Source organism: Oceanobacillus sp. FSL W8-0428, from assembly GCF_038004405.1.
GTDB classification, from domain to species: Bacteria; Bacillota; Bacilli; order Bacillales; family Amphibacillaceae; genus Oceanobacillus; species Oceanobacillus sojae.
In genome coordinates, this window is the sequence record NZ_JBBORB010000001.1 from 57,672 (window position 1) to 173,014 (window position 115,343).

A 115,343-nucleotide genomic window follows, 5' to 3' on the forward strand; every position below is an offset into this window, starting at 1 on the left:
CAGAACCCGCAACAAATATACTTCCTTCCAGTGCATAATTTATTTTTCCATCCAGGCCCCACGCAATGGTTGTTAACAATCCTTGTTTAGATGCTACTGGCTCTTCTCCCGTGTTCATTAATAAGAAGCAGCCTGTCCCATATGTGTTTTTTGCCATTCCTTTTTCAAAGCATGCCTGACCAAATAAGGCAGCCTGCTGGTCTCCAGCAATTCCGGCAATCGGTATTTCTTCACCAAAGAAATGATACGATACTGTTTTTGTATAGATTTCAGATGATGGCCGTACCTCTGGAAGCATCGACTGTGGTACACCAAGAATTTCTAAAAGCTCCTCATCCCACTTTAGATCATAAATATTGAACATTAAGGTACGGGAAGCATTCGAATAGTCGGTTACATGAGTCTTCCCGCCTGAAAATTTATAGATTAACCATGTATCAATTGTTCCAAATAAAAGGTCTCCTGCTTCCGCCTTCTCCCTCGCGCCTTCTACATTTTCTAAAATCCATTTTACCTTTGTTCCTGAGAAGTATGGATCAATTAAAAGACCCGTTTTGCTGCGAATTGTTTCTTCATAGCCCTGTTGTTTTAAATTACGGCAAATATCTTCTGTTTGACGAGATTGCCAAACGATTGCTTTATAGATTGGTCTTCCCGTTTGCTTATCCCATACAACTGCTGTTTCACGCTGATTTGTAATCCCAATCCCCGCAACCTGATTTGCTTCTATATTTGTGTTATTTAATACTTCTGCAATGCAGCCAAGTACAGAGGTCCAAATTTCATTCGGGTCATGCTCTACCCAGCCCGGTTTAGGGAAATGCTGTTCAAATTCTTTTTGAGCTGTGGCAACAATCTCCCCTCCTTTATTAAATAAAATAGCCCGGGAGCTTGTTGTCCCCTGGTCAATTGACAATATATATTGTTCTTTCATACCCTATTCCTCCATTGTGCTTTTTTAAACATATAAGGATATTCCACAAGGCTTATCCTTTATTTCTACAACCAAATAATCATACCATGTCAAAATAAGTTTAGAAAAAGATAAAACCTGTGACTTTTACATCAAGGAGGAAAATGATAAGTAGAAAAAGCCCGCAAACAAATAGCACCATTCTTATCCTGGTACACGTTTGCGCGGGCTCCTTCTCTCCATCACGATTAGTTTAAGTATAGAATAAAACAAATTGCAAGCGTTGTCAATTCATTGAATCAGCAGGATTTCTTGTTTTTGAATCAATAACAGGTGGTGGAAAGAAAAGAAAATTCCGATCTGAAATTATATGAATAAGGCTGGACACAAAAATCGAACAAAGTCGATTAACACTTTTATATATAATCAAAGTTGTTCCATTTTTTCTTTATTCTAATTTCATACCTCAACATAGAAAAAACAGCACCGATACAGGTGCTGTTTTTTCTATGTTGAAAGATTCCAAAGCTTGCGGCTTGATGTAGATACGGCTACCGCTCCAGCATTCAGTGCCTGAGTAACATGATTTTCCTCTTTAATTAACCCACCGGCAATAACAGGAATATCGGTTTCTCCGGTAATCTCTTCAATTACTTCCGGCACCAGACCTGGCAAAATTTCCACGTAATCCGGCTCAAATCGATGGATAAGCTTTATACTCTGCTCTAATGCAGCACTGTCTAATATAAAGACACGTTGAATGGCCAGCAATTTATGCTTTTTTGCAGCTGCAACCACATTTCCGCGTGTCGTTAATATACCATCAGGTTTTATTTCCCGATGCAGGAATTCCATCCCGTATTCATCTGCTTTCAGCCCCTGAATTAAATCAAAATGGATAAATACCTTTTTATTTGCACGGTGACTGTAATCAATCATACTTTTCAGCTGGACTAATCTTGATTCTAAAATAATAATGTATTCATGATTACTTTCCAACACCTTCTCAAAATCCTTCATGCGCCTTACAGCAGGCAGTATACCAGCAGGTAATTGCATCAGAGCTCCCTCCTCTCAATCATTATCCGGCAGCTTACGCGATTCCATTTCTTCCTTCGTATAAATAATCCGCATCGGATTTCCCCCGGCAAAAGCTCCAGCGGGAACATCTTTATGTACCAGTGTCGCAGCAGAAATAATCGCTCCATCGCCGATATGCACTCCCGGTAATATCGTCGAGTTGGCGCCTATCATCACCTCATTACCGATATGCACCTCACCCAAACGATATTCTGTTATTAAATATTCATGCGCTAAAATCGTTGTATTATAACCAATAATACTGTTATTTCCAACTTTAATTTTTTCCGGGAACATGGAATCAGGCATTGCCATTAAAGCAAATGATGTACGGTCGCCTACCTTCATGCGCAAAAAATGCCGATACATCCAATTTTTCATTCTTAAAAAAGGAGTATAACGAGCAATCTGAATCACAATAAAATTTTTTACTATTTTAAAAAAAGACACCGTACTGTACATCTGCCATAAAGAATTTGCTTTATGATGGACTTTATACCTTTCAGTTCTCCGCATGACTATTCACCTGCCACTGTTAATAAATCCCTCATTGTATCCAAATAATATGTTGGATGATAGCTTTTTAAAAAGTCCTCTGTTTTCTCAGACCAGCTTACCGCCGCCGTTTGTGTACCAGCACGCTGTCCTGAAACAATATCATGAAAATTATCTCCTACCATTAAGGTTGTTTCAGGATCCGCATTCACCAGCTTCATTGCTTTTTCTACCGGTTCTGGATCAGGTTTTTTAAGTGTCACATCATCATAAGTAATAATAACAGAGAAGAAATCTGTCAGTCTGGTTAAATCCAATCCCATCATAACTGTTTTTTTAATCTTCGTACTTACAATTCCCAATGTAATACCTTTATCATACAGCTGCTTGATTGTTTCATAAACATATGGAAAAGCTTCTACATAACGGTCATGCTCTCTCATATTATACTCCCGGTATGCGGCTGTCATTCGTTCAGACAGCTCCGGGTTTATTTCATAAAAGGTTTCATTTAATGGCGGGCCATTAAGATGTTTTATTTCTTCCGGGGTAAACTGCATATTAAATTTTTCAAATGTATGTTCAAATGAAGCACGTATAAGCTCATTTGTATTTAATAACGTTCCGTCTAAATCAAACAGAATGGTACGAATGCTCATGTTGCACTTTCCTTTCTTCCTTCTTCCAAAAATAAGCAATAACCATCGTCAAAATAATCGCTACAGATAATCGGATAATTAATAATGGCCAAACTGGAATTCCAAGCGGAATAAAGACAAGCGTGTCCTCCACAACAGCATGGCAGGATACGAGAAATATTAATGCTAAATACATATCCTTCTTCGGCACATTATCTTCTTTTACAGCCTGCATCATGAGCCCGGCACCAAAGGCAAGTCCGATAGTAAGACCGGCAACCATTGTCATGGAAGCACGCTTATCTATTCCCAGCAGCTTCATAAATGGAGCTAATTTATTTGACATGGCAGTCATCCAGCCAAGCTCCCGCATAATTTGCATGATAATCATTAACGGGATAACGATACAGGCTAATTGAACAATAGCTATAGCAGCCGCTTGAGCACCATGAAGCCCAATTTCCCACCAATTATTCAGGACCACTTCATTGCTGGAAATAAAACCGTATTGAGCAAGCTCTGAGCCGCCAGACCAGAATAAATTAATCAAAAGTCCGGATATCACAGCAAGTCCAACCCGGATTCCAACGATAATCCACCACCTTACTCCTACACTTGTTGCCACAGCAGATTCAATAAATAGATTATGGGAAAAAGACAGCATAACTGCCATAATAAATACTTCCTTGACGGTAAAATCAAAAGAAATAATCGCTGCAATCCCTGCGTATAAATTTAATCCATTCCCTAAAACAAGCGGAACAGCAGCTTCCCCTGATAAACCAAATAACCCCATAAGTGGGGAGATGATATTCATAAACCAAGGGAAAACAGGTGTAAACTGCAATATCGTTATAATTAATGTAATCGGAAAAATAACTTTCCCAAGCTTTAATGTAGTCTTTAATCCCTGAATTAACCCCCTGTAAAGCGTTCCTTTCATTTTCTTACCTCATTTCAGCTTAACACGTTTGCTTCATCACGGCATGAGTGCCCGTAATTCATCCTGATTTATATGGTAAAATCAGTTTTTTCGTTGGATGAAAACGGGCTCTTCATCTCCTGATTGGTTCAGGCCAACACGATGTTGGTCACACAAGCGTTTCCCCAAATGTTTTTGATGGGGCGAGTAATCGCAGTGTTAGCTTGTATTCCTTATTCTTAGCGGGAAAAACCACCCGATAAATCAAGTTTCACTTTATTTCCTTTTCTTCTTTTTCTTTTTTCTTTTATTCGGATACTTTTTTGTCATTGGTGTGTCAAGATAACGCTCGTCTGTTGTCATGAGCCTGTATAGCATGAGGATAATTCCGGCTGTGATTGTTAAGATAGATACAACCTGTGCCGTCCTCAGATCACCAATGATGTATAAACTGTCTGTCCGAAGCCCTTCTATGAAAAAACGGCCGATGGAATACGTGACAGCATACATTAAGAATACCATTCCGCGTTTTGGATTTATTCTGCGGAAAAGTAACAGTCCAAAAAATATCAGGAAATTCCAGGCAGATTCATATAAAAATGTTGGATGATACATCACACCATCAATGACCATCTGGTTCATAATAAAGTCCGGCAAATACTGATGGAAGCTTTCATACGCAGCCTCAGAAATTGGACCGCCATGCGCTTCCTGATTCACGAAATTCCCCCAGCGCCCAATTGCCTGTCCCAATATTAAACTGGGTGCAACGACATCAGCCAGACGCCAAAATGATATTTTCTTTACTTTTGCAAAAACAATAGCTGTAATCACACCGCCAATTACAGCCCCATGAATAGCGATTCCGCCTTCCCAAGTGGCAAACATTTTCCATAAAGGACCATTGGCATATTGGTCAAATTCAAAGATTACGTAATAAATTCTTGCGGAGATAATCGCAATTGGTACAGCAAAAATAATGAAATCCATAATGGTCTCTTTGCCCAATCCAACTCTTTCCGCTTCTCTGGTAGCTAAATAAACTGCTAATACAGCTCCAACAGCAATAATGATTCCATACCAATAAATTGTTAATGGACCAATTTCTAAAAATACACGATCAATAGGAGCACTTGTCCCAATCATCTATATTCTACCTCCTATTGTGATTCTAAATCACCTTGTTCAATCATTTTTGTTAAACGATCTGAAAACTCTTCTGCCGTATTCACACCCATCCGTTTCAACCGGAAATTCATAGCAGCTACTTCAATAATAACAGCCAGGTTTCTTCCCGGTCTGACAGGTATTGTTGCTTTTGGCAGATGGACATCCATAATCTTCATCGTATCTTCATCTAATCCTAAACGGTCATACTGTTTTTTATTATCCCAATTTTCCAATTGAATAACCATCGAAATCCGTTTTTGGCTGCGGATCGAGCTTGCGCCAAATAATGTCATTACATTAATAATACCCAGGCCCCTTATTTCCAGTAAATGTTCAATAAGTGCAGGTGCATTGCCAATCAGACTCTCATAATCCTCTTGCCGGATTTCCACATTATCATCTGCTACAAGACGATGCCCTCTTTTAACTAATTCCAGTGCTGTTTCACTTTTACCAACACCACTTTGTCCGATAATTAAGACACCGACGCCGTAAATATCTATTAACACACCATGCACCGCCGTAAATGGTGCAAATTTAGATTCTAAGTAATTGGTTAAACGACTCAATACCCGCGTCGTTGTCCGCGGTGATTGTATGATTGGTACGCCAGAATGCTTCGATGCTTCAAAAAATTCTTCTGGTACATCCATGCCACGGGAAATGATAATTCCCGGAGTTACATCCGTACATAGATTTTCAGCACGCTGCTTTCTTTCTGCAGCATTCAGTCCCAAAAAGTAAGCTAATTCTGTCTTACCAATTAATTGTAGACGCTCCCTTGGATAATAGTCAAAAAAGCCCGTCATTTCCAATCCTGGGCGTGAAATATCACTTGTTATAATTTCACGGTGAACTCCTTCTTCTCCTGCTACTAACTGTAAATTAAACCGATCTAGTAAATCCTTTGTACAGACGGTTGATACCATTTTGAAGCTCCTCTCTTCAACAAAGCTAACTGATATACATTTTAGCATAATCCGTACAAAAAACGTAGAGGAGAAGTCTCTTACTTAATGTACTTCATTAAAAACTATGATTGACAAGGTTTATGCAATTTTGACATTCGAAAGTCCGCTCATTATAAGATTACTTCTTTGCAGACTTTTTCAAACTCCATATAAACTGTTTTCAAGTAACCAATAATTGTTTGAGTTCTTCCGATACTTCTCCAAATATTTATGAATGAGTACTTGTTATTTTGGAAAATCTCTGTATAATATAGCATTAATATATTACCGTTGATGAAGAGAGTAGTTATATATCATGTACAGCAGCGAGTCAGGAGATGGTGGAAGCCTGACAGTACAGAATATAATGAAACGCACTTCAGAGGTGCTGTCTGAACAATCAGTAGGATATGCCGGGTTATTCCGTTAAAAATAATATAAGAAGGTTCTTATTTATTTCTGATTAAAGTCTAAAGCTTTATTAGTTATATATAGGAGCAATTAGGGTGGTACCGCGAATAAACTCGTCTCTATGTTACATCATGGAGACGGGTTTTTTATGTTTTTATATTTCACATTTAATCGTATTGGAGGAGTAGACCATGAATTACCGTCAGCAATTTGCAGAGGAAATTTATACCCATTTACAAGGGTTATCGGAAGTGGATGAAATTCATTCATTGATTGAGGAACCAAAATATAATACTCATGGCGATTTAGCGTTCCCTTGCTTTACCTTAGCAAAAAAACTAAAAAAAGCTCCGCAGCAAATAGCCAAAGAGTTATCTACAAAAATAGATGCACCTTTTTTAGAAAAGACAGTGGCAGAAGGACCTTATTTAAATGGTTTTTTAAACAAACAAGTCGTCAGTAAACAAGTAATTCGGCGTATTAATACTGAGAAAGAAGACTACGGTTCGTCTTCAGCCGGTGCTGGAAAGATAGTTACTTTAGATTTCTCATCACCAAACATCGCCAAACCTTTCTCCATGGGCCATTTACGTTCTACTGTTATTGGCAATGCACTTGCTAATATCTCAGAAAAATATGGCTATAAAGCCATTCGAATAAATCATCTTGGTGACTGGGGAACACAATTTGGCAAGCTTATTACTGCTTATAAAAAATGGGGTTTAGAAGAAAAAGTACGAGAGAACCCAATTAAAGAGCTCTTTTATCTATATGTGATGTTTCACGAACAAGCGGAAAAACATCCCCACTTAGAGGATGAAGCCCGTTTTTGGTTTAAACAATTAGAATCTGGGAATGAAGAAGCAAATCAGCTGTGGAAATGGTTCAGAGAAGAATCACTGAAGGAATTTGCGAAAATTTATGAACTGCTGGATATTGCATTTGACTCCTATGATGGCGAAGCATTTTATAATGATAAAATGGACAAGGTTGTCCAAGAATTAAAAAACAAAGATCTCCTGTCTCTTTCAGATGGAGCTGAGGTAGTTGAATTAGCAGCTGAGAATATGCCGCCATGCTTAATTAAAAAGAAAGATGGCGCTACATTATATGCAACCCGGGATTTGGCAGCAGCTATTTACCGGAGCAGGGCCTATCATTTTGAAAAATCCTTCTATATCGTCGGACAGGAGCAGCGCCTTCATTTCGAACAGTTATTCCTTGTGCTCCAGAAAATGGGCTATGACTGGGCAGCTTCATTAAAGCATGTTCCATTCGGTTTTATTTTAAAAGATGGAAAGAAAATGTCGACCAGAAAAGGAAAAGTTGTGCTGCTGGAGGATGTTATCAAAGAAGCCATTGATCTGGCTTACCAAAATATTAAAACTAAAAATCCGGAACTGGAAAATAAAGAAGAAGTAGCAAAAATGGTCGGTGTCGGAGCAATTATTTTTCATGATTTAAAGAATGAACGCCAAAATAATATTGAATTCAATCTGGATGAGATGCTGAAATTTGAAGGTTCTACAGGGCTTTATGTGCAATATACACACGCCCGTTCCTGCTCTATTCTTCGGAAAGCTTCTGCTGAAAATAACCTTTCTGTCAGTGGGCTCACCGATTCATACAGCTGGACCGTCATCAAAATACTAATGGATTTTCCAAATGTAATCGAAAAAAGCTTTCAGCAGGCTGAACCATCAGTTATCGCAAAATATGTTTTGAAATTAAGCCAGGATTTTAATAAATATTATGGTCAGGTCAAAATATTAGCTGATGATGCAGAGCAAAGCAGCAGACTGGCATTGGTGAAATCTGTTGCGATTGTATTGAAGGAAGGGTTGAAATTGCTTGGTATTAAAGCTCCTGAGAAGCTTTAAGTAAACAGACCGGCTATTTATTGCTGATTACATTTCTTATTTGCTTTGAAAGTGCTTTTTGCAGTGGAGAGAGAAATACAATTTTTATTTAGGAAAAATTAAAAACATAAAGATATTTCTATTTACCTGTAAAAAACCATTGCACTTCACATAACGGAAAGCTTTATACTTAGATATAAAGGAGCTGATATGAAATGTATACCATCGGAGAATTTGGAGCAAAAACCGGATTTTCAACACGAACGCTGCGTTTCTATGAAGAACTTGGGATTCTTTATCCAAGCAAAAGAAATGAAAACGGTCATCGTTTATACAGCTTGGAAGAACTCGCCACCTTACAACGTATCCAGTCATTAAAATTTATTGGATATTCACTTCAGGAAATCAAAGAAATGCTGGATAAAGAAGAAATCACTTTAGAAAATTTTGCAGACTCCCTCCCTGTTCAAAGAAAGGTGCTGGTGCATAAGCGCGAGGAATTAAACCGGGCCATCGCAGCTATTGATCATGTACAAGAGCTTTTAGATGATGACTTTTCATTAGATTGGACGGTGCTCGCCTCTCTGCTCCACGGGATGGAATTTGAAGAGGAGCAAAAGGCATGGATGAAGGAGCATTTTCCCGATGATTTTGCATCGCTTTTTACGGATATACCAAAGAAAGAGCGTGAAAAATTAGATAGAGAATGGCTTTCTATTCTGGCTGAAGTAAAAAGGCTGATGCGGGAAAACGTTCCTCCGCATGCGCAAGAAGCGCAACAGGTATTTCTAAATATTAATGATTTATTTATAAAAATCGTCCCTGAGGATGTTATTGTAGAAAATATCGATAAATGGGAAGAACAATTGGAATCTGCTGAAGCGGATAATTTTGTAGCTCCGACTTTCTGGTCAAAAGAGGAAGAAGCTTATATGGAGGAAATAGCTAAAGCGATGGAACAGCAGTATAAGGAGAATGAAGAAAAATAATGGAATGAAAAAAGTCCGAAGCCTCCCCTATAAAATAGGGAGCTTTTCCGGACTTCTTCATTCGATTTTCTTATGTGTACTTTTTAAGAGAAATATAATTCTGTAAGTCTTTTCATATCTATTTCATTTGAAACATCTATAAAATATGGTGCCTGCCATGCTTGTGTTTTTTTAGCTGAGTTATTTAATGACCTTTCCCATGAAGGGTATACTCTTATTGCCATTTTCCCTTTGTTATCATTAGTTCTCAATATTCCTTTCTCTAAAAGCAGAGATTTTGGAAAAATAAACTGACCTTTCAAACCCTTATCTATGATTGAAAACACTATTTTATCCGGACTCTCACTATATGCAAAAGCCTGATTGCAATGATTTACATCTTTTTCCCAGAAAACAACAAAATACCCATCTTTCTTTGGTGTTCGTTTAGCTAAGCGGCTCCTATATTTATTTTCATTAATATTAAAAGTAGTTCCTTCATATTCCATATTTTGCGGCTCTTTTAATATATTTGTGAGCTCACCATTTATGTCAAATAGTAATTCTTTGATCAGGTTTATCGATTTTAGCATTTTCTCTTTCCTTTATAATTCATCTAATATTAATCATGGTACCGGGTACATTGTATTACATCAAAGTGGAAGAGTAGAGAATTTCTGCTTATTCAATCGCAATATATATTTCTACCTGCCCATTTGCCGGATCAATATCCCCGGCATAGTACTCAAAATCACCAGTAAATGTGCGTATGTTTTCAGGCAGCTGCTGCCATTCCCAAATAGCAGCCCAAGCTTGCGGAACCTTTTCCGCTATTGGACCTTTTTCTGTTACAAATACAGCGTATGTCGCTTCCGGCAATGTATAAGTTTGAATCCCTTCTACGTTTTGAACCACAGAATCTTCCATTATTTGCACGCTTAACATAATTTCATAAGTCCCTTTTTCTTCTTGCTGATAATGAAAATAACAACCGTAATATCCCGCTTCACGAATGTTCACATCCAATTTTTCTCCAATATTATCTGTGAAAAAGCGTTCAAATAATGATCCTATCTTCCCATTTCCAGATTGCTCTGCCTCATTAGTAGTTATCATACTGACTCCGGCTAATGTAAAAGCTGGCCGCTTCTCCATGCGTAACGGTTTAATATTTACAGCTGATTTATCCTGTTTCATAGCTTATCAAACTCCTTTTTCTTATGATAATAGTTAGTATAAAACAGGAAACCTGACAGCTGTCTGTCCAGTTTGTTCAACTTATTTATATATTTTTGTAATTTGCATTACACGCTCTGCGATAATCTCCCGCAAATGGACTGGCTCCAACACCTCCACCTGAGGACCGAAGCTGAGTATAAAGCTGTATAACCATTCATCCTCTGGGTAAGCTTTCTTCACCAGCCATGTCTCATCTTCCGTCGGAATAAGCTCCTCTGCATCAAACCAATCTTCCGCTAAATGATGAGCTTCTTTCTGGAAACGTAAAACTACCTCATTATTATCGGAGATAGAGGATTGTTTTCCTTTTATATCCTTTTGTTCTGGTAAAGGGCGGCGGGTAAAACTTAACTCAGCATCCACAGACAAATTTTTTATTCTTCGTAATTTAAATAAACGGAACTGCTCTCTTTCTATGCAGTATGCTTGTACATACCATTGTCTTCCTTTGAGAATTAATGTATGCGGCTCCGCCGTTCGCTGCGTAATCTTCCCCTGTGCATCTGAATATGTAAATGCAATGAATAGACCGTTATCTATTGCCTTTTCAATACGCTCCAGTTTTTCTTGGAGCCGTGCACTGTTATCCCAAGGTGAATAATCAATGAGAACACGGCTTGTTTTACTTTGAAAAGCCTTGGCATCAACAGGATGTACAACACTATTCATTTTTTCCATCAATTGCTGGTGCTGTGCTTTTTCATAAGAAGTAGATATACTGCGCAGTGCCGTGACAATTGCTGCTAATTCATCATTGGTGAGCAGATTACGATCCAGCCGGTAACCTTCCGCAAGTCCGATACCGCCGTAAACTCCCTGGTAAGTTATAATGGGTATGCCAGCTGCATTAATCGTATCAATATCCCTGTAAATCGTCCGCACAGATACTTCAAATCGTTCCGCTAAATCTTTTGCCTGCAGCATGCGGTGATTTATCAATAATATAATAATGGATAATAGTCTCTCTAATTTCATTACGTTCTCTCCTCTTTGACAACAGTGGGCTCGTCTATTAAATTTTGCTCATAAGAAAAAGATCAGGCGATAACCTGACCTTTCCTTTTACCTTATGTCACGGACAACACTGTTTAAAATCATTGAAATCAATGAAATCACAATCGACGCGATAAACGCCGTACCAAACCCGTCAATGACAAAGGAAGGTCCAATAAGCGCCTGCGTAATCATCAATATAATCGCATTGACAACAATTAAAAACAATCCAAATGTAATCACCGTAATCGGCAATGTCAAAATAACCAAAATCGGTTTCACAAACATATTCAGGATGGCTAAAATAACACTTGCTAACAGTGCCGTACCGAAACCGTCCAGCTGAAAAGAATCAAAGATTTGGGCAACTGCTATCAGCGCCACAGCATTTAATACTAATGAAATAATCCCCCGAAGCAACATTAATACACGTCTCCCTTAGGCATAATAAATGCGGCAATTATATAAACAATCGCTAATGTGGAAAAACTCGGGATAAGCAGAATTAAGAAAATGATCCGGAGCAGTGTCGCATCCACATTTAAATACTCACCTAATCCTCCAAGCACACCGGCAAGCATTTTATTTGTTTCCGAACGATATAATCTTTTCATGGAAGTACCTCCTCAGGTAACTGTTTTGTCATCTATTTAATAATGGATATGTGTCATTCTATCTTTTCATACGAAAATAGAAATGAAAAAGTTTCATTTCTATTTTCCCGCTTCCTATTCTTTTTAAACAAAACAATTATTTAGAGCTGTTCTTTTCAAAATCCCAAAGATAAAAACGTTCCATTGCCTGATTTTCAATCAGTTCGTTTTTCACTTCTTCATCTAACTCATCCAATTGCTTATACCACCCGAACATGCCAGCTACCTGAGAGTCATGTGATAATATTGTTTGCAGTTTTTTATCAAAAGTATCACGGACATCATTTATTACATTTGGGCTTCCTAAATCTTCTTCATGACCATTGGAAAAAGCTTGCGCCCATACTTTTGGTCTTTCTACAGGGTTCATATCTTCCACTGCCTGAATAGCGGCAGCTCCTAAGGCATTATGATCCGGATGCACTGCATAGCCGGGGTAATGTGTGATCACAAGAGATGGTTTTATTTCTTCTAAATAACCTCTTATATGATCTGCCACTTCTTGTTTATCTTCAAATTCAATCGTTTTATCACGGTATCCGAGCATTTTCAATTCCATATCTAACGTTTCACATGCACGTATTAACTCTTTTTTGCGAATTTCAGGCAACGACTCCCTATTAGCAAATGTCGGGTTCCCCATATTTCTCCCCATTTGCCCCAACGTTCCACATAAATATGTTACCGGCACACCTTCTTTGCGGAACTGTGCGACAGATCCAGACGCGCCAAAAGCTTCATCGTCCGGGTGCGGAAAAATAACTACAACATGTTTCTCCATTTTATTCACCTATCTTTCTAGAATCAAGCTATATCACTCGTTTTTATTTTTATCATTTAAAAGGCGTTTCACTGACTTCTAAAGCTACCATTAATCGCCCTTCCCTATCATGACCAGCCAATAGTAATTGGTTTCCCTCATAAATGGTCCAATCGGTTAATCCTTCTGCGTAAATCCAGCCAAGCTCCATTTTTAAACCAACACGATAGGAATTTCCTTCTCCTATAATCTTTGCCTGTTTGTATGTTACTTTTGCATTACGTATATATGCACCAACCGTATATGCATTGGCGTCTAAATGATTAGCATATGCCCCATTCGTTGTTTCTAAATGGACATATACTTCCTTATTCAAATAACTGTCCAGTGCCTGCTGGACTTTCTCTAGTTCTATCGGTTTCATGTTTCAACCTCCAATTCTATTCTTTTACTCTATCGAAATGAAGACCAAGCGTCAATTAGATAGCTTACCCAAATAAAAACTTTCTTTTCAGGAACAGAAATATTGTTCTGAAAATACATTTACATTGCATTCGTCATCTATTTAACCTTTATTATAACACAGTATTCTGATTGGATTAAAAACGTATAATGAAGTAGTCCATTATTACGCAATAAAACAAGATCCATCTGAAGAGCAAAATCATACTCTAAAGATGGACCAGTTTTTCTCTATTTACTGCTGACCTTCTCTTTCACCATTTCATTCATACGTGCTTTATCTCTTTCCAACACCGGTCCAAGGTACTTCCCTGTATAAGAAATATCTGCCTGCTCTGCGATTTTTTCCGGCGTTCCCTTAGCAATAATCTGGCCGCCGCGGTCTCCGCCTTCCGGACCTAAATCAATGATATGATCCGCACTTTTAATCACATCTAAATTGTGTTCGATAATTAAGACAGAATCCCCATTATCTACCAGCCTTTGCAGGACATCCAACAAACGGCGTATATCAGCAGAATGAAGTCCTGTTGTCGGCTCATCCAAAATGTAAAACGTCTTTCCGTTGGAGCGTTTATGCAATTCACTTGCTAATTTAACACGCTGAGCTTCTCCGCCGGATAAGGTTGTTGCCGGCTGACCCAGTTTAATATATCCTAATCCGACATCATAAATAGTCTGCAGCTTCCGTTTAATTTTTGGAATTGCGGCGAAGAACTCTAATGCTTCCTCAATACGCATATCCAATACCTCTGATATATTTTTGCCTTTGTACTTCACTTCCAGTGTTTCCCGGTTATAACGTGCTCCTTCACAAACCTCACAAGGGACATAGACATCTGGCAGGAAGTGCATTTCAATCTTGATAATTCCATCTCCGCGGCAGGCTTCACAGCGTCCGCCTTTGACATTAAAGCTGAAGCGGCCTTTTTTATAACCTCTTACCTTGGCTTCATTTGTTTGTGCAAACACATCACGAATATCGTCAAATACACCTGTATACGTAGCTGGATTGGAACGTGGTGTTCTTCCGATTGGAGACTGGTCAATATCAATAACTTTTTCGATATGCTCGATTCCTTTTATGCTCCGGTACTTCCCGGGCTTCACTTTTCCTTTATATAATTCTTTTGCTAAAGATTTGTAGATAATCTCATTAACCAGTGTACTTTTCCCGGAACCCGAAACACCCGTAACGACTGTCATCAACCCGATTGGAATTTCAGCCGATACATTTTTCAAATTATTCTCGGATGCACCGGTAACTTTTATTTTACGTTTATCAGCTTTCTTCCGTTTTGACGGCACAGGGATAAATTCTTTTCCGGATAAATAACGGCCAGTTAATGAATTCTCATCAGCCATGACGTTTTCTGGAGTACCGCTGGCAACAATTTCACCACCATGCTCGCCGGCCCCCGGCCCAATATCAATCAGCCAGTCTGCCGCAAGCATCGTATCCTCATCATGCTCGACAACAATCAGCGTATTGTCTAAATCACGCATCTGTTTAAGCGTTTCAATAAGACGGTCATTATCACGCTGGTGCAGTCCTATGGAAGGCTCATCAAGTACATAAAGAACACCTGTCAATGCAGAGCCGATCTGGGTAGCAAGGCGGATCCGCTGGGCCTCCCCGCCAGAAAGTGTTCCTGCTGCACGTGACAACGTTAAATAGTCTAAGCCGACATTATTTAAAAATGAAAGACGATTATCAATTTCTTTCAAAATTAAACGGGCAATCTGACGGTCTTTATCACTCAATTCAAGCTGTTTGAAAAAGTCCATAGATTCCAGGATAGAGAAATCTGTTATCTGACTGATATGCTTCCCGTCAATTAATACAGCAAGCGCCTCTTTATTCAGACGATGTCCCTTACATGTTGGACAATTTTTCTGTGCCATGTATTTCTCTAATGTTTCACGGATAAAATCAGAGGAAGTTTCTTTGTATCTGCGTTCAACATTCTTTAAAACACCTTCAAAAGCAACATCCTTGGTACGCGCGCTTCCAAAATCATTCTCATAATGAAAATGAATTTTTTCTTTTCCGCTTCCATATAAAATTTTATCCATTTGTTCCTCGGGAATATTCTTTACAGGAACATCCATCGGAATATTATAATGATCACAGACACTCTTTAAAAGCTGCGGATAATATTGGGAACTGATAGGCTCCCAAGGTGCAATAGCATGTTCATTTAGTGTTTTATCCCAATCCGGAATAACTAATTCAACATCCACCTCAAGTTTTGTTCCTAATCCATCACAGCTTGGGCATGCACCAAAAGGACTGTTAAAGGAGAATAAGCGCGGTTCTAATTTACCGATAGAAAAACCGCAGATTGGGCAGGCATGGTTTTCACTGAACATGAGCTCCTCATCGCCAATGACATCAACAATCGCATTACCTTCTCCTAATTTAAGCGCCGCTTCCAGGGAATCACTTAAGCGGGTTTCTATTCCCTCTTTAATAACAACCCGGTCAATAACAACTTCAATAGAGTGCTTTTTATTTTTCTCCAGGTTAATATCGTCCGTTACCTCCATCATGTCTCCATCAATCCGGACACGCACGTACCCTTGTTTTTTCAGGTCTTCTAATACTTTAACGTGTTCTCCTTTTCTTCCTGAAATCACCGGAGCTAAAATCTGCATTTTCGTTCTTTCCGGATATTCCAATACTCTATCAACCATCTGCTGCACTGTCTGTGAGCTGATTTCAATACCATGCTTCGGACAGGTCGGTTTCCCTACGCGTGCATAAAGTAAACGTAAATAATCATAAATCTCTGTAACCGTTCCAACAGTTGATCTTGGATTTTTACTGGTTGTTTTCTGATCAATAGAGATTGCTGGAGATAATCCTTCAATCACATCAACATCTGGTTTATCCATCTGTCCTAAAAACTGTCTTGCATATGCAGACAGAGATTCTACATATCGGCGCTGTCCCTCTGCATATATCGTATCAAAGGCGAGGGATGATTTCCCGGAACCAGAAAGCCCTGTAAGAACAACTAATTTATTTTTGGGGATATCGACATCTATATTTTTTAAGTTATGCGCTCTGGCACCTTGGATTTTTATAGACTTGCTTGGCATAAAAAATTCATCCTTCCGCTTTTAGCTCCAAGAGAACATCTCTTAATTCTGCTGCTTTCTCGAAGTCTAGATTTTTGGCTGCCTGTTTCATTTCTTTTTCCATATTTTCGATAACCTTCTGCTTTTCTTTCTTCGTCATCTTCTTCACTTGTTTTGTTTCAGAATCATATGCTTCCGGTGCTTCCGCAGCAACTGTTGCCTGAATAACATCACGGACTTCCTTACGAATAGTTTGTGGAGTGATACCATGCTTTTCATTATATTCCTGTTGTACAGTACGACGGCGATCTGTTTCATCAATCGCTTTTTGCATGGAATCCGTAATTTTATCAGCATACATAATAACTTTACCATTTTCATTTCTTGCGGCACGTCCCATAGTCTGGATTAAGGAACGCTCTGAACGGAGGAAGCCTTCTTTATCAGCATCCAGGATTGAAACCAGAGATACTTCTGGTATATCCAGTCCTTCCCGCAGGAGGTTAATCCCGACAAGGACATCATATTTTCCAACACGCAAATCACGAATAACTTCGATCCGCTCCAAAGTTTTAATTTCAGAATGCAGATAAGCAACCTTCATTCCTATTTCTTTTAAGTAATCTGTCAAGTCCTCTGACATCTTCTTCGTTAAGGTCGTGATTAATACACGTTCATTTTTCTTTGTCCGTTTGTTAATTTCACCAATTAAATCATCAATCTGTCCATCAATAGGCCGTACTTCCACCACTGGGTCCAATAAACCTGTCGGACGGATAATCTGTTCTGTCATTTCTGGTGAATGCTCTAATTCATATGGACCTGGCGTTGCGGAAACATAAACAAGCTGATTGGTTTTTTCTTCAAATTCTTCAAAGCGCAACGGACGATTATCCATTGCTGAAGGCAACCTGAATCCATGATCAACCAAAACCTGTTTCCGCGCCTGGTCTCCGTTATACATACCACGAATCTGCGGCAATGTCACATGGGATTCATCAATAATCACTAAAAAGTCCTCTGGAAAGAAATCCAGCAATGTATACGGTGTGGCTCCTGCCTCACGTAATGTTAAAGGACGTGAATAGTTTTCAATTCCGGAACAAAATCCCATTTCCCGCATCATTTCTAAATCGTAATTCGTGCGCTGTTCCAGACGCTGGGCTTCCAGCAGTTTTCCTGCATCATTTAATTCCTTCAGCCGTTCTTCTAATTCTTTCTCAATATTTTTAATGGCAATTTTCATTTTTTCTTCACGGGTAACAAAGTGGGATGCCGGGAAAATAGCGACATGCTCACGGTCACCGATAATCTCACCGGTTAATGCATCAACTTCCCGAATCCGATCAATCTCATCTCCAAAAAATTCCACCCGGATACAATGCTCCTCGTGAGAAGCAGGAATAATTTCTACCGAATCTCCACGCACACGAAATGTACCACGCTGAAAATTAATATCATTTCTTGCATATTGAATATCTACTAATTCGCGCAGGAGCTGATCTCTTTCTTTTTCCATGCCAAGCCTTAAAGAAAGTACCTGACTTTTATATTCTTCCGGGTTACCTAAGCCATAGATACACGATACACTTGCTACAATCAATACATCATTTCTTTCAAATAGTGCTGATGTAGCAGAGTGACGCAATTTATCAATTTCATCATTTATACTTGCGTCCTTTTCAATAAAAGTATCCGTAGAAGGCACATAAGCTTCCGGCTGATAATAATCATAATAGCTTACAAAATACTCTACAGCATTGTTTGGAAAAAACTCCTTAAACTCGCTGTAAAGCTGTCCTGCCAATGTCTTATTATGTGCAATAACAAGTGTCGGCCGGTTAATTTCTTTTACGACATTGGACATGGTAAATGTCTTTCCCGTCCCGGTGGCACCAAGTAAGGTCTGATGATGCTGCCCGGCAAGTATTTTTTCTACAATTTCTTTAATTGCCGCCGGCTGATCTCCCGCCGGCTCATAAGCAGAAACTAATTCAAAATGCTCCTTCATCCTATTTCCTCCGTTCCTTACAATAGCTATTATCTATTATATCCTTTTCTTAAAAAACGAACAAGTATTCGACTTGTTTTTTAAGAAATTATATATCTTTTTTAGTATTTATAAATTAATGCAGGTCATTAGTAATACTGGAATACCGCAGTATCGTTTCCAATGGTCTTAAATTAATCACTCCATCATAGTCCGAGCTTTTTATATAATAACGCTATTTGATTTATCATCTGTAGAATTTAATCAGGAATTAAAAAAATCGATTTAATAGCCTCTATTTTCATTATAGCCTTTCTGTCAATCTTTCAATCCTGATTTACATTTTATAATGAAATAAGAATGCCTGAACCCGGTTGTAATCACCGTTTCAAGCATTCTTATTTTAGGACGCATTATTATTTTTTTTATCTCTTCTTGCTTTATAAGGCTCTTCAGCAAATTGAAAGCCCAAGGAATGATGCTCTCCTTCATATAGGGAACATTGTACGAAACGAATCTCATTATCATGATTAAAGACTTCCAATTTAATATAAGCCCCGCTTCGCTGTAAAGCTTCATAAAAAGCCTGGCTTGTCTGTACATTTTTCCCGTGCACTCTATAGATAGATTCACCAGGTTCTATCTCCAGCCTGTCTGCCGGACTTCCCGGGAGAATCCCCACAACCCGCAAGCCTTTTGGATGCGGCTGATAATACGGCCGTCGTAAGCGGTCTCCTTCTCTATATCGATAGTTCAAATATTCTTTTCCTATGATTGCAAGGATAATTGCAGTCAGAGAAAGATATGGAATAAATATTCCTGCGACAGCAATAAGGAAAATGCCAATTGCCAAAAATGTATTCGCCTTTGCCAGCTTGTAAATAGCATCTTGGTGGAAATGGCCTTTTGCTTTATAGTTAAAGCCAATTAAAAAGGGAATGAGCACCAGACCTAAAGAAGATTCCCCTATTGATAAATACGGCCACCAAGGTGCAAAAGAAGTGATTAACCCTTCAGGCACAAGCATAAGCAGCGGTACTACCGTTAATCGTTTGATTTGCTGCTCTCCTACCCAGACACCCCGGTCACTCAGCTGAATTCTCGGAAATAAATCTTGTTTTTCAACACGTTTAATTAATAGAGACTCTACAAAAAGCAATAATCCGGCCAGGACTGCCAAAGCAGGAAGACTGCGTTCATAGAGCAGAGAGTAATCAAACCAATTTTGCATGTCGAGTACATAAGGTGCAAAAAATAAAATCAAAAATGTCAGTCCCAGCGTATAGCTTGGAGACAACAGCGTAAAACGGGTACTGATACTTAAAACGATAAAACTGAGTGCTAATACGAAAAGTGTTTCATAGGAGAACACCATGCCGACTCCAATAATTACAGCAGATATAAGTATGCCGCTAATTAATGAAACAAGCCAAGTCCGATGCCATTCAATAAATTTCGGATATATTTTTATTCCGAAATCATATCGCTCCCGTTTAATCCGGAAATAACTTGCCATGGTTAATATAAATAAAAACCAGTATAACGCCGGATTCAGAAAGAACTTCCCTATACCTTTTGCCAGTTCAATAAGCCATTCTTCCACCAATATTCTTCACCTTCTTCGCGAATACATTTTATACGTTAAAATTTGTTCATCCATCATAGCATGATGGATGAACAAATATTTCTCTATCAAGAAGTCAAGTTTCATTTATTGATAAAGCTCTTCCAAAGATCGTTCCAGCTGCTCATCATCTTCTCCGGAACGGATTTTTTCAATAATTTGTGTTTCAATTAAGCCCCCGGTTTCTTCATCTACTTCTCCGGTTACCTCCAAATCATTATCTTCCTGGAAATCTTCTACAGCACTTTCTGTTTCTTCATTAAAGTAACCATCTGTTCTTCCTGTGTCATATCCTAAACCGGATAACATTACCTGCATATTAGCTACTGCTTCACTTGTATGGTCAAAGGTGAGCGGCTCATCATCCGTTACTTGAATTGGAATGGAATAGTAATAATCATCCTGTTTCTGTTCGACGGTCGGTTCCACACCATCACCGTCAATCCATACACCGTTCGGAGATAACCATTTATAGGTTGTCATTTTAATAGAACTGTCATCGCCTAGCGGAATAGCCTGCTGCACTGTACCTTTTCCAAAGCTGGTTTCTCCAACAATATCATATCCAAGCTCTTTCATTGCTACAGCGACAATTTCTGAAGCAGATGCACTTCCTTCATCAATTAACACGCTGATTGGATAATCCTTCTCCTCTTCTAAATCTGATGCAAACTCTTCTGTGTTTCCATCAGAATCCTCTATTTGCAAATATGGCATGTCTTTAGGGACAAACTGCTTTAGAATATCTTCTGCAACATCTAATAAACCTCCCGGATTTCCGCGGACATCAATGACAAGACCGTCAATACCCTGATCCTCTAAATCAGCCAGCTGCTCTGTAAACTCTTCATTGGTGTGCTCTGAGAAGTTGGTAATCTGAATAACACCAGTATCCTTGCCATTTTCACTGTTTATTTCACTATATACTGTTTCAACAGGAATCGTATCCCGTTGAATGGTTACTTCAAATGGATCTGAAACGCCTGAACGCTGTATCTCTAAAACAACATCCGTACCTTTTTCCCCGCGAATTTTAGCAACAGCCTCGTTCACATTTAATCCTTCAACGCTTTCTCCATCCACACTTAGGACCTGATCATTTGGACGCAACCCGGCTTTTTCTGCTGGAGAATCCTTCATTGGTGAAATAATCGTAATATAACCATCTACCTCACTGACTTCTGCCCCGATTCCTTCAAAGGATGATTCAATCTGTTCGTTAAATTGCTGCATCATTTCACTGTCTAAGTAGGAGGTGTGCGGATCTTCCAGTGTAGAAAGCATACCTTCTATAGCACCCTCTACCAGCTCGTTATCATCAACATCCTCAATGTAGTTTGATTTAATCAAATCAAAGGTTTGCGAAATTTTGTTTAAATCTGCCGGCAAATCAGCATCTGTACCTTCTCCTTCATTGTCGGATGTTTCTGTATCAGTTATCTCTAAAGGAGAGCTGTCACCCTGATTTTGGGCTAGCTTCACTCCGCCGTAACCGCCTAAAAGCCCAATAAGCAAGGCTCCTATTAATATCAGTATAATCTTAGATTGATTAAGCTTCATTTCTTTCTACACCTCTTTAAATGCTTCAAAAGCTTCCATTCACCTTTGAAGTTGAATAATTAATATATAGCAGGTATTATGAAAAAACGGCTGACCTTCACAATTCCATTATACCTGTTATCTTAAAAGAAATAATCCCTGATAGATAAAACAAAACTTCCTTCTATGGAAGTAGACCGAGATTACTAAACAAAACCATTTTTCAACCCAAAACAGGAGCTTTACAAACAGTTTCTATGATAAAATGGTATTTTTTATTTTCTAATAAGAAAAGCATATCATGTTATGAAGCGAATGACTATGATTTTAAACAAACATCCTTAAGAAACACTTTATTTGAAATTCCTGTTCTTTTTGTCCGAATACCAAACCGCAATCCCAGACAGTAGTAGAAAGCCGCTGGTCCTTTATTTGATAACAAGAAATCCGAACTGATTCAAACCCCTATGAAAGGGGTTTGAATACTAGTTCGGATTTTCATTTGATAGATTTCTTTATTCTATTAACTACGCAATGAATTAATTTATATAACCTGATGGATCAACAGGATTCTTGTACCCTCCAGGGTGAATTTCAAAATGGAGATGGACACCGGTAGATCCTCCTGTATTCCCCATCACAGCAATCTGATCTCCCTGGCTTACTGTTTGTCCGTTAGATACAGTAAAGCTTGATAAATGAGCATACAAAGTAGTATAATCCTGACCATTTACATTATGAGTTACCATAACTGTATTCCCATAACCGCTCATTGTACCAGTGTAAGCAACAACACCATCTGCTGCAGCACGAATCACTTTATCTGCTTCTCCTCTTTGTCCAAAATCCATCCCATTATGAGGCCGGACATCTCCATGAATTGGATGTACCCGATTAGGATCAAATGGAGAGGTTTGTGGTCCAGAAGTAGGGCGGATAAAGCCGGAACTGTTACTTGGAACTGATTCACTTGCTGTCTCTGTTTCTGTTTTCACTTCTGCTTCAGCTGTATAACCGCTGGCTACCTGTACATCGTTTTCACTTTCTTCTTCATCAGAGGATTCACTGCCTTCAGACTCACTTGAATTACTCTCTGTTTGCTCTTCGCTATCTTCCTGTTGTTCCGCTTCTTTTTGGCGTTCTTCCTCAGCTTTACGCTCTTCTTCCGCCTTGCGCTGCTCCTCAGCTTCTGCTTCTGCCCGGGCACGTTCCGCTTCTTCTGCTTCCTTCTGCTCTATTTCTGCTTTTTTACTCTGTGCAGAATCTAAAGCCGCTTGTTTTGCTTCTGCTTGAGCGTCAATCAGCTGCTGTTCTTCTTCAGCTGTTAATTTTACTTCTTCAATATCATTATATTCAATTTCTAAGTCAGCTAATAAAGTTTCTTTATCAGAAATTTGTTCATCTAATTGCTCTTCTAATGCAAGCAGCTCCTCATGCTGCCCCTCAAGTGCCGCCTTATTTTCTTCGACAGCTACTTTATTTTCCTCAACAGTTACCTTGCTTGCTTCCACTTCTTCTTTATTTTCTTCCAGTTGAGCCTTATCATTTGCCTGTTCTTCTAAAATAGATCTGTCCTGATCCATTATCGTATTGACTGCTGTACTCCGGGACACAAATTCACTAAAATTTTGTGCTCCAAATATCACTTCTAAGTATTGGATTTCCCCGCCATTCTGCTGAATGGTACGGAGGCGGTCTTTGATGAGCTGGTCTCTGGTTTCAATTCGCTCTTCTAAGTCTTTTATTTCATCCCCTAATTCTTCTATACGGTTGGACAGCTCTTCAATTTCGTTGTTGAGGCTCTCTATTTCCTGGTTCGTTTCCTCAATTTCACTCTCTTTTGCAGTAATGTCGGATTGCGTCTGATTTAATTCTTCATCTATTGATGAAATTTCACTCTCAACCTCATTCTGCTCTTGTTGATTAGATTCCAGCTTTTCTTCAGAATCCTCTTTCTTTTTCTTTGCCTCTTCTTTTTCTGTTTCCAGATTAGACTTTTCTTTTTCTAATTCACTAATTTCATCTTCCACATCTTTTACAGACTCTGCTGAAACAGAATGTAATGGTGTTGTCACTGCGAGCAAAGTAACTAGGCTTACTGATGCTAATGCTCTCAAGCTTCTCATATGTTGTTCCCCTCTCCATTTTGTTTCTGGCTTTAGAAAATGACTGCTTCAATAGCTTTACCGCCATTTTGTCCCTCTGATAATACTTATTTAAAATAAAATGAAGTTTCATTCAGTGAAAATTTTTATACTACTTACACTGAATGAAACTACAAATATTCATCTAACTCTTGAGTGTAAACGTCCATTTGACCTGAACCAAAAAATTTACAGATGATTTACGGTAATAAACTTTCTTTATCTATCATCCTTATACTTTCAGGAACTTACGTACGCTCATCACACTTCCCCAAACACCTATTACTGCACCGATTAGAAGAACCATTCCTGATAATTGCCAAGCGAATGGATCAAACGGCAATAGTTCTACAAATCGGAAATTAACTACATTCGCAAAATTATTATATATATAGTAGTAGCCTCCAAGTATAACCGCTACCGGAGCCAGAGAACCGAGAATTCCCAATAAAGCCCCTTCAACAAAGAATGGCCAGCGGATAAATGAATTTGTTGCTCCTACTAACTTTTGAATCCCAATTTCTGTACTTCTGGCTATAATAGTTATCTTAATTGTATTAGATATTAAGAATATTGCCGTAAATACTAGAGCTATAATTAATGCCAATCCAATTGCTCTCGCATAATTATTAAATTGGAAAAGCTGTTCGACAACTTCCTTTCCATATAATACACTCTCTACATTATTCAGCTCTTCTATTTGATCAGCAATAACCTCGGTTTCTTCCGGAATACTGGCTTCTACAATATAAACATGGTTTAACGGATTATCCTGTTCAAACATAGACCATGCTTGTCCTTCATCTCCCATACTCTCAACTAATTTACTCAGCTCGTTATCATTAGAAGAGAACTGCACCTCTGCTACACCATCTATTTGTTCAATTTCTTCACCAAGTTCGACAATTTGATCTTCATCTGCTGTCATATCAATCAAAGTACTGATTTGAACATCCTGCTCGATATTTTTAGCCATCTGGTCAAGGTTCAGAACCAGGGCTAAAAAGACTGCAACCAGAATTAAGGTTGTTGTTACAGCTGCGATCGAAGCAAATGTCATCCAGCCATTCCGGAATATATTCTTGGTACCTTCACGTATATGTCTTAACAATGTTCTAAATTTCATAGCCGTAGTCACCCCGCTGTTGATCTCGTACAATAACCCCATCTTCAATTGCAATGACACGACGTTTAATTGTATTAACAATATGTTTACTGTGGGTTGCCATGATTATGGTTGTACCTTTTGAGTTAATATCTTCCAGAACCTTCATGATTTCCCACGAAGTATCTGGGTCCAGGTTTCCTGTCGGTTCATCCGCTATAACAACCTTAGGATTATTTACAATTGCCCGTGCGATTGCTACACGCTGCTGTTCCCCACCTGATAATTCGCTTGGAATCATTTTTTCCTTTTCTTCTAATCCTACCAGCTTCAAAACTTCCTGTACTCTGCGTTTTATGGTTCTTGGCGGTGTTTCTATTACTTCTAAAGCAAACGCCACATTTTCATAGACTGTCAGTTTTTGCAGAAGCTTAAAGTCCTGAAAGACTACGCCTATATCCCGGCGTAAATAGGGGATATGTCTTTCCTTTAACTTGCTTAAATCCCGATCACTCACAATTATTTTTCCTTTTGTCGGCTTTGCTTCCCGGTAAATCAATCGAATAAATGATGATTTACCGGCTCCGCTTGGGCCAACAATATAAACAAATTCACCACGATCGATATGTACACTAATATCGTTCAGTGCTGTTACACCATTACTATATGTTTTGGATACATTCTCCATTGTTATCATTTCATGACCACCCAATTTAATTTATTATTTCAGTCCATGACATAACCTGATCTGACTTATGTCTTCTTTCTTAAAGCACAAAAAAGGCATATTTCGCTGCATCTATTATAAAGTTCGATATATTTTTCATACTGCTATTAATCTCTGTCTTTTTCATATTAATTAAATTCATTTAAATAGAATTAAACGAACAAAAATAATTATAACATCTCTTGGTATTTTATGATGAAAAAATCGTATTACATTTTCATTTCAATTCGACAATCCTTGTAATAAACAGACAAAGAGAACTTGAGAAACCTGTCTAGGAAAGGGGCAGAGTTTATCTGTGCTAGAGTAAGCTTTTGTTATTACTAAGCCAGTTTAAACCGCAGCACTTTTATCAATTGAAATTAACCGAGGCATACAAGAAACTCTGCTAAAATTTTTACTGTGTCGAAATACTGTTTCTGTAAAATTTCAGGAAACTTTAACATGTAAAAAAGGCAAGATATAGATTTTTTATTATAGATAAAATGAAAATTTAAGTAGATATGACTATTACAATTACTTAAGAAATAGGAGGAAAAAACGAAGTATATGTCATCAAATAGATAGCAGTTTTAATAGGATGACAATAAGAGGAAGAGACATCAAAAACAAGTTTATCCGGCTAATAACCAAAACAGCTGATGTTTTATAACACCCAGCTGTTCAAAATAAGGATTCAGCTAAAAATATAAAAATGCTGACAGACACTTGCAGCAAGGCAAGTGTCTGTCAAATATTATTGTTCGGATAACCACGAAGTTAACTCTTCCAGGTCTTCTCCTTCTACATGCTGCTGCGGCTGCATACCGCCGATACCTTCTTGAACTATATCTGCAATTTGTTCCTGGGAATATTTCGAGCCGACATCAACCAGTGATGGACCGGCATTCCCTGAAAGATCAGCTCCATGACAAGAAGCACAATTATTGCGATATACTTGTTCCCCAGCCTCTAAATCTTCATCAGCATTACGAATATCATCCGCGTTACCGCAGGCTCCAAGAACAATAAGCACACTTAAAAACAGTGCAGTTATTCCTTTTTTCATTTTCTCATCCCTCCCTGCTGGTTGTTACTTTTAGTATATCTTCTTTATGTCTTACTCTGAAGGGATCATTTTGTACAAAAAAGGACAATTTAGCTTTATTACATTTGCGCACGGAGATAGCCGTCAATAAACATATCTATTTCGCCGTCCATAACAGCCTGAGTATTCCCAGTTTCTACATCTGTCCTGTGATCTTTAACCATAGAATACGGATGAAAAACATAGGAACGAATTTGACTTCCCCAGCCAATCTCCATCTGCTCTCCACGAATTTCAGCTAATTCCTGCTTCTGCTTCTCGATTTCCAATTGATAAAGCTTTGATTTTAACATCTTCAGAGCCTGTTCCCGGTTTTTTATCTGGGAACGTTCATTTTGACATGTAACAATGATATTTGTTGCAAGATGGGTAATTCGTACAGCCGAATCTGTTGTATTGACATGCTGCCCGCCAGCACCGCTTGCACGATACGTATCCACTTTTATATCCTCTGATTTTATTTCGATATCAACATCATCACTCATCTCTGGAGTAACATCACAGGATACAAAAGATGTATGTCGTCTGCCCGACGAATCAAACGGAGAAATCCGAACAAGCCGGTGAACTCCTTTTTCTGCTTTTAAATATCCATATGCATTATGTCCTTTAATTAATAGCGTAACGCTCTTCACGCCTGCTTCTTCTCCAGGAAGATAGTCAATCGTTTCTACGGAAAAAGAATGACTCTCAGCCCAGCGTTGATACATACGCAACAGCATACTTGCCCAGTCCTGCGATTCTGTACCGCCCGCTCCAGGATGCAGTTCTAAAATTGCATTATTTGCATCATAAGGCTCACTTAATAAGAGCTGTAACTCAAATTTATTTACCTGGTCTTTAAATTCCTGAAGCTCTGACTGTAAGTCTTCAAATAATTCCTGGTCATTTTCCTCTTTAACCAGTTCATAAGAAACTTCCAGATTTTCTAATGTTTCATGGATCTCTTCAAAAGAATCAACATAGCTTTTTAAGCCGTTAGATTCTTGAATAACAGTCTGCGCCTGGTTCTGATCATCCCAGAATGACGGGTCAGACATAAGCGCTTCTAACTCAGCAATTCGTGCTTTCTTCTGTTCGAGGTCAAAGAGACCCCCTGAACTCTTCAACTCGTGAAGTTATTTTTTCCAGCTCTTGTTTAATTTCATTTAATTCCATAAACTGACTCCTCCTAGTAAAACCTAAAATTATAACTGTTAATCAAAACAACTGGATAAAGGGCCGCAATCCAGATTCCTTTTCCTTTTAATCACGGATAACCGTCCGAACTTCTCCTCTTAAAACAGAAAATGAAGTTTCGCTTTATGAAAAGTAATTGTCTTGAAGTTTTCCTTCATCCAGTTGTTGATTCTTCTAACATCATTTACAGCTTTTCATTGTCTATGCCAGATTATTGCTTGCCATGACAATTTTTATATTTTTTCCCACTGCCGCAAGGACAAGGATCATTTCGGCCAACTGTATTATTTTTTACAATAGGCTTTCTTGATTTCTTCTTCTGGCCTTCTCCACCGCCGGAAACAGCTTGTGTATTTTTTACTACTTCCTGACGCTGCAGATTTTCTTGAATTTGTGCCTTCATGACATATCTGGAGACTTCTTCTTCAATACTTGCAATCATTTCTTCAAACATAGTGAAGCCTTCCATTTGATATTCACGCAACGGATCGTTCTGTCCATACGCACGTAAATGAATACCCTGGCGCAGCTGATCCATTTGATCAATATGATCCATCCATTTCGTATCAACTGTACGCAGTAAGATAACTTTTTCAAATTCAGCAAACTGCTCAGGTGTAAGTTCTTCCTCTTTTGCATCATAGCGGCCGTTAACTTTCTCCATAATAATGCCTGTTATTTCTGCTGCTTCTTTATCCTTCAGCTCAGCTGCTGTAATATCGCCTTGTTCTAGCAAGTTACCTTCCACATACTCGACAATTGCATCCAGATTCCAATTATCTTCATCATTATCCTGTGTATGTGTACCAACAATTCTCTCTACCGTAGATTGAATCATATTTATAATGATTTCACGAAGGTTAGTATCAGAATCAATTACTTCAAAGCGCTGCTTATAAATAATCTCACGCTGCTCGCGGAGCACATCATCATAGGACAGGACAGTTTTACGTGCATCGTAGTTATTTCCTTCAACCCGCTTTTGGGCGGATTCTACAGCTCGGGATACCATTCTGCTTTCAATTGGCTGATCATCATCCATACCAAGTCTTTCCATCATTGCTTTCAGATTATCTGACCCAAAGCGGCGCATCAACTCATCTTCCATAGATAGGAAGAATTGTGATATACCCGGATCTCCCTGACGACCAGAACGACCGCGCAGCTGGTTATCAATACGGCGTGATTCATGCCGTTCCGTACCAATTACCGCAAGACCTCCAAGCTCTTTGACACCGTCACCCAGTTTAATATCTGTCCCGCGCCCGGCCATATTGGTCGCAATGGTTACAGCACCTTTTTGACCGGCATTTTCAATAATTTCAGCCTCACGGAAGTGATTTTTTGCATTTAATACTTCATGCTTTACTCCCGCGCGTTTCAGCATTTGCGAGATTAATTCCGAAGTTTCAACTGCTACTGTACCAACCAGTACTGGCTGGCCTTTTTCGTGCCGTTCTTTTATATTATTTACAACAGCTTTAAATTTACCTTCCATGGTTTTATAAATTTGATCTGCCCGATCGTCTCTTTCAACCGGCTGATTCGTTGGTATAGCAATAACATCCATATTATAGATGCTTCTGAATTCTTCTTCCTCCGTTTTCGCTGTACCAGTCATTCCGGCCAACTTTTTATACATCCGGAAATAATTTTGAAAGGTAATAGAAGCTAATGTCATGCTTTCATTTTGAATCTGTAAATTTTCCTTTGCTTCAATAGCCTGATGCAGACCATCACTATAACGGCGACCCTTCATTTTACGACCGGTAAACTGGTCAATAATGATGACTTCGCCTTCCTCCACCATATAATCCGTATCTTTATGCATAGCTACATGTGCTTTTAAAGCCTGATTAATATGATGTGTCAAGGAAACATGTGATAAATCAAATAAGTTTTCAATAGAAAAGAATTTTTCTGCTTTATCAATACCCTGCTCTGTCAGCTGCACTGCCTTTGTTTTCACATCATACGTATAATCTGCTTCTATTTGCAGGGTACGCACAAATCGGTCTGCCTGCTGATAAAGAGATGCAGATTTTTTTGCTGACCCGGAAATAATCAATGGTGTACGGGCTTCATCAATTAAAATCGAGTCGACCTCATCAATAATCGCATAGTTTAATGAACGCTGCACCATTTGTTCTTTGTACAGCACCATATTATCTCTTAAATAATCAAAACCAAATTCATTATTTGTTCCGTAGGTTATATCAGCCTGATAAGCTGCACGCTTATCTTCCTTAGGGAGACCATTATGGTTTAAACCGACAGTTAATCCTAAAAAGCCAAACAATTCTCCATTCACCTTAGCATCACGATCAGCTAAATAATCGTTGACCGTAATAATATGCACGCCTTCACCAGAAAGTGCATTAAGATACGCTGGCATTGTTGAAGCCAACGTTTTCCCTTCCCCTGTTTTCATTTCAGCGATATTTCCGTTATGCAGAGCTACTGCACCAATTAATTGTGTACGGAATGGGCGCATTCCGAGCACTCGTTTTGAAGCTTCCCGGACAACAGCATATGCTTCTGCCAGAAGATTGTCCAAATCCTCTCCATCTGCAATCCGTTCTTTAAACTCATTTGTTTTCATTTGCAAATCATTATCTGAAAGCTTCTCCATTTCAGGCTCTAATGCTTCAATTTGATCCACCTGTTTTTCGATACGCTTCACTTGTTTTTGATTTCCGTCACCAAAAATCTTTGTTAAAATTCCTGCCATAATGAACGCTCCTCAGTTAATTGAAACTTTTTATTTCTTATAAACACTATTTAGTTTATCATCTGTAGTATAAATAAAATATATAACATACCATTGTGTAAAGTTAATGATATCAATAGCTAATTAATTTACCATTTCTTATAGGCAATGGTCAATATTAATATCATAACACTTCCTAAACCGTTATGACAACTTACATACCCCGTCTTATTCACCATAATTAAATTCTATCATGAAGGCAGGCTTCCAAATGATTTTCAGGCTTCAAGTATAAAAAAAGAACTGAAACGATTATTTCAGTTCTGAATGAGGCGATCTTGCGTGGAAGCCTTGCGTAGAGTAGTACGTAAATTACTACTTTTGTATTTTTTCTTTTTGTTCAGAGGATAGTTGTACTACATTTTTGTTGAGGTTAGCTACAATACGTAATAGCTGTTGAATAGTATGTTCCTGCTGCTTAACACGCTGTTCCAGTTCATTCAATAATCGCTGGTTGATATACTGCATTAAACTGCCTCCTTTTCTTTCTAATTTGTTTATATCATATCCTTTCTTTCCCTGCGAATCAGCAAAATGACGTTTTCAGACATACAAAATGACAATTTGCCCAGGGGTAATTGTCATTTTGACAGCAAATAATGACTATTTCTCGCAAAAATAGCTTTAAAAAGTTATTTTGATGTTTTTTTCGACAAATTTACGTGAATTGATATAGTTCTATATTATTTAACTGTTTTCTACAATTAGATTAGTAATTAAAAGCATGTAAAAACGACTTCTCACTTTTTAAAGCCAGTAAAAAGAGCAGTGCACCATTTATGAAAGGTGCACTGCTCTTTATCAATGTATATTTATATTTTTATTTAAACATGCGGTTCAATCAAACCGTATTTTCCATCACGGCGTTTATAAACAACGTTTGTTTCGCCGGATTGATCATTTGTAAATACGAAGAAAGCATGTCCAAGCATATCCATTTGTAAAATTGCTTCCTCAGAATCCATTGGTTTTAAATTAAAACGTTTTGTACGTACGATTTCAATATCATTTTCATTATTTTCTTCAGTAGCTAATCTGGCTTCTTTTTCCAATTCTGCAAAAGCATGCTTTGGTGAACCATTTTGTTTAAATTTACGATTAATTTTAGTTTTATATTTGCGAATTTGTCTCTCTAATTTATCTACCGCTAAGTCTACAGCAGCATATAAATCAATATGCTGTACCTCAGCACGCAGTAATAGATTTGTCATCGGAATGGTAACTTCAATTCGCTGTTCATCATTATAGACACTTAAATTTACATGCACATCGCTAATCGGAGCGGAATCAAAGTATCTTTCCAGTTTGCTGATCTTTTTCTCAACATACTCTCGAATAGCGCTTGTAACCTCAATATTTTCGCCTCTGATATTAAATTTCATGTAAGTGTCCTCCTTCTATACTTTTATAAATATATTATAGCACTATTTCACAAACTTCTCTTCTCTAAACCTCTATTTTTAGAAAACGCTTTCTATCAAATTACTTTAAGCCCTTTATATACAAGCCTCGAAAAGCTCAAAGATTTTTTGACAAAATTCGAATTAGAATAAATAATGACTTTTATTTTTAGAAAAAGTATTGATTTCTAATGTACAAAAAAAGAGATAACCAGTTTAATAAATACTAATTACCTCTTTTTTAGAATAGTTTAATTTTCTATTTTTTTTGATCTAAGAACATCCCGTCCATGTTTTGTACATTTTTATATGGGTTAGAATAGCTCGTTGTTGATTTCTTTTGCTGCTGCACCTGTTTCATTTCATTCTTTAATGCCAAAAATAAATATTTCATTTTTTGCTCGATACCTTTATTCATTTGCACAACTGTCCGGCCGAGTTTTTCTTCATCCTCTGTATAAGGAGGCTCAATTGCTTCCAGCAGCTGCCCTCTCTCTTCCATTTTCTCCTGAAATATACCAATTACCTCTTCTCGATTATGAGAATCAATATCTTGTAATAATAACTGCTGCATGCTTTCTGTTATTTGGTAGATAGGCAGTATCCGGTTCATCAGACGGAAGCACCTTGTTTAAATTTCTGCTGACGATCTTTGAGAATAACCTGCTTCCAGACATCACGAAATTCTTCTGCGTAGCCGAGTGCCTCTTTTAATTTTTCTATGTCATTCTTTATATTCGCTTCCGTTAAAAGGTTATGCATGTAGTCGTACAATGGCAATATTTGATGGGAAATATCCATTTTCATATCCAGAGTCACCATCAGTTCATTAACAATTTTCTGCGCCTTTTGGATATTCGTATTCTTAGCAGCAAAATCTTTATTATCCACATCTTTCATTGCCTGTTTTATAAATTTAATACAGCCGTTATAGAGCATCAATGTCAGTTCTCCGCCAGATGCTGTATTTACAGAGTTATTTTGATAGGTTTGATACGCTTTATTACTACTCATACCGGGTCATCCCCTCTTTATTATTGTCCTTGTGCCGGGAAGAAGTTTGACATCAGCATATTGGATTGCTGGTTCATCATAGAAATTGCACGCTCCATCTCTGAGAATTGCTTCCAATAACGCGATTCTACTTGTTCTAACCGACGTTCAAAGTTCTCAATACGGCTATTAATATCCTCCATGCGCTTCCCTAATGCATAGCCATCAAGGGATACACTTGTTGCTTTACCAGCACGTTGATTAATTTGGCTGATAGTGCCTTCAACAGCATCCTCCAGGCGATTGATTAATCCTCTGCCTTCCCCTTCTGCATTATTGGAGAAGAGCTTTTGTACGCTCTCAGGATCATCAGCAAGTGCCTCTCGCAGCCGTTCTTCATCAATAACCAGTTTTCCTCCGTCTAAATAATCAGCAGAAGTACTAATTCCAATTTCCGTTAAAGATGTAAATGCTCCATCATTTTTAACTGTACTGTACCAGCTTGACCGCATACTGGTCAGGCCGCTGGATAGAGCTACTTCCCCTTTGAGCATTCCACTTTTTGCTTTTTCTTCCCAAAGCTCAATTTCCCGCTCTGTCATGTCTGATTTCTGCTCGTCTGTTAATGGAGGGAAATCACGGTAAACCTGTTCACGCTGTGACCCTGTTATTTTATCGACAATTTCATTATAAGCTTCAACAAATTCTTTGATTTTATCGACGGTATGGTCGATATCATTGGTAACGTTTAAGGTTGCTTCACCTTCTGTTTTATTTAAAAATTGGAAGGTTACACCATTTAGTTGGTAATGGTTATCCTGAGTTGAGACTTCATAGGCACCATTATATTTGAATTCGGCGTTTTGAGCGTCGCTTTCTGCACTTTGCGTCAAGCCTAATTGCGTGAAAAAGCTTCCTTCTTCAAATTCAATTTCTTGTCCATCTTTATTGTACTGTCCTGTTCGTGTTGCTTCTAAAATAACTGTATTTGCATTTTCATCATAAGTAAGACGAACAGGACTATCTACATCATCATTAATTCTTTTGATAACATTAGAAAGTTTGTCTCCTGATTGAATTTCATAACTATGATCTATTTTTTCTCCATCTTTATTATATGTTGAAAATTCAATCGGCCCCATTGATGGATCAAGTGTATCTTCAGAATTAATATTCATTTTACTTGGGTCACCAACATTAATCGCGGAAGTAGCTAGTTGCTTGACCTCAATCCGATATGTCCCGCTATTTGCACCAGCATTCCCTGTTGCGCGTACAGCATTTTCCTGTGTCGAGGAAATAATTTTTGTATTAAATGTATTGCTTAATTTCATATTAAAAATCAAATTCCGGTCGAAATCGGCCAGCATTTTATTAACATCCCGGAAAGCATCGCGCTTCCATTCCAATTTTGTCCGGTCCTGATGTAATTTATCGAGCGGTATCCTCTCTGCATTCATCAAATCTTTAATCATCGTTTCTGTATCGATTCCACTTGCTAATCCGCCAATTCGCATTTTTGCTCACCTCTATACCTTTTTATTAATTAACAGGCCCATAAAATCAGCCATTTCAGCATACATATCCAACATCTTTTTTGGAGGAATTTCACGTATGACTTCATCTTTATCTGCATCAACGACAGTAACATAATACTTTTCCAGTTTTTCATGCATGACAAACTTTACATTTCTTCTAACAGGCTCTAAAAATGAATTCATTTTATCAATTGCCTGCTCTACTTGCTCTTTACTCACTACTTTGTTCTCTTCTTTCAAAGCTGTTTCTTTGTCTTTTGAGTCAGATTGTAAAGCAGCGGGTGATGTAACAGCTTTAATGGAATGAGGGATAAATGAAGTATCCTGAACTCCAGCTTTATTTACAACCATTTTATGTTACACTCCTTACTGTTTATCTTTTATATCGGCTTCTTTTATAAATTGTAAAGGGTTAAGGGCAATATTTTAAAGTGTTCTTGTCAACTTTATCTGTGCCGTATAAGGAAGAACACATGCTGCTCAACCAATAAAAAGAAAAATATAATTTACAGTTTTTCACCCTTTAAGAAATCAAAGAGATTTTGATCTATTTGTGCTGCCTGGTTATTTTGGTTTTTGATGTCTACGTAGATTTCCTGACGATATATATCTACTGATTTGGGAGCACGAATACCCAGCTTCACCTGATCGCCCTCAATAGCAATTACTTCTATCTCAATATCGTCTCCAATTTGAATGGCTTCATTTCTTTTTCTGGAAAGTACAAGCATTAGTTCTCCTCCTTTTCATGAAGAGGCTGACTGATTGGCGCCCTGGAAGAATAATCTTCCTTTTGAAGAACAACCTGTTTCGCAATATTTTCCTTCATATGAATTACAATTGGTGCTTTCAAATTAATTGTACTTTTCTCAAAAGGTTTATTTACTGTAACAATTGTATAGATAGCAATGTCGTTGCGATCTTTTATATTTAAGAATTCCAAGATTGAAGCTTCCAGTTCAAAAGAATAGTCCTGATATAAATAATAAGGATCCGTAATGATAAAAGCTAAATTGGCATCATCTGCCGATTGTAAAATATGAAATATGGGATTATCCGGCAGTTCCAGCAGTACAAACTGCTTAGACTCCGAAAACCCTGGTATTCCTGATGGAAATTTAATTATTTTTGACTCGTCAACTTCAATTTCACCTAGATAAGTAGATGTCATCTTCATGGTGCACACTCCTTATATTTTCGTATTGACCACTTCTATTGTCAGCTCCTGTCGCTGGGCGAGTGAGGTTTCTATTCTTCCAGCTGTATACTGTATGATTGGTTTATTTATTTTCCCCTCAATAATTGGCTTATTTGTTCGAACTTGGATATCTAATTCAGCCGGTTGATAAGAAGTTTTCACCGCAAAGGTAGACGGGATAAATGTAAGTCCCAACCTTTTTTGCTGAGTAAATCCATTTTCCAGCGCTTGTGTTTTGATTGGATCTGAATTGTTTTCAATTCTCATTAATGCATCGCCTTGACGTGCTCGTCTGGCAGTTCCCTGCAGTACCGCCTGTTGACCAGCCTTCGCATTTTTTGCAATACTCTTTTTGGGACTTAATAAATTCATGTCCTCCCACGCCTGGCTTTGATCGATATTTAACCTTCCCGGCTTTGTACGCATGGAGATTTCTGCTGCTGGTTGTCTGATGGTCAAATCACCCGAAGGCTGAGATATATGTACTTGTGCCGGTTCTGTATGTATTTGAATTTTAGCCTGCTGTGAATGCATTCTAATTTGTGGAATCTCCATCTCTATTCCCTCTCCATCTCATTTTCTAAAAACACCCTGCTCCAGACTGAATAATGGGCAGGGTGTTTTATAATCAGTAAGAAAATATAACTTTCACGTGTACGAATACTTAAGCCAAAGATATTCGGTTATACTTTTGCAATTAACGTAAAAAGTCAACTAAAGAAGGCTGGATGATTCGGGAACCTGCTGAAAGTGCTGCTCGATGTAAACTCTCTTGTGTAATCAGATTCGTAATTGCCTCTGCAAAGTCGACATCTTCATTATCAGATAAAGTCTTTGTCGTTACGATTTTTTGATCAGCTAAGCGGTTTTCCACCAGTTCCACTCTATTCATACGCGCACCAATTTCTGCACGTGAATCCAGAATACCTCCAATGGAAGCATCTAATTCTCCAATACTCTCCTCGATACCTTCTCCATCTTCCAGACTTTTAATAAAGCTGTCCACGGTTGCAAATAAAGCTCCATCTTCACCAAATACAGTGGATCCATCTGTATTTGCTTTTACTGTAATACCGCTTGATACTTCAATAACAACATCATCATCTGCAAAATTAGTTATCACATTGCCTTCTACATCTACTGTTACTGGCGGTGTATCTGAATTAGTACCGTTAAAAATATATCTTCCATTTACATTCGTATTAGCAATATCCACCAGATGCTCTTTTAACTGCTTTGCTTCTTCAACAATGCTCTGGTATTCGTCACTGCTGTTTGTCCCATTACTTGCCTTTACAGCAAGCTCCTTCAACCGCTGCATCGCTTGGTTTGTCTGGTCCATCGCAGCATCCGTGTTATCCAGCCAGCTGTTCACCTCTGAAGTATTTCGTTCAAATTGATTAATTCTTGCTAATTCTGAACGGTAAGATACACCCTTCATCGCGATCATCGGATCATCGGAAGGCTTTGATATTTTTTTTCCGGTGTATAACTGCTCCATATATTTATTCATTTGTGTATTACTATGTGTTAAGTTGCGTAGCATATTATTGGAAAGCATACTTTGAGTTACTCGCATTTTTTGAACCTACCTTCCTACTAATCCCATTCGATTAATAATTGTATCTATTAATTCATCCATTGCTGTCATTCCACGGGCAGCTGCATTATATGCATGCTGGAATTTAATCATGTTTGTCATTTCTTCATCTAAGGAAACAGCGCTGATAGATTGACGCTGGTTACTTACCTGATGCTGCAATGTGGCTGTGCTGTCTAGCATTGTGATGGCATGGCTTGTCTTTACACCAACATCACCAACAATTGATTCCAGATAGCCGTTTACAGAGACACCGCCCAGATCGTCATTTGGACTTGTAAAAACATTAGCAAGATCTAATGCCACGTCCCCTTTTCCTTTATTCCCATCTGAAGAAATTATAATATCTTGATGATCTTTAATAGCGACCGCTATTTTCCCGGCAGCTCCTGCTGGCTCATCGCCTAGATCTTCAAAGAACGGCACTTCTGTGTCACCATCCTTATGAAGTTCATTAAAACTATTAGCAATGGCAAATGCTAAGTTATCCAGTTTTTCAAGCATTTCTGGATAATCTCCTTTAACTTCTCCATCTTCTACATATCCAGAAGCATGTACATAGCTTTGAATGGTTCCTTTAGAAGATGTAATATCCACATTGCCTACATTAATGCTTTCGATTACTTCCATTCCATCGATTTCTGTATAAACCGGCTTCTCAATTTTATTTGTCGTTCCTTCTACACCATCTACCAATTTCACCGAATTACCGTCTCCAAGAACTACTTTTACTGTCGCTACGCCATCCCCTTGCTTACCATTCGGTATATGGCTGCCATCATATTCCACTTCAATATTCACAATTTCCGATAACTCGTCCAGAATATTGTCACGCTTATCATATAAATCATTCGCATTATAACCGTGGATTTCCAGCTTTTTAATCTGGCTATTGAGGGAATCAAGTTGGTCAATCATAGCATTTGCTTTATCTATCGTATTCTCTGTCTCTTTTTGTAAATCTGTGCGAATCGTATTTATAGATTTTGACAGATGGTTAAAAGTATCCGCCAATGATTCACCTCTTTTCAACACAACTGCCCGTGCTCCATTATTTGTTGGGTTGGCAGCAGCTTCCTGCAAAGAGCTCCAAAAATCACTCATTGCTGCTTCAATCCCTGAATCACTTGGCTCATTTAATAGGTTTTCCATTCTTGAGAGTGCTGCTGTGCGTTCAGACCAATACCCTACGGATGCATTTTCTGCCCGGAATTGCGTATCTAAAAATTGGTTACGGATACGCTGTACAGAACCGACTTCTACTCCAGTCCCCATTTGCCCCGGAAGATGCGGGCTGTTCATGCCCGGGGTCGGATAACCATTCATTGCCTGCATATTGACGCGCTGTCTGGAATATCCGGGTGTATTGGCATTGGAAATATTATGCCCTGTTGTATATAAAGCACTTTGCTGTGTACTCAGTGCCTGACGTGACATTTCTAATCCTCGAAACGTGCTCATCAAATCTTCTCTCCTTTTTTCATGCTTTCGAATCAAATAGAGAACGGCCGGACATCTTTTCTGAAGATGCTGTTCCATAATTCATCGAGCCGATAGTCGGGTTGACTAATTCCATCGAAAGCTGTACAAACTTCATTGATTCTTCCAGTAATGCTTTATTTAAATGTTCCTGTCTTTTTAACTCTGTAATAGTATCCGTTAATGCAACTGCTGCTGCTTCCGCCATTTTCTGCTCTTCGCCGGTCAACCTGTTCAGAATCTCTGTAATAGTCAGTGATTCCGCCGGATGATGCTGTTCTTCATTCCAGGCTTCTACAGCTTCCTGCCTTTTCTGTTCCTGCTTCTCCAGCTGACGAATAAGTTTTTGCTCTTCTAAAAGCAATGCCTGAAATTCATCAAGCTTATTATTCGTCAATGTTTCCGTTTTTCGTTTAGATAATTCCAGCAAATCCTTGTGCGTTGCTGTTAAATCATTCATTGCATGAATCAGCTGAATGCTCACAAATTTTCCTCCTTTGACCATTAAAGCTTACTTTCCGGTCCAAAAACCATGCATTTTTTTAGCAAGTTTCTCATAATCTATTTTGTACTGATTGCTATCAATTTTCTGCTTTATTTCATTGACATACTCTGCACGCTTTTCATCTGGCTGCTCCTGCTTCTGCAATTTTTTTGCTTCCGATGATATTTCAATACTGTCTTTTTTATATGATTCTGACTCTATTGTCTGTCTATTCTTAAGTGCTTGCTTATATGGATTAAAATTTGTTGGATTTGGTCCATTGATTTTCATTTTCTGCACCCCTTACCAGTAATGAGCAGTTTGTCTGGAAGCTGCATTACTTTTTCTTTTGTCCAATCAGCATATACTATTCGTTCTTCCATTCACCTTTTGTGTAATACGTTGTTTCTCTTTCAGCATCTAATGCTTTTTCCTCGGCAGACTTCACTGCCTCATGCCTCACAAGGTCTTTCTTCAATTCATTTTGACAGGAGTCACATAAAGTCCCCTCTTTAATTGGCCGCTGACATCTTTCACAAGGATAAGATAGATTCGGAAAATTTGAAGGCTGGAGCCTTTTTTCCCGGATAAACTTCTGAATGAGAGTTTCATCAACACCTGTTGCTTCTACAATCTGCCCAATTGTAGCAGTTCTGTTTTCCCGTTTTCTTAAAAAGTTATACACACGTCTGAAGTCTTCTTCTTCTTTTTTATAGCATTCATTACATATGTCTCTAAATTGCTTCACAAACACACGATTACATCGTTCGCAGTTTGCCAATTCTCCCATTCTTGTTTCTCCTCTCTGCTGTACTTTCCTGCCGGGAAGGAACTTTTCAATTTATTAACAACCCTTTATATATGATGATTTATTTTTCACGAAATACTTTTGCTTATTTATATCATCGTCAGCATTGCTGAAATTGTTAATAGGCAATGGGAAATTAATCGCTAATTATTTATCTTTATTATAACAAAATGCTTATCTATTTGGGGGATACTTCTGCTTTTTATCCTTTTGAACATCTCTTTTTAACTTCTCGCTATGGTTAATGAATACACTTCCGGACAACCATGGAGCTTTAATTGCTGTGCTGCCTGCCGGACGGTTGTACCTGTTGTGTAAATATCATCAACAATCAGGGCAGCTTGTTTTAATGGTTCTGTTATGGAGAAAGGATTATCTCTCTTCAAACGGGCTTTCCGATTTTTCTTTGCCTGTTTTTCGCCACTCTTCCTGCGTAATACCTGCTTTATAGGAGCATCCAGCATCTCTGCCAGGGCCAGGGACTGGTTAAACCCTCTCTCTTGCATTCTGCTTTCACTTAACGGAATCGGAATAACCGTCAGGGAAGCAGCATTATTTGCAAACTGTTTTTCAAAAGCACTTTTCAGTTCATTTCGAAACATTTCTCTTAATAAATAATCCCCCCGGAATTTCCATTGTGTAATCATCTCACGTATCGTCTCATTATAATGAAAAATAGAATAATTTCTTTCAATATTATCGCCCAGCTCTCTCCACTGCTGGCAATCTAAACAAATCGACGAGCTCCAGGCCCGGCTGCATACCTTACATCGTTCCCCAGAAATCATCTCCAATTTACCAGTACAGGATGTGCATAATACATTATTCTTTTTCACTGTCAGCCAGGTAGACCATGTCAATGGCTGTTCAATTCGTTCATGACAATACACACAAAAATTCAAAGCTTTCTCCCCCTCTCATTCATATCTAAAATCATCTGTCTCGCCTTTTCAATTGCATCTGTTTTTCCGTCATGAAAGAAAATCACCTCTCCGCTCGGGTCATCTGCGCTTCTTCCTGCACGACCGGCAATCTGAACCAGTGCGGCTTCATTAAACACTTCATGACCAGCGGCCAGTACAGCAACATCTACAGAAGGGAAGGTAACCCCTCTTTCCAATATAGTCGTCGTGATCAAAGCGTGTAATTCCCGATTTCGAAATTGTTTTATTTTCGCCTCTCTATCTTTATCGGCCGCATAAACAGCTTGTAATTCCTCAGAAGCCGAAATAGCGCCTGTTTGAAGTAATAATAATATAATTACTTCTTTCAGTTCCTTTATCATAGAAATTTTCGGCCCAAAAATCAGTAATTGCCGTTGAGGATTCTTTCTATTTATAAGCCATTTTCGAAAAGCATCAGGAAGTTTTTTATTTGCAAGCTGGCTGGTAAGGTGAAAGGCAAATTTAAGTTTAGGAACAGGGAGAAGATGTCCATGGTAACGCAAAGGCACAAAAACATGCGGAAGTTTTCCCAGCTTCATCTGCAGTCTGAAATTTTTATGAGGGGTAGCGGTGAGGTATAAAGTCGTAGATTGTTTCTTGGCTGCCTGCTTTGCAGCATACATTAAGCTTTTATCTAGGTAAAATGGGAAAGCATCGACTTCATCAATAATCAATACATCAAATGCTTGATAGTAACGCATTAATTGATGCGTGGTTGCTAAAATCAGCTGGGACTTACCTGCCTTATGCTCACTTCCTCCATAAAGTGCTTCGATGGTCACATCTTGAAAAGCCTGTTCCAGCCGGGGAAATAATTCCCTGATAACATCTACACGGGGAGAGGCTAATGCGATTCGTTTCCCCTGCTTCAAAGCAACGGTAATTGCCGGGAACAGCATTTCAGATTTTCCAGCTCCGCATACTGCCCAGCATAAGCAGGCTGGCAGTTTTTCAATAACAGCCTTTTCCAGCTGTGCTGCTGCATTGCTTTGGGCAGGTGTTAATTTTCCTTCCCAGGTTAAAGGATTGGAATGCTTTGGCCAATGTACCTCTGCCCCATTCCATCTATAGAGCGGCTTACATTCACTTATTCTTCCCATTTGAATACAGTTACGGCAATATAGATGCTTTTGCTGACAAATTCCACAGGGATATTCTGAAAAATAATATTTTGAGGTATTGCCGCACCGGATACATTTTACGGAGCCTTTTTGATTTTCTATTGCAGGGATTGGGATTAACTGTTTTGTAGAGAGGAGAACATGAAAACATTTCTCAGGAAGAGAGATTTCTTCTTCCAATAATCGTTTACCGGATAAAGATTCGGCGAGGAGTCTGGGGGAACACGAAATCAATTTATCCATATTCAATTTGATACCTCCATAAATGCGGATTATTTTATAACAATTGCTCAAGTTTAGGGGGAAACTTCATTCAGTGAGCTTTTGCAATGCTGAATGAAGTTATATTTTATTTTTCATACCAGGCAACACCAATAGCACCTTGTCCCAGGTGGGTACCAATAACAGGGCCGAAATAACTGATGGACGTTTCTATTTCTGGATGCTTTTCTTTAAAATCTGTTTCTAATTTTTCTGCATAAGGAAGGTCATTCCCATGAATAAATACAACTCGGAGATTTTTGCCTGCAGCAACCTCTTCTTCTAATAATCCAAGAATACGGGAAATTGCTTTTTTCTTCGTGCGAATTTTTTCAAACGGGACAATCAGCTTATTTTCAAAATGAAGGATAGGTTTTATCTGTAAAAGACTGCCTAATATCGCTTGTGCATTTGATAATCTTCCACCTCTTTGAAGATTTGTTAAATCATCAACCATAAAATAGGCACGGACAGTTTTTTTCATTTCATCCATTCTTGCTAAAATAGCATGTACAGATTTTCCATCCTGAGCCATCGCTGCTGCTTCCAATGCATAGAATCCCTGTACCATACAGCTGATTTCAGAATCATAGGCATAGACATCAATTCCTTCAATCATCTCTCCTGCGCTCACCATTGTCTGGTATGTTCCACTTATACCACTTGATAAATGAATAGAAATGACAGCGTCATAGTCTTCTGCTAATTCCTCGAGTTTTTTTGTAACCTCGCCCACAGACGGCTGTGAAGTACGTGGCAATTCTTTGGAATCTGCAAGCTTTTGATAAAATTCTTCTGTTGTAATATCTAATTCCTCACGATAGGAATCATCCTGAAAAGTTACGCTCAGCGGAACCATATGAATTCTATATTTTTCACGATCTTCCGGCGTAATATACGCTGTGCTATCTGACATGACAGCAATCTTCATAGACAATTACTCCTTTTCTTTTCTGTCATTACAGTAAAATGACAGCACAAAAATGATAGGCTGTTTCCACTTTTCATGCTGTGCCGTTTCTTTATACCTGTATGTGAAATCTGTTTACTTGACATTATTCTACACGATAATCCCGTAAAAATCGAATGCTTTATCGGCCTCTTAACCAGTTATATAGCATCCGCTTATCTTTTCCAGCTAACAGCTTATATCTTGTAGATATAAAAAAGCGCCCTGACAATAAGAATCAGGACACCTTTCTTTTTTACGATTAAATAACTTCTACCCAGCCTTTTCGAATTGCGCAAACTACTGCTTGCGTTCGATCATTAACATTCATCTTTTGAAGAATATTACTTACATGGTTTTTAACTGTTTTTTCACTGATATAAAGAGATTCTGCCACTGCACGGTTACTCTTTCCTTCCGCTAACAGCTGAAGTACCTGACATTCTCTTCTTGTTAATAAATGTAGCGGTTTACGATGCTCCACATTCCTGTTTGCCAGACTGGAAGTGTTTTCTCTTGCTAATCGGCGATATTCTTTCACTAAATTATGTGTAATACGCGGATGCAAATAAGAACCTCCGCTGCTTACCACTTTAATTGCCTCTACAAGTGCCTCTGCATCCATCTCTTTTAATAAGTAACCTTGCGCCCCTGTTTTTAATGCATGTGTAACATAGTTTTCATCGTCATGGATAGATAAAATGATTATTTTTGTATTTGGAAATTGTCTTATTAAATCAGCAGTTGCCTGTACACCATTGATTTTAGGCATATTGATGTCCATCAGCACAACATCCGGATTATTATCTCTTACAAGATTAGCAGCCTCAGAGCCGTCATCGCCCTCTGCAACTACCTTAAAAGCCGATTCAAACTCTAAAATCCGTTTAACACCTTCCCGAAATAATTTATGATCGTCAATTAATACAATATTTACTTCTTTTTGTACATCATCCATATATAAATCTCCTTTTCTACTTAATGATACTAATTGAACGTTTTTTTAATCATTAATAGATAGATAGCATAGTTTTTTTTAAATTAAAGTAAGTCTATTGTAGTACATATCATTGCTATTGTCTCATTTCAGCTCAAATCTATTTATTTTTAAAGGCTTAGTTATTTTACAGATGAGAACATCGTTATGAAAATGCCAAGGCGCTTTCCGTTTTTAAAGTAGGAGTTTAAAAGAATGCAGGAAGGTAGAATTATGTTATAAAAAATTTTTGTTTTTTTGTAATTTTTTAAGTCCTCTACTATTTTTATACAAAAAGCGCCTTTTTTCTACAATATCTATTTTTAATTATATACTTAAGTTTAAGAATATGGAACATTTATTGTAACCGTTGTTCCCTTTCCCTTCCCTGTAATAATATCCAGTTTGCCGTCGAGCATCTCAACCCGTTCTCTCATCCCTATTAATCCGAAAGAATTCTCGCTCTTCTCCGCCGGGTTAAATCCTTTGCCATTATCCGCTACAACCAGGATTAATCTATCTTTTAAAATTTCTAATTTGACCTTGATTTCTGTTGCTTCACTATGTTTAATAGCATTTTGCGCAGCTTCCTGCATCAGCCGGAATAAAGCAACTTCATATTTATTATTTAATCTTTTTTCTTCTCCAAACACAATAAAATCTATATGGATATCGTGGTATTCAGTCAGCCTGTCTACATATTTTCGAATTGTCGGAACTACTCCTAAATCATCCAGTGCCATCGGCCGTAAATCATATATAATTCTCCGGACCTCCTGTAAAGAAACGCGGACATTTTTTCGCAATGACTTAATCTCTTCGGATATTTCTTCAGGTGTTCCTTTTTTCACAATATAGTCAAGAATATCTGAACGTAATAACACATTAGCCAGCATTTGAGCTGGTCCGTCATGGATTTCCCTGGAGAGCTTTTTTCTTTCCTCTTCTTGTGCTTCAATAATTTTCAAGCCAAACTCTTGTTTTTCTCTGGCATCTTCAATCATTTCATTTACCTGCTTAAAATCATCCTGCAGAAAATTAAAAATTACAGCAATTTTTGCAACAAGCTCTTCACCACGTTCCAGTATATGTGTAAGACTTGTCAATCTGATTTCTATTTCATCACGCCGCTGCCGCAGCAGCTTTTCTTCTTCACGCATAATGATTAATTTTGTTTGAAAATCATGCGTTTTTTCATAAACCTTACGCACCTCATTCTCAGAGTATTTGTTAAAGTCCTTACTTACTAAGGCGAGCTGTTGACGATATTTTTTTACATCCTTCTCCAGGTTGTCTCCTTTTTCAATATACTTTTTTACTTTTTTTTTGGTTGACTCTAGTTCCTTAGAAAGATATTCATACTCTTTTCTTCCTTCTTCGGTAATTTCAAATACTTGATGTTTACTTTGATCAACCATCTGTATCATATTGTCTACAATTTGATCTATTGCCTGGTTATTTAATCTTATTGTCATCAGAAACTCACCAACCTATGTTATAATTATTCGTAACTTTCCTTGATTTTATAAGGATATTTTCAAAAAATTAATTAAAAGCTCTTGTAATAATACAGTTTTTTTACTTATGCCCATGTTCTTGTAAACTGAGAGAAAATGACATGGGTAATAAATACTGAAAATCTAGTGATAAAATATAATTATATGAGTTATTTTATAAGGTTCAACCTTAAAATCAATGGTTGATATTAATGAATAACTATGATAGTTGTACGAACCGGTAACGGAAAAAGAGAGCTTCTTTTTTCAGGCTGAGTTCAAGTCCATAGAAAGCGCAGTTTTTTTCTGTTATTTAATATTACTCCCCATTATAACTCGTTGCAGCGGCTACTAGAAATCATAATTATACTTAATTTATCCATTATAGATTTTGGTGAATTTTTTAATAGAACAGTTATTTTTATTGAGGTGAAAATTAGAATGCTATCAGCTTATTATACTGTAAAACACCAGGGTGCAGACGAAATAACAATTCAAAAATCACGTTTTATAGCAAATGTTAAACGTGTCGAATCAGAGGAAGAGGCTCAGGAATTTATCCAATCCATAAAAAAAGAACACCGGGATGCTACACATAATTGTTCCGCATATATTATAGGTGAAACAGATCATATACAAAAAGCAAATGACGACGGAGAACCAAGCGGAACTGCCGGTGTACCTATTTTAGAAGTATTGAAGAAAAAAGGTTTGAAAGATACTGCAGTTGTCGTGACAAGATACTTTGGAGGTATAAAGCTTGGAGCAGGCGGTCTTATCCGCGCATATGGATCAGCAACTACGCAAGGTATCAAAACAACTGGAATCGTCCGCCGCGAACTGATGCAGGGAGTTTCGGTTACTGTCGAATATCCCCTGCTGGGCAAGCTGGAAAATGAGGTCCGACAGCAATCAAATTATATTTTAGAAAATATTCATTACCTTGAGAATGTGGCATTTATTATTTATGTGAAAACAGAAGAAACAGATACTTTTAAAAATTGGATAATCGAAATGACAAATGCGCAGGTGACGATCGAATTACTGGATCAAAAATATGTTGAAATTGATGTTAATGATACTCCTTCTTAAACAAGAGCAGAATGCAGCTATTTATCAATAAATAATTATCCGGAAAGGATTGATTCTATTATTTCCCGGCATACAAAGAGGCTCTGTCAGATTAAGGTAATCTGACAGAGCCTTTTAAATTAAAATGATTTAATAGATTTCTTTACGTTCGTGTTCAATGACAGTTCTTTAACTAGTAATTGAACTATTTCATCCATTGAATTTAATTTTTGATTTTCCGTATCGTGAATGACTCTTTTTAGAATCTTTTGATACTGTTCTTGCTCCCTGCCCATTCATCTACCGCCTTTGAATAATTTTTCTTGAAGCTGTCAACCTTTACCATAATATGTAAATGTCGAATACTGTGTTCTAAGATGAATTTTCTCATTAAACGTAATTCTATAAAAAAAAATCCATATTGTCTACTTTTTTTGATAATTTTTTTAATTTTAATAGATTGGCAGTCAGTTTACTCTTAATTTCACGTTTTTTTAAACAATAAATGTAATATATTCTTTTAATTTCTTTTTTTTATTTCTTCATCATAGAGAAAAATTACCTACAAAATTTGTTTAAAACATAGACGATTAATCCAAATTTCGATATAATTTATTACAGATTTATTTTTCCTGACAATTAGTAAAAATTTTTTAAATCGAGGAAAGAATAGAGGAGAATATTTTGGTATCTAGAGTAGATAATAAAATTCGCAAAAAGAGAAAGAAATGGCCATTTATTGTTGGTGGAATAATCCTATTTTTTGTTTTAGTTATTGGCGGCGGGGCTTTCTTTGTTTGGAGCCAGGTTGGTAAAGTAGTAGAATCAATGCATAATCCATTAGAAAGAGATAATGACCCGGGACGGAAAGATGAAATAAACCGTCTGTATAACGATTCAGATGCTGTTAATATTCTGCTGCTCGGCGTGGATGAACGTGATGGTGATGCCGGCCGTTCTGACACTATGATTTTGCTTTCCTTAAATCCTAAAACAGATTCTATGGTTATGTTAAGTATTCCACGTGATACTTACGTAAATATTCCCGGCCGGGGAATGGATAAAATCAATCATGCATATGCTTTCGGCGGGACGCAGTTATCTGTAGAAACAGTGGAGCAGGCATTTGATTTGCCGGTTCACTCTTATATTCGTGTGAATATGGAAGGTTTTGAGCAAGGTATTGATGCTCTTGGCGGTGTCACTGTTCAAAACAGCACAGCATTTTCTCAGGATGGACATGAATTCAATGAAGGAAATGTTAACTTGAATGGGGAAGAAGCTCTTTCTTATATCCGTATGAGAAAACAAGATAGCCGCGGAGATATGGGAAGAAATGAACGTCAACGTGATGTAATTGTTGCTGCAATGGATGAAGCAGCCAGCTTTTCAAGTATTACCAAAGCCAGTAATATCCTTGATATTTTAGGAAATAATGTCCAAACTGATTTAGATATGAAGCGACTGCAGACATTATTCAAGGACTACAGTGGAACTAGAAAGAATGTAGAGACACTGGAAATATCCGGAGATGGTCAAACCATTAATGGCGTTTGGTACTATATTGTACCTGAGGAGGAAATCAACCATATAAATTCAACGATTACTGAGCATATGGAACAAAAATAAAGAAATAGTCATTGCTGAAGGACTGTGAACAGACTTCAGGTAAACAGACTACTGATTCCGATTGGAAAACAAAACGTCACCTGGTATATACAGCGTGACGTTTTTTCACACAATCTCTTTCTATTTTCTAATTGGATAAATAACACCTATAGAGGAAGTTTAAAAAGGGCGAGTAATCGCCTGCTGAAAACTGTTAGTATCTTTTAAACATATATTTATTAAATTTTTTATGACTTTCTATCTATCATTCTATTAATAATGCAGAACATGTTATACTTTTACGTAAAGAGATATTTTTTAATGGGGGTTAGAAAATGTGGAAAAAAAGTTTATGGATGATTCTTTTTATTGCCCTGTTAGCCGGGTGCTCTGAAGAACAAGCCGACCCAACGAATACACTAAAACAATATGCAGAATCAATAGAAGAAGGAGACTATGAATCTCTATATAATCTTTTTTCTGAAGAAGCGAAAGATACATATAGTGACGAAGATTCGTTTATTCGCCTGAAGAATTTATATGAAGATATTTCTGCTTCTGATATTGAATTTAATATGCAGGAATTAGAAGAAAGAGAGATTGCCAATGCGTATGATGATGGAATAGCAACTATCCCCTTCACTGTTAATATGAATACGGTAGCTGGTGAAATTTCATTTGATTATCAGGCTGAACTAACCTTAGTTGAAAAAGAAGATGAAGAAGACAGCTGGTTAATTAATTGGGATCCCGGCTTTATCTTTCCGGAACTTGCTGATGGCGGAAAAATTAATGTTTCTCCTGATGAACCAGTCAGAGGTGAGATTCTTGATAAAAACCAAATACCGCTTGCAATTAATGATACTGTCTATCAATTTGGAGTTATCCCAAGTGAATTAGGAGACAATGAAGCAAAGCGTGAGGAAATCGCCCGTTTACTTGGAATGTCTGTCGACTCTGTCAATTCAAGTATTGAAGCCGAATGGGTTGAGGACGATTTATTTGTACCACTGAAAAGTATACTTCCGGATAATTCAGATACTGTCCAGCAATTAAATGCAATCGAAGGGGTTTCTTATCAGGAAATTACTGGAAGAGTTTATCCAGAGGGGGAAATAGCTGCCCACCTGGTAGGGTATCTCCGTTCAGTCAATGCGGAAGATTTAGAAGAGCTCGATACAACAGAATACAGTTCTTCCGACAGAATTGGTGCACGCGGACTGGAAAGTTTATTTGAAGAAGAGCTTCGCGGTAAAAAAGGAGCAGCTATTCAAATTGTAAAAGAAGGCGAAGAAAATGTTACTCTAGCTGAAAAAGAAGCAGAAGACGGACAAAATATTACTGTAACAATTGATATTAATATTCAGGATAAAGTTTTCCAGGGATTTGATGAAGATCCCGGCAATGCTGCTGTTATTGATCCAAAAACTGGAGAAACACTGGCTTTAGTAAGCAGTCCATCATTTGATCCGAATGATATCCTTTATGGAACATCTTCAAACTATTGGAGCGATATGGAAGAGAATGAGCTGCAGCCAATGCAGAATCGATTTTCTTCTACCTTTGCTCCCGGCTCTGTTATTAAACCAATCACTGGTGCAATCGGATTAAAAAACGGTACAATTGTATACGATGAAGGCATTGAAATTGAAGGGCTGAAGTGGGAAGATTATAATGTAACACGCGTATCAACTTCTAATGGCCCTGTTGATCTGGATGATGCCTTGATACGTTCAGATAATATTTATTTTGCTATGAAAGCTGTAGAAATGGGCGGAGATGCTTTTGTTGAAGGCCTGCATGAATTTGGAGTTGGAGAGGAATTTCCATACACCTATCCAGTTACAGATTCTACTATTTCCAATTCAGGAGACTTAGATGATACACACCTACTGGCACATACAAGCTATGGACAAGGTGAAATTGAAATGAGTGCTCTGCATCTTGCAACTACCTATTCAACTTTTTTGAATAAAGGGGATATGATTCAACCAACTTTATTAACAGAAGAAGAAACTGGTCAGGTTTGGAAAGAAGGCTTGATTACAGAAGAACAAGCTGATGAGATTCAAGAATCTCTGAGCAAGGTTGTTACAGAAGGAACTGGTAAAGCAGCTAAAGAAGCTGATTTCCCTATCTCTGGTAAAACAGGAACAGCAGAATTAAAATTAACTGGTGAAGATAGCGGTGATGAGAATAGCTGGTTTGTCGGCTACCCGACAGATGATCAGGATTTAATGATTGCCATTATGGTAGAAGGAACCAAGAATCATGATCGCAGTTCAGGAGTTGAGAAAGCAACAAAGATTTTAATTGATATTAAAGATTAAAGCTATTGTTAAGAGGTTGAGCATTTATAAATGCTCAACCCTTTTTATTTCCGCAGAAAAAACCATACAGCAGAAAGAGTGTCTGCCACATGGCTGATGTTAAAATATCTGTGATTTTATTTATCATTTAGCGTATTTGTTAATTCTAAAAAAGCCTCTTTATCACCGTTGTCAATCGCTTTATCAATTAATCTTCTCACATTTTCATATTCCAGCTCTGATATCAGTTGGTCTAAAGCTCTCTGCTGATCTGAAACAGCCTCAGTGTCTTCTGGTAAATAATAAGATTCTGCAATTCGATGAAGCATCTCTAAAAAGCCTGGAATAGAAACCAATTGGGACATGGAAATAGTTAATACTTCCTTACCTTTTTGGAAAGCAAAGACATCATCGATATTTTCAATCTTCTTCGTTTTGCGGTTGATGCGTACTTCTGTCGATTTAACAGGGATAAATTGATATACTTTCTTATTCATAATAATTGAGAAGTACTGATACGCTAAAATAATCCGAATATACTTTTCTTCTGTCTTTACATAGTAAGGCTTTAACATTTTAACAGTAACCATCTTATCCCTCCCTGTTTAGAACATACATCTAAATTTTCTGTTAATTAATTTTATCGGATATAGTAAGAAAATTCAAGTAAAAATTTCAATTGTCAAAAAATTAATTTATATTACGCTGGAATCTAATTCCTCTCTTTCCTCATCCGAAAATACTCTGGATCTGGTTAAAAACCTTTTTCCTTCTGGACCCTCCAGTGAAAACATACCACCTCTTCCGTTAACAACATCAATAATAAGCTGTGTATGCTTCCAGTACTCAAATTGATCTTTGGAAATATAAAACGGAATATCTCCTGGCAGATTTCCCAGTAAGACATCAGAATCACCTGTTCTAAATTCTCCTAGCGGATAGCACATTGGCGAACTCCCGTCACAGCAGCCTCCTGATTGATGGAACATTAGCGGACCATGAATATCTTTCAGCTTCTCCATCAGCTCCTGCGCTTCCTGTGTCGCAATAACTCTGTCTACCATGGAAAATACCTCCTTATTAGAATAATTGCGGAAAGAGTAGTTACCTGCTTATAATTTCATGGCAGGCATATGTATAATCATATGCCTGCCAATGCTGCAGCTCTGTTAATTTACTTATATCTTTCTCCTAGAATAAACCGGCCGGACCTTCACTGTAGCTGATCAGCAGGTTTTTTGTCTGCTGATAATGATCCAGCATCATTAAATGATTTTCTCTTCCGATTCCTGATTTCTTATAACCGCCAAACGCTGCGTGTGCAGGATATTGATGATAACAGTTTGTCCATACACGCCCAGCCTGAATACCACGGCCAAAACGATAGGCTGTATTCATATCACGAGTCCAAATGCCGGCACCCAATCCATAAAGTGTATCATTTGCGATTTCCAGCGCCTCTTCTTTGTCTTTAAAAGTAGTTACTGATAAGACCGGACCAAAAATTTCTTCCTGGAAAATCCGCATCTTATTATTACCTTTGAAAATTGTCGGTTGTACATAATATCCCGAAGCCAGCTCTCCATCAAGCTGATTTACATCTCCGCCGACAAGAACCTCTGCGCCTTCCTGCTTTCCAATATCCAAATAAGATTTAATTTTTTCATGCTGCTCTTCTGAGGCCTGTGCTCCCATCATTGTATCTGTATCAAGCGGATGACCAATTTTAATTTGTTTGACACGTTCAATCGCTTTTTCCATAAAGCGGTCATAAATAGATTCATGAACAAGTGCGCGGGATGGACACGTACACACCTCTCCCTGATTCAAGGCAAACATAACCATTCCTTCAATTGCTTTATCTACAAAGCTATCGTCCTTATCTAAAACATCTTCGAAGAAAATATTTGGGGACTTTCCGCCCAGTTCAAGTGTTACCGGAATAATATTTTCAGATGCATATTGCATAATAAGACGACCGGTTGTCGTCTCTCCAGTAAATGCAATTTTTGAAATACGGCTGTTTGCAGCAAGCGGTTTTCCAGCTTCTACACCAAAACCGTTTACAATATTCAGTACACCAGCCGGTAATAGGTCTTTAATTAAATCGAGAAGAACATGAATAGATGCAGGTGTCTGTTCAGCAGGCTTCAGCACAACACAATTCCCGGCAGCCAATGCCGGCGCCAGCTTCCAAGTTGCCATCAGTATCGGGAAATTCCAAGGAATAATTTGACCGACAACACCTAACGGCTCATGAAAATGATAAGCGACAGTATCATTGTCAATTTGACTCAAGGTTCCTTCCTGTGCCCGAATAGCCCCGGCAAAATAACGGAAATGGTCAATTGCCAATGGAATATCTGCTGCCAATGTTTCACGAACGGCTTTACCATTCTCCCAGCTTTCTGCTACAGCTAATTTTTCAAGATTCTCTTCCATCCGGTCAGCAATACGATTTAAAATAACTGCACGCTCTGCGACAGATGTTTTTCCCCACGCTTCTTTCGCTTCGTGAGCTGCATCAATAGCTGCATCGACATCTTCCTTAGTCGAACGGGCCAGCTCACAAAATACTTCACCTGTAATCGGAGTGGTATTTTCAAAGTAGTTTCCTTTTACCGGCGGTCTGTACTCTCCTCCGATATAATTATCATAACGTTTTTCATAGTTTACAATAGCACCTTCTGTATTCGGATTAGCATACCTCATTAAAAACTCCTCCTTAGTGTAAGCGATTACAATATAGTGTTAATCAAATATTAATTTGTGCTCTTAGTATAGCAAATATTATTCTACTTTTACAATAATTTCAACTATTTATTTTTTAATGTCTTTTCCTATCTGTAATCCTTATTAAACAGAAAAAAAGCCTCTGCAATCAATATGCAGAAGCTTCATTAAATAGCATGCAGTGTCCATAGTCCCCATCTTAACCATATTACATCAAACAGAAGTATTAAATATAGTCAAGGAAAAAACAGACACTTCTTTTACTGATTAACTAAACATGGCTCAGCGGGGAAAATCAAGCCCGTTGGCTATGTTTTGCTTCACCAGCAGCAAATAATAGAGATACTATTTACTTCAATTCAGGAATTACACGAACTTCCTTTGCCATTTCGGACTGACATAAAGGGCAGCTCGGTTCATCTTCGAAACTAAATGATTCTCTCATCCATCCTTGACAATCTTCTTTAGTACATGACCATACGCTCGTTTCAACCTCTGGCACCGGTTCTTTGGGTCCACGAGAAAAAGACATAATAGCATCTCCCTTCCTAATATATAGTATACGCTATTTCTTGAAAGAGTGAAACTTTTGAGCATAACAACTTTTCTTACTTTTTTCAAGTATAAATTCCCTAGTTTCGTTAAATTCATTCTTTTACTTCTCTTATAGCTTGTACTATTTTTCTATTCTCTATACTCCATAAGCGAACTGCCCCTTCTTTATTTTATGTGCAGATTGTATATTCATGATAAAGTATTTGGTTTTTATTAAATAAATTTATTCTTACTGTGAAGATTACTGTTTAAGAAAGACCAAGAAAATCACTTGGTCTTTAAAATACTGGTGTTCCAGCCAAGGAGATGTCCGCTGCGGGAAGTCGCTCCCATCTAAGAAGAAATATGTTTTATTTACTTTTTCACAAAGAAATAAAGCTAATTTTAGCGACGCTTTTTGATGGGACGAGTAATCGCAGTCCCAGTTCCAGAAGAAATACACTGAGACTCCTGTGGGCATGTGCAAAACGAAAGGAGGTTCGGTTAAGTTCGCGACGTCTTGTCTCAGGCACCGAACTGACATACATCCTGTATGCCTCCGCAGAAAAAAGTGCTCTTCTTTTTTTCGAGGAGATGAGCTCGGGGCCCACGGAAAGCGTAGTGTATTTCTGGGGTTGCGATTACTCACCCCATGAAAGCCATTGCAGCGGCTGCCTTCAGTATTTTTATATACTTTCTTATCTTTTAAAAAAAATCAGACAGAATAATAAAACTGTCTAATTCCTTTTTATAATATAAACTTTTTACTGCTTTTCGTATTGATTACCTCAGTGCAAATTTTTCAATTGCTTTTCCGACTCCATCTTCCATATTACTGGAGGTAATTGCATCTGCTACCTCTTTAATTTTTTCTTGAGCATTGCCCATAGCAACGCCTACAGCTGCCTCTTGAATCATTTTTACATCATTCAAGCTATCACCAACTGCCATAACTTCCTCCATTGAAATACCTGTACGTTTACAAAGAAAATCTAATGCATCTGCTTTGCTTACTCCTTCAGGATTAATTTCAATGTTTGTTGGCAATGAATTCGTTAATTCCAGGCCACTAAATCCTGCCAGCCTTCTTTTAACTTCATTTAATTTCTCTTGATCCTCCGAAGCACAACCAAATTTTAGCCATTGGTAATCCTGTATATTTACAAATTCATCATCATAAAATACTTTTTCAGTAGAAATCATCCATCTGCGTATGCCAACCTCTTCTGTAACTGCATACAGCTTCTCCACTATATCATTAGCTAGCAATTTCTGCCGCAATAATTCTTTTTCAACTGTCCAAACCTCACCTCCATTTGCAGTAATCAAGAATGTCTGTAAATTTAATTCTTTTGCATATGGATAACAGCCCTGGAATCCCCGTCCAGTACTTAAAACAACTTGAATGCCTTGATTTAATGCTTCTTGAATTGCTTCTTTGTTCCGCTTTGATACCTCAAGTTCCGGAGTTAATAATGTTCCATCCATATCCAGGGCAATCAGTTTAATAGCTTTTGTCATATCGTCCATTCCTCATTTCTCTTTTATCCTGCTTTAAGTATAATAGAAATGCTTATACTTTTACTACTAAAACGAAATTTCTCTTCATTCTTCCTAAGAAAACTGAGACAAAAAATTATCATCAGCAAATTCCGCGCACATTTATGCAAATACCCACTTCAGAAATATACTCTGTTTTGTTAATATATTATCGATTTCCAAACCAAACACTTCTTTTTGTCTCAACTCTATAAAAATAATTCATTCATTAAGAAAACAGTTATTTCAACAAATTATTCTATTATATTTCCCAGGAAATACTCTTTCTTTCCTAAAAGAATATTTAACTAAGCAGATAATGATTGTCAATGGTTGAGAAATCCAACAGTTTTGTCAGATTAACATGACCACTGCGACACGTTATGACGGAATAAGTAATCACAATCCGAGTCACGTTTACAATTGTCAATATGCTTCTTACATATTTCCAATACTTATGCGCCATCTCATAAACAGTTTTTAACATAAAATCATTCTCCGCTTCTTATTATTTATGGGCTTTTTTTAATCCTTATAAACTCTCTACACAGAAAAACACTTAATCAGATATTTCCTAATTAAGTGCTATCTTTCAAAAAATTATTATACTAAGAATTAATCAAGCTCATTCATTACTTCCTGAAGCTGATTTTTTTCGGTAAATTGAATAATCTGTTCTAAATCTAATAATAAAATTAGTTCATCATCAATTGTAGCTACCCCTAATAAAAAGGTATCTTTTATTTCACCCACAAGCTTTGGTGCAGATTTTATTAATGAAGACGGAATATCCTTTACTTCTGTGGCCTGATCAACCAGCATACCAATTTGCATATCATCTACTTGAACGACAAGGGTTCTGGTCTGATCCGTTATTTCAACACCGCCAAGATTCAATCTTTCACGTAAATCGATAATAGGTGTCATAATTCCGCGCATTTCTGTAACACCCATCATAAAATCAGGAGTACGAGGTACTTTTGTTAAAGATAATTCGCGTTCTATTGAAACAATTTGCTGCACATGGACAGCAAAGGTCTGTTCTTTTAATTTAAATAAGATATGTTTATCTGTCTCCATTGATTTTATCTCCTTTTTTGGATTTTTTTGTTTTAAATATGTGTTCAAAAAGTCCGATAAATGGGACAAAAAAGTTCATTAATGTAGAAATTCTCCGTATCGCCTTTATTGGACTTGTTGAACCTCCTCTTTAATCAATTAATGCATTGGGATCAATAATAAGAGCAACCTCACCATCGCCTAAAATAGTTGCACCTGATACAGCAAATACTTCTCCGAGATAATTTCCAAGAGATTTTAATACAACCTCCTGCTGGCCGATCAATTCATCAACAATTAATCCTACCAGCTTTTCACCCTTTTTAATAATCACTGTAGAAAAACGATCTGCATCTGTCTCACAATCCGGAACTTGCAGCACCTTTCCTAAAGAAAGGACAGGTATAATTTTACCGCGATAATCAATAACATCTGCACCGTGGGCATCCATAATCTTCTCTTTAGGCAGCATCACCGTCTCTAAAATGGAAGTTAATGGAATTGCAAAAGTTTCTTTTTTAATATGCACAAGCATTGTTGTTATAATCGATAGAGTCAGCGGCAGCTGTATGGAAAAAATACTGCCTTTACCTGAAGCTGTTGTTACAGAAATTTTACCGCCTAAAGCTTCTATTTTATTCTTTACAACATCTAATCCTACGCCACGCCCGGATACATCGGAAATAGTATCAGCTGTACTGAAGCCGGAGCTCATAATTAACGCAGCAACCTGGTCATCCGTTAGCTCTTTAGCCTGCTGTGGCGTAATAATATTATTTTCAATCGCTTTTTGCGATACTTTTTCACGATTAATTCCCGCACCATCATCTTCAATTTCAACAAAAACATAATTCCCGCTGTGGTAAGCTCGCAGAATCAGCTTACCTTCCTCCGGTTTATTATTCGCAATACGCTCTTTCGGATGTTCAATTCCATGATCACAGGAGTTACGAATTAAGTGGACAAGCGGGTCGCCAATTTCATCGATTACTGTACGGTCCACTTCTGTTTCAGCACCTTTTATTTCCAAGGCAATTTTTTTATTCAAATCTTTGGATAACTGACGTATCATTCTTGGGAACCGATTAAATACCTGTTCTATCGGAACCATTCGCATCGCAAGAATCAGAGATTGCATATCAGAGCTTACTCTGCTTAAATGTTCAACAGTTTCTCTTAAATCACTATTATCTATTGATGAAACAAGCACTTCTAAACGGCTTCTGTCAATGACAACCTCTTCAAATAGATTTAAGAGGTTATCAATTTTATCAAGATTTACCCGAATATTTTTAGAAGCTGTTTTCTTTACGTTATTTTGTGTTGTATTATTCTTTTGAGGTACTTGAGGCTTCGACTCGGACACTTCTGCGTGTACTTTATTTGCCTTTTCCGGGGCAGGTTTTCCATCTTTTTGTGCAGTATCTGCCTGTTTATTCTCTGCTTGTTTCTGACTATCAGCAGATCCAACATCAGTCTGAATAACGTGTGCTTCGACAGCTTCTACTTCTGATATATTTTTGACCGCTTCAATCAATTTTTCAGGCTCCTGATCTGTCAGAAATAATAAAGTAAATCCAGAATCAAAAGTTCCTTCTTCGATTTCTTCGACGGTTGGAGAAGTCCGAATAATTTCTCCCAAATTCTCTAATACTTCAAAAACCATAAATGCTCTGGCACCCTTTAAAATGCAGCTCGCTTCAAAAGTGACTGTTAAATCATAGGGAACCATACCTTGCTCTTTCGCCTGCTGAACAACTGTAAGCTGGAATTCATCTAAATCAGAAGTCCTGAAATGATTGACTGCATCGAAGGATTCTTCAACTGCAACGGTTGCAGCAGATTCTGAAATCTTCTCTCCTTTTTCAATCGCTTCCAGCTTTTTGACATGCTCGCTGACATCTTTCTTCCCATCTCCGCCATTGCGAATAGAGTCAACCATATCTTCTAAATCATCGATGGCAATAAATAAAGTATCTATTATTTTAGTATTCGTCACTAACTCCTCATTACGAATTAAATCCAGTACATTCTCCATTTTATGTGTAAGTGAGGCGATATCCTCGTACCCCATTGTTGCAGCCATTCCTTTTAGCGTATGTGCAGAGCGGAATATCTCATGTACAAACTCCAAATTAGAAGAGTCTTCCTCCAATTTCAATAAAAAATCATTGATTGACTGTAAATGCTCCTGGCTTTCATCTAAGAAAATATCTAAATATTGTTGCGTATCCATATGATTCCCCTCTATTCTCTCTACATTCTATTGCTCCCCTGTTTCCTTTGGCACATTAATTTCATAATTCGGTAAAACCAATACCTCTACGCGCCGATTCCTTGCCCTGTTTTCCTCTGTATCATTTGGATATGCCGGATCAAATTCTCCATGTCCTTTTACGCTGAACAAGGTTGCGTCAAGGTTGTTATTTTCAAGAATAATCTGCATAAAATTCATTGCACGATTCACACTGAGCTCCCAGTTCGAATCATATTCTGCATTGTGAATAGGAACGTCATCGGCATGACCACTAATAACAACCTGATGAGGAGGCTCTGTATACAGGATTTGAGAAACATCCTCCGCTACCTGTCTTCCCTCTGGTTTAACTACCGCGCTGCCCGAATCAAACAGAATATCATTACGCATCGTAATGAGCAGTCCCTCTCCGGTCAGCTCGGTCCCAAACTCTTCCGTTAGACCTGCTTCTTCAATATAATCATTAATTTCTCTTTGAATTCCCTGAAGCTTAAGAAGCTCCTGTTGACCTTCTAAGTCCTCTTCTACAGTTCCTTCCTCATCATCCTTGCCCTCCTCCATATAATCGCCGTCATCCCGGCCTTCTTTTACGCTTGGAGGAATCGGTTCGGATTCATAATCCAAGAGACCTGTACCTGATCCAGCCGATAATTCATCACGAAAAACGTTAGCAAGCTGGAAATATTTTTCTACATTGATATCACTTGAAGCGAATAAAACAATAAATAACGCTACTAATAATGTTAATAAATCAGAATAAGGAAGCAGCCATGACTCATCTACATGTGATTGTTTTTTCTTTTTCCTTCTTCTAGCCATCGCTATCCCTCTTCTGCAGCTCTGCTAATTCTTTGGATGAAAGTAAGGATCCCAGTTTTTCCTGCACAATTAACCGGGAATCGCCTGTTGTAATGGACAAGACGCCTTCAACAATTAATTCTTTTTGCATTATTTCCTGTTTTGACTTTTCACGCAGTTTATTAGCAAATGGATGCCATAATACGTATCCTGTAAAAATCCCTAACAATGTTGCTACAAACGCTGCAGAAATAGCATGTCCCAAAGCATCAATATCAGACATATCAGCCAGTGCTGCAATCAATCCGATTACTGCGCCAAGTACTCCCAGCGTTGGAGCATATGTACCAGCTTGTGAGAAAATGGCAGCCCCTTCTTCATGCCGCTGCTCCATTGCTTCTATTTTTTCAATCATGACATCCTTAATAAAATCAGGTGATTGCCCGTCAATTGCTAATTGCAGGCCCGATGAAAGAAATGGATCATTCACTTCACTTACTTGACTTTCTAAAGAAAGAAGACCCTCTTTACGAGTTTGGTCTGCCCAATCCATAAATAAGACAATAAGCTCTTTAGAATCTGTTTGTTTTTCTTCAAAAAATAACTTTTTAAATAATGATGGAACTTTTTTTAAAACACTTCCTGGAAAGGCAATTGTAACTGCTGCGACTGTTCCAAGCAGAATGATAAGAAATGCTGCCGGCTCAAGCAATGCAGTTAATTCTGCACCTTTTAATACCATTCCGACACCGACAGCAATTAGTCCTAATATTAATCCTATGACTGATGATTTATCCATATGTATCCTCCCGTTTTCCATTGTACCTACTTTTAATATCGGTAAAATTCATAAATTATGAAGTCTCTCGTAAGGTAAATTTCGCATTAATCGACAAGTATTTTACAAATGATTGATCCAGATAAAGAAAAACAGGCTGTGCAATGTGCACGAGCCTGTTTTTCATCCATTAACTTGATAAATGACAGCTTGATATGGTTTAAGTTTTCCTTGTGCTGCCTCTTCATAATTATTAATCAGTAATTTTAATGATTTATCCTTTAATTTTCCCGGCAATTTATATTCCGTTTCTTTTCCAAAAACATTTACCAGGATGAGCCACTTATCTTCTTGATATGTCCGCGTATATGCATATACGCCTGGATGATTCTCTATCATAAGATCATAATTTCCATAAATGAGTCCCTGTTCTTGTTTTCGTAATGCAATCAGCTGTTTATAAAAGTTCAAAATAGAATCGGCATGATTTTGCTGCTCTTCTACATTGATAGATGTATAATTTGGATTTACTTTCATCCAGGGTGTTCCAGTTGTAAACCCTGCGTTCGCTTTACTACTCCATTGCATTGGCGTACGTGAATGGTCCCGGCTTGTCTTCGCTAACGCCGCTAATATTTCTTCTTTCGGAACGCCTTTTTCCAGCTGCTCCTTATAAAAATTCTTTGCATCAACGGCATCATACTCCTCGATAGATTCAAATGGAGCATTCGTCATTCCAATTTCCTGCCCCTGATAAATAAAAGGTGTCCCCTGCATCATAAAATATAGTACAGCAAAAGCTTTTGCCGAAGCCGTATGATAATTCTGTGGATCTCCCCAGCTGGAAACGGAGCGCGGCTGATCATGATTTTCTAAAAACAATGCATTCCAGCCAACTTTCTCCAAACCCTTTTGCCAGGTGGTAAATACATCCTTCAGTTCTTCTAAGTCAAGGCCCTCACCAGTTTCACGTCCCCAAAGATTAAGGTGATCAAATTGAAAAATCATATCAAATACACCATGCTTTTCGCCGACCCAGTCATCTGCCTGTGACAGCTTTACACCATTAGCTTCTCCAACAGCCATAATGTCATAGTGATCCAGCGTGGCTTTTTTAAATTCCTGCAGAAACGCATGGATGCCATCCTGATTCATATGTCCTTTAAAAGAAGGAACATATTTTTTCTTTTTCGGATTCGGTAAATCAGGAAACCCAGACTTTTTCTTAATATGCGAGATTGCATCGACACGAAAGCCGTCAATTCCTTTATCCAGCCACCAGTTTACCATTTTATACAAATCTTTGCGTACTGCTTCATTTTCCCAATTTAAATCAGGCTGTTTTTCGGAAAAAATATGCATAAAGTATTCTTTTGTCTGTTCATCATATTTCCATGCTGAACCTCCAAAAATAGACTCCCAATTATTCGGTGCTTCCCCGTTTTTCTTCCCGGGGCGCCAAATATAATAATCGCGGTATGGGCTGTTTTTAGATGACTTAGACTCAACAAACCAGGGGTGCTCATCAGAAGTATGATTAATTACCAGATCCATAATCAGACGCATACCTTTTTGGTGAACTTTTTCAAGCAGCTCATCAAAGTCTGACATTGTTCCAAACTCTTCTGCGATTTCCTGATAATCACTAATGTCATAGCCGTTATCATCATTAGGAGATTGATAAACAGGGCTAACCCAGATAACCTCTATTCCTAAATCCTTTAAATAATCCAGTTTAGAAATAATACCCTGTATATCACCGATTCCGTCTCCGTTAGAATCCATAAAGCTTCTTGGATAAATTTGATAAGCTGTTGCTTCTTTCCACCATGTTTTTTTCATATGCCGACTTCCCTTCTTGAATAACCATGCTTTTTTACCTAGATGTAAAAATACTCAATAAAATGTAGAGAATGTGAAAAATAACATTAATATCTAATTAAAACCTTTAAATACAGAAAAATCAAATTCATCAGAAAAATATTCATTGTACTTATCATAATCGTTGTCGATAAGAAAGGACAGTCAAATCTATATGATAGTGTTATTTATTATTTCGATAATTGATAAACAAATAATAGATATAAAGAATACAAACAGTGAAAGGTAAAATGGAACTAAAAATGGAACTGGAAATATACGCTTGTTACCAGAGCATATAGTCCAGTTCAATTTATCTTAAGCCCACCACATTGTGGCTGGCGCTTCTGTTATATTTACCTGTTTTAAATTTTTCACCGCTGCATGAAAGCCTTCCTCAATAGACATAATTGGATCCTCGTGCTCGATACTGATAACATAATCATAGCCATACGTTCTAAGCGCACTCACAATATTGGACCATTCCTGAATACTATGCCCATACCCTACCGAGCGAAAGCTCCAGGCTCTGGTCTGCACATCTCCATATGGCTGCATGTCGGTTAAGCCGTACATGTTAACATTATCCTGATCAATATATGTGTCTTTGGCATGAAAATGATGAATAGCTCCAGCTTTTCCTAAAATTTTAATAGCCGCAACCGGATCAATTCCCTGCCACCATAAGTGACTCGGATCAAGGTTTGCCCCGATAGCATTATTTGTTGCTTCACGAAGCTTCAGCATCGTATATGGAGTATGGACAAGAAAACCGGCATGCAGCTCCAGTCCAACCTTTACACCATGATCTTCTGCAAATTGCCCCTGCTCTTTCCAATACGGAATCAGCTTTTCTTCCCATTGCCAATTTAAAATATCGGAGTACTCTGTTGGCCATGGAGTTACCGGCCAATTAGGATATTTTGAATCTTCATTCGATCCCGGTGTACCAGAAAATGTATTCACAACAGGGACATCCAGCATTTCCGCCAGACGAACAGTTTTTACAAATGCGTCATGGCTTGTTTTAGCATGTGCCTTGTTAGGCGAAACAGGATTATCGTGGCAGCTGAATGCACTAATAGTTAACCCCCGCGATTCCACCTTATCCTTGAATTCCTTTCGTTTCTCCTTACTTTCCAGCAGCTCATCAATTTGACAATGTGCTGTACCAGGGTTTCCACCTGTCCCGATTTCCACAGCATCTAATCCGGCATCTTTTACATAATCCAGCATATCTTCAAACTTTTTTTCTGCAAATAAAACGGTAAATACACCCAGTTTCATTATTAGCGCCTCCTTTAGTTTATAAAAACACTTTTCCCCTGATCACTGCTTTCATAAATTGCATCAATTACTTTGCTTACTTTCAGCGCATCTTGTGGACTGCTTCTTAATTGATCTCTTCCTAAGCAGGCATCAATAAAATTCTTCGCCTGCAAAACTCCGGCCTGCTGATGATCCTCCACGGTCTCTGTGTACGTTTCCATCATTCTGTTAAACTTCGGCTGATAGAATTCAAATGGAAAAACGCTTAGTCCACCATTTTCTCCTGATATCGAGACATGCGTCTGATCTTCTTTTATATTTGCCGCCCAGGAGCATTCAAATAATAACGTACTCTGATCATCAAAACGTATATAAGCGCTCACATGATCATCGACATCAATAGCTTCATGGTCATAGCTCCCCCAATCATTAACCTGATTCGGCTGCTTGCTTAGACGCTGATAGGTTTGCGCATTTACTTCTATCGGTTTAGAGGGAGAAACAAGCCAGAGAGCTGTATCTAGTAAATGGCAGCCCCAATCTATTAAACTGCCTCCGCCCTGAAGCTGCTTGTTAATAAATACACCCCAGCCAGGAACCTTTCTTTGACGTAAAGCCTGAACGCGCGTAACAATAGGATCTCCAACTTCAGCCATGGACTGCTTTGCCAAAACAACGGCATCCATAAATCGGTAATGGTAACCAATCATTAATATACGGTTATTTTTTTCCGCAGCATCTACCATCCGCTCTCCCTCAGCTGTATTCATTGCCATCGGTTTCTCACATAAAACATGAACCCCCTGGTTCAAAGCTGCAACTGCTATTGATTCATGAAATTTATTTGGGGTACAAATCGTTACGGCATCAACATGCTTTAACATTTCTAAATAATCTTCATACACATGCGGAATAGCATATTTTTCTGCTACTTCTCTGGCACGGACAAGGTTAACATCCTGTACCCCAGTTATTTCTACTTGCTCTTTTAATGACTGGTAAGCAGGAATATGACGGTTCTCTGCTATTCCTCCCGCACCAATCAACCCTATTTTTAACCTTTTCATAATTGGTCACTTCTCCAATGAATAGATTCTTTTGGTTTTAACCGATTCTAAAGCTCCTAAAATAATGGCGAGAGATTTCTTTCCTTCTATCCCGTCAATTAATGGAACAGTATTGTTTTGAATCGCTTCAATAAAATGATTAATAACATGGGTTGTTGTCTGCCCGCCTTCGTCGTTGGACTGAATAGCACCGAGCTCGTACTTTACAGTTTCGCCATTTGCATATTGAGCCACCAGCGAATAGGTTGGATCGTCCTCTAAACGGAGTGTTGCTTTTTCTCCATAAATAATTGTCGCGTTATCCTCTTTTGCCGTATACGCCCAGCTTGCTGCCAACGTTCCAATTGTGCCCTTTGCTGATTTAAGAATCAGTGTCGCGTTATCATCGACATCTGTATTTTCTTTTGCACTTGTCTCCACAAATGCTCCTACTTCCACAAACTCATCCTGCAATAGATAACGGGCTAAATCTGCTTTATGTACGCCTAAATCGCCCATTGCTCCGATAAATGCTTCGTCTTTTTTAAAGAACCAGCTCTCTTTCCCATCAGCACTCCAGCCTTCTGGGCCGCCATGTCCAAATGCTGTACGGAAGCTGTAAACCTTTCCAATCGCTCCAGATTCAATCAGCTCTTTGGCTTTTTGGTGAGAAGCAACAAAACGCTGATTATGTCCAATCATTAATTTCTTCCCGTTTCGTTCCGCAGCTTCTATCATTTTATCTGCTTCTTCTATAGAAGTTGCCATCGGTTTTTCACAAAGTACATGCGCACCGGTATTCAGCGCATCAATGCTGACAGGTGCATGTAAATAGTTTGGCAGACAGACACTGACAGCATCAATGCTCTCTTCTTTCAACAGTGTTTTATAATCTGTATAAGCTTTAGCTTGATATTTTGCTGCTGCTTCCTCTGCCCGTTCGCCAACAATGTCGCAAACTGCTGTGATTTCGACATTCTCATTCGCTGCGTACTCCGGCAGATGCCGATGTGTTGCAATACTGCCGCATCCGATAACTGCTACTTTTAAACTCATCTCTTATCTTCCTCTCTACATTGTTTTATTTTTCAATCGGCTGGAAATTACCGTATGTATGCTTCGGTGTATTTTGGTTCTCAGCCCATTCTACAGCATTTTTAATTACCTGCTGGACCTCTTCCAGATGATAGGTTGGATAGGTTTCATGACCAGGACGGAAATAGAATATTTTCCCACGGCCTCGTTTAAAGGTAGCTCCACTCCGGAAAACTTCCCCGCCAGTAAACCAGCTGACAAAAATCAGCTCATCCGGTGCAGGAATATCAAAATGCTCTCCATACATTTCTTCTTTTTCAATTTCAAAGTACTCGCCAATTCCTTTGGCAATTGGATGGGATGGGTCTACATTCCAAACACGTTCTGTATCGTCTGATTCACGCCATTTCAAATCACAGCCTGTTCCCATAAGAGATTTAAAGATTTTCGAGAAATGCCCTGAGTGAAGAACAATTAATCCCATGCCGTCTAACACACGCTTTTTCACTCTTTCTACAATGTCATCCTGTACTTCATCATGTGCCATATGCCCCCACCAGATCAGCACATCTGTTTTCTCTAATAAATCCTCCGATAAACCATGCTCCGGCTCATCTAATGTCGCCGTAGTAACATCATGACCCGCTTCTGTTAAAAAACCGGCAATTGCTCCGTGAATCCCTTTCGGATAAATAGAAGCAACTGTTTCATTTGTTTTTTCGTGACGATTTTCATTCCATACTACTATATTCATATCAGACACTCCTTATTTTTCTTTTATTCCATCGTTACATTGATGACAGAACTATTATCTTTAGTTAATTTTCTATGAGACTCTCTCGGCTCAATTTTTGCAGGAATAATTACACTGCGTTTGAAAGTATCAGGATTATTAATCAGCTCAACTACCCCTCTTGAAGCTTCATAACCAAGCTGAAAAGCTTCTGTGTCTATGGACGTAAGCACAGGTATCGACATTTCTGTTATCAATGTCTTGTTAAAAACAACCAAGCTTATCTCATCAGGTACATGCACTCCTCTTTTATGTAATGCTTTTAATACACCTACTCCTTGAAGCGGGGTAGAAATGACAAGCGCTGTTGGTTTCGCTTCCATTATTAAAAATTCTTCTACTACTGCCCCTTCCTCTTCTGGAGTATGTACAAATTTCACATAGCTTGCATCTCTTCGGATACCATGTTCTTCAAGAGCCTTATAGTAACCTTCTACGCGATCCTGAATTACTTGAAAGGTGGGATTATCTCCTATAAAACCAATTCGGCTGTGATTTCTATGGATTAAAAATTCCGTAGCATCTTTAGCTGCCTGCATATTGTCGTTGTCCACAAACATGATTTCATTCATTCTTTCCATTGGTTTTCCGACAACAGAAAAAGGAATTGCTTTTTCCAATAAAAAAGGAACCACTTTATCATTTTTCTTAGCGTATAAAACAATAATTCCGTCTACTTGTTTTCCTTGTACCATTCGGCCAACATCTTTATAAATTTCTTCTTCTGTGCTTCCTGTAGTAATCATAATACTGTATCCGTGCTGTTGACAGTGAGCACTTATCCCTTGTAAAACCTCAGAGACAAATAGATTTCCTAATTTCCATGCATCGCTTTCCGAATACTTTAATACAACGCCTAATGTTTTCGTAGATTGCTGAACAAGACCTCTGGCATTCAGATTGGTATGATATCCGAGTTCGTTCATTACCTGTCGAACCTTCTTTTTTGTTTTTTCACTGATATGCCTGCTGTCAGAAATTACTCGGGAAACGGTAGAAGGGGCAACATTCGCTGCTTTAGCTACATCTTTGATAGTTATTGCCATGTGAATACTTTTCCTTCCTAAAATTTGTATTAAAAAGAATCTTAATTAAAAACCTTTTAATTACATTCAAAATAAAGCAAACGTTTGCATGAAATTTTGGTTTAATACTATCATTCATTTTATTGATATGCAAGAGTATTATATTCATTCTATTTAAAACATCACTTCCCTTTCAATCACATCAACGGAAACGTTTGCATAAAAATAATAAAATCTATAAACCTTTTTTTGAAAAATTGCTGATAACGAGTTACCAGCAATTTTTTCATTTCATTACTTTAACCGAATTCCGGTATGCGATAGAATGAGGAATAATAATCCGCTTTTTATGCAGCACCTGATTCGTGCATATTTGAATAATTGCTTTTGCTGATTCTACACCAAGACGAAAGATTTGGATATCCACTGTTGTAAGTGCAGGATGTATAATTTCTGAGAAGTAAATATTATTAAAGCTGACTAAAGATATATGTTCAGGAACCTTCAGCCCATATTCCTCCAACATGCTGATAACTCCTACACTGATTAAGTCATCGCTTACAACAATAGCATCCGGCTTTACTTTAAGTTCTAAAATTTGTTCAACAGCTTCCCTTCCACCAGACTTTAGAAACTCTGTATGGATGATATACTCCTCTGTTACAGGAATGTCAGCTTCTTTTAATGCTGTTTCATAGCCTTTTTGCCGGTCGATGGTTACAACCAGATCTGCGGCTCCTCCGATAAACGAAATCCGTTTATGTCCATTTTCTATCAAATGCTCAGTAATATCTTTCCCCGCTTTTATATTATCATTGTCTACATGAACTATTTCGTCTTTATATTCTGAAGGTTTTCCCACCATAACAAAAGGGAAATTCTTTTCCTTTAAAAAATCCACTACGGAATCATTCAGTCGTGAATAAAGTAAAATTACCCCATCAACATATTTACCCAGGACCATTCTTTCGATTTCTTTAAACTTTTCTTCCTCTGTTTGTCCAGACGAAAGAAGCATTGAAAACTGCTCTTGATGAAAATATGATCCTATCCCTCTTAAAACTTCTGTAAAAAATGGATTCTGCAAAGACTTATCTGCTGAAGACGGCATAATCACGCCAATCGTTTTCGTTGACTGTACGACTAAATTCCTGGCAGTCAGATTAGGGTGATATCCTAATTCTTCCATTGCTGCTCTAACTTTTTGTTTCGTCTCTTCACTTATCCTCGAGTTATTAGCAATTACCCGGGATACTGTAGAAGGAGAAAAACCGGTCACCTTTGCTATATCTTTGATTGTAACTATTTTCATCACCCTCTAAGTCAGCTTATTCATGATAGTTTAATAAAGCAGAGAAACAGAGCTGACCAGCAAACCCCCATAAAACCTCTATAGGCTATTACGTCGGGAGTTCACAAAACAACGCAGTCCCCAGGTATGCTTACCATGCAGAAAATAAATAATAACGGAAAAATTCTCTGTCTCTTATATCTTTTTATAGGACTTTATAACAAGTTTTATAAAACTATTTCATTTAGCATACAACATTTTAACCTTTTGTACCACCCGACGCTAAACCAGAAATTAAGTACCTTTGCAGGAATAAATAAATTGTTGCGATTGGAACAGCAATTAATACAGAGCCTGCTGCAAATCTAGTGAAATTATTCGCAAACTGATCGTTAATAAAGTTGTATAGCCCCAAAGCCAAAGTATAATTTTCTTCACTTGAAATTACAATGGACGGAAGTAAAAAATCAAATAATGGCGCCATAAAATTAAATAGAGCAACTACTGCCAGAATAGGTTTTGCCAGCGGAAGAAGAACACTCCAAAAAATCCTGATAGGACCGGCTCCATCAATCTTAGCAGCTTCATCCAGCTCTTTCGGAATCGTGTCAAAATACCCTTTTACCAGCCAAGCATTAAAAGGAATTTGACCACCTAAATAAATCAATATTAAACCGGTTAATGAATCTAATAGCCCAATCATATTTAAGAAGATGTATAGGGCAACCATCGCCATCATTACAGGAAACATTTGCAGTAATAAAAAGATATACAATCCATTCTTACGTCCTACAAATTTAAACCTCGAAAAAGCGTAAGCTACAAATGCTGTCAAGACTACACTCCCGATGGCATTTGCAAAAGCAACAATCAATGAATTTTTATACCATAATAAATAATCGCTTTGCGGACTGAACAGCCATTTATAATGTTCAAGCGAAAAATTATCCGGAATAATGCTTGAAGAGTATAAGCTTGTACCCTGATTGAGTGACATACCTATTGTCCAAAGCAGTGGATAAAAAATAATGACAGAAACGATTGCCAGTATAAGATAAATTGCCGTTACTTCTAATTTTGATTTCGTTTTCGAGCTCATTAAATTTCACCTTCTTCTTTAAAGGATCTTGTTTTTCGGAATTGGTAAAATGCAAAACCAGATACAATTAATCCCATGATGATGGAAATAACAGCTGCCATCGAATAGTTGTTTGTATCGAACGTCAATTTATATACCCAGGATATCAAAATATCTGTACCACCGGCATTCTGTCCGCGAACTGCGGGACCACCTTCATTAAATAAATAAATGACATTAAAATTATTAAAGTTTGAAGCGTACTGCATAATTAATAAAGGGGCTGTTGCAAACATAACATGGGGAAATGTAATACTTTTGAACTTTTGAATCCGTGATGCCCCATCCATGTCAGCTGCTTCATACCAATCTTTTGAGATACTTTGCAATATTCCAGTGAACAAAGCAAAAATAAAAGGAAATCCAAGCCATGTTTGTATCATAATAATTGCTATACGGCTGTAGAGCGGATCACTTAGCCAGGATATTCCCTCCCCTCCGAATAAAGGAATGATAATATCTCTGTTAATCGCTCCAAAATCATCATTAAACATTGCGGCAAATACCAGAATAGTTACAAACGCTGGAACTGCCCAAGGTAAGATTAAAATTGTTCTGATTAATTTTTTAAATCGTACTCTTTCATCATTTACAAGGACTGCCAGAAAGAAACCCAGAGCAATCTGTAATGTTGTTGCTACTACTGTCCAGACAATTGTCCAAACAAATACACTAAGAAAGGTTTCCTGCCAAATTGGTACTGTAAATAAACTCTTAAAATTATCCAATCCTACCCAGTCTACTAAATTACGGGGAGGAGAATGATATAAATCATAATTTGTAAATGCTAATAGTAAAGAAAACAGCAATGGAAAAATAACAACAAAGATCATTAAGAATAGGCCTGGGAACGTAATTATATAAGGAAATGAATAATCATATGCCTCTTTAATTACCTGTTTAAAGCTTAAAGGTACCCATCCTTTTTTTATTTTTTTTGCCTGTTTTCTTGCATCAAGTACATTAAATACATACAGTGTAATTGCTATGACCGAAACTATTAAAGACAGTACACCCAGTACAAGTAATCTTATAGAGTGATCCGTTCCTGGAATGGTTCCTAATGTACGCAATCCCCAAAGTCCAAAATTTAACGCATCTAAAAATGCCAGAAGGAATGCTCCTTCAATAAAAATAAATATACTTCCTTTTAAATATCTACGGTTATATAACTGACCTAACCCGGCAAATAAAATGGACAAAATTGTAGCAGTATTCGGGTTATGTTTATGATAATTCTTTTTCGGCTGCTTTTTTGGAGTAGTCAATCTTACCCCTCCTTTAACTTAACTGTGTATGAAATAAACAAGATTATTTTTAATAGCCTGCTCCCTTAAGAATCAGTAAATTAAAAAGAGGAGATAGACTCCTCGTTTTAATTAATTTCCTCCGCCGCCGGCTTGTATGTTTGTATTGATCTGATCTACAGCTTCTTCTAATACTTCTCTGGCATCTTCACCTTCAGTTAAGAACTGTAATGCATTTTGCATCGGTTCCCAGACTTGGGCCATTTCTGGAGCACTAGGCATTGGAACACCAAATTGAATTTGCTCAGCAAAGTCAGCATACATTGGATCTTCAATATTATTTAAAGCCTCTTCATTTGGAGGAAGCTCTCCGGCAATATCATAATAAGTCTGTTGATTCTCTTCGTTTGTAATAAACATCGCTAAATCTTGAGCCCAATCTTTATTTTCTGAGTAATAGGATACCATCCAGGATTTAACACCTACGAAAGTAGAACTTGGTTCCCCATTAATTTGTGGGAAAGGTGCAAATGCTAAATCATCTCCCAAAGCACTTTCATAAACTGGAATACTCCAAGGTCCATTAATAACTGCTCCTATTTTTCCTTCTGTGAACAAGCCATCGATTACATCTGCAGTTGTAGCAGCTGGGATTTTACCAGAGCCAAAAAACTCTTGATAGAATTCTCCGCCTTCAATTGCACCATCATTCGCTAAGCCAACGTCTGTAACATCATAATCACCAACTTCTCCCCCAAAGATATATCCACCATAATTAACTAAGAATGGGTAAGAAAAATAGAAATCATTTGGCCGCATTAAAAATCCATATTCATCATTAGAAGCATCTGTATGATCTTCCAGTAATCCTAAAACATCTTCCATTGTTTCCGGTGCTTCACCAATAATACTTTTGTTATAAAAAAGACCATATGTTTCAATAACTGCAGGTAAACCATATATATTTGTTTCATCATCATAAGTGTAAGTAACAGCATCTACTGCTGCATCTACGTATCTATTTAATTGGTCATCCGTAACATCAAGAGGCTCCGCTAATCCTTGCGCAACAATATTTCCAATCTGGTCGTGGGGCTGATAGAATAAATCCGGACCATTCCCTTCAGGTCCAGCTAATGATAATTGCTGTAATTGATCAACCATTGGTCGTCCTTCCACTTTGACTGAAATACCTTCTTGTTCTTCGTATTTCTCCACAATTTCATTAATTGCATCCATCTGTTCATCCTGATCATTCATCCAAATCACTAATTCTTCCGGCTTTTCAGATTCACCGCCAGCACTTTCCTCTCCTGGTTCTTCTCTATCAGGTGTACATGCTCCTAAAACCAGAATAAATAGTAAAGAAATTAACGCCAAGAAACGAACTTTCCCTTTCATTTCCCCAACTCCTCTTATATTTTTTAGTTGCGCAAACGTTTGCACAACAGCTACAAAAATCATTCTAATCTATTTAATCTATTTTTGCAAGGGGTTTCATAATTTTATTTTTCCTCTTGACTTATTAACTCTATTCTGCAAATAATAGATTTAATTACTATGTTTCACATACAATTTGAGGGCAATGCTTTGTCATGACAACAACCCCTGTTTTCTTAATTTGAAAACAGGGGTTGTTTATTTTTAAGGAGGAATTCCATGTTAAAAGAAGCTATCTATCACAGACCTAAAGGAAACTTTGCTTATGCTTACAAAGAAGAAACACTTCATATCCGGTTAAAGACGAAGAAAAACGATGCCAACAAAGTAAATTTGATTTACGGCGACCCCTATGATTGGAAAAAGAAAAAATGGACTTACAAGAAAAAAACGATGACTGTTGCTGCTTCCGATGATTTATTTGATTACTGGTTTATTGAACTAGATGTACCTACAAGGCGCTTACGGTACGGCTTTGAAATAAATGATGGGAAAGATACATTGATTTATACAGAAAAAGGATTTTATTCTCAAATAGAAACGGACGATATATCCTATTATTTCTGTTTTCCATTTATTAATCCCATTGATATTTTTGAAGTACCTGCATGGGTTAAAGAGACTGTCTGGTATCAAATTTTCCCGGACCGATTTGCAAATGGAAATAAAAAAAATGATCCTGAAAAAGTATTGCCCTGGGCCAGTGAAGCGCCAGCCTTAGACAACTTTTTTGGCGGGGATTTTGAAGGGATTATTAAGAACCTGGATTACTTAACAAATTTAGGTATCAATGGGATTTATCTGACACCTATCTTTAAAGCGTATTCCAATCACAAATACGACACCATTGACTATATGGAAATTGATCCGCAATTCGGAGACAAAGAAACGTTTAAAAAACTTGTCGATGCATGTCATCAAAGAGGTATCCGTGTAATGCTGGACGCCGTGTTTAATCATAGCGGTCTGTATTTTGGGCCATTTCAAGATGTCCTGAAAAATCAAGAAAAGTCCAAATACACAGACTGGTTTCATCTGCATGAATTTCCAGTAAAGGATGTCTATCCACCTAACTATGATACATTCGGATATGTTGAATCAATGCCAAAACTAAATACCGAAAACCCGGAAGTGCGCTCTTATTTCTTAGATGTAGCCTCTTATTGGATTGAAGAATTTGATATTGACGGCTGGCGCCTGGATGTGGCAAATGAAGTAGATCATTCTTTTTGGAAAGCATTTCGTAAAAGAGTTAAATCGATTAAACCAGACTTATATATTCTTGGAGAAATATGGCATGATGCACTCCCATGGCTGGAAGGAGACCAGTTTGATGCAGTTATGAACTATCCGCTCACTTTAGCCGGACTCGATTATATTGCAAAAGAAAAAATTAATACTATTCAATTTGCTAACCGATTATCCAAATCTTATACATCTTATACAGAAAACAGTAATGAAGCAGCTTTTAACCTGCTTGGCAGTCATGACACACCACGAGTCCTGACTGAATGCGATGAGGATATTAACAAGGTTCGTCTATTATATACCCTGTTATTTTCTTTCCCTGGTACACCTTGTGTTTATTACGGGGATGAAATCGGCATGACTGGAGGAGAAGATCCAGAATGCAGAAAATGTATGGTCTGGGATGAAGAAGGCCAAAATACCAGTCTGAAAAACTTTGTTAAACAGTTTATTCAATTGCGCCTTTCTGAAGAAGCATTTACACAAGGAAAGCTCTCCATTATCGAGCCGGATAATGAAGATGATTGTTTTCACTTTGTAAGAACTGTCAAAAATACTTCAGTTCACTTCTTTATAAATACGTCAGATCAGTCAGTGAAGACATCATTGGACTGCAGTTCTACTGAGTATGCTTTTGATTTATGGAATCAAAAAGAACTGAATATCAAAGAAGATAAATTGGACTTTGAGTTACCTGCCAATGATTTTGTAATTATAAAGCAGAGAAATTATAGTAAGTAACCTAAGCCAGTGAAGGTACAGCTATGTCATTCTCCTTCACTGGTTTTTTAATTTATTTCCAACAATATAGAAGCAAACAATATTTTTAATATGTTATTATAAAAGTAAACAATCCGCTAGAAGGTGTATTCTTATGAAAGTAAAAATGAATGTTCAAACTGCTTATCACGGTGATTTATTACGTGCCGGAAAGGAATATGAAATTGATGAGGAGACTGCAAAACGCTGGATCGCCAGCAGACTTGCTGAGAGAGTACAAGAGAACGCAGAAGATGAATAAATAAAGTAACCAAAAAAACAGCCCGTCTGTCTTCAAAATGCAGGTGGGCTGTTTCTTTGGAGTTCCATCAATTAAAAGTATTTATCTGTTTGCAAAAAATTCTTCTGCTTCTTCTAAATACTTTTCTTGATCGGGAGTTAAATCGTACTCCTCTTCAATTGCAGACACTGGACAAACTGCCTTGCACGCGCCGCAATCGATGCAAATATCAGGATCAATATAAAATTGCTTGATGCCTTCTTCTATACAATCAACAGGACAAACACTAACGCATTCTCCCGCTTTTTCACCTCTGCATGGATCAAGAATAACAAAAGCCATGGAAAGAAAACCCTCCTTACATGATTAACATGATTCATCCTAAATGATAAGGGTTTTATGGGATGAAGTAAACTGTTTCACCTCTGTTTATGTGTATTTTCTGTGAAAAAAGCGAGACTTTATTAAGCAGATTTGCATTTTTTCTGCTGAAATTAGGTGACAGTAATCGAGCTGTCCAGCAATCCGTTTTATCCTATTTAATTTCAATAATACCGTTCTCTCCAGCATCTACCCCTGTTTTCAGCAATCCAACTCGCTGACCATCTTCCAGATTTGTAAAGATAATTGGGCTAATAGTTGATTTAGCATATTCACTAATGTAATCTAAATCAGCTTTTAATAACGTTTGACCTACTTTCACTTCCTGTCCCTCTTCTACAAAAATTTCAAATCCTTCACCTTTAAGATTTACTGTATTAATACCAATATGAATCAAGATTTCTTTACCTGTTTCTGATTCCAGACCAATCGCATGCTTCGTAGGAAAAACATTCGTGACTTTCCCATTTACCGGAGAAACTACTAAACCATCCGACGGCTCAACTGCAAAGCCATCTCCCATCATTCTGCCGGCAAATAATTGATCAGGAACTTCTATAATCGAAATTAATCTTCCGTTTAGCGGAGAAGCAATATCTTCAACGAAGCTTGGATACTGTCCATGTTCCTTTGTTTCTTCCGCAGTGTAAAGCCCCGGATTTTCTGGCACAAGTCCAGGTGCCCTGCCGGATATAATATCCTGTATCTGCCCTTTAATAATTTCTGAGCGTGGTCCGAAAATAGCCTGAATATTATTTCCAACCTTCTGAATGCCTGTCGCGCCCAGCTGCTTCAGCTTATTTTTATCGACCTCTTTAATTGAATTCACAGACACACGTAACCGCGTAATACAAGCATCCAGATGAGTAATATTTTTCTGTCCGCCCATTGCTTCTAATACATGATAGGCTAAATCAGCGGATTTTCTTTTTCCACCATTATTCTCTTCTTCAACTGTTTCTTCACGTCCCGGAGTCATCAGGTTAAACTTCTTAATAAAGAAACGGAATAAAAAGTAATAAAGCACTGCAAAGAAAAGTCCAAGTATAATTGTAATCCACCAGGGCTCCTGATTCGGCAATACTCCGAACAGTACGAAGTCAATTGCCCCTCCTGAGAAGGTATAACCGACATTGACACTGAACCATGTCATCAATACATAGGATAGCCCATCTAGAACTGCGTGAATAAAAAATAATAATGGTGATATGAATAAGAATAAGAACTCAATCGGTTCTGTAATACCTGTTAAGAAGGAAGTCAATGCCCCTGAAACAAGCAGTCCGGCAACAAGCTTCTTTCTTTCCGGACGTGCAGTGTGATACATTGCAAGCGCTGCAGCAGGTAACCCAAACATCATAATCGGAAATTCTCCTGCCATAAAGTTACCTGCAGTAATCTTTACACCATCTCTTAACTGCGCAAAGAAAATGGTCATATCTCCACGAATAATTTCGCCGGCAAGGTTCGTATATGTACCAAATTCATACCAGAAGGGAGAATGAAAAATATGATGCAGTCCAAATGGAATTAATAGACGTTTAATAAATCCAAACATAAATACTGCAATATAAGTTCCTTCTTCAATCAGCCAATAGGAAGCACTGTTCATAACGTTTTGTATCGTCGGCCATATAAACATTAATAAAATTCCGGCAAGGAAAGAAACAGCTGCCGTCACAATTGGAACAAAGCGTTTTCCCGCGAAAAATCCTAAGAAGGATGGCATCTCCATATTATGAAACCTGTTAAAACAATAGGCGGCTATTAAACCGGCGATAATCCCGCCAAATACCCCAGTCTGTAAAGTCCCTATCCCAAGTACACTTGCAAAACCAGGATCTTCCCTAATCATTTCTGGAGTTACCTGCATAAACGAACCCATTACCTGATTCATAACCAGGTAGCCTACCAGTGCAGCAAGCCCGGCAGCTCCGTCACTTGCCAATCCTATCGCAACACCAATTGCAAAAATAAGCGGTAAATTATCAAAAATAACTCCGCCGGCATCTTCCATTACTGTTGCAGTTAATTGAATCCAGTCCGCTTTAAGAAACGGAAGATATCCAAGCATGGTATCCTGTTGAGCAGCATTTCCAAATCCAAGCATAAGACCTGCTGCCGGCAAAAGAGCTACCGGAAGCATAAGTGCCTTACCAACCTTTTGAAGAACTCCAAACGTTCTTTTGAACATATAAACACCTCTTTAATCTGACCCCGGCGATAAAAAAGGCATAAGCAGAAACACAAGGATAGTGCATGCAGATACTGAATACTGTACCTCTCACTATCTAAGTATCCTTACTCATGCCTGATCAAACCACTCACACGTTTAAGAACTAAATAATTATTTCGTCTTTGCTTTTAATTGAATACTTTCATATAGACGCTGCAAATGAATTGTCAAATAGACGGATTCAGCATCAAAGATTGGTTTCTTTAAAGCCTGCTGCATAATTTTAATCAGCTTCCATGACAAATTATAGAACACCGGATATTCCTCTTTCAATAAGGCTGCCATTTTTTTCGGCTCCTCTACCTTATCTTCAATTAAAACACGTTCTATTGTATATCGGAGATGCCTGACAAAACGAGCATAATCCATACCATCTCTATCTAAAGTTATACAGAGCTGATCCTCAATCACCTGAATTAAATTAGATACAAGCTGTGAATACCGGTTAATTTCATTTAATGTTGTACCCTCCATTGCACTATGAATATGCAATGCAATAAATCCAATTTCTCCCACTGGCAGATGGACCGGTAAAAATTGATTCATATATTCTACAATTTCGGATGCAATTTCATATTCAAATGGATAAAGCACCTTTGTCTCTGACAGAAATGGATTACGAATTTCTAACCCTTTCTGCAAACGGGCAATTGCAAAAACAATATGGTCTGTCAATGCAACAAGTGCATGTTCATCCGTAAATGTATTGACACGTTTTTTGATTATTTCTATAGAATCCACAATACTCTGCAATGTTTTTTCATCGATATTGTGAATGATCTTTTTATAATTTTCCTGTTCTGCTTTATTTCGGAGAACAAATAGCTTCTCTACGGTTTTGGATTCAATAAGATCATGCTTCTTTTTAGCAAATCCGATGCCCTTCCCGATAAGGATGACTTCATTTTGATCCGTATCTTCGGCAATAAGAACATTGTTATTGAGTGATTTGATTACAGAAAAGGCATCCATATCAATCATCCCCTCTACGTATTAACTCTCTCTTCTACCTATTATATATCACTTCAACTAAACTGCAAATTATGGATTTTTTTAGGGAATAAGGTCTTTTAGTATTGAAATGATGTACTTCCTATCTCAGCAAATACCTACTTAAAAAATCATTTTTTATATCCTTGTTCTTCGTTTCATTAGATGAAAAAGTCCCCATTTTTATTGTGGGGACTTTACCATTTCTATTCACTCAGGAACGATCTTTTAACTTCGCCAATGCATCTGCAAGAGCATTGTTTTTAAAATCATCCTGCTTTTTCATATACTTATTGACATCTTTTTTAGATACCTTCTGGTTCTTTTCTTTTTCTTTTCTGGCCTGGAAGGTAGATAACTTTTCACGATGCCCGCAGGAGCACATAAACATTTGACCCTCGCCTTCGCCGCGGAGTTCTAAACGTTTATGGCACTTAGGACAGCGCGCATTAGTATATTTTGCGATATTCTTTTTACCGCCACAGCTGCGATCCTGGCAGACCAGCCTTTTACCATGCTTGTTTTTAACTTCCAGCATCAGCTTACCGCATTTCGGGCATTTTGTCCCTGTCATATTATCATGTTTGAACTTTTCTTCACTTGCTTTTATTTCTTGAACAGCCTGCTTTGTATACGTCTTGATTTCTTTTAAGAAGGCTTCTTTCTTTAGCTTGCCATCAGCAATTTGCCCTAATTTTTGCTCCCACTCTGCTGTTAAGATTGGAGAACGGAGCTTTTCAGGTGCTAATTCTAACAGCTGCCTTCCTGTCGAGGTCAGATAGATATATTTGCCCTTCAGCTCCATGTATTGATTATTGAACAGCTTTTCAATAATATCTGCACGAGTAGCAACCGTTCCAATGCCGCCTGTCTGCTTCATTGTTTTTACAAGCTCTTGCTTTTTCGTTTCCATATATTTCGTCGGGTTTTCCATTGCTTGCAGCAGACTTCCCTCTGTAAAGCGTTCCGGCGGTGTTGTCTGACCTTCCTTAATCGTATAGGTAAGAGCCATTTCCTCCCCTTTCGTAACTTGAGGAACACTGGAACGAATTTCTTCTTCATCGTCTGCCTGGTGCTGGTAAATTTCCTTCCAGCCTGAAGCAACAATTCTATTTCCCTTTGCCTCAAAGGTTTCCCCTGCTGCTTCTACGGTAATGCTCGTTTGCTCATATTCATACGGTTTGGAAAGAGCACCTAAAAAGCGCTGCACAATTAACTGGTAGATTTTCCGTTCCTGATTAGACAATGCACTGTAATCTACCGGTTCTTCTGTAGGGATAATCGCATGGTGATCAGTTACTTTGCTGTTATCCACAATAGCTTTACTGATCCGTAAATCTTCTCTCAAGATTTTCCCCGCTGCTTTCGCATATTCATCTACACCACTGGCTTTTACACGTTCTTTTAATGTAGATACCATATCCGCAGATAAATGCCTTGAATCAGTTCTTGGGTACGTAACAAGCTTATGCTGTTCATATAATTTCTGCAAAACAGATAATGTTTGTTTCGCCGAAAATTGATAAATCCGATTGGCGTCCCTCTGTAAATCCGTTAAATCATATAGTGTCGGCGCATGTTTTTTCTTATGCTTTTTATCCACATGCGAAATAACTGATTTTTCTTTGGATACTTTTGCTTTTAATTTATCCACTGCTTCCTTTGAGAAAATACGGGATTGGTTCTTTTTATCCTTCCAGGTTACCACAAATCCTCCTTTTGTTTTTCCCTGCAGCTGATAGTACGTCTTTGGCTTAAATTGATTAATTTCCTGTTCGCGCATGGCAATCATTTCAAGCGTAGGTGTCTGTACACGACCGCTGGATAAAGAAGCATTATGCTTTGTTGTTAATGCTCTTGTCGCATTTAAACCGACATACCAGTCTGCTTCCGAACGCGCTACAGCTGATTGATACAGATTCCAATATTGATTTCCAGGCTTTAAGTTTCGAAAGCCATCTTTAATTGCTTTATCTGTAACAGAGCTGATCCATAGACGCTGAACCGGCTTCTTGACATGAGCTTTTTCCAAAATCCATCTGGCAACAAGCTCTCCTTCTCTTCCAGCATCGGTAGCAATAACAATATTGCTTACATCTTGACGTGACAACTGCTGTTTTACGGTTTGGAATTGCTTGCCTGTCTTCTTCATCACAACCAATTTCAAATGATCGGGAAGCATCGGTAAATCTTCCATACTCCATGTTTTATATTTTGCATCATAGACTTCCGGATCTGCTAAGGTAACTAAATGTCCTAACGCCCAGGTCACAATGTACTTTGTCCCTTCCTGATAACCATTACCTTTTTTATTACAGCCAAGGACTCTTGCTATATCTTTACCTACAGACGGCTTTTCTGCTAATACTACTGTCTTACTCATTTATATCCCTCTTTTTATCGGTTTCTATTCTGTTACTACTTTAACATATTTCCTTGTAACACGTTCAATCAAGGCACACATTGCCTCTGAAAACATAGAATATCCTACACAAAAATTATTAGAACGATACAGCTTCATGCTACCCTCAGAAGCTTTTACTTGTACTTATTAGAAAAAGGATGTTTTATATGATATATACAGGTATGCTTTTACTCGTTATTGCAGTAAGTCTGGATGGATTTAGTGTAGGAATAACCTATGGTATGCGAAAAATTAAAGTTCCTTTACTCTCCTTAACTGTTATTATGTTCTGCTCAGGAATGATTGTCTATCTATCGATGGAGGTCGGAGATTTCTTACGCTCTTTTATCTCTCCTCAAGGAGCAAGTATGCTTGGAGGCGGCATTCTTATTTTTTTAGGCTTCTTCTCCCTTATTTCCATGTTTCGCTCAAGAGAAACAAACACAGCAGAAAATAAAGAGCAGCCCTCATCCAATGTTAAATTGGAAAATGTGAGAACAGTGCTCAGCCGCCCAAAGGAAGCTGATTTAGATAAATCTGGTATTATCTCTCTGAATGAATCCATTCTGTTAGGATTTGCTTTAGCACTTGATGCATTTGGAGCCGGTATTGGAGCTGCTATGCTTGGATACTCTCCTTTTACCACAGCTTTATTAACAGCCTGCATGAGTGGAGTCTTTTTGTATAGCGGGATTATGTTCGGAAGTTATTTATGGAGAATACCTGCCTTACAGCGTCTATCCTTTTTACCGTCAGTTTTTCTTATTACCTTGGGATGCTGGAATGTATTTAGCGGCTAGTCTTAAGCTTTCTGAAAACATTGAGTATATTTTTCTAAAGGAAGCTGATTCATTTCAAATTCGTTACTGCACATTAAATCACCTTGGAACCAGACAAAATCACCGTATCAAATAAACTCGATACGGTGATTTATTTATTATAACTTAAAGAGGACCTTCAAAAAGTCCAATAAAGATGACACAGCGAATTTCTGCGTTGACGAGCATTTTCCAATGGGACTGCGATTACTCGCCCCACCAAAAGCGTTACTCACGTATTATAAAGCATACGCTCCGTTCGGAAAATGCTAATCGCCTTGAACTTCTTGGTCCTATTTATCAGCCTTTTTGATCACGTACTTAAAGATTACTCTTCTTCCTGCGCAAAGAATGCTATAACATCTTTTTTATTTTTTAACTTAATTAATTTCTCCACATTTTCTAATTCAGAGCAGCTGGTAGCTATAGAAGACAATAGCTCAAGGTGCTCATTTCCTTTGCCGGCAATACCAATAACTAATCTCACTTCATTTCCATCCCAATCTATTGGGTTATCATAAAATACAATTGCTAAGCCGGATTGGTAGACTTCTTCTTTCGCATTGTCTGTACCATGAGGAATGGCTAAGAGATTTCCCATATATGTTGATACACTTTTCTCTCTTTCGAACATTTTCTCCACATAATCATCGGAAACATACCCCTGCTCCACAAGGATTCTTCCTGCTTCAGCGATTGCTTGCTCTTTATCCTTTGCTTCCCCGGACAGCTTAATATTGTCTTCTGTCAGTATTTCATTCATTTTATGCTCGCTATCAAAGCTTCCGGCATTCTTAATTTTTTCTACAACTTCATCATAGGATGGACTGTTTAGGAAGTTATCAATAGAAATATGATAAGCATCAGGCTGCTTGGCTTTTGCCCGGTCTGTCAGCTCTTTATGTGTGAAAATAATATCTGCTTCGGTTGGTAAATTACTAATAGCAATATTTTTAACAGTAATCTCCTCATACCCTGCAGCCTTTAGTTTCTTTTTAACCAATGATGCCCCCATAGCACTTGATCCAAGACCTGCATCACAAGCAAATATAATATGCTTTACATTGCCAAAATCCATTGCTGAAGCATTATTTTCAGTTTGGCCGGAATTACTCAATCCGGAAACAACACTGCTCTTTTTCCCTTTAATTGCTTCCATTTTTTTACTTGCTTCTGCAAGATCATCACTGTCGCCTTTTTTATCAAACTTAAGAATAATCGATGCCACGGCAAACGATACTGCTGTTGCAAATAAAACACTTAGAATAACACCAATATAACTATCAGAAGCTGTCATTAACAGAATAGAGATAATACTTCCCGGAGAAGCCACGCTCACTAAGCCGGCATCAAAAACGGTTAACGTAAATATACCAGTCATCCCGCCTAAAATAGCAGCAATAATTAATAGCGGTTTCATTAATACATACGGGAAATAGATTTCATGAATTCCACCGATAAAATGAATGATACCGGCCCCATAGGCAGAGGCTTTCGTTGCTCCTTTGCCGAAAAGCATGAATGCCAGCAAGATTCCTAAACCAGGGCCAGGGTTTGCTTCGAGTAAGTAAAGAATAGATTTCCCGGTTTCCTCTATCTGACTGCTTGCAATCGGGTTTAAAATTCCCTGGTTAATCGCATTGTTGAGAAACATTACTTTCCCCGGTTCAATAAAGATACTGACGAGCGGGAGAAGCCCATGACTTACCAAAAAGTCCACTCCTGCTCCCAACACTTTAGTAAACGCACTCACAAGTGGTCCAATAGCGATTGATCCAAATAATGCCAGTATTGCACCAATTATTCCTGCTGAAAAATTATTAACCAGCAGTTCAAATCCGGACTTAATTTTACCTTCAAAGACCTGGTCGAATTTTTTAATAGCTAATCCGCCCAGCGGCCCCATAATCATTGCTCCGATAAACATCGGTATATCCGCTGCAACAATGACCCCCATTGTTGCAACAGCTCCTACAACCCCTCCGCGAAAGTCATGAAGCAGACGTCCGCCGGTAAAACCAATCAGTAATGGCAGCAGATAGTTCAGCATCGGACTAATAAAATTAGTGAAAAGCTCCAATTGCGTCGGTACAGCGATTGCTGTTAAAATCCCCCATGCGATAAAAGCTCCAAGGTTAGGGATAATCATACTGCTTAAATTACTGCCATACGTTTGAATCCTTGAACGAATACTCTTCTTTTGCCCACTCATTCGTTACAGCCCCCTTTGTTATGACCAGCTCTTTATTAATTCACTTTTACCGGCTGACCGCTTTCAAGTGATTTTTCGATACTTCTGACAACTTTGACTGCTCTCAGCGCTTCTTCCACTGAAATAGGAAATTCTTTATCATTTAAAACATTATTCACAAAAGTACTCAGTTCTTCTTTCATGATTCCAGTCTGTGTTCCATATAGATCCACTCCATACATAGTATCCGGGAATGTAATCTTATGGTCTTTTTCAAATACCCGGATAGATTGGTCAAGAATATCAATATTGATTACACCGTCTGTCCCGGTAATATCAAGCTTAGCATCCAGTTCTACATGGTTATCTGGCAACACCCAGCTTGTCTCATAGCTTCCGATTGTTCCAGATTCAAATTTTAGTGTGGTGATAATAGCATCTGCCGTATCAAATTCTTTTAAGCGCTTTCTTACTTCAACTGCAGAAACTTCCACAATCTTATCTCCTGTAATCCACTCAATAGCATCTAAATCATGAACACCTAAAAACATCACTACTGACGTTCTTCCTTTTAATCTTCTTCCATTCTGATAAGAATTGTTACGTCTGGAATGAAGATGAACCGGTTCACCGATTTTCCCCGCTGCAACTGCCTGTTTTGCATGATAATATCTTGGGTCCCAGCGTAATGTGTGGCCAACCATCATTTTTACGCCAGTTTCTTTCACTTTATCAATAATCCCTTGTGCATCTTCTACATTGTCAGCCAATGGTTTTTCAATCAGAATATGCTTATGATAATCACAAGCCTTGCAGGCAACCTCAAAGTGCTGATCATCTGATGTACAGATACTGACTGCATGCACATTCTCGTCCTTCAACAACTCTTCTAAATTATGAACAGCAGTGGTCTGAAATTGTTCAGCCATATTTTCTGCGTGCTCCTGATTAATATCGTGAACTGCTACCAAATTTACATGAGGCAGCTCCGAATAAATTCTTGCGTGTGATTGCCCCATTACTCCCATACCAATTACAGCTACATTTAATTTATTCAATATACCCATCTCCTTTATATTTGATAGATTCAATTAATTTGCTAGATAAGTTGTAATAAAGATTTTACTTTCTAGCATTCGCTCCGGAAAAACACTACGCTAATTGAATGGTTAACCATGAAATAAGTAGTTTGTCATGTTAGACACAAAAGATAAATTTAAGAATTCAACTTATACAATTCAAAAAGTAATCAAATTAGAAGCAGATCAAAGTAACTTTTTTACAAACGGACTTGCAAGTGTGTGATGACATCTTTGTTGTCTATAAAGGTTTTCGCTCAGACGAGTAATCGCAGCTCCAGTCCCATCGTGAAAAACACGCTACTGCCGAGATTCGCCGTTTATCATTTGAGGTCTTTTTGAACATCCTTTTACAGTACCAGGCTTGCTGCACCTATTATCATGGCATTCCCGCCAAGTGATGATAATTCAATCTTTACATCTTTATTAATTTTATTTACATTGCTTTGAACCTGCTCACGGATATCTGTCAGAAACGGTGACAATGAGCCGGATACCCCGCCTCCCAGAATGATTTTTTCCGGATTAAACATATTTGTCAGCGTTGTCAATCCAATTGCTACATTTTCTACATACTGATTGATGATAAAAGCTGCATTCTCGTTATTAGCTAAAGCTTCTTTAAAAATTTCCTGTCCTTTCTTCACCTCCTTAAAAGTTTCAGCATATAGTTCCTCTAACGCTGTACCGGAAGCATATGCCTCAAAACAGCCCTGGTTTCCACATGGACATTTCCTCCCGTTTGGGTATAACACCATGTGACCAACTTCTCCTGCGGCTCCAGAATGACCGCGCTGAAGTTTTCCATCTGCTATAATCGCTCCTCCAATCCCTGTTCCCACCGCTACACAAAGAAAATTATTTACACCCTTCCCTGCTCCAAAGAATTGCTCTCCCAATCCCATTGCCTGCACATCATTAACAACTGCAACGCGCTGCCCTGTCGCTTTTTCCAGCCAAGTTTGAATCGGCAGACCCTGCCAATCGCTGAACGTTTCCGTTGCCGAAAGCACCGTGCCGGAAAGTCCAATCTGTCCTGCAGATCCAACACCTATACCTGTTGTATTTTCGTCATAGAAGAAAGGTAATTTCTCTGCAATTGTTTGGAGAATTTTCTCTCCATTTTCATTTTTTAAGGTGGTAAATTCCTCCTTTTTTAAAATCAAACCATCCTCTTGGACCAATCCAATTGCTATCTTTGTGCCACCAATGTCTACTCCTATTGCATTTCTCATTTTCTTTTCAGTCTTTCTGCAAATTTTCTGGTAATTAATTGTGGTCTTGTAATCGCTCCTCCAACGACAACAAATGCCACACCAATATCAATTGCCTTTTTCGCTTTTTCCGGGGAATCAACATTTCCTTCTGCTATTACAGGTACTTTTAACGTATTTACTAGGCTTTCCATTAAATCAAAATCCGGTCTGGGTCTTCCTTTTGTATCCTCTGTATATCCGGATAACGTTGTCCCCACCATATCGCATCCCAGGGCTTCTGCCTGCACTCCCTCTTGAAGAGTTGCTACATCTGCCATTACCGGCTTATTTAGATCCTTTTTTATATACTCAATTAATTCTGGTAATTTTTCTGATCTTGTACCATTTGTTGCATCAACAGCTATGATATCGGCCCCAGCATCTGCAATTAGTTTTGCATCTGCTTTTGTTGTTGTAATAAAAGCCTGAAAGCCTGGATATTCCTTTTTTAAAATACCGATAATCGGTAAATCAACCTTCTTCTTAATTGCCTTAATATCATCTGGTCCATTCGCCCGAATACCTGCAGCCCCGCCTTCTTTTGCTGCCAGAGCCATCGAAGCCATATGAGATGAGCCATGAAGCGGCTCACCCTCTAAAGCTTGACAGGATACAACTAATCCACCTTCTAATTCTTTTAACATTTTTCCACCTGACCTTCTCTTCATTTGTACACAATGCTCATTTAAAATGCATTACAAAAAATCTAAACTCTCCTTTAATGAAGTTTTTTATCTGTTCAGTGTTTTTAAGATTTCATGTAAAGGCATATCTGTCATTGAATTTAATTTTAAATGATAATTCTCAAAAGGTAATGCAGCGGTAACTGGATTCGGAATAATAACTGTCGGGAGGTTTACTTCCTGTGCAGCAATTAATCCATTTAGAGAATCTTCAAAAACTACTGCTTCCTGAGCTTCTAAATCTAATTTTTCAAGTGTTTTTAAAAAGATATCCGGTGCCGGTTTCACCCTTTCTACCATGTCCTGGGTGACCAGAAAATCGAAATAAGAAAGCAAATTTAAATTCGTTAAATGTGTTGTTGCCCATTCAGTTGTTGAGCTTGTTGCCAGAGCAATCGTTAAACCTTCATCTTTCGCTTCTTTCAGATAATCTGTCACGCCTTCTCTAGCTTTTGCATCGCGGACAAATTGACTGTGCAGTTTTCTGGCCTCATTACGAATAGAATTAACATTCAGACGATTGTCCAATTCATTCTGCAGATATGAAAAAAGAACAGTATCATCTGACCCTACACATTTCACAAATTCTCCCAGGGGTAAATCAAATTGGAATTGACTCCGGAGAACCTCCTTATAAGCATCGAACCAAGCAGTTTCTGTATCTAGAATCAGTCCGTCAAAATCAAATATAGCTGCCTTAATCATTGTCTTCCTCCTTTAAATATGTGTTCAAAAACATTGATGGCTTTTGGAACATCCCTTTCATTTCATTTTAAAATTTTTCGCTTCAGCGTTTGCTCCATTAATACCCAGCCTTCTTCACAAGCAGGTTCCGTAAGATATGGTTCAAACCCGTAATTTAAGTACATATTAATAGCTTGAAAACTTGTTGTCTGGGTAGTGAGATATGCTTGGGTATGATATTCAGCTAAGGTATTCATTGCCGCTGTCATTAAAGGCTTGGCAAGCTTTTTACCTTGATACGCCGGAGTGACGCCTACCCAATGAATTCTGCCTGCTATTTCTCCATCCCCTTTTAAATCACCATACCAGGCAGTAGTTGTTGCTATTTCTTCTCCATCTTCTGTTTCAATAAACAGACAGCGCTTCGTCATTTCTTCTGTAAACGAACCAAATTCCTTCTCGTAATGCTCTAATGCTGCTGCTTCGTTTTTAAACTCTTCTACACTTGTTTCAATTCGTGCCCAATGAGGTTCATCCCCTTTTTCAAAAAGTCGGATTCGATATCCATTGGGCAGAGAGAATTGAGGAATATCTGACAAATTATTTCTTACCATGGTCAGCGGGATATATTTCATTTTTTACTGCTCCTTTCTCCGTCCAGTCTTTATTAATAATATTAATAAGCTTTATCAGCTACTGCTTTTGCAGTCGCCTCTTTAAATTGAAGTGCTTTCTCTTTTAATTGGCTGGCAACTCCATTACATAGCATATCAATCACAAATAATTGCGCAATCTTTGCAGACATGGATCCACCCTGAAGCGCTGTTTCTCTTCCGCCAGTCAGCAGAACTACATCTGATATCTTGGTAATTGGTGACCGCGTAAAATGAGTAATAGATAAAATCTTTGCTCCATTTTCCTTGGCAATTTTTAAGGCATCAACAGTATCCTTTGTGCTACCGCTTACAGAAATGCCTACTGCCATATCTTCCTTTGTCAAAGTTGTTGCAGACATTGCTTGCATATGCGAGTCAACAAATGCTTCTGTAGAGCGTCCAATGCGGATAAATTTATCTCTGGCATCTGCTGCTGTATTCCCTGATACACCAACTCCATAAAAGATAATTCGTTTACTTGAAATAATATAATCGATAGCTTTTTCTAATTCACTTGTTTCTATAATACTTGCTGTTTCTTTTAAAGCCTGAATATTATTAGAGAGTGCTTTTTGAACAATAAAATGCACTTCATCCGTTTCATTAAATTCATCTTTATTTGTTTCATCAAATACATCATGAGTGGATTTTGCTACTTCTTTTGTAACAGCCATTTTAAAGGACTGATATCCTTTGAAACCCATTTTCCTGCAGAAACGCAGTACCGTTGTTTCCCCTACTCCTATACGTTCTGCTAATTCTGTTACAGTCATATATATAGTTGATTCCATATTTGCCTGCACAAAATCTGATACTTTTTTTTCGGATTTTGTAAATGTATTCTGATAGCTCGATATTTTGGCTATAAATTGAACTTCATCATGAAACTCTTTCTGTTTGTTCAATTTCATCTTCTCTCCCTTCTTCGATATCCCCAAAAACGATACAATACTGATGAAGTATATCTTTCCTGCTATTCTCTTGCATATATAGTATATCGAAATTCACACAAAGAGAAAAATGAATTTATGTTGATTGATAGGTTATAAAATTATTATAACAATAAAAATGAATATTTCCACCATTTTTTAAAAATAAAATGGAGTTTTCCTCTTTTTTATTTTTAACAACTCATTTTTTATTTAAATAAAGGGCTTCAACAAATAAAAATAGCGTCTGACCAGTTTTTAACCGAACCAGTCAGATGCTATTCCTTTTCCTTATATAACTAAATCATTCTTGCTTTTTTTTGATGCTACGTCACAATATTCAATAAAACCGTAATTGTAACTATACTGACTACCGTCGAAATAAACGTAATTGTGGATACCAGCTCCGGTTCTGTATCAAATTCAATGGCATACATTGTTGTTGTTGCTGCTGTTGGCATAGCAGAAATGATAATTAAAACAGTTCCAATCAAAGGGTCCATCGGAACGAGCCATACAAAAATGCTTGTCAATATTGGTGCAACAATCATTTTTAAGGTAACAGAAGAAAGAACGATCTGCCAGTCTATTTTCAATGCTGTTAATGATCCTAGCTGCATACCAAGCATAACCATCATCACAGGGATAGCAGCATTGCCGACCATTTCTAATGTGGAATGTATATAGTCTGGTATGGTAATGGATTGCAATGAAAAGAAAAATGCCAGAGCTGCTGCATAGGTTGTCGGCATTTTCAATATATTTTCCAATGCTCTCCGCATTCCGCTCGTACTTCTTGACGCATAGTAGACACCAAAGAAATTATTCTGCAATGCCTGAATCACCATGATAAAAATCGCATATGGTACAGCAGCAGTCCCGACACTATACAAAACGACAGGCAGGCCATAGTTTCCAGAGTTCATAAAGCCTGTTGAAAGGATAGCAGCACTCTCTTTATTTCCGTCCCAGCCAAAAATTTTTGCCAGTATTTTATTAATAAATACCATCACATAAAATAATAGAAACATAAAAATTAAAATAACTAAAAATCCTGAATCAAATTCTGCATCATACAATGTCACAAAAACAAGTGCAGGTGAAAGAATATACAAACAAACAGCTGACACCGAACGTACGTCTAACACACGAATACGCTGCAAAATAAATCCAGCAGCAAATACAGCCATAATCGGTAAAATAACTTCAATAAATAATAACATATGTACCTCTCCATGCTTTTTCAATTAATTCAAGTGTATCATATCCGGTCAACTGGATTTTATCATTCGTTGTCTAAAATTCATTTTTAATACGAAAAGTTGACAAACCGGCAAAAAAAGTTCATACTAAGAAAGTTAATAAGTAACAGCTGTGATTTGGCATTCTGCAATGCTTTTTGAAAATGCTTATTCACACTGGCGCGGCTAAGGGGCCGCAAGGATGCAGCAGAAGGTTTGGGGCTGCATTGCTTAAGTTAGAAAAGATTATTTTAGAATTTTACCGCGGACAATTCCGTAAGCGTTATACGGATCAGATGGTCAGCATATCTGGCTGATCAATTTAAAATAAGCTAATAACTCAAATTAGAAGAGAATTTATATATTCTCAATTAAATATTATGTTTAAAGAGGGACATTAGCCGGAACTTTTTAAACTCATATTAAATTTAATTTTGATATCACGTGTTACTTTAATCATAAAGGGGTACTCTTTTAAGAGAGTATCCCTTTTCCAAATTACAAATGTTTTGAAAGGAGTATTTATATGCCGACAGGTTTACCTATTGGTTCAATCATCGCAATGACTGTGTTACGAAAAATAGATACTGGATATGTTTTATCTGCCTATGGAGAAGAAGTTCTCCTGCATCATAATGAAACAGAGTCAGCTTTAGAAGTGGAACAGTCTGTGGATGTTTTTCTTTATTTAAATAAAAAAGGACAAGTAAATGCCACTACATATTTACCATCCGTTACGCTTGGACTTTATGATTGGGCGGAAGTTGTGGGTGTTGTCCCCCGTTTAGGTGTTTTCGTCAACATTGGCACTTCAAAGGACATTCTTGTCTCCAAAGATTCCCTACCTTTATTCCAGGAGAGCTGGCCACGCTCTGGAGATCGTCTATATATTACCTTGCAGTTAGATAAAAAAGGACGTTTATTAGGAGTTCCCGCTTCTGAAAATATTATTGCCACTAATGTTTTCGCAGCACCGGAACAGCTGAATCAGCAAACAGTGATTGGCACAATTTATTATACAAATAAAGAAGGAGCAGCCTTAATTACGAGTGAAGGCTATCGCGGTTTTATCCATCGTACAGAAAGAAAAGAAGAGCCTCGTGTCGGGCAGGTGGTTGAAGGAAGAGTGATTGCTGTAAAAGAAGATGGTTCCATTAATGTGACACTGCGCCCATTAAAGCAGGATAGCTTATCCGATGATGCAGATGTCATTTTAAAGCATCTGGAAGCCAACAACGGCATCATCCCTTTTCATGATAAAAGTGACCCCGAAGAAATCCGGGCAACCTTTCAAATCAGTAAATCAGCCTTTAAACGTGCCTTGGGGACTTTATTAAAGCGAGGACAAATTAAACAGGAAAATGAACAAATTGTTAAAATAGATTAGTTATATAAGAGGACGTTCACACTATAATAAAAAAGCAATGTCTGCATTTCTCCACAGACATTGCTTTTTTATTACGCTTCTACGTTTTTGTAAGAGTCCATAACTGCTGAAATAATGAATCCGATTGCACCTGCAAACATACAAGCGATTCCGATTCCACCAAATCCAGCTCCTGCAAAATCAACTTTCGGTGCGATTGATGCTATAAGAATTAATAAAATTCCCACCAATGCCAAGAATACATTTGGATAGTAGCCAGCATGGGATTCTTTAGAGGTCATTTTAACTAGAAAAATACTGATAAGTGCTGTAATCGCTGTTAAAATAGCTCCGAATGTGATGACTGTTTCTACCATTTCTTCACCCCGCCATTATTTAATTACACTACCTTCAGTTTACAATTGAACTATAGGAAAGTCAATATACACTAAAGCCATACGTTATTAAAGCAGTGAATTTTTTTATTTTCCTTATGCATAGAAAAGAAGTACCCGTGTTTACAGAGTACTTCCTTTCAATAAAATACCTTTATACTGTACATTAACTGCTTACAATTTTTTATTCTCTTTTAACAGCAGTGCTTTCATTTGATCTACTTCAATCTGCTGGTATACGGATTTTTCCATCGTTGGCCGATATCCGCTTACTTGATATTTCAAATATCCTTTTCCACTAAATAATTCATCCATATGGCTTTCTAATTTTAAAAAGTTGGACTGATTCATTTCTCCTTTAATAACGGATTCATCTTTTAATTCTTTAATGTCTTGAATTTCTGCATCTTCCCGTCCTATTTCACTAACCGCTTTCCCCAAAAAAATTGTTGGAACAAACAATTCAAATGAAATATTGGGTTCCATTATGGTGGTCCCTGCCTCCAATAAAGCTTTATAGAGAACATAAGGGGCTAACTTCCGGAAATCAGATGGTGTGCTTACAGGACTGTAGAATAAAGCATCTTCCAATGTAATATCTATATCGATTAAAGCCCTGCCGTATAATCCCATCTCTATTCCTTGATTAATACCTTGTTCAATTGCCCGCTGAAAAGATTGTTTTAGATAACCTGTAGTTACTAAACTTTTATACCGTATACCTAAGCCTTCATTTCCCTCCACTTTCAGCATGATTTCCGCCCAATATGAATTAATGGGCTCCTCTATTTCAATTCGTGCCCACCCCATTTTTTTCACCTTTTCCTTATATAATACTTGTGGTAAGGATAAAGACAATGTTTCAAAAGGATACATTTGTCTTAAGGTATCTTCAATGAATTCTTGTTGAACCGTGCCATAGGTCATCATACTGATTTCATTTGTCTTTGATTCAATTTGCAAATTTAATAACGGATCTTCTAAACAAAGGTTACTTAAAAGGTTTAATAAAATAAAACGTTCGTGCTTCCCAATATGAAAAGTTGTTTTTAAAGTCGGTAACTGAACTGGAATCGTTTTTTCTTCCAAAGTATTTATAAAATCTCCAATTTCAAGGTCCTCTACATCTGGCAGCATAAAAATGTCTCCGCTATTTACCTTTGCTGCCTCTACAAATTGATTGTCCTTTAAACACAATAAGTTATTAATTTTTAACTTCATCTCTTCGTTTATTTTTACATATTCTCCCCGGGACAGCTCTCCAGAAAGTAAATTCAAGTAGGTCTGTTTCCGCCCTCTAACAAATTCTACTTTATAAACGACAGCAGACTGTACATCACTTGCTTTATTCATGACAGAAGACGCCTCAGTGAGAAAGTCGAGTAACCCTCTTACGCCCAAATTTTTAATGGCAGATCCTTTAAATACAGGGTACATGTTACGCTCAAGAAATTGATGCCTCAACGCTTCAGCTATCCTATCCGTTTTTATTTTATGATCAGCAAGATATTGCGCCAACAAAGATTCACTGTTCTCAATTATTCTTTCTTTCGTTTCTATTTCTTCTATTTTGTCCATTTCTACTAGCCGATCAGAAAGCTTTTCAGACATCTCTTTTATTAACTCTTTAGAATTCGCTGTTAATAAATCTACTTTATTCACAAAAATAACTGCTGGAATACCGGCTTCAGATAAAACATCAAATATTCGTCTTGTTTGAGGCTGTAAAACATCATTACTCGATACCAAAAGAATAGCAATATCAACAACGGATAAAGAACGAATGACTTCTCCAAAAAATTCAATATGCCCGGGCATATCTAATATATTGATTTTTGTACCTTGCCAGTCTACGGAAATAGAATTGGTTTTAATGGTAATCCCGCGCTCTTTTTCTATATCTAATGTGTCGGTCAGCATATTCTCCTTTTTAATGCTTCCTTTTTGATAATCTGGATGTGCCAGACTATATATTGATTCAGTTAAAGATGTCTTCCCGGCGTCAACATGGGCGACAATTCCAACATTAATAATTTTTTTCATAAAAAAAAAGACTTCTATGGTTTTGCCAAAAAAAACACTCTTGTCATACCATAGAAGTCTTTGATCAGTCCTTCTTCACAGAGTTCAAGAGTATTTCTATAAAAGCACACCAAATAAACATTAAAATCCATGTTTTTTTAGTTTACTTATAAAGAAATACCTCGCCGCATACTGATCACTCGCTTTTCATTGATAAAGCAACTTTACCGAATTTTTCTTCATCTGTCAATCCTTGCTCAAGAAATGGAGAAATTAATAGATAAGATTCAATAAGACTTTATTATCTGTTACAGATTTTTTTCTTGCTGATTATAGAATTTAGTATTTTCCTTCAGGCTGTCACTTTTCATCTAAAAAAAGCATACATTTTTTCCAAATAGAGGTATAATTAAAAAGATATGTTCTATTTCTTCAATATAAATATAAGGAGGAGTACAAATGCAAACGTTCGCAAATTATACTTATGAACGACCGAATATTCCGAAAGTAAAAGAGGATTTTTATCAAAAGCTGGAGCAGTTTCAAAATGCCGCTTCCCTCGATGCAGCAATTAATGCTATTGATGAACTTAATGCTATTAGAAATCATCTTTCAACAATGTATAATCTTGTATTTATTCGTGCTTCCATTGATACACGTGATGAATTTTATCACAACGAAAGAGATTTTTTTGATGAACATTTACCGGAAATCCAGGAGCTAGCTACAGCTTTTTATAAAGAGCTCCTGAAATCTCCTTTTGAAGGACAGCTCCGGGACAAATATGGTTCACAATTATTCGATCTCGCAGAATGTCAAATCAAATCTTTCTCAAAAGAAATCATTCCTTTGCTGCAGGCAGAAAATAAGCTGACATCTGCTTACTCAAAATTGATTGCATCTGCAGATATTAACTTCAGAGGGGAATCTTATACATTGGCACAGCTTGGACCTTTTTCAGAGGACCCAGACCGTGAAACTCGTAAAGAAGCACTGGAGGCTCGTCAAAGCTTTTTCGCTGAGAATAAAGAAAAGCTGGATTCAATCTATGATGATTTAGTAAAAACACGCCAGCAAATAGCTGAGAAGCTGGACTATAAAAACTTTGTCGAGGTTGGCTACCTTCGTATGCAGCGTATTGATTATAATGCTGAAATGGTCAAGCGCTTCCGCAGGCAGGTAGAAGAAGTTATTGTACCAATTGCAACAAAGCTTTATGAAAAACAGGCAAAACGAATTGGTGTAGATTCTCTGAAATTCTATGATGAATCCTTTGCTTTTTCCTCTGGCAATGCTACTCCGAAGGGCACACCGGAATGGATTATCGAAAACGGCAAGCAAATGTATGATGAATTATCGGAAGAAACCAGCGAATTCTTCCAGTATATGCTGGACCGTGAGCTGCTTGATTTAGAGGCAAAGAAAGGCAAAGAAAGTGGCGGTTATTGCACCTATATAGAAGACTATCAGTCTCCATTTATTTTCTCTAATTTCAATGGAACGTCCGGAGATATTGATGTGTTGACACATGAAGCGGGACATGCTTTTCAAGTTTATTCCAGCCGCCATTTTTCTGTACCGGAGTATTACTTCCCGACAAGTGAATCTGCTGAAATTCACTCCATGAGTATGGAATTCTTCGCATATCCATGGATGGAAAATTTCTTTAAAGAGGAAGTAGAAAAGTATAAATATGCGCATATATCTGATGCTATTCAGTTTCTTCCATACGGTGTTGCTGTAGATGAGTTTCAGCATCTCGTATACGAAAATCCTGACTGGACGCCAGAAGAACGTAACCAGGCTTGGCGTAATTTAGAAAAGAAATATCTGCCGCATCGGGATTATGATGGCATTGAAAGCTTAGAATCAGGAGCGTTCTGGCAAAAGCAAGGGCATATCTATGAGGATCCATTTTATTATATTGACTATACACTCGCTCAAGTTTGTGCATTTCAATTCTTAAAGAAATCACAGGAAAATCGCGGAAAAGCTTGGCAGGACTATATCGACCTATGTAAATTAGGCGGTTCCAAGCCGTTTTTAGAGCTTGTTCAATCGGCTGATCTGAAATCTCCGTTTGAAGAAGGAACGGTTGAAGATGCTGTTTCATTCATTGAAGATTGGCTTGATAACATTGATGATCAGGCATTGTAATGGTAAATATATGGTGAGATGCTGATGAAAATCGGCATCTCACTTTTTTATTAGTACTAACCGCTGACTACTAGGCATTCCTTTAACATTATGATAAAATAATCATAGTTTTAAGATGAAAAGGAGATTATAATGACCTATCGAGCACTTTTTTTAGATATTGATGGAACTATTTTGCAGCCCGACCATACCTACGCACCATCCACTCTGGAAGCGATTCAACAAGTAAAAGAAGCAGGTTTGGAAGTTTTTTTATGTACAGGCAGACCATTCGTTGATATTCAAAATTTAACTGCTGATTTTGGAATCACATCCTCTATTACCTATAACGGCGCCTATGCCCTTTACCAGGGAGATGTTATTTTTAACGCACCAATGAATAAGGAAGATGTTGAAAAAATGGTATCCGTTGCCGGTCAGAGTGAAAGCGAGCTTGTCCTCTACACGACAGAAAATAATTACTTTACTTCATTAACAAGTCCACATGTTGAGAGTTTTAATAGAGTATTCCAGCTGTATCAAAATAAACTATTCACTGCAGAGGTTGCTGATAAAATTATTTCTGCCTCCGCAATTAATGTTTCTGCTGATCAGATAAAAGATTTTGAAGTCACAGACGATTTTCATCTCACTAAAGTAAATGTAGAGCATGCCAGTGAATCTTATGATGTACTGCGTGCCTCTGTCAATAAAGGAGTAGCTATTGCGCAAATGCTGAATCACCTGGATATCTCTCCCTCTGAAGTAATTGCTTTCGGAGACGGGATGAATGACAGAGAAATGCTCAAGTTTGTCGGCACTGGTATTGCAATGGGAAATGCAGATCCAAGACTAGTTGAATATGCAGATTTTCAAACAACACCTGTTACAGAATCAGGTATTTTTAATGGCTTGAAAAAGCTGGGTCTGGTGAAATAATAGACACTTAAAAAAGATGGAAAAGCTTTGTCAGCTTTTCCATCTTTTTTATACATATGCTCAGTTCATTTTTTCATATTCTAATATAACAGCCTGCGTAATAGGATAATCCTGCTCTAAGCCGCTCACCTCAGTAAAAGCTGCCTTTACCCCTTTTTCCTGAATCATTTTCTGAAGCTGGACAGCTTCTTCATCTGCTGGATTATGAAATAGCAAAGCTGCTGCCATTGCTTTAGACAGATATTTTGGAGCAGCAGAGGTAAACTCCAAATACATGCTCGCCGGTCTTACAAAACGGTCTTTCGGGCCCAGCTTGCGAAGCGGCCCTCTAGCAACTCGATTTACCTCATCAGAAATGTGCGGGTTCTGGAATCTGCCGATGATTTTTTGAATATAAGCTTCATGTGTTTTTACATCAAATCCGTACGCCTCTATTAAAGCCTGACCAGATTCCTGTAAAGCTCCATTTAACATATCAAGAATCGTTTCATCCTGTAAAGCTTCAAAAATGGTTTTATACCCATGATAGCTCCCTAAATAGGCTGTTGCCGCATGGCCGGTATTTACAGTGAACAGTTTTCTCTCAATATATGGCCCGAGTTCATCCACATAGGTAATTCCTTTAATTTCAGGCAATTCACCTTGAATAAATGCTTTTTCTACAACCCATTCAAAATAGGGTTCTACCGTAACATCCAGTAGATTCTCATTCGTTTGATTCGGTACAATTCTATCTACAGCAGCATCCGGGAAGCTAAATAAATCATCGAAGCCTTCCCTGTCCACTTCATCAATCTCCTGATAGACATATTCCTTTAATAACGTACTCCCGCCAATCATATTTTCACAAGCAATAATCGCAAGCGGCTTCCGCTGGATATCTATTCTTTCAGCAAGCCCTTCTGCAATAGCCTTGGCGATAATTGGCAGGATATTCGGACCGACTGCTGTTGTGACAATGTCAGCTTCGATAATTGCATTCGTCACAGCTTTAGGATCTTTCATACTATTTATACCTGAGATATGCTGAACAGTACTGGATTCACTTGTATCATCAGCAAAATGAACCTGATAGGATTTATCCTGATTAATTGCTGTGATTACCTCATCATTAACATCTACAAAGGTAACATCATATCCGGACTGATCCAGTAAAAGCCCAATAAAGCCTCTGCCAATATTTCCGGCTCCAAAATGAACTGCCTTCATTATTCATTCACCTCATTAAGGAGTGTAATGATTTCCTCCTTGGAGGATGCTTGTATCAATTTCTCTACATTCTCTTCTTCCGAGCAAATAATAGCAATTTGCGAAAGGATTTCTAAATGCTCATCTCCTTTTCCAGCAATACCGATCAAAAGCTTCACAATATTTCCATCGCTAAAGTCAACACCGTCTGGAACAGTTACAACAGAAAGCCCTGTTTCTATAACTTCTTTTTTCGCATCTTCTGTACCGTGCGGAATTGCTAGAGAATTCCCCATAAAGGTCGTTGCAATTTCTTCACGCTCCAGCATTTTATCAATATAATTTTCTTTCACATAGCCATTATTTAATAAAATACCGCCGACATAACGAACTGCTTCCTCCTTAGACGAGACTTGTACACCTAATTCAATATTCTCTGTGCTTAAAATTTCTTTTGCCATGGATATGCACTCCTTTGTAAAACTTGGATGTAGTATCTTTTTTTACTGTTTCATATCTGAATTACCGTTTTATGAACGGTTTTCCGCATGATAAAATTTTTCCTGAATAAATAGTTGAAACTGGTTTGTTAAAAATTGGCTGATTTCCTTTTCTTCCGCTTCCTGGAGCAGCTGCACATAGTCATCATCCTGGACAATTAATCCGCTGAGATAGCTTAATATATCTAATGCTTCTTTATGCGTGGAAGCAGGCGCAAGCATCATTAAAATACGTGATACTTTCATATTTACCCCGTCCATCCCTAAAAGCTCTATTTCTTTTGGTAATTGAAAAATAAAGAAGCCGGGACCATTGACTGTATTTGATCTGGTATGGAATAAAGCAAGCTGTGAATCAGGAATTCCAAGCCCGCCTTGTGCTTCCCGCCTGATAAGTTTTTCATGCAGCACATCTTTATCATCGATGATACTGTAATGCTGTAATTGATGACAGATTAATTCTAAAAAGGGTGTGTTATTATCCTTCAGATGGAATAATTTAAATTGATTTAAGACGCGTAAAATCACATCAGAATAACGATGCATTTCCTGGAGGTTAACTAGAAAATCCCCCTCCATAATCTTATTTGTTTTAACAGATGGTTTCGGCCGTCCTGTTAAAGCGGCTTTTCTTAGAGCTGTTTTTACTTTTGCTGCCTCGTTATCTGTCAGCATCGGTGAAATATGCACATAGCTTTGACCCAGATTTTCTAAAAGGACGGTTGAGACAATAACATCGTATTCTAAAAGCTCTGCCTGATTCAAATCAAAAATAGATTGATGCTTCGCTATCTCTATTTCCGGAAACTTACGCTCCAATTTGGAGGCCAGCATTTTGGAAGTACCGATTCCTGTAGAACAGATAACAAGCACACGGACATCCTTATGCTGCTCTGTCTGCAGAAGAGTAGCTGCAAAATGCAAGACAATATAAGCAATCTCTTCGTCAGGAATCTTTAAATCCGGAAAAACAGATGTAACACATTCTTCAATTACTTCAAACAGCTCCAGATAATCCCGCTTAATCTCATCCAGCATTGGATTATGAATATTCATTTGCTGCTTGATGCGGTAAACAGCCGGTTTTAAATGTGTTGTTAAGTCATTTAAAAACCTGTTATTTCCCGATAAATCAATATGCAGCTGTTCTCCCACCTTGCGGATAAGCTCTTTTGCCCGATGTGCCAGGTCTATGCTTGTCTCTTCCAGCAGATAGGACTGATTCTCTCTGAGCTTTGCCCCCATTAAATGCATCGTAATATAGCCAATCTCATCCTCTGGGATATCTATTGAAAATGCTTCACTAAGCCTCTCAATCAGCTTGGCAGCAATCTGATACTCCTGTTTACCCTGAATCTCCTGTTTATACACTTCATCGAAATGTATGGTATCGCCTTTTTGCAGTCTTTCAATAGCTAGTGCTAAATGAACAACAAGTCCGACATAAGCACTGTCAGCCAGATGATAAGGAAGCTCCCTGCCAATTTCCTGGACCTGTTCTTCTATTATTTCTAATTTCTTCGGATCAACAAGACCTAGTAAACGGTCAGAAATTGTTTCTCCCTTTGCTTTTTCTTCTTTTGTTTTTGTTTTTATTTTCTCTACAAATTCAAATAAATCAATATGCCGGGAGATTAAATTACTCAATATCGCCCGTTTTTTTACCTCACTGCCCTGAACCTCTACGCCATATCCTTTTTTACGGACAAGCTTCAGGTCAAAAGCTTTCATACGCTCTTCCATATCGTCCAAATCCTGTGAAATGGTTGCAATAGTCACATTTAATTCACTGGACAGAGTAAATAATTTAATTGGTTCATGGACCTGTATTAACGTATTTAATAAAATAGACTGTCTTTCCTCTTTGGATAATTCCACTCCATCCATTTGTGCAACCTTATCTCTTAACTGCTGCTTCTTTTGCACGTCCCCATAAATCGTTATACCTGAACCTGATTTCTTATGAAATATCAGCTGATACGTTGCTAATACATCTTCCAGTCTCTTTAACTCACGGTGAATGGTTCTGGTACTGACGTTCAGTTTATCAGCTACTTGCTTTACTGTTTTTTCTTCTTCAGATGCTAATAAAAAGGTGAGGATATTCCGTTCACGACTGGTAAGGTACATCCCCATTCACCTCCCTTCTGCCAATAGCCCTCTCTTATAGGATGTCAAAAGTCCAACCAAAATGACACTTGAAAAGAGAAGGCTATTATCATATTATAACTGTTTCAGATGTATTAGTCTTTTAACCGCTCCACCAGTTCATCATAACGCGGACTGTTTAAGAAATTATCTACAGAGATATGCTCTGCGTCCGGACGTTTTGCCTTAGCGCGGTCTGTCAGCGTTTTTTGTGTAATAATAATATCAGCATCTTCCGGAATTTCATTAATTGCTTTATTCGTTACATCAATGTCAATTCCGCTCTTCTTGAATTTATTCTTTAACAGGGAAGCTCCCATTGCACTGGAACCCATGCCGGCATCACAGGCAAAGATAATTTTGTTCACTTCTGCTGTCTCCTTAACAGGAGTTTCTCCATTATCCTCTTCTTTATCCCCTGTCAATGAACTGCTGACACTGCTCTTCTTCCCTTTCATAGCTTCCATTTTTTCAGTGGAAGCAGTAAGGTCCTCTTCTCCGCCTTTGGAGGTCTTCAGGATAAAGGACGCAATGGCAAAGGAAACTGCAGCTGCTATCAGGACACTTAAGATTACCCCTATATAGCTGTTCAGATTACCTGGCGTCATTGCTATAACTGCGAAAATACTTCCTGGTGAAGCAGCAGCTCTCAATCCTGCATCAAATAACTGAAGTGTAAATATACCTGACATACCACCGAAAATGGCTGCAATAATCAATGTAGGCTTCATTAAGATGTAAGGGAAATAAATTTCATGAATACCGCCTAAGAATTGAATAATTGCTGCTCCTGGTGCAGATGCCTTTGATACGCCTTTTCCAAAGAAAGCAAAAGCAAGTAAAATTCCCAGCCCCGGTCCAGGGTTTGCTTCAAGAAGGAACAGAATAGATTTCCCTGTTTCTAATGACTGTTCTGTACCCAGCGGCGTCAGTATACCATGGTTAATGGCATTATTTAAAAACAGTGTCTTGGCAGGCTCTAAAATGATACTGGTTAATGGCAGTAAACCTGCGTTCACAATAGCCTCGACGCCTTTTGCTAAAGCATTTGTCAAGCCAGATACTAATGGTCCAATTCCTGCTACAGCTATCATAGCAAGAATAGCAGCTAAAATCCCGGCTGAGAAATTATTATATAACATTTCAAAGCCCTGACGAATTTTCGCCTGGAATAAATCATCAATTTTCTTCATCAGATAACCGGCCAGCGGTCCCATTATCATTGCTCCAAGGAACATCGGCTGGTCTGGTGCCCCCACAATAACCCCCATTGTTGCTGTCGCACCAACTACTCCACCACGGATGCCATAAACAATTCTTCCACCTGCAAAGCCAATAAGCAATGGTAATAAATAATAAATCATTGGATCAACCAGCGCCGCCATGCTTTCATTTGGAATCCAGCCATCTGGAATAAATAATGCAGTAATAAGTCCCCACGCAATAAATGCGCCGATATTTGGCATAACCATTCCGCTGAGGTTGCTGCCAAACTTTTGTACCTTTGCACGCATACCGTTGTTTTGAGTTGACATGTTGTTAACCCCTTTCATTTTTTGATTGTGTTCTTATCCTTATTTTATTCTCTGCTATATAGGGAAAACAACCTAATCAAAATGCAACTTTGTCACGTGCTTGTTGCCAAAATACTATTAGCTTTTTAGAATCTTTTCCGGCAGGAAGCAAAAAGCTGTTTTAATGTTATTCTACACTCGATTATTTCATATAAATAAATATTTAAAATACAAGTTAAATCAATTAATTTCTAATAAAATAGAGATGTATTAGATAAAGAAAAAATTGACTTTTTTTATCTAAATGTCACTTTCTATCATAATGAGGCGAGAAGACTCCCAACCTCAAGGAATGTACAGGATGAACCCCAATAAGTATGTGAGAGCGTAATCGACTTTTTATATTGACGAACATAAGTTCCGTTGTTATAATATAATTGAAGAAAAATTTTAAAAAAATGAACATAGCAGGTTGTAGTGAGTACCGTTGCTTTGCCAGGTGAAATATTCAAGACAAACAGCCAGCCAAGCCATATCTTAACCAATTTAAAATCGAGTTGCCGGTTAAAGTAAGAAAAGATTGGTATTATTAAGGGGGCGTGAACATTGCTACTTTATACTACAGGTAATCTATTATCCGCTGATGTTGAAGCATTAGTAAATACAGTTGGTGTGATGGGTAAAGGAATAGCTCTTCAGTTCAAGCAAGCATTCCCTGCCAATTTTAAAGAGTACAAAAAAGCCTGAAAAACGAGATTTCACCCGGAAAAATGTTTATTGTACCAGTAAATTCACTTAAGAACCCAAAATATATTATTAATTTTCCAACGAAAAGACATTGGCGAAATAAATCAAGGTTAGATGATATTAAAATCGGATTAATGGATTTAAAAAAAGAAATAGAACGTCTAGATTTAAAATCTATTGCCATTCCTCCTTTAGGTTGTGGTAATGGAGGATTAAAATGGGAGGATATCAGACCATTAATTGAATTAAAATTCAAAGATTTAGATGATGTTCAAATTCAAATCTATGAGCCCGGTAGCCCTCCACAACCTGATCAAATGAAGATTGGTACGTCCAAACCTAAAATGACAAAATCAAGAGCTCTTTTTTTAGCCGCTATGAAGGAATACACTGTTCCTGGCTACAAATTATCACTGTTAGAGATTCAAAAAATCGGATATTTTTTGCAAGCGCTTGGTGAACCACTTCGATTAAATTATGTAAAATATTACTATGGTCCATATGCAGAAAACCTAAATCATGTCTTGTAGAGAATGGAAGGCCATTATATAAGAGGTTATGGGGACAGAAGTAAAAATGCTCAAATTTACTTGATTAATAATGCGAGTCAACAAGCATTTGATTTTTTAAATTCAGATACTGATGCATTAAAAACATTAGAGAAAGTAAAAAAATTAATTAGTGGTTTTGAAACTCCTTATGGAATGGAATTATTAGCAAGTGTACATTGGGCAGTCAACGAACATCCTGAACTTTCAAGTGATCCTGATAAAATAGTTAAATTTGTCCACAATTGGAACCAACGTAAGAAAAAACTATTCAGTGAAGATCACATCAAAGTTGCAGTGGAGCATATAAAAATATATTGTTGATTTTAAAATATAATTAATTCTAAGAAATTTTTCAAAGTTAATCGAATCTTTAGGCATGAACTCAGATAAAAACTGGGATCATGCCTTTTTATTTTAAAAAATTCTACAATAAGACATTTTCAATATTTTTATTATATCCTAACATCCTTTCATAGAAAAAATCCTCCGTACAGCATTGCTCCACCAATAACAAAGGCCGGATGCACCTGCTTGACCTCTATCAGGTAAAAACTGAACAGAACAATTATTGCAGTCTGCAATAAGCCAATACTCACATACGCTTCCGTCCAAAAATTCCAGGCAATCACTCCCAGCAGTACAGCAATGACAGGCTGTACAAACACAGTCAGTCTATGCACACGTTTGGACTTTTTATATTTAAGTAAAATTCCTCCTAGTACAATCATTAAAATTAAAGAAGGAGCAACCGTAGCAAAAATTCCGATAAAGGAACCCAGCACACCGCCCAGTTCATAACCGACATATCCTGCCATTTTCGTCGCAATTGGTCCCGGTAAGGAATTAGCAAATGCCAGTACTTCCCCAAACTCCTGCACAGACATCCATCCATAATTACGTACAACTTCATTCTCTACTAAGGATATAGACGCTGGTCCGCCACCATATCCAAGAATACCAGGAAGAAAGAAGGCAACAAAAATATCCCAAAAAATCATGAGCGTTCACCCTCCTCCTCTTTCTTCTTTACTGGAAGAGCAAATGCAATAATTAAGAGAATGCCAATCACGATTCCCGGATGAATATGCAGGATATTTAAAACAATAAAAATAACAGCAAGCATAATTGAAGCAGTCAACCAGCCCAGTCCCTTCCCGGCTTTATATAAAAATTGCCAGGTAAGGACTGCCATCATCATACCGACAACAGCCACAACAGCAGCTGTCATACCTTTGACCCAATCAAATTCACGAACCTCCGATAAGGTTCTTAATAAAATTATAATCAATAAAACGGTTGGAATAACAGAAGCAATTAACGCATTCAGCATACCAATCCAGCCTGATACGCGATAACCGATATAGCCTGCCAGTTTTGTAGCTATTGGCCCCGGCAAAGTATTGCTGATCGACAGCATATCAATAAATTCGTCCTCATCCATCCATTTATATTTTTCTACAGCTTCCTTCCGCATTAATGGAATGGAGGCAGGTCCGCCACCGAAGCCCAGCATTCCCACCCGGAAGAATGCAATAAAAATATCCCATTGCTTTTTCATGAATATAACCCTTCTCTACATCTTTTTTCATCTACCATACAGCAATATGACCATCTGCCCGTGACTCTGTCCCTCCGGCAAGCACGCCTGTTTTCGGATCACGCCAGATAATTTGTCCGCGTCCAAAGCTGTTCGGCTCCAGCTGTATTTGGATATCATGCCCTTTTTGCCGCAATTCTTGAGCAATTGTATATGAAAACCGGTTCTCAACCTCTATCTTTTTCTCCTTCATCCATTGCCATCTTGGTGCATCTAAAGCGGCTTGCGGATGAAGTCCAAAATCGATGGTATTCATAATAACCTGCATATGACCCTGCGGCTGCATAAATCCTCCCATCACACCAAATGGACCAACCCCTTCATTATTCTTTGTAACGAAGCCGGGAATAATCGTATGATACGTTTTTTTACCTCCTGCCAGTACATTGACATGATTCTCATCCATCGAGAAATCAAAGCCTCGATTTTGCATGGCAATGCCTGTACCGGGAACAACAATGCCTGAACCGAAGCCCATATAATTACTTTGGATAAAGGAGACCATATTTCCTTCCTCATCCGCTGTGGCTAAATAGACTGTTCCACTGCCTGAAGGCTCGCCCGCTTCAGGAAGAATCGCTTCTTCACCAATAAGCGCTCTTCTCTGAGCTGTATATTGCCCGCTCAACAGCTGCTTTGTTGTATAACGCATCTTCGCTTCCTCAGTAATATGCTGCTTCCCATCTTCAAAGGCCAGCTTGATCGCTTCCATTTGCTTATGATATGTATCTACTGATTCTTTTGTTGTAAATTCAAATCCTTGTAAAATATTCAATGCCTCCAGCGCAATAATCCCCTGCCCATTTGGAGGAATCTCCCATATATCATAGCCACGGTAATTTACTTTTATCGGCTCCACCCATTCTGTTTCGCATTTTTCTAAATCTGACTTCGTTAAAAATCCACCCGCTTCTTTAGAAGCTTGTGCTATTTTTTCAGCCAGCTCTCCTTCATAAAATGACCTTGCACCGGTTTCTGCAATTTCTTCCAGCGTTGCCGCATGGTCGGCTGATTTCCAGATCTCTCCTACTTTTGGAGGTCTGCCATTTGGAGCAAAGGTTTCAAACCAGGCTGTAAAATCATGTCCTTCTTCCTTTTTATACATCTGATATGCCCTTTTCCAAAAGCGGGCCAGTATCGGTGAAACCGGAAATCCTTCACGGGCATAACGAATAGCCGGCTGCAGTGTTTCTTTTAATGATAACTTGCCGAAACGTTCGGATAATTCAGCCCATGCTTTTGGTATACCAGGAACCGTAACAGGAATCCATCCGAATTTTGGAATTGCATCATGTCCTTTTTCTTTTACTGCTTCTATAGAAATACTCTCCGGGGATCTTCCGCTGCCATTTAATCCATGTAATTTCCCTTTTGTCCATACAAGTGCAAAGGCATCTCCGCCAATTCCGTTTGAAGTGGGCTCTACAACTGTTAAAGAAGCAGCTGTCGCAATAGCAGCGTCAATGGCATTTCCTCCCTTTTTCAGAATTTCCAAACCTGCTTCTGCCGCCAAAGGCTGTGTTGTAGCCACCATTCCTTTTCTTGCGTATACAGATTCTCTTGCAATTGCATAAGGATTAAATTTATTATGTATATGCTCCATCTGCTCATCCTTTCAGAGGTATTTTATTTTTTGCGGAAAAACAGTATATTCCGTCAAATAAACATGGAATATGTTTTACTCTAGTATCCTTATAGTCTATCATATTTGTTCTTGAATCTGTATGTGTTCTTGCCAGACTGTACATTTCTTCTATTAATTATATAAAAAAAGACCCTCCCTACCTTTTTAATAGGAAAAGTCTTTTGGAATACTCTAATTACCTGCGAGGAAAAGTCCAAGCTGTGCTAATAAAGCACTGCACACATAAGTACCTGCAAAAACAAATACAGCTACAATCGCGACTTTCCAGGATGTTTTCCGCAAATCAACAAGGCGATTCGCTACAGAAATTCCGGCAACGGTCAAAATCGGTGTTGTAATTGCCAGAAAATCGACAGCCTGAATTGCTTCGACAAAAAAGTCTGAGACCAGACACAGACTTAAAGAAGTGATGGATACCCAGCCTAAAATCGGGAAATCACGAATGACCTTAATAGGAACCAATTTCATTAAATCGGCAATAATAACACCGATAAATGAAAATAACCAAAGGATGCCTAAACCAACGAAGGTCATTGATGTAATTGGTGTAGAGTCTGGATTCTTGATCAGCTTAATTTCTTGTGCGAATAAAATTAATGCTACACTTAATAACAGTACTAAAGCATAACGGACATAACGGCGCATTGTCGGGCTCATTTTTTGTCACCTCTAACTAAAAACTTATACATAAACTGCTGTAATGGTGCTGCGAGAAATACCATGGTAAATGTCCCGATAAAACTCGTTAATAGCTGACTGGCTGAAGCATAGGCTAAAATCGTACTCTCCATTTCTGGAACTCTCGCAACCAATGTTGCAGATGCAGCACTCATCATACTTCCAGACCCTACCCCGGATGCCATCGCCAGTGCTTCGACCCGAAACCCGAAATCTAGTAAAATAGGTGCAAAAATACTAAAGAACATCGTTCCAAACAACGTACCGATAACATAGAGCGAGATAACTCCCCGCCCTTCAGGAGATTCCAGTGTATATTTTTCTGAAATATAAGCGAGCTCTCCTTCTCTTCCTATTCCTAATGTTGCCCCGATTGCTTCACGGCGCAGACCGATTAATATTGCTATCGGCAGTCCGATAAGAACAGTACCAAGGTTACCAATTTCCTGAATGATAAACACCCAGCCAACCTGCAGAATTTCCCGAATCTGCGGTGCCACATCTGATCCATATCTGGCCATTAATGGCAGCATAATAAAAATTAAGTATTTACTGGCGAAATCAACATTCTTCTTACTATAAATCTTTTTGAGAATACCTTTCCTTAAGAACGGCAAAGCAAGAATCATAGCAATCGCAATTGCAAATACTAACGGCAGCATGGAAATATTCATGGATCCTATCGAAAAGGTCTGAATCCCAATCAATTCAGCTGCTGCAATTACCGCCAATACAAAAACTAAAAAATAAACAAAGTTTTTAACCATATATATTCCTCAATTCCTAAATGTAATTAGTTGGTTTAATCAACAATCTGGTTAATGACAGAAAGATATTCCGAATAAGAACGCTTGTACAATTTTTCCTTATCTACATTTTTATCTATATTTTCTAATACTTCCGCAACAAATTCCGGAAAGATACGATAGATAAATTCAGGATCTACATCAATAAAATCATCACCATGAATTGTTCCAGTAAAGCCGCTGTAGCCAATTTGAATACATGGAATCATATAGGACAAATCACCAATATCTCCAGCTGCGCTAATAAAACTATCATCATCGATTTCGTCAATTTCTGAAAAGTCTTTAAAAACAGCTTGTACGAAGCTTGATAGATATCTGTCCTGGATAAAAGGCAGGTATCCCATTTGCGTATGTGCTGCTACTTCTCCTTGTAAAGCAATGGCACTTCCTCTAGCTGCATCATCCAGCTTTGCTGCTGCTTCTTTTAAATAATCGACTGTTTTGGTCCGGAGATCTGTTCCAACCGTAATTTCATTTGGAATAACATTGGTAGACATATCCGATCCCATCACAATCGGATTAATACGCACATGCTCCTTCTCATCCAGCTGCTGTCTCATTAAACCAACTGCTGTATTAAAAACCGTTGACATGCTGTATGCATTCTTGCTGGAAAATGGATCAAACCCGGCATGTGTCGCTTTACCTTTAAAGGTATACTTCTTATAAAGGAAACCGGCTAAATCACAATTCACATTCACTGTTCTATTATCAAATTCACCGCCAATGGCATGGACACAAACAGCTAAATCAATATCATCAAACAAACCAAGCTTCATCGCTTCTGGCTTCCCGCCGTAGTGGGTGATCGTTCCCTGTTCAATTAAGCCATCACGATAAGCTAGATCTAAATATTCTTCCGCCGGGACAAAGACAAAGGTTATTCTATTCTTCCAATTTTGGCTGGCATTCGTTTTCACATAATAACGGTAAACAGCAAGTGCAATTGCCAACTGCGTATAATGTCCGCAATTATGTGCCGCCCCTGTTTCTTTATCTGCGTACATATGCGATGGAGCATACACTGCATCCAGCTCGGCAATAAACGCAATATGTGTATCCCCATCTTCTGGACCTAATGTGGTCTTGAAGCCTGTAGTACTAAAATGCTCCATCTCAACATCTGGATTAACTTCCTTCAAAAAGCGGATAACATTTTCTTTTGTCCGCTGCTCTTTATAGCCCAGCTCTGGATGATGATAAATATCCTCCGCAAAGTCTTTTATCTGCTGATACTGCTCCTTAAAAAACATAATGGATTCTGAACGCTCCTTTTTCAACCTATTAAAGTGTTAAAGCATGATAATATCTTACCATTCGACAAATTTCACGTCAATACAGCTTTTTCTAAGTTTTTAGATATTTGCTAAATTAAATATAATAGCTGCTGCTATAACGCATTTCACAAGTTGAATTATCGCAGCCTAGGAAAATACCACATCAGGACTTAAAGCAAAAAAGTATGATATCAAGATATAAATTCCCCTTGACATCATACGCTTCCTTTATTACTCTATTTCATCTGTTTTGAAACAGTTACTCTACTCACTAACCTCTATATCATATTTCCTCAGCCAATAATCAATCTGGCAGAGATGGGCGATTAATTGCGGACCTCGCATCAACTGACCATACCATGGATCTTTAAACTCTTTCCCGGCGCTCTCCACAATTTTTTCTACTTTATCTTTCTTCAAAAATTCAAAAATTCTTGCTTCTGAATCTGTTAAGATTTTCCGCATCCATTGAGATACCTGCTCTGTATATTCCGGTTGGAAGGTTCTTGGATAAGGGCTCTTCTTCCGGTAAAGCACCTCCTGCGGCAAAATCCCTTCCATCGCCTTCCGCAAAATACCCTTCTCCCTGCCATTCGCCATCTTCATTTCCCATGGAATATTCCAAACATACTCAACAAGATGATGATCAGCATACGGAACACGTACCTCCAGCCCTGCTCCCATGCTCATTCGATCTTTTCTATCCAACAGCTGGGACATAAACCATTGTATATTTAAATAAAACAATTCTCTCCGCTTCGCATCAACATTGCTTTCTCCATCCAGACGAGGTGTTTCCGCTATCGTTGCCTGATATCTTTCCCGCACATAATCCTCAATCTTTAATTTACTTTGCCAATCATCATGCAGTAAATCAATTCTTCCATCTAAAGAGCGTATCCATGGAAAGCTGTCACCAGCCGCTTCCGGATCATGGAACCAGGGATAGCCGCCGAATATTTCATCTGCACATTCTCCTGACAATGCCACTGTTGTATGTTTTTTTATATTCCTACAAAGCCAGAGTAAAGAAGAATCAATATCTGCCTGACCTGGCTGGTCTCTTACCTCTACCGCTTCCCTCAATAAAGAAGCAAGCTCTACTCCTGTAATAATTTCTTCATGATGGTCCGTTGAGAAGGCCTCCACCATTTTCTCAATCCATTCTTGGTCACTGGAGGGTTGAAATTTACTCACTTGAAAATACGACTTATTTCCTTGATAATCCAGCGAGAAGGTAGGTAAAGCGCCTAGATCGTTGTCTCTGTAATGGTTTGCGGCTATTGCTGTAATAGCACTGGAATCTAAACCACCTGATAGAAAGGTAGATACAGGAACATCTGATACCAGCTGTCTCTCTATCGAATCAATAAACAGTGTCCGTACTTTTTCTGCTGTCTCCTCCAGAGAATCTTTATGCTCTTTACTTACTAGATTCCAGTACCGCCAGACCCTTAACCCTGCTTTTGTCACTGTCATCGCATGTCCGGCTCTTAACTCATCGACATCCTTAAATAGTCCATGCCCAGGTGTTCTTGATGGTCCCAGACCAAAAATCTCAGAAAGGCCGGTCCGGTCAATATGGCTTGTTATCTGCGGATGAGCCAGGAGTGCCTTGATTTCAGATCCAAACACAAATGTTTTCCCCTTTTCACTATAAAAAAGCGGCTTTACTCCTAAGCGATCTCGTGCAATAAACAGCTTCTCTGACGCATCATCCCAAATAGCAAATGCAAAAATACCATTTAAATGATCAACACAGTCTTCCTTCCACTCCATATAACTTGTTAGAAGCACCTCTGTATCTGAGGATGTAGTAAATGTATAACCTCGCTGCATTAAGCTTTTACGCAATTCCTCTGTATTATAAAGCTCTCCATTATAACAGATAACGTATTTCTTATGTTCCGTTTCTTTCAGCATTGGCTGCTTCCCGCCTTCTAAATCTATAACAGAAAGACGTTTATGCCCGAATCCAACATGGCCTTCCAGCCAATAACCCGTTGCATCTGGACCGCGCAAAGATAATGTATTTGTCATCTTTTCTATTATTTCCCGCTCGTCACTTGCCCGTTTATCCCAGCTGATAAATCCAGTAATTCCACACAAATCTCATCATCCTCTCTGGCAACCTATCCAGCTCCTCATTAGCCTATGCTCTTTTGGGCGTGTTTGTGAGGATTTTTTGAGAAAACCGCTGCACTTATACTATTACAAAGTTGATCCTTTCTAACTACAAAGTAAAAAGACCATCTAAATGGATGATCTTTTATTTATAACCTATTTTTCTTTTATAGTGATACCTTCTGAACCGCCAATAATAATAGTGTCAGCCATATCAATAAATAACCCTGTTTCCACCACTCCGACAATTGATTGTAATTTCCGGTCTAAATCTGCAGGATCCTTTATCTTTTCAAATGAACAATCCACGATATAATTTCCATTGTCTGTGATAAGTGGCTCTCCATCCTTCAATCGAAGTACTGGAGTGCAGCCCAGCTTCTCTATTTCATAGGCTGTACGTTCCCAGGCAAACTGCAGAATTTCTACCGGCAATGCAAATGCCCCTAAATGCTCTACCATTTTTGAATCATCCACAATAATAACTAGCTTCTTTGCAGCCTGAGCAATAATTTTTTCCCTGAATAAAGCTGCTCCGCCGCCCTTGATTAACTGAAAATCCGGATCTACCTCATCTGATCCGTCAATCGTAATATCCAATTCCTTTGTTGTTGCAAAATCTGTCAAAGGGACACCAAATTCTTTGGCCCATTCTCCTGTCAGAATAGAGGATGGAATTCCTTCTATATCTAAGCCTTCCTGTTTTACTCTTTCACCTAAAGCGCGTACGAACCAATATACTGTTGAACCGAACCCTATACCTACTTTCATACCGTCCTCTACTAATAATGCGGCTTTTTCACCTACTGCTTTTTTTAGTTGATCTTGTGTGTTCACGATGAATTCCTCCTGAATGAAGTTTTCTTTTATGTATCCGTATCCATTATAGCGTATATGAAGGTTTTTAGAAATGGACGATTATTGGATATTTATTAGTTCTTTAACTTTTACACAATGAAACACATATATAAAGTGAAGTATCCATCTACAGGTAATTTTACGTTCCTCTCATGATTAATACTTAACTGACAAAAAAGAATGCCCCTAAGGACATTCTTCTTACTGAATATTATTCAGGAAGTACTGGATCTTCCTGTGTAACACCAACTTCTTGCCATTCACTCCAGTCTAGAGCTGCAGAATAGCCTGTTACACGCTCGTTTACCGGCGTAAGAGCAGCACGATAAACTGTTGGGAATACAGGAATATCTTGAACCATTAATTCTTGCCATTCCTTATAAACCTCTTGACGGTGTTCAACTTCAAAGGATTCTTCTGAGTTACCCTCAGCGATTAAACGATCATTTTCTTCGCTTGAGTAACGAGAATAGTTAAACGGTGCTTCTTTACCATATAGACCGGATGGATCTACATCAGAGCCAGTGCTCCATGCAGCTTGATAAATATCAATATCTGGATCATCCGCTTCTACACGATCATAGAAAGCATTAAATTCATGCAGACGGCCATCTAATAACTCTACTTTTAATCCTACTGCTTCCCAAGCCTGGATATAGTAGTTTGCAATTGGTTCAGCAGTGTCTCCGCCTTCCATAGATGCAAAGTTAATTACTAATTCTTCTCCATCTGGATTTTCACGGATGCCATCACCATCAACATCTTCATAACCAGCTTCGTCTAAAATTCTGTTTGCTTCATCTGGATCATACGTAGGAGCTTCTACTTCATCATTATAGAAATCTGGATATGCCGGACCAATCAATGTTGTTGCATTCCAGCGTAATCCATTATAGAATCTTTCCCCTACTGCATTATTATCTACTGCATGCCACATTGCTCTTCTCAGCTCTACATCAGCCATTTTTGCATCAGGATCTGTTACAACTTCACTGCTGTCTGCATCCCAATGACCCAATTTAAAACCAATATACGTGTATGCATTATCAATAACTCCTAAGAACTCAACATTTGTTAAAGATTCCTCTACATCAGGATATTGATCTGTCGGGAATCCGCCGCCAGCTATATCAATTTCACCAGATTCTAAAGCCTGAACAACTGTTTCTGGGCTGACTACAGTTAATGTAACTCCGTCAAGTTTGGGAGCACCCTTCCAGTAATCTTCATTCGCTGTATAAGTTACAGACTCCCCAGGAACAACAGATTCAACTTTAAATGGCCCCATGCCGATTGGATTTTGACGAACTTCAGCTGACTCTTCCATTTCAGCAATCGGAATATCTTCAAAAATATGCTTCGGTGTAGCATAAGCCCAAATACCGCCAGCTAATAAAGATGGCCAAGCCTCTTTATAGCTAATTTCTAACGTTTTATCATCAATAACTTCAATACCCGAAATTGTATCTGCATCTCCAGAATGGTACTCATCCATTCCTTCTATGTTACGAAAACTTGCATCATAACGGATACCAGTATAATCTGGATGACCAATAATTTCATAAGAGTATAACCAGTCTTCTGCTGTTACAGGTTCACCATCATGCCAGTTTACATTGTCACCAATAGTAAATGTAAATGTTCTATTATCTTCACTTGTTTCAAATGTTGCTGCACCATCTTGAGTATAAGTGAAGTTTTCATCTGCACTCAATAATGATTCATCAAAAAATTGGATAACATGTGCATCTGGATTACCTTGATAAAAATTCCAGTTTAAAATCCCTTCAAATACTGAGGAGTTAACTAAACCATAATTTAATGTACCTCCATCAATCGCCTCTCCAGCATCGGTCTTAGCAGCTGGAAAATCATCAATGGAATAAATACCATCTTCTGATCCGCCTTCACCTTCGTCTGTCCCTTCTTCAGTACCATCATCTGACCCGCCTTCACCCTCAGCGTTATCATCTGATCCACTACTACAAGCAGCCAATACTAAAATAAGCATTAACATCATTGCCAGTAATAACTTCGATAAGCTTGCTTTCTTCATACCTTGAACCTCCCCTTATATTTGTTTATTATGCCGGTTACAAGTTCCCGGCTATCTATACTCCACACCAACTATTCAGAATAATTGATGAAAGTAACAAAGATTACTAGCCCCTTCTTTGACGGGCGTCTGCTGCACGCTTTAATGCTTCTCCAACA

Annotated in this window: 105 protein-coding genes and 1 other annotated feature (2 of these 106 cut by a window edge); of the genes, 14 read left to right on the forward strand and 91 right to left on the reverse strand. The window is 38.0% G+C overall.

Annotated features, from left to right (window positions below; all coding sequences use genetic code 11):
- The 7 genes from glpK to hprK all read right to left on the reverse strand — a co-directional run.
- Nucleotides 1-934: the 5' portion of a glycerol kinase GlpK gene (glpK, locus tag MKY30_RS00260; protein ID WP_339282674.1), read on the reverse strand. It extends 566 nt beyond the left edge of the window; only the first 934 of its 1,500 coding nucleotides appear in the window; the start codon lies at nucleotides 932-934; its stop codon lies off the left edge, out of view.
- 486 nt (nucleotides 935-1,420) lie between these two features.
- Nucleotides 1,421-1,972: a glycerol-3-phosphate responsive antiterminator gene (locus MKY30_RS00265; protein ID WP_341082492.1), complete on the reverse strand. Its 552-nt coding sequence runs from the start codon at nucleotides 1,970-1,972 to the stop codon at nucleotides 1,421-1,423.
- Between the two features lie 15 nt (nucleotides 1,973-1,987).
- On the reverse strand, nucleotides 1,988-2,509 hold the full coding sequence (locus tag MKY30_RS00270; protein WP_147210194.1) for an acyltransferase: 522 nt from the start codon (nucleotides 2,507-2,509) through the stop codon (nucleotides 1,988-1,990).
- A 2-nt stretch (nucleotides 2,510-2,511) separates the two neighbouring features.
- Nucleotides 2,512-3,147 carry a pyrophosphatase PpaX gene (gene ppaX / locus MKY30_RS00275; RefSeq protein ID WP_147210193.1) on the reverse strand — a complete coding sequence of 212 codons (636 nt, stop codon included), beginning with the start codon at nucleotides 3,145-3,147 and terminating at the stop codon, nucleotides 2,512-2,514.
- On the reverse strand, nucleotides 3,122-4,069 hold the full coding sequence (locus MKY30_RS00280; RefSeq protein WP_147210192.1) for a nucleoside recognition domain-containing protein: 948 nt from the start codon (nucleotides 4,067-4,069) through the stop codon (nucleotides 3,122-3,124). The genes ppaX and MKY30_RS00280 overlap by 26 nt, the downstream gene beginning before the upstream one ends.
- Nucleotides 4,070-4,324: 255 nt before the next feature.
- The gene (gene lgt, locus MKY30_RS00285) at nucleotides 4,325-5,194 is read right to left on the reverse strand and encodes a prolipoprotein diacylglyceryl transferase (RefSeq protein WP_147210191.1); all 870 of its coding nucleotides are present in this window, start codon (nucleotides 5,192-5,194) and stop codon (nucleotides 4,325-4,327) included.
- Between the two features lie 14 nt (nucleotides 5,195-5,208).
- Nucleotides 5,209-6,147, reverse strand: coding sequence for an HPr(Ser) kinase/phosphatase (gene hprK, locus MKY30_RS00290; RefSeq protein ID WP_077601956.1), 939 nt, complete (start codon nucleotides 6,145-6,147; stop codon nucleotides 5,209-5,211).
- A gap of 303 nt (nucleotides 6,148-6,450) precedes the next feature.
- Nucleotides 6,451-6,703, forward strand: a binding site (T-box leader).
- Nucleotides 6,704-6,770: 67 nt separating this feature from the next.
- Here hprK and argS point away from each other — a divergent pair.
- Both argS and MKY30_RS00300 read left to right on the forward strand, forming a co-directional pair.
- Nucleotides 6,771-8,459 (forward strand): arginine--tRNA ligase, encoded by a 1,689-nt coding sequence (gene argS, locus MKY30_RS00295; protein WP_339282675.1) that lies wholly within the window; start codon nucleotides 6,771-6,773, stop codon nucleotides 8,457-8,459.
- A gap of 194 nt (nucleotides 8,460-8,653) precedes the next feature.
- Nucleotides 8,654-9,427 (forward strand): MerR family transcriptional regulator, encoded by a 774-nt coding sequence (locus MKY30_RS00300; RefSeq protein WP_339282677.1) that lies wholly within the window; start codon nucleotides 8,654-8,656, stop codon nucleotides 9,425-9,427.
- Nucleotides 9,428-9,510: 83 nt separating this feature from the next.
- Here MKY30_RS00300 and MKY30_RS00305 read toward each other — a convergent pair whose 3' ends face one another.
- The 36 genes from MKY30_RS00305 to MKY30_RS00480 form a co-directional block, all read right to left on the reverse strand.
- Nucleotides 9,511-9,999, reverse strand: a complete 489-nt coding sequence (locus MKY30_RS00305; protein ID WP_341082493.1) for a MepB family protein — start codon at nucleotides 9,997-9,999, stop codon at nucleotides 9,511-9,513.
- Between the two features lie 88 nt (nucleotides 10,000-10,087).
- Nucleotides 10,088-10,603 carry a GyrI-like domain-containing protein gene (locus MKY30_RS00310; RefSeq protein WP_147210187.1) on the reverse strand — a complete coding sequence of 172 codons (516 nt, stop codon included), beginning with the start codon at nucleotides 10,601-10,603 and terminating at the stop codon, nucleotides 10,088-10,090.
- Nucleotides 10,604-10,684: 81 nt separating this feature from the next.
- The gene (locus MKY30_RS00315; protein WP_341082495.1) at nucleotides 10,685-11,620 is read right to left on the reverse strand and encodes a helix-turn-helix transcriptional regulator; all 936 of its coding nucleotides are present in this window, start codon (nucleotides 11,618-11,620) and stop codon (nucleotides 10,685-10,687) included.
- An 87-nt stretch (nucleotides 11,621-11,707) separates the two neighbouring features.
- Complete coding sequence (locus MKY30_RS00320) at nucleotides 11,708-12,061, reverse strand: phage holin family protein (RefSeq protein ID WP_077601948.1); 354 nt, start codon at nucleotides 12,059-12,061, stop codon at nucleotides 11,708-11,710.
- A complete protein-coding gene (locus MKY30_RS00325) occupies nucleotides 12,061-12,252 on the reverse strand; it encodes a PspC domain-containing protein (protein WP_339282684.1) in 192 nt (63 codons plus the stop codon). Before MKY30_RS00325 ends, MKY30_RS00320 begins: the two co-directional genes overlap by 1 nt.
- Nucleotides 12,253-12,388: 136 nt before the next feature.
- Nucleotides 12,389-13,072 carry a bacillithiol biosynthesis deacetylase BshB2 gene (gene bshB2, locus MKY30_RS00330; RefSeq protein ID WP_339282686.1) on the reverse strand — a complete coding sequence of 228 codons (684 nt, stop codon included), beginning with the start codon at nucleotides 13,070-13,072 and terminating at the stop codon, nucleotides 12,389-12,391.
- Between the two features lie 52 nt (nucleotides 13,073-13,124).
- Nucleotides 13,125-13,475, reverse strand: coding sequence for a YojF family protein (locus MKY30_RS00335; RefSeq protein WP_339282688.1), 351 nt, complete (start codon nucleotides 13,473-13,475; stop codon nucleotides 13,125-13,127).
- A 269-nt stretch (nucleotides 13,476-13,744) separates the two neighbouring features.
- Entirely contained in the window at nucleotides 13,745-16,618 is a 2,874-nt protein-coding gene (uvrA, locus tag MKY30_RS00340) for an excinuclease ABC subunit UvrA (RefSeq protein ID WP_156984886.1), read from the reverse strand.
- 7 nt (nucleotides 16,619-16,625) lie between these two features.
- Nucleotides 16,626-18,608, reverse strand: a complete 1,983-nt coding sequence (gene uvrB / locus MKY30_RS00345) for an excinuclease ABC subunit UvrB (RefSeq protein WP_147210181.1) — start codon at nucleotides 18,606-18,608, stop codon at nucleotides 16,626-16,628.
- Between the two features lie 382 nt (nucleotides 18,609-18,990).
- Complete coding sequence (locus MKY30_RS00350) at nucleotides 18,991-20,190, reverse strand: PDZ domain-containing protein (protein ID WP_339282691.1); 1,200 nt, start codon at nucleotides 20,188-20,190, stop codon at nucleotides 18,991-18,993.
- A gap of 108 nt (nucleotides 20,191-20,298) precedes the next feature.
- A complete protein-coding gene (locus tag MKY30_RS00355; protein ID WP_147210179.1) occupies nucleotides 20,299-21,771 on the reverse strand; it encodes a S41 family peptidase in 1,473 nt (490 codons plus the stop codon).
- A 518-nt stretch (nucleotides 21,772-22,289) separates the two neighbouring features.
- Entirely contained in the window at nucleotides 22,290-23,876 is a 1,587-nt protein-coding gene (locus MKY30_RS00360; RefSeq protein ID WP_147210178.1) for a murein hydrolase activator EnvC family protein, read from the reverse strand.
- A 250-nt stretch (nucleotides 23,877-24,126) separates the two neighbouring features.
- Entirely contained in the window at nucleotides 24,127-25,020 is an 894-nt protein-coding gene (gene ftsX, locus MKY30_RS00365; protein ID WP_147210177.1) for a permease-like cell division protein FtsX, read from the reverse strand.
- Entirely contained in the window at nucleotides 25,010-25,696 is a 687-nt protein-coding gene (ftsE, locus tag MKY30_RS00370) for a cell division ATP-binding protein FtsE (protein WP_147210176.1), read from the reverse strand. The genes ftsX and ftsE overlap by 11 nt, the downstream gene beginning before the upstream one ends.
- Nucleotides 25,697-26,462: 766 nt before the next feature.
- Complete coding sequence (locus MKY30_RS00375) at nucleotides 26,463-26,774, reverse strand: c-type cytochrome (RefSeq protein WP_147210175.1); 312 nt, start codon at nucleotides 26,772-26,774, stop codon at nucleotides 26,463-26,465.
- Nucleotides 26,775-26,872: 98 nt separating this feature from the next.
- A protein-coding gene (prfB, locus tag MKY30_RS00380; protein WP_147210174.1) for a peptide chain release factor 2 occupies nucleotides 26,873-27,971 on the reverse strand; the annotation gives its coding sequence in 2 pieces (ribosomal slippage) (nucleotides 26,873-27,907 and nucleotides 27,909-27,971; 1,098 coding nt in all).
- A 232-nt stretch (nucleotides 27,972-28,203) separates the two neighbouring features.
- Complete coding sequence (gene secA / locus MKY30_RS00385) at nucleotides 28,204-30,723, reverse strand: preprotein translocase subunit SecA (protein ID WP_339282701.1); 2,520 nt, start codon at nucleotides 30,721-30,723, stop codon at nucleotides 28,204-28,206.
- A 354-nt stretch (nucleotides 30,724-31,077) separates the two neighbouring features.
- Nucleotides 31,078-31,230, reverse strand: a complete 153-nt coding sequence (locus tag MKY30_RS00390) for a hypothetical protein (protein WP_156984888.1) — start codon at nucleotides 31,228-31,230, stop codon at nucleotides 31,078-31,080.
- 356 nt (nucleotides 31,231-31,586) lie between these two features.
- Entirely contained in the window at nucleotides 31,587-32,144 is a 558-nt protein-coding gene (gene hpf / locus MKY30_RS00395; protein ID WP_147210172.1) for a ribosome hibernation-promoting factor, HPF/YfiA family, read from the reverse strand.
- Nucleotides 32,145-32,421: 277 nt separating this feature from the next.
- Nucleotides 32,422-32,775, reverse strand: a complete 354-nt coding sequence (locus MKY30_RS00400) for a flagellar protein FliT (RefSeq protein ID WP_156984889.1) — start codon at nucleotides 32,773-32,775, stop codon at nucleotides 32,422-32,424.
- Nucleotides 32,775-33,176, reverse strand: coding sequence for a flagellar export chaperone FliS (gene fliS, locus MKY30_RS00405; RefSeq protein ID WP_156984890.1), 402 nt, complete (start codon nucleotides 33,174-33,176; stop codon nucleotides 32,775-32,777). The genes MKY30_RS00400 and fliS overlap by 1 nt, the downstream gene beginning before the upstream one ends.
- A gap of 20 nt (nucleotides 33,177-33,196) precedes the next feature.
- A complete protein-coding gene (gene fliD / locus MKY30_RS00410) occupies nucleotides 33,197-34,672 on the reverse strand; it encodes a flagellar filament capping protein FliD (RefSeq protein WP_341082498.1) in 1,476 nt (491 codons plus the stop codon).
- 12 nt (nucleotides 34,673-34,684) lie between these two features.
- A complete protein-coding gene (gene flaG / locus MKY30_RS00415; RefSeq protein ID WP_147210168.1) occupies nucleotides 34,685-35,044 on the reverse strand; it encodes a flagellar protein FlaG in 360 nt (119 codons plus the stop codon).
- A 155-nt stretch (nucleotides 35,045-35,199) separates the two neighbouring features.
- Nucleotides 35,200-35,424: a carbon storage regulator CsrA gene (gene csrA / locus MKY30_RS00420; RefSeq protein ID WP_147210167.1), complete on the reverse strand. Its 225-nt coding sequence runs from the start codon at nucleotides 35,422-35,424 to the stop codon at nucleotides 35,200-35,202.
- Nucleotides 35,424-35,870 (reverse strand): flagellar assembly protein FliW, encoded by a 447-nt coding sequence (gene fliW, locus MKY30_RS00425; protein WP_156984893.1) that lies wholly within the window; start codon nucleotides 35,868-35,870, stop codon nucleotides 35,424-35,426. Before fliW ends, csrA begins: the two co-directional genes overlap by 1 nt.
- Before the next feature lie 12 nt (nucleotides 35,871-35,882).
- The gene (locus tag MKY30_RS00430) at nucleotides 35,883-36,446 is read right to left on the reverse strand and encodes a DUF6470 family protein (protein WP_156984894.1); all 564 of its coding nucleotides are present in this window, start codon (nucleotides 36,444-36,446) and stop codon (nucleotides 35,883-35,885) included.
- A gap of 142 nt (nucleotides 36,447-36,588) precedes the next feature.
- On the reverse strand, nucleotides 36,589-37,470 hold the full coding sequence (gene flgL / locus MKY30_RS00435) for a flagellar hook-associated protein FlgL (RefSeq protein ID WP_341082499.1): 882 nt from the start codon (nucleotides 37,468-37,470) through the stop codon (nucleotides 36,589-36,591).
- 9 nt (nucleotides 37,471-37,479) lie between these two features.
- On the reverse strand, nucleotides 37,480-38,952 hold the full coding sequence (gene flgK / locus MKY30_RS00440; protein ID WP_341082500.1) for a flagellar hook-associated protein FlgK: 1,473 nt from the start codon (nucleotides 38,950-38,952) through the stop codon (nucleotides 37,480-37,482).
- Nucleotides 38,953-38,971: 19 nt separating this feature from the next.
- Nucleotides 38,972-39,454, reverse strand: coding sequence for a flagellar protein FlgN (locus tag MKY30_RS00445; RefSeq protein WP_186813609.1), 483 nt, complete (start codon nucleotides 39,452-39,454; stop codon nucleotides 38,972-38,974).
- Nucleotides 39,455-39,481: 27 nt separating this feature from the next.
- Entirely contained in the window at nucleotides 39,482-39,745 is a 264-nt protein-coding gene (gene flgM, locus MKY30_RS00450; protein ID WP_341082502.1) for a flagellar biosynthesis anti-sigma factor FlgM, read from the reverse strand.
- Between the two features lie 76 nt (nucleotides 39,746-39,821).
- Nucleotides 39,822-40,244, reverse strand: coding sequence for a TIGR03826 family flagellar region protein (locus MKY30_RS00455; protein WP_147210160.1), 423 nt, complete (start codon nucleotides 40,242-40,244; stop codon nucleotides 39,822-39,824).
- Nucleotides 40,245-40,486: 242 nt separating this feature from the next.
- Nucleotides 40,487-41,164 carry a ComF family protein gene (locus MKY30_RS00460; RefSeq protein WP_156984899.1) on the reverse strand — a complete coding sequence of 226 codons (678 nt, stop codon included), beginning with the start codon at nucleotides 41,162-41,164 and terminating at the stop codon, nucleotides 40,487-40,489.
- Entirely contained in the window at nucleotides 41,161-42,570 is a 1,410-nt protein-coding gene (locus MKY30_RS00465) for a DEAD/DEAH box helicase (RefSeq protein WP_341085578.1), read from the reverse strand. Before MKY30_RS00465 ends, MKY30_RS00460 begins: the two co-directional genes overlap by 4 nt.
- Before the next feature lie 106 nt (nucleotides 42,571-42,676).
- The gene (locus MKY30_RS00470; RefSeq protein ID WP_156984900.1) at nucleotides 42,677-43,519 is read right to left on the reverse strand and encodes a DegV family protein; all 843 of its coding nucleotides are present in this window, start codon (nucleotides 43,517-43,519) and stop codon (nucleotides 42,677-42,679) included.
- 280 nt (nucleotides 43,520-43,799) lie between these two features.
- On the reverse strand, nucleotides 43,800-44,495 hold the full coding sequence (locus MKY30_RS00475) for a response regulator (protein ID WP_077601921.1): 696 nt from the start codon (nucleotides 44,493-44,495) through the stop codon (nucleotides 43,800-43,802).
- A 359-nt stretch (nucleotides 44,496-44,854) separates the two neighbouring features.
- Nucleotides 44,855-45,988, reverse strand: coding sequence for a sensor histidine kinase (locus MKY30_RS00480; protein ID WP_147210157.1), 1,134 nt, complete (start codon nucleotides 45,986-45,988; stop codon nucleotides 44,855-44,857).
- Nucleotides 45,989-46,450: 462 nt separating this feature from the next.
- Here MKY30_RS00480 and MKY30_RS00485 point away from each other — a divergent pair, with 462 nt between their 5' ends.
- The gene (locus tag MKY30_RS00485) at nucleotides 46,451-47,101 is read left to right on the forward strand and encodes a YigZ family protein (protein WP_156984901.1); all 651 of its coding nucleotides are present in this window, start codon (nucleotides 46,451-46,453) and stop codon (nucleotides 47,099-47,101) included.
- Between the two features lie 119 nt (nucleotides 47,102-47,220).
- Here the strand turns inward: MKY30_RS00485 and MKY30_RS00490 are convergent, their stop codons facing one another.
- Entirely contained in the window at nucleotides 47,221-47,376 is a 156-nt protein-coding gene (locus MKY30_RS00490; protein ID WP_186813608.1) for a hypothetical protein, read from the reverse strand.
- Between the two features lie 388 nt (nucleotides 47,377-47,764).
- Here MKY30_RS00490 and MKY30_RS00495 point away from each other — a divergent pair, with 388 nt between their 5' ends.
- Together MKY30_RS00495 and MKY30_RS00500 are read left to right on the forward strand one after the other, a co-directional pair.
- Nucleotides 47,765-48,709, forward strand: coding sequence for an LCP family glycopolymer transferase (locus MKY30_RS00495; RefSeq protein WP_147210155.1), 945 nt, complete (start codon nucleotides 47,765-47,767; stop codon nucleotides 48,707-48,709).
- Nucleotides 48,710-49,023: 314 nt separating this feature from the next.
- Nucleotides 49,024-51,018, forward strand: coding sequence for a penicillin-binding transpeptidase domain-containing protein (locus MKY30_RS00500; RefSeq protein WP_339282719.1), 1,995 nt, complete (start codon nucleotides 49,024-49,026; stop codon nucleotides 51,016-51,018).
- 116 nt (nucleotides 51,019-51,134) lie between these two features.
- On the opposite strand, the gene MKY30_RS00505 is transcribed toward MKY30_RS00500, so the two are convergent.
- From MKY30_RS00505 to MKY30_RS00595, 19 genes are all read right to left on the reverse strand, one after another.
- Entirely contained in the window at nucleotides 51,135-51,587 is a 453-nt protein-coding gene (locus MKY30_RS00505) for an IDEAL domain-containing protein (protein WP_147210153.1), read from the reverse strand.
- A gap of 105 nt (nucleotides 51,588-51,692) precedes the next feature.
- Entirely contained in the window at nucleotides 51,693-52,061 is a 369-nt protein-coding gene (locus tag MKY30_RS00510) for a DUF779 domain-containing protein (protein ID WP_147210152.1), read from the reverse strand.
- Nucleotides 52,062-52,188: 127 nt separating this feature from the next.
- Complete coding sequence (adh, locus tag MKY30_RS00515; protein WP_147210151.1) at nucleotides 52,189-53,709, reverse strand: aldehyde dehydrogenase; 1,521 nt, start codon at nucleotides 53,707-53,709, stop codon at nucleotides 52,189-52,191.
- Nucleotides 53,710-54,079: 370 nt separating this feature from the next.
- A complete protein-coding gene (locus tag MKY30_RS00520; RefSeq protein WP_077601913.1) occupies nucleotides 54,080-54,262 on the reverse strand; it encodes a cold-shock protein in 183 nt (60 codons plus the stop codon).
- A gap of 785 nt (nucleotides 54,263-55,047) precedes the next feature.
- Complete coding sequence (locus MKY30_RS00525) at nucleotides 55,048-55,794, reverse strand: Cof-type HAD-IIB family hydrolase (protein WP_246145298.1); 747 nt, start codon at nucleotides 55,792-55,794, stop codon at nucleotides 55,048-55,050.
- A 624-nt stretch (nucleotides 55,795-56,418) separates the two neighbouring features.
- Complete coding sequence (locus tag MKY30_RS00530) at nucleotides 56,419-56,883, reverse strand: chemotaxis protein CheW (protein ID WP_147212780.1); 465 nt, start codon at nucleotides 56,881-56,883, stop codon at nucleotides 56,419-56,421.
- Nucleotides 56,884-57,013: 130 nt separating this feature from the next.
- A complete protein-coding gene (locus tag MKY30_RS00535) occupies nucleotides 57,014-59,098 on the reverse strand; it encodes a chemotaxis protein CheW (RefSeq protein ID WP_156984904.1) in 2,085 nt (694 codons plus the stop codon).
- 27 nt (nucleotides 59,099-59,125) lie between these two features.
- Nucleotides 59,126-59,938, reverse strand: coding sequence for a flagellar motor protein MotB (motB, locus tag MKY30_RS00540; RefSeq protein ID WP_341082511.1), 813 nt, complete (start codon nucleotides 59,936-59,938; stop codon nucleotides 59,126-59,128).
- The gene (gene motA, locus MKY30_RS00545; RefSeq protein ID WP_147212783.1) at nucleotides 59,931-60,716 is read right to left on the reverse strand and encodes a flagellar motor stator protein MotA; all 786 of its coding nucleotides are present in this window, start codon (nucleotides 60,714-60,716) and stop codon (nucleotides 59,931-59,933) included. The genes motB and motA overlap by 8 nt, the downstream gene beginning before the upstream one ends.
- A 162-nt stretch (nucleotides 60,717-60,878) precedes the next feature.
- Nucleotides 60,879-62,537: a glycoside hydrolase family 13 protein gene (locus MKY30_RS00550; protein WP_341082512.1), complete on the reverse strand. Its 1,659-nt coding sequence runs from the start codon at nucleotides 62,535-62,537 to the stop codon at nucleotides 60,879-60,881.
- Nucleotides 62,538-62,873: 336 nt separating this feature from the next.
- Complete coding sequence (locus MKY30_RS00555; protein ID WP_156984907.1) at nucleotides 62,874-63,842, reverse strand: TIM barrel protein; 969 nt, start codon at nucleotides 63,840-63,842, stop codon at nucleotides 62,874-62,876.
- A 14-nt stretch (nucleotides 63,843-63,856) separates the two neighbouring features.
- Complete coding sequence (locus MKY30_RS00560; protein WP_339282733.1) at nucleotides 63,857-64,891, reverse strand: Gfo/Idh/MocA family protein; 1,035 nt, start codon at nucleotides 64,889-64,891, stop codon at nucleotides 63,857-63,859.
- A gap of 6 nt (nucleotides 64,892-64,897) precedes the next feature.
- Nucleotides 64,898-65,926 carry a Gfo/Idh/MocA family protein gene (locus tag MKY30_RS00565; RefSeq protein ID WP_339282735.1) on the reverse strand — a complete coding sequence of 343 codons (1,029 nt, stop codon included), beginning with the start codon at nucleotides 65,924-65,926 and terminating at the stop codon, nucleotides 64,898-64,900.
- A 25-nt stretch (nucleotides 65,927-65,951) separates the two neighbouring features.
- A complete protein-coding gene (locus MKY30_RS00570) occupies nucleotides 65,952-66,659 on the reverse strand; it encodes a ThuA domain-containing protein (RefSeq protein WP_339282736.1) in 708 nt (235 codons plus the stop codon).
- Between the two features lie 23 nt (nucleotides 66,660-66,682).
- Nucleotides 66,683-67,744 carry a LacI family DNA-binding transcriptional regulator gene (locus MKY30_RS00575; protein ID WP_147210560.1) on the reverse strand — a complete coding sequence of 354 codons (1,062 nt, stop codon included), beginning with the start codon at nucleotides 67,742-67,744 and terminating at the stop codon, nucleotides 66,683-66,685.
- A gap of 265 nt (nucleotides 67,745-68,009) precedes the next feature.
- Nucleotides 68,010-69,029: a substrate-binding domain-containing protein gene (locus MKY30_RS00580; RefSeq protein ID WP_156985261.1), complete on the reverse strand. Its 1,020-nt coding sequence runs from the start codon at nucleotides 69,027-69,029 to the stop codon at nucleotides 68,010-68,012.
- A gap of 244 nt (nucleotides 69,030-69,273) precedes the next feature.
- Nucleotides 69,274-70,113 carry a sugar ABC transporter permease gene (locus MKY30_RS00585; protein WP_147210561.1) on the reverse strand — a complete coding sequence of 280 codons (840 nt, stop codon included), beginning with the start codon at nucleotides 70,111-70,113 and terminating at the stop codon, nucleotides 69,274-69,276.
- Nucleotides 70,113-71,420 (reverse strand): ABC transporter permease subunit, encoded by a 1,308-nt coding sequence (locus MKY30_RS00590; RefSeq protein WP_156984912.1) that lies wholly within the window; start codon nucleotides 71,418-71,420, stop codon nucleotides 70,113-70,115. Before MKY30_RS00590 ends, MKY30_RS00585 begins: the two co-directional genes overlap by 1 nt.
- 111 nt (nucleotides 71,421-71,531) lie before the next feature.
- Nucleotides 71,532-72,800: a sugar ABC transporter substrate-binding protein gene (locus MKY30_RS00595; RefSeq protein ID WP_339282739.1), complete on the reverse strand. Its 1,269-nt coding sequence runs from the start codon at nucleotides 72,798-72,800 to the stop codon at nucleotides 71,532-71,534.
- Nucleotides 72,801-73,058: 258 nt separating this feature from the next.
- Here MKY30_RS00595 and MKY30_RS00600 point away from each other — a divergent pair, with 258 nt between their 5' ends.
- Both MKY30_RS00600 and MKY30_RS00605 read left to right on the forward strand, forming a co-directional pair.
- Nucleotides 73,059-74,828: an alpha amylase N-terminal ig-like domain-containing protein gene (locus tag MKY30_RS00600; protein ID WP_156984913.1), complete on the forward strand. Its 1,770-nt coding sequence runs from the start codon at nucleotides 73,059-73,061 to the stop codon at nucleotides 74,826-74,828.
- A 133-nt stretch (nucleotides 74,829-74,961) separates the two neighbouring features.
- Nucleotides 74,962-75,108 (forward strand): hypothetical protein, encoded by a 147-nt coding sequence (locus MKY30_RS00605; RefSeq protein WP_339282741.1) that lies wholly within the window; start codon nucleotides 74,962-74,964, stop codon nucleotides 75,106-75,108.
- Nucleotides 75,109-75,189: 81 nt separating this feature from the next.
- Here the strand turns inward: MKY30_RS00605 and MKY30_RS00610 are convergent, their stop codons facing one another.
- The 4 genes from MKY30_RS00610 to MKY30_RS00625 form a co-directional block, all read right to left on the reverse strand.
- Complete coding sequence (locus MKY30_RS00610) at nucleotides 75,190-75,429, reverse strand: indolepyruvate ferredoxin oxidoreductase subunit alpha (protein ID WP_077601899.1); 240 nt, start codon at nucleotides 75,427-75,429, stop codon at nucleotides 75,190-75,192.
- Between the two features lie 193 nt (nucleotides 75,430-75,622).
- Nucleotides 75,623-77,662, reverse strand: coding sequence for a glucose-specific PTS transporter subunit IIBC (gene ptsG / locus MKY30_RS00615; RefSeq protein ID WP_156984914.1), 2,040 nt, complete (start codon nucleotides 77,660-77,662; stop codon nucleotides 75,623-75,625).
- Nucleotides 77,663-77,815: 153 nt separating this feature from the next.
- On the reverse strand, nucleotides 77,816-78,676 hold the full coding sequence (gene glcT / locus MKY30_RS00620) for a glucose PTS transporter transcription antiterminator GlcT (protein ID WP_147210566.1): 861 nt from the start codon (nucleotides 78,674-78,676) through the stop codon (nucleotides 77,816-77,818).
- 232 nt (nucleotides 78,677-78,908) lie between these two features.
- Nucleotides 78,909-81,077 (reverse strand): DNA topoisomerase III, encoded by a 2,169-nt coding sequence (locus MKY30_RS00625; RefSeq protein WP_147210567.1) that lies wholly within the window; start codon nucleotides 81,075-81,077, stop codon nucleotides 78,909-78,911.
- A 188-nt stretch (nucleotides 81,078-81,265) separates the two neighbouring features.
- Between MKY30_RS00625 and ytaF the strand changes: the two genes are divergently transcribed.
- On the forward strand, nucleotides 81,266-81,898 hold the full coding sequence (gene ytaF, locus MKY30_RS00630) for a sporulation membrane protein YtaF (RefSeq protein WP_147210568.1): 633 nt from the start codon (nucleotides 81,266-81,268) through the stop codon (nucleotides 81,896-81,898).
- Nucleotides 81,899-82,244: 346 nt separating this feature from the next.
- On the opposite strand, the gene MKY30_RS00635 is transcribed toward ytaF, so the two are convergent.
- From MKY30_RS00635 to MKY30_RS00670, 8 genes are all read right to left on the reverse strand, one after another.
- Nucleotides 82,245-84,128, reverse strand: a complete 1,884-nt coding sequence (locus MKY30_RS00635) for a PTS mannitol transporter subunit IICBA (RefSeq protein ID WP_147210569.1) — start codon at nucleotides 84,126-84,128, stop codon at nucleotides 82,245-82,247.
- Nucleotides 84,129-84,163: 35 nt separating this feature from the next.
- Nucleotides 84,164-85,165, reverse strand: coding sequence for a Gfo/Idh/MocA family protein (locus tag MKY30_RS00640; RefSeq protein ID WP_339282749.1), 1,002 nt, complete (start codon nucleotides 85,163-85,165; stop codon nucleotides 84,164-84,166).
- Between the two features lie 371 nt (nucleotides 85,166-85,536).
- Nucleotides 85,537-86,421 carry an ROK family protein gene (locus MKY30_RS00645; protein ID WP_341082518.1) on the reverse strand — a complete coding sequence of 295 codons (885 nt, stop codon included), beginning with the start codon at nucleotides 86,419-86,421 and terminating at the stop codon, nucleotides 85,537-85,539.
- On the reverse strand, nucleotides 86,418-87,086 hold the full coding sequence (locus MKY30_RS00650) for an N-acetylmannosamine-6-phosphate 2-epimerase (RefSeq protein WP_147210572.1): 669 nt from the start codon (nucleotides 87,084-87,086) through the stop codon (nucleotides 86,418-86,420). Before MKY30_RS00650 ends, MKY30_RS00645 begins: the two co-directional genes overlap by 4 nt.
- A gap of 87 nt (nucleotides 87,087-87,173) precedes the next feature.
- Nucleotides 87,174-87,830 carry an HAD family hydrolase gene (locus MKY30_RS00655; RefSeq protein WP_339282753.1) on the reverse strand — a complete coding sequence of 219 codons (657 nt, stop codon included), beginning with the start codon at nucleotides 87,828-87,830 and terminating at the stop codon, nucleotides 87,174-87,176.
- Between the two features lie 62 nt (nucleotides 87,831-87,892).
- Nucleotides 87,893-88,444, reverse strand: a complete 552-nt coding sequence (locus MKY30_RS00660) for a GNAT family N-acetyltransferase (RefSeq protein ID WP_339282755.1) — start codon at nucleotides 88,442-88,444, stop codon at nucleotides 87,893-87,895.
- A gap of 41 nt (nucleotides 88,445-88,485) precedes the next feature.
- On the reverse strand, nucleotides 88,486-89,376 hold the full coding sequence (locus tag MKY30_RS00665; RefSeq protein WP_339282757.1) for a MurR/RpiR family transcriptional regulator: 891 nt from the start codon (nucleotides 89,374-89,376) through the stop codon (nucleotides 88,486-88,488).
- Nucleotides 89,377-89,720: 344 nt separating this feature from the next.
- Nucleotides 89,721-90,617: an AEC family transporter gene (locus tag MKY30_RS00670; RefSeq protein ID WP_147210576.1), complete on the reverse strand. Its 897-nt coding sequence runs from the start codon at nucleotides 90,615-90,617 to the stop codon at nucleotides 89,721-89,723.
- A gap of 544 nt (nucleotides 90,618-91,161) precedes the next feature.
- Between MKY30_RS00670 and MKY30_RS00675 the strand changes: the two genes are divergently transcribed.
- Entirely contained in the window at nucleotides 91,162-92,022 is an 861-nt protein-coding gene (locus MKY30_RS00675; protein WP_147210577.1) for a CvfB family protein, read from the forward strand.
- Between the two features lie 71 nt (nucleotides 92,023-92,093).
- On the opposite strand, the gene MKY30_RS00680 is transcribed toward MKY30_RS00675, so the two are convergent.
- Nucleotides 92,094-92,378 (reverse strand): hypothetical protein, encoded by a 285-nt coding sequence (locus MKY30_RS00680; protein WP_147210578.1) that lies wholly within the window; start codon nucleotides 92,376-92,378, stop codon nucleotides 92,094-92,096.
- A 192-nt stretch (nucleotides 92,379-92,570) separates the two neighbouring features.
- On the reverse strand, nucleotides 92,571-94,439 hold the full coding sequence (locus tag MKY30_RS00685) for a GTP-binding protein (RefSeq protein WP_341082524.1): 1,869 nt from the start codon (nucleotides 94,437-94,439) through the stop codon (nucleotides 92,571-92,573).
- 438 nt (nucleotides 94,440-94,877) lie between these two features.
- Between MKY30_RS00685 and MKY30_RS00690 the strand changes: the two genes are divergently transcribed.
- Together MKY30_RS00690 and MKY30_RS00695 are read left to right on the forward strand one after the other, a co-directional pair.
- Entirely contained in the window at nucleotides 94,878-96,575 is a 1,698-nt protein-coding gene (locus MKY30_RS00690) for a M3 family oligoendopeptidase (protein WP_341082525.1), read from the forward strand.
- A 132-nt stretch (nucleotides 96,576-96,707) separates the two neighbouring features.
- A complete protein-coding gene (locus MKY30_RS00695) occupies nucleotides 96,708-97,493 on the forward strand; it encodes a Cof-type HAD-IIB family hydrolase (RefSeq protein WP_147210581.1) in 786 nt (261 codons plus the stop codon).
- Between the two features lie 60 nt (nucleotides 97,494-97,553).
- Here the strand turns inward: MKY30_RS00695 and MKY30_RS00700 are convergent, their stop codons facing one another.
- The 4 genes from MKY30_RS00700 to MKY30_RS00715 form a co-directional block, all read right to left on the reverse strand.
- Nucleotides 97,554-98,702 carry a mannitol-1-phosphate 5-dehydrogenase gene (locus MKY30_RS00700; protein WP_339282764.1) on the reverse strand — a complete coding sequence of 383 codons (1,149 nt, stop codon included), beginning with the start codon at nucleotides 98,700-98,702 and terminating at the stop codon, nucleotides 97,554-97,556.
- Nucleotides 98,702-99,142, reverse strand: a complete 441-nt coding sequence (locus MKY30_RS00705; RefSeq protein WP_341082527.1) for a PTS sugar transporter subunit IIA — start codon at nucleotides 99,140-99,142, stop codon at nucleotides 98,702-98,704. Before MKY30_RS00705 ends, MKY30_RS00700 begins: the two co-directional genes overlap by 1 nt.
- A gap of 69 nt (nucleotides 99,143-99,211) precedes the next feature.
- Entirely contained in the window at nucleotides 99,212-101,311 is a 2,100-nt protein-coding gene (locus MKY30_RS00710; RefSeq protein ID WP_341082528.1) for a BglG family transcription antiterminator, read from the reverse strand.
- 113 nt (nucleotides 101,312-101,424) lie between these two features.
- On the reverse strand, nucleotides 101,425-102,864 hold the full coding sequence (locus MKY30_RS00715) for a PTS mannitol transporter subunit IICB (RefSeq protein WP_341082529.1): 1,440 nt from the start codon (nucleotides 102,862-102,864) through the stop codon (nucleotides 101,425-101,427).
- Nucleotides 102,865-103,449: 585 nt separating this feature from the next.
- On the opposite strand from MKY30_RS00715, the gene MKY30_RS00720 reads away from it, so the two are divergent.
- The 3 genes from MKY30_RS00720 to MKY30_RS00730 are packed head-to-tail and all read left to right on the forward strand — an operon-like array spanning nucleotide 103,450 to nucleotide 104,462.
- The gene (locus MKY30_RS00720; protein ID WP_341082530.1) at nucleotides 103,450-103,590 is read left to right on the forward strand and encodes a hypothetical protein; all 141 of its coding nucleotides are present in this window, start codon (nucleotides 103,450-103,452) and stop codon (nucleotides 103,588-103,590) included.
- Between the two features lie 23 nt (nucleotides 103,591-103,613).
- On the forward strand, nucleotides 103,614-104,120 hold the full coding sequence (locus MKY30_RS00725; protein WP_341082532.1) for a macro domain-containing protein: 507 nt from the start codon (nucleotides 103,614-103,616) through the stop codon (nucleotides 104,118-104,120).
- 3 nt (nucleotides 104,121-104,123) lie between these two features.
- Nucleotides 104,124-104,462, forward strand: coding sequence for a hypothetical protein (locus tag MKY30_RS00730; RefSeq protein WP_341082534.1), 339 nt, complete (start codon nucleotides 104,124-104,126; stop codon nucleotides 104,460-104,462).
- Between the two features lie 149 nt (nucleotides 104,463-104,611).
- Here MKY30_RS00730 and MKY30_RS00735 read toward each other — a convergent pair whose 3' ends face one another.
- From MKY30_RS00735 to MKY30_RS00780, 10 genes are all read right to left on the reverse strand, one after another.
- Entirely contained in the window at nucleotides 104,612-105,139 is a 528-nt protein-coding gene (locus MKY30_RS00735) for a chromate transporter (RefSeq protein WP_341082535.1), read from the reverse strand.
- Entirely contained in the window at nucleotides 105,136-105,699 is a 564-nt protein-coding gene (locus MKY30_RS00740) for a chromate transporter (protein ID WP_147210586.1), read from the reverse strand. The genes MKY30_RS00735 and MKY30_RS00740 overlap by 4 nt, the downstream gene beginning before the upstream one ends.
- 31 nt (nucleotides 105,700-105,730) lie before the next feature.
- On the reverse strand, nucleotides 105,731-107,341 hold the full coding sequence (locus MKY30_RS00745; protein ID WP_147210587.1) for a gamma-glutamyltransferase family protein: 1,611 nt from the start codon (nucleotides 107,339-107,341) through the stop codon (nucleotides 105,731-105,733).
- A gap of 213 nt (nucleotides 107,342-107,554) precedes the next feature.
- Nucleotides 107,555-108,040: a DUF751 domain-containing protein gene (locus MKY30_RS00750; RefSeq protein WP_147210588.1), complete on the reverse strand. Its 486-nt coding sequence runs from the start codon at nucleotides 108,038-108,040 to the stop codon at nucleotides 107,555-107,557.
- Nucleotides 108,037-108,828 carry a DUF3100 domain-containing protein gene (locus MKY30_RS00755; RefSeq protein ID WP_147210589.1) on the reverse strand — a complete coding sequence of 264 codons (792 nt, stop codon included), beginning with the start codon at nucleotides 108,826-108,828 and terminating at the stop codon, nucleotides 108,037-108,039. The genes MKY30_RS00750 and MKY30_RS00755 overlap by 4 nt, the downstream gene beginning before the upstream one ends.
- Nucleotides 108,829-108,863: 35 nt before the next feature.
- The gene (locus tag MKY30_RS00760; protein WP_341082537.1) at nucleotides 108,864-110,123 is read right to left on the reverse strand and encodes a M20/M25/M40 family metallo-hydrolase; all 1,260 of its coding nucleotides are present in this window, start codon (nucleotides 110,121-110,123) and stop codon (nucleotides 108,864-108,866) included.
- 288 nt (nucleotides 110,124-110,411) lie between these two features.
- On the reverse strand, nucleotides 110,412-112,256 hold the full coding sequence (gene asnB, locus MKY30_RS00765; RefSeq protein ID WP_341082538.1) for an asparagine synthase (glutamine-hydrolyzing): 1,845 nt from the start codon (nucleotides 112,254-112,256) through the stop codon (nucleotides 110,412-110,414).
- Between the two features lie 171 nt (nucleotides 112,257-112,427).
- A complete protein-coding gene (gene rpiA, locus MKY30_RS00770) occupies nucleotides 112,428-113,108 on the reverse strand; it encodes a ribose-5-phosphate isomerase RpiA (protein WP_339282779.1) in 681 nt (226 codons plus the stop codon).
- Between the two features lie 232 nt (nucleotides 113,109-113,340).
- Nucleotides 113,341-115,185 (reverse strand): oligopeptide ABC transporter substrate-binding protein, encoded by a 1,845-nt coding sequence (gene opp4A / locus MKY30_RS00775; RefSeq protein WP_341082539.1) that lies wholly within the window; start codon nucleotides 115,183-115,185, stop codon nucleotides 113,341-113,343.
- Between the two features lie 106 nt (nucleotides 115,186-115,291).
- Nucleotides 115,292-115,343 carry the end of an ABC transporter permease gene (locus MKY30_RS00780; RefSeq protein WP_339282780.1) on the reverse strand. 845 nt of this gene lie beyond the right edge of the window, so 52 of the gene's 897 nt are visible here — the last part of the coding sequence; its start codon lies beyond the right edge, outside the window; its stop codon occupies nucleotides 115,292-115,294.

What these genes read in the sequence shown, in the direction of transcription:
- MKY30_RS00265 (WP_341082492.1), bottom strand. Translation starts at nt 1,972, where the DNA reads ATGCAATTACCTGCTGGTATACTGCCTGCTGTAAGGCGCATGAAGGAT.
- MKY30_RS00270 (WP_147210194.1), bottom strand. Translation starts at nt 2,509, where the DNA reads ATGCGGAGAACTGAAAGGTATAAAGTCCATCATAAAGCAAATTCTTTA.
- ppaX (WP_147210193.1), bottom strand. Translation starts at nt 3,147, where the DNA reads ATGAGCATTCGTACCATTCTGTTTGATTTAGACGGAACGTTATTAAAT.
- MKY30_RS00280 (WP_147210192.1), bottom strand. Translation starts at nt 4,069, where the DNA reads ATGAAAGGAACGCTTTACAGGGGGTTAATTCAGGGATTAAAGACTACA.
- lgt (WP_147210191.1), bottom strand. Translation starts at nt 5,194, where the DNA reads ATGATTGGGACAAGTGCTCCTATTGATCGTGTATTTTTAGAAATTGGT.
- hprK (WP_077601956.1), bottom strand. Translation starts at nt 6,147, where the DNA reads ATGGTATCAACCGTCTGTACAAAGGATTTACTAGATCGGTTTAATTTA.
- argS (WP_339282675.1), top strand. Translation starts at nt 6,771, where the DNA reads ATGAATTACCGTCAGCAATTTGCAGAGGAAATTTATACCCATTTACAA.
- MKY30_RS00300 (WP_339282677.1), top strand. Translation starts at nt 8,654, where the DNA reads ATGTATACCATCGGAGAATTTGGAGCAAAAACCGGATTTTCAACACGA.
- MKY30_RS00305 (WP_341082493.1), bottom strand. Translation starts at nt 9,999, where the DNA reads ATGCTAAAATCGATAAACCTGATCAAAGAATTACTATTTGACATAAAT.
- MKY30_RS00310 (WP_147210187.1), bottom strand. Translation starts at nt 10,603, where the DNA reads ATGAAACAGGATAAATCAGCTGTAAATATTAAACCGTTACGCATGGAG.
- MKY30_RS00315 (WP_341082495.1), bottom strand. Translation starts at nt 11,620, where the DNA reads ATGAAATTAGAGAGACTATTATCCATTATTATATTATTGATAAATCAC.
- MKY30_RS00320 (WP_077601948.1), bottom strand. Translation starts at nt 12,061, where the DNA reads ATGTTGCTTCGGGGGATTATTTCATTAGTATTAAATGCTGTGGCGCTG.
- MKY30_RS00325 (WP_339282684.1), bottom strand. Translation starts at nt 12,252, where the DNA reads ATGAAAAGATTATATCGTTCGGAAACAAATAAAATGCTTGCCGGTGTG.
- bshB2 (WP_339282686.1), bottom strand. Translation starts at nt 13,072, where the DNA reads ATGGAGAAACATGTTGTAGTTATTTTTCCGCACCCGGACGATGAAGCT.
- MKY30_RS00335 (WP_339282688.1), bottom strand. Translation starts at nt 13,475, where the DNA reads ATGAAACCGATAGAACTAGAGAAAGTCCAGCAGGCACTGGACAGTTAT.
- uvrA (WP_156984886.1), bottom strand. Translation starts at nt 16,618, where the DNA reads ATGCCAAGCAAGTCTATAAAAATCCAAGGTGCCAGAGCGCATAACTTA.
- uvrB (WP_147210181.1), bottom strand. Translation starts at nt 18,608, where the DNA reads ATGAAGGAGCATTTTGAATTAGTTTCTGCTTATGAGCCGGCGGGAGAT.
- MKY30_RS00355 (WP_147210179.1), bottom strand. Translation starts at nt 21,771, where the DNA reads ATGAAGCTTAATCAATCTAAGATTATACTGATATTAATAGGAGCCTTG.
- MKY30_RS00360 (WP_147210178.1), bottom strand. Translation starts at nt 23,876, where the DNA reads ATGAGAAGCTTGAGAGCATTAGCATCAGTAAGCCTAGTTACTTTGCTC.
- ftsX (WP_147210177.1), bottom strand. Translation starts at nt 25,020, where the DNA reads ATGAAATTTAGAACATTGTTAAGACATATACGTGAAGGTACCAAGAAT.
- ftsE (WP_147210176.1), bottom strand. Translation starts at nt 25,696, where the DNA reads ATGATAACAATGGAGAATGTATCCAAAACATATAGTAATGGTGTAACA.
- MKY30_RS00375 (WP_147210175.1), bottom strand. Translation starts at nt 26,774, where the DNA reads ATGAAAAAAGGAATAACTGCACTGTTTTTAAGTGTGCTTATTGTTCTT.
- secA (WP_339282701.1), bottom strand. Translation starts at nt 30,723, where the DNA reads ATGGCAGGAATTTTAACAAAGATTTTTGGTGACGGAAATCAAAAACAA.
- MKY30_RS00390 (WP_156984888.1), bottom strand. Translation starts at nt 31,230, where the DNA reads ATGCAGTATATCAACCAGCGATTATTGAATGAACTGGAACAGCGTGTT.
- hpf (WP_147210172.1), bottom strand. Translation starts at nt 32,144, where the DNA reads ATGAAATTTAATATCAGAGGCGAAAATATTGAGGTTACAAGCGCTATT.
- MKY30_RS00400 (WP_156984889.1), bottom strand. Translation starts at nt 32,775, where the DNA reads ATGAACCGGATACTGCCTATCTACCAAATAACAGAAAGCATGCAGCAG.
- fliS (WP_156984890.1), bottom strand. Translation starts at nt 33,176, where the DNA reads ATGAGTAGTAATAAAGCGTATCAAACCTATCAAAATAACTCTGTAAAT.
- fliD (WP_341082498.1), bottom strand. Translation starts at nt 34,672, where the DNA reads ATGCGAATTGGCGGATTAGCAAGTGGAATCGATACAGAAACGATGATT.
- flaG (WP_147210168.1), bottom strand. Translation starts at nt 35,044, where the DNA reads ATGGTTGTAAATAAAGCTGGAGTTCAGGATACTTCATTTATCCCTCAT.
- csrA (WP_147210167.1), bottom strand. Translation starts at nt 35,424, where the DNA reads ATGCTTGTACTTTCCAGAAAAAGAAATGAAGCCATTCAAATTGGAGAC.
- fliW (WP_156984893.1), bottom strand. Translation starts at nt 35,870, where the DNA reads ATGAAGATGACATCTACTTATCTAGGTGAAATTGAAGTTGACGAGTCA.
- MKY30_RS00430 (WP_156984894.1), bottom strand. Translation starts at nt 36,446, where the DNA reads ATGGAGATTCCACAAATTAGAATGCATTCACAGCAGGCTAAAATTCAA.
- flgL (WP_341082499.1), bottom strand. Translation starts at nt 37,470, where the DNA reads ATGCGAGTAACTCAAAGTATGCTTTCCAATAATATGCTACGCAACTTA.
- flgK (WP_341082500.1), bottom strand. Translation starts at nt 38,952, where the DNA reads ATGAGCACGTTTCGAGGATTAGAAATGTCACGTCAGGCACTGAGTACA.
- flgM (WP_341082502.1), bottom strand. Translation starts at nt 39,745, where the DNA reads ATGAAAATCAATGGACCAAATCCAACAAATTTTAATCCATATAAGCAA.
- MKY30_RS00455 (WP_147210160.1), bottom strand. Translation starts at nt 40,244, where the DNA reads ATGGGAGAATTGGCAAACTGCGAACGATGTAATCGTGTGTTTGTGAAG.
- MKY30_RS00465 (WP_341085578.1), bottom strand. Translation starts at nt 42,570, where the DNA reads ATGGATAAATTGATTTCGTGTTCCCCCAGACTCCTCGCCGAATCTTTA.
- MKY30_RS00470 (WP_156984900.1), bottom strand. Translation starts at nt 43,519, where the DNA reads ATGAAGATTGCTGTCATGTCAGATAGCACAGCGTATATTACGCCGGAA.
- MKY30_RS00475 (WP_077601921.1), bottom strand. Translation starts at nt 44,495, where the DNA reads ATGGATGATGTACAAAAAGAAGTAAATATTGTATTAATTGACGATCAT.
- MKY30_RS00480 (WP_147210157.1), bottom strand. Translation starts at nt 45,988, where the DNA reads ATGACAATAAGATTAAATAACCAGGCAATAGATCAAATTGTAGACAAT.
- MKY30_RS00485 (WP_156984901.1), top strand. Translation starts at nt 46,451, where the DNA reads ATGCTATCAGCTTATTATACTGTAAAACACCAGGGTGCAGACGAAATA.
- MKY30_RS00490 (WP_186813608.1), bottom strand. Translation starts at nt 47,376, where the DNA reads ATGGGCAGGGAGCAAGAACAGTATCAAAAGATTCTAAAAAGAGTCATT.
- MKY30_RS00500 (WP_339282719.1), top strand. Translation starts at nt 49,024, where the DNA reads ATGTGGAAAAAAAGTTTATGGATGATTCTTTTTATTGCCCTGTTAGCC.
- MKY30_RS00505 (WP_147210153.1), bottom strand. Translation starts at nt 51,587, where the DNA reads ATGGTTACTGTTAAAATGTTAAAGCCTTACTATGTAAAGACAGAAGAA.
- MKY30_RS00510 (WP_147210152.1), bottom strand. Translation starts at nt 52,061, where the DNA reads ATGGTAGACAGAGTTATTGCGACACAGGAAGCGCAGGAGCTGATGGAG.
- adh (WP_147210151.1), bottom strand. Translation starts at nt 53,709, where the DNA reads ATGAGGTATGCTAATCCGAATACAGAAGGTGCTATTGTAAACTATGAA.
- MKY30_RS00520 (WP_077601913.1), bottom strand. Translation starts at nt 54,262, where the DNA reads ATGTCTTTTTCTCGTGGACCCAAAGAACCGGTGCCAGAGGTTGAAACG.
- MKY30_RS00525 (WP_246145298.1), bottom strand. Translation starts at nt 55,794, where the DNA reads ATGGACGATATGACAAAAGCTATTAAACTGATTGCCCTGGATATGGAT.
- MKY30_RS00530 (WP_147212780.1), bottom strand. Translation starts at nt 56,883, where the DNA reads ATGGAGACAGATAAACATATCTTATTTAAATTAAAAGAACAGACCTTT.
- MKY30_RS00535 (WP_156984904.1), bottom strand. Translation starts at nt 59,098, where the DNA reads ATGGATACGCAACAATATTTAGATATTTTCTTAGATGAAAGCCAGGAG.
- motB (WP_341082511.1), bottom strand. Translation starts at nt 59,938, where the DNA reads ATGGCTAGAAGAAGGAAAAAGAAAAAACAATCACATGTAGATGAGTCA.
- motA (WP_147212783.1), bottom strand. Translation starts at nt 60,716, where the DNA reads ATGGATAAATCATCAGTCATAGGATTAATATTAGGACTAATTGCTGTC.
- MKY30_RS00550 (WP_341082512.1), bottom strand. Translation starts at nt 62,537, where the DNA reads ATGAAAAAAACATGGTGGAAAGAAGCAACAGCTTATCAAATTTATCCA.
- MKY30_RS00555 (WP_156984907.1), bottom strand. Translation starts at nt 63,842, where the DNA reads ATGAAACTGGGTGTATTTACCGTTTTATTTGCAGAAAAAAAGTTTGAA.
- MKY30_RS00560 (WP_339282733.1), bottom strand. Translation starts at nt 64,891, where the DNA reads ATGAAAAGGTTAAAAATAGGGTTGATTGGTGCGGGAGGAATAGCAGAG.
- MKY30_RS00565 (WP_339282735.1), bottom strand. Translation starts at nt 65,926, where the DNA reads ATGAGTTTAAAAGTAGCAGTTATCGGATGCGGCAGTATTGCAACACAT.
- MKY30_RS00570 (WP_339282736.1), bottom strand. Translation starts at nt 66,659, where the DNA reads ATGAATATAGTAGTATGGAATGAAAATCGTCACGAAAAAACAAATGAA.
- MKY30_RS00575 (WP_147210560.1), bottom strand. Translation starts at nt 67,744, where the DNA reads ATGGCAATAACTATCAAAGATGTAGCTAAAGCAGCGAATGTTGCCCCT.
- MKY30_RS00585 (WP_147210561.1), bottom strand. Translation starts at nt 70,113, where the DNA reads ATGAGCTCGAAAACGAAATCAAAATTAGAAGTAACGGCAATTTATCTT.
- MKY30_RS00595 (WP_339282739.1), bottom strand. Translation starts at nt 72,800, where the DNA reads ATGAAAGGGAAAGTTCGTTTCTTGGCGTTAATTTCTTTACTATTTATT.
- MKY30_RS00600 (WP_156984913.1), top strand. Translation starts at nt 73,059, where the DNA reads ATGTTAAAAGAAGCTATCTATCACAGACCTAAAGGAAACTTTGCTTAT.
- MKY30_RS00605 (WP_339282741.1), top strand. Translation starts at nt 74,962, where the DNA reads ATGAAAGTAAAAATGAATGTTCAAACTGCTTATCACGGTGATTTATTA.
- MKY30_RS00610 (WP_077601899.1), bottom strand. Translation starts at nt 75,429, where the DNA reads ATGGCTTTTGTTATTCTTGATCCATGCAGAGGTGAAAAAGCGGGAGAA.
- ptsG (WP_156984914.1), bottom strand. Translation starts at nt 77,662, where the DNA reads ATGTTCAAAAGAACGTTTGGAGTTCTTCAAAAGGTTGGTAAGGCACTT.
- glcT (WP_147210566.1), bottom strand. Translation starts at nt 78,676, where the DNA reads ATGGATGCCTTTTCTGTAATCAAATCACTCAATAACAATGTTCTTATT.
- MKY30_RS00625 (WP_147210567.1), bottom strand. Translation starts at nt 81,077, where the DNA reads ATGAGTAAGACAGTAGTATTAGCAGAAAAGCCGTCTGTAGGTAAAGAT.
- ytaF (WP_147210568.1), top strand. Translation starts at nt 81,266, where the DNA reads ATGATATATACAGGTATGCTTTTACTCGTTATTGCAGTAAGTCTGGAT.
- MKY30_RS00635 (WP_147210569.1), bottom strand. Translation starts at nt 84,128, where the DNA reads ATGAGTGGGCAAAAGAAGAGTATTCGTTCAAGGATTCAAACGTATGGC.
- MKY30_RS00645 (WP_341082518.1), bottom strand. Translation starts at nt 86,421, where the DNA reads ATGAGAAATGCAATAGGAGTAGACATTGGTGGCACAAAGATAGCAATT.
- MKY30_RS00650 (WP_147210572.1), bottom strand. Translation starts at nt 87,086, where the DNA reads ATGTTAAAAGAATTAGAAGGTGGATTAGTTGTATCCTGTCAAGCTTTA.
- MKY30_RS00655 (WP_339282753.1), bottom strand. Translation starts at nt 87,830, where the DNA reads ATGATTAAGGCAGCTATATTTGATTTTGACGGACTGATTCTAGATACA.
- MKY30_RS00660 (WP_339282755.1), bottom strand. Translation starts at nt 88,444, where the DNA reads ATGAAATATATCCCGCTGACCATGGTAAGAAATAATTTGTCAGATATT.
- MKY30_RS00665 (WP_339282757.1), bottom strand. Translation starts at nt 89,376, where the DNA reads ATGAAATTGAACAAACAGAAAGAGTTTCATGATGAAGTTCAATTTATA.
- MKY30_RS00670 (WP_147210576.1), bottom strand. Translation starts at nt 90,617, where the DNA reads ATGTTATTATTTATTGAAGTTATTTTACCGATTATGGCTGTATTTGCT.
- MKY30_RS00675 (WP_147210577.1), top strand. Translation starts at nt 91,162, where the DNA reads ATGCCGACAGGTTTACCTATTGGTTCAATCATCGCAATGACTGTGTTA.
- MKY30_RS00680 (WP_147210578.1), bottom strand. Translation starts at nt 92,378, where the DNA reads ATGGTAGAAACAGTCATCACATTCGGAGCTATTTTAACAGCGATTACA.
- MKY30_RS00685 (WP_341082524.1), bottom strand. Translation starts at nt 94,439, where the DNA reads ATGAAAAAAATTATTAATGTTGGAATTGTCGCCCATGTTGACGCCGGG.
- MKY30_RS00690 (WP_341082525.1), top strand. Translation starts at nt 94,878, where the DNA reads ATGCAAACGTTCGCAAATTATACTTATGAACGACCGAATATTCCGAAA.
- MKY30_RS00695 (WP_147210581.1), top strand. Translation starts at nt 96,708, where the DNA reads ATGACCTATCGAGCACTTTTTTTAGATATTGATGGAACTATTTTGCAG.
- MKY30_RS00700 (WP_339282764.1), bottom strand. Translation starts at nt 98,702, where the DNA reads ATGAAGGCAGTTCATTTTGGAGCCGGAAATATTGGCAGAGGCTTTATT.
- MKY30_RS00705 (WP_341082527.1), bottom strand. Translation starts at nt 99,142, where the DNA reads ATGGCAAAAGAAATTTTAAGCACAGAGAATATTGAATTAGGTGTACAA.
- MKY30_RS00710 (WP_341082528.1), bottom strand. Translation starts at nt 101,311, where the DNA reads ATGTACCTTACCAGTCGTGAACGGAATATCCTCACCTTTTTATTAGCA.
- MKY30_RS00715 (WP_341082529.1), bottom strand. Translation starts at nt 102,864, where the DNA reads ATGTCAACTCAAAACAACGGTATGCGTGCAAAGGTACAAAAGTTTGGC.
- MKY30_RS00725 (WP_341082532.1), top strand. Translation starts at nt 103,614, where the DNA reads ATGTTTATTGTACCAGTAAATTCACTTAAGAACCCAAAATATATTATT.
- MKY30_RS00730 (WP_341082534.1), top strand. Translation starts at nt 104,124, where the DNA reads ATGGAAGGCCATTATATAAGAGGTTATGGGGACAGAAGTAAAAATGCT.
- MKY30_RS00735 (WP_341082535.1), bottom strand. Translation starts at nt 105,139, where the DNA reads ATGATTTTTTGGGATATTTTTGTTGCCTTCTTTCTTCCTGGTATTCTT.
- MKY30_RS00740 (WP_147210586.1), bottom strand. Translation starts at nt 105,699, where the DNA reads ATGAAAAAGCAATGGGATATTTTTATTGCATTCTTCCGGGTGGGAATG.
- MKY30_RS00745 (WP_147210587.1), bottom strand. Translation starts at nt 107,341, where the DNA reads ATGGAGCATATACATAATAAATTTAATCCTTATGCAATTGCAAGAGAA.
- MKY30_RS00750 (WP_147210588.1), bottom strand. Translation starts at nt 108,040, where the DNA reads ATGAGCCCGACAATGCGCCGTTATGTCCGTTATGCTTTAGTACTGTTA.
- MKY30_RS00755 (WP_147210589.1), bottom strand. Translation starts at nt 108,828, where the DNA reads ATGGTTAAAAACTTTGTTTATTTTTTAGTTTTTGTATTGGCGGTAATT.
- MKY30_RS00760 (WP_341082537.1), bottom strand. Translation starts at nt 110,123, where the DNA reads ATGTTTTTTAAGGAGCAGTATCAGCAGATAAAAGACTTTGCGGAGGAT.
- opp4A (WP_341082539.1), bottom strand. Translation starts at nt 115,185, where the DNA reads ATGAAGAAAGCAAGCTTATCGAAGTTATTACTGGCAATGATGTTAATG.